96 protein-coding genes (2 of these 96 running past the window's edge) are annotated in these 114197 nt (G+C 73.7%); 49 read left to right on the top strand and 47 right to left on the bottom strand.

Translation table 11 applies throughout. The features are described from left to right. Positions 1 to 7615: the 3' portion of a beta strand repeat-containing protein gene (locus tag ACVUH9_RS03195; RefSeq protein ID WP_475753872.1), read on the top strand. 2048 nt of this gene lie to the left of the window's left edge; the window shows 7615 of its 9663 coding nt (coding positions 2049-9663); its start codon lies off the left edge, out of view; it ends in the stop codon at positions 7613 to 7615. Between the two features lie 352 nt (positions 7616 to 7967). Here ACVUH9_RS03195 and ACVUH9_RS03190 read toward each other — a convergent pair whose 3' ends face one another. Continuing rightward, the gene (locus tag ACVUH9_RS03190; protein WP_475753870.1) at positions 7968 to 8849 is read right to left on the bottom strand and encodes a DUF305 domain-containing protein; all 882 of its coding nucleotides are present in this window, start codon (positions 8847 to 8849) and stop codon (positions 7968 to 7970) included. A gap of 93 nt (positions 8850 to 8942) precedes the next feature. Beyond that, on the bottom strand, positions 8943 to 9416 hold the full coding sequence (locus ACVUH9_RS03185) for a hypothetical protein (protein WP_475753869.1): 474 nt from the start codon (positions 9414 to 9416) through the stop codon (positions 8943 to 8945). Positions 9417 to 9743: 327 nt separating this feature from the next. Between ACVUH9_RS03185 and ACVUH9_RS03180 the strand changes: the two genes are divergently transcribed. Beyond that, positions 9744 to 11159: an MFS transporter gene (locus ACVUH9_RS03180; protein WP_475753867.1), complete on the top strand. Its 1416-nt coding sequence runs from the start codon at positions 9744 to 9746 to the stop codon at positions 11157 to 11159. Between the two features lie 292 nt (positions 11160 to 11451). Here ACVUH9_RS03180 and ACVUH9_RS03175 read toward each other — a convergent pair whose 3' ends face one another. From ACVUH9_RS03175 to ACVUH9_RS03165, 3 genes are all read right to left on the bottom strand, one after another. Next, entirely contained in the window at positions 11452 to 11922 is a 471-nt protein-coding gene (locus ACVUH9_RS03175; protein WP_475753865.1) for a VOC family protein, read from the bottom strand. Positions 11923 to 12184: 262 nt separating this feature from the next. Then, on the bottom strand, positions 12185 to 13654 hold the full coding sequence (locus ACVUH9_RS03170; protein WP_475753863.1) for a DNA-3-methyladenine glycosylase 2 family protein: 1470 nt from the start codon (positions 13652 to 13654) through the stop codon (positions 12185 to 12187). 498 nt (positions 13655 to 14152) lie between these two features. Next, positions 14153 to 15052, bottom strand: coding sequence for a 5'-3' exonuclease (locus ACVUH9_RS03165; protein WP_475753861.1), 900 nt, complete (start codon positions 15050 to 15052; stop codon positions 14153 to 14155). A gap of 319 nt (positions 15053 to 15371) precedes the next feature. Between ACVUH9_RS03165 and ACVUH9_RS03160 the strand changes: the two genes are divergently transcribed. Then, positions 15372 to 16397 (top strand): YihY/virulence factor BrkB family protein, encoded by a 1026-nt coding sequence (locus ACVUH9_RS03160; RefSeq protein WP_475753859.1) that lies wholly within the window; start codon positions 15372 to 15374, stop codon positions 16395 to 16397. Between the two features lie 13 nt (positions 16398 to 16410). On the opposite strand, the gene ACVUH9_RS03155 is transcribed toward ACVUH9_RS03160, so the two are convergent. From ACVUH9_RS03155 to ACVUH9_RS03145, 3 genes are all read right to left on the bottom strand, one after another. Then, positions 16411 to 17754, bottom strand: coding sequence for a CU044_5270 family protein (locus ACVUH9_RS03155; protein WP_475753857.1), 1344 nt, complete (start codon positions 17752 to 17754; stop codon positions 16411 to 16413). Further along, a complete protein-coding gene (locus ACVUH9_RS03150; RefSeq protein ID WP_475753855.1) occupies positions 17748 to 18323 on the bottom strand; it encodes an RNA polymerase sigma factor in 576 nt (191 codons plus the stop codon). Before ACVUH9_RS03150 ends, ACVUH9_RS03155 begins: the two co-directional genes overlap by 7 nt. 137 nt (positions 18324 to 18460) lie before the next feature. Next, positions 18461 to 19489, bottom strand: coding sequence for an iron-containing redox enzyme family protein (locus tag ACVUH9_RS03145; protein WP_475753854.1), 1029 nt, complete (start codon positions 19487 to 19489; stop codon positions 18461 to 18463). Positions 19490 to 19637: 148 nt separating this feature from the next. Between ACVUH9_RS03145 and ACVUH9_RS03140 the strand changes: the two genes are divergently transcribed. Beyond that, entirely contained in the window at positions 19638 to 20402 is a 765-nt protein-coding gene (locus ACVUH9_RS03140; RefSeq protein WP_475753852.1) for a HemK2/MTQ2 family protein methyltransferase, read from the top strand. After that, positions 20399 to 20647 carry a CDGSH iron-sulfur domain-containing protein gene (locus ACVUH9_RS03135; protein WP_475753850.1) on the top strand — a complete coding sequence of 83 codons (249 nt, stop codon included), beginning with the start codon at positions 20399 to 20401 and terminating at the stop codon, positions 20645 to 20647. The genes ACVUH9_RS03140 and ACVUH9_RS03135 overlap by 4 nt, the downstream gene beginning before the upstream one ends. 13 nt (positions 20648 to 20660) lie before the next feature. On the opposite strand, the gene ACVUH9_RS03130 is transcribed toward ACVUH9_RS03135, so the two are convergent. Continuing rightward, on the bottom strand, positions 20661 to 21260 hold the full coding sequence (locus tag ACVUH9_RS03130; RefSeq protein WP_475753848.1) for a suppressor of fused domain protein: 600 nt from the start codon (positions 21258 to 21260) through the stop codon (positions 20661 to 20663). A gap of 560 nt (positions 21261 to 21820) precedes the next feature. Here ACVUH9_RS03130 and ACVUH9_RS03125 point away from each other — a divergent pair. After that, positions 21821 to 22483, top strand: coding sequence for a peroxiredoxin (locus tag ACVUH9_RS03125; protein ID WP_475753846.1), 663 nt, complete (start codon positions 21821 to 21823; stop codon positions 22481 to 22483). 125 nt (positions 22484 to 22608) lie between these two features. On the opposite strand, the gene ACVUH9_RS03120 is transcribed toward ACVUH9_RS03125, so the two are convergent. Beyond that, a complete protein-coding gene (locus ACVUH9_RS03120; RefSeq protein ID WP_475753844.1) occupies positions 22609 to 24120 on the bottom strand; it encodes an aminotransferase class I/II-fold pyridoxal phosphate-dependent enzyme in 1512 nt (503 codons plus the stop codon). 72 nt (positions 24121 to 24192) lie between these two features. On the opposite strand from ACVUH9_RS03120, the gene ACVUH9_RS03115 reads away from it, so the two are divergent. The 3 genes from ACVUH9_RS03115 to ACVUH9_RS03105 all read left to right on the top strand — a co-directional run bounded on the left by ACVUH9_RS03115 (position 24193) and on the right by ACVUH9_RS03105 (position 26591). Beyond that, positions 24193 to 25140, top strand: a complete 948-nt coding sequence (locus tag ACVUH9_RS03115; protein WP_475753842.1) for a LysR family transcriptional regulator — start codon at positions 24193 to 24195, stop codon at positions 25138 to 25140. 10 nt (positions 25141 to 25150) lie between these two features. Beyond that, positions 25151 to 25516, top strand: coding sequence for a DUF1330 domain-containing protein (locus tag ACVUH9_RS03110; RefSeq protein WP_475753840.1), 366 nt, complete (start codon positions 25151 to 25153; stop codon positions 25514 to 25516). A gap of 274 nt (positions 25517 to 25790) precedes the next feature. After that, complete coding sequence (locus ACVUH9_RS03105) at positions 25791 to 26591, top strand: cupin domain-containing protein (protein ID WP_475753838.1); 801 nt, start codon at positions 25791 to 25793, stop codon at positions 26589 to 26591. Positions 26592 to 26830: 239 nt separating this feature from the next. Here the strand turns inward: ACVUH9_RS03105 and ACVUH9_RS03100 are convergent, their stop codons facing one another. Further along, on the bottom strand, positions 26831 to 27205 hold the full coding sequence (locus ACVUH9_RS03100) for a hypothetical protein (protein ID WP_475753836.1): 375 nt from the start codon (positions 27203 to 27205) through the stop codon (positions 26831 to 26833). 358 nt (positions 27206 to 27563) lie between these two features. On the opposite strand from ACVUH9_RS03100, the gene ACVUH9_RS03095 reads away from it, so the two are divergent. The 11 genes from ACVUH9_RS03095 to ACVUH9_RS03045 all read left to right on the top strand — a co-directional run bounded on the left by ACVUH9_RS03095 (position 27564) and on the right by ACVUH9_RS03045 (position 37845). After that, positions 27564 to 28541 carry an ABC transporter ATP-binding protein gene (locus ACVUH9_RS03095; protein ID WP_475753834.1) on the top strand — a complete coding sequence of 326 codons (978 nt, stop codon included), beginning with the start codon at positions 27564 to 27566 and terminating at the stop codon, positions 28539 to 28541. Next, the gene (locus ACVUH9_RS03090; protein ID WP_475753832.1) at positions 28528 to 29580 is read left to right on the top strand and encodes an ABC transporter ATP-binding protein; all 1053 of its coding nucleotides are present in this window, start codon (positions 28528 to 28530) and stop codon (positions 29578 to 29580) included. The genes ACVUH9_RS03095 and ACVUH9_RS03090 overlap by 14 nt, the downstream gene beginning before the upstream one ends. Continuing rightward, positions 29568 to 31187, top strand: a complete 1620-nt coding sequence (locus ACVUH9_RS03085) for an ABC transporter substrate-binding protein (protein WP_475753831.1) — start codon at positions 29568 to 29570, stop codon at positions 31185 to 31187. Before ACVUH9_RS03090 ends, ACVUH9_RS03085 begins: the two co-directional genes overlap by 13 nt. Before the next feature lie 10 nt (positions 31188 to 31197). After that, complete coding sequence (locus tag ACVUH9_RS03080; protein ID WP_475753829.1) at positions 31198 to 31575, top strand: hypothetical protein; 378 nt, start codon at positions 31198 to 31200, stop codon at positions 31573 to 31575. A 12-nt stretch (positions 31576 to 31587) separates the two neighbouring features. Next, complete coding sequence (locus tag ACVUH9_RS03075; protein WP_475753828.1) at positions 31588 to 32601, top strand: ABC transporter permease; 1014 nt, start codon at positions 31588 to 31590, stop codon at positions 32599 to 32601. Next, on the top strand, positions 32598 to 33488 hold the full coding sequence (locus ACVUH9_RS03070; protein ID WP_475753826.1) for an ABC transporter permease: 891 nt from the start codon (positions 32598 to 32600) through the stop codon (positions 33486 to 33488). The genes ACVUH9_RS03075 and ACVUH9_RS03070 overlap by 4 nt, the downstream gene beginning before the upstream one ends. Beyond that, positions 33485 to 34492 (top strand): dipeptidase, encoded by a 1008-nt coding sequence (locus ACVUH9_RS03065; protein WP_475753824.1) that lies wholly within the window; start codon positions 33485 to 33487, stop codon positions 34490 to 34492. Before ACVUH9_RS03070 ends, ACVUH9_RS03065 begins: the two co-directional genes overlap by 4 nt. Further along, positions 34489 to 35274 carry an IclR family transcriptional regulator gene (locus ACVUH9_RS03060; protein ID WP_475753823.1) on the top strand — a complete coding sequence of 262 codons (786 nt, stop codon included), beginning with the start codon at positions 34489 to 34491 and terminating at the stop codon, positions 35272 to 35274. The genes ACVUH9_RS03065 and ACVUH9_RS03060 overlap by 4 nt, the downstream gene beginning before the upstream one ends. Positions 35275 to 35443: 169 nt before the next feature. After that, positions 35444 to 35893, top strand: coding sequence for an OsmC family peroxiredoxin (locus ACVUH9_RS03055; protein ID WP_475753821.1), 450 nt, complete (start codon positions 35444 to 35446; stop codon positions 35891 to 35893). Next, a complete protein-coding gene (locus ACVUH9_RS03050; protein ID WP_475753820.1) occupies positions 35890 to 37107 on the top strand; it encodes a cysteine desulfurase-like protein in 1218 nt (405 codons plus the stop codon). Before ACVUH9_RS03055 ends, ACVUH9_RS03050 begins: the two co-directional genes overlap by 4 nt. Positions 37108 to 37149: 42 nt before the next feature. Further along, the gene (locus ACVUH9_RS03045) at positions 37150 to 37845 is read left to right on the top strand and encodes an OsmC family peroxiredoxin (protein WP_475753818.1); all 696 of its coding nucleotides are present in this window, start codon (positions 37150 to 37152) and stop codon (positions 37843 to 37845) included. 526 nt (positions 37846 to 38371) lie between these two features. Here ACVUH9_RS03045 and ACVUH9_RS03040 read toward each other — a convergent pair. The 5 genes from ACVUH9_RS03040 to ACVUH9_RS03020 form a co-directional block, all read right to left on the bottom strand. Further along, positions 38372 to 39157: a cyclase family protein gene (locus tag ACVUH9_RS03040; protein WP_475753816.1), complete on the bottom strand. Its 786-nt coding sequence runs from the start codon at positions 39155 to 39157 to the stop codon at positions 38372 to 38374. A 103-nt stretch (positions 39158 to 39260) separates the two neighbouring features. Beyond that, positions 39261 to 40988 carry a thiamine pyrophosphate-binding protein gene (locus ACVUH9_RS03035; RefSeq protein WP_475753814.1) on the bottom strand — a complete coding sequence of 576 codons (1728 nt, stop codon included), beginning with the start codon at positions 40986 to 40988 and terminating at the stop codon, positions 39261 to 39263. Between the two features lie 118 nt (positions 40989 to 41106). Beyond that, positions 41107 to 42351, bottom strand: coding sequence for a 3-hydroxyacyl-CoA dehydrogenase (locus tag ACVUH9_RS03030; protein WP_475753812.1), 1245 nt, complete (start codon positions 42349 to 42351; stop codon positions 41107 to 41109). Positions 42352 to 42397: 46 nt separating this feature from the next. Next, on the bottom strand, positions 42398 to 44032 hold the full coding sequence (locus tag ACVUH9_RS03025) for an AMP-binding protein (RefSeq protein ID WP_475753810.1): 1635 nt from the start codon (positions 44030 to 44032) through the stop codon (positions 42398 to 42400). Further along, entirely contained in the window at positions 44029 to 45291 is a 1263-nt protein-coding gene (locus ACVUH9_RS03020) for a thiolase family protein (RefSeq protein WP_475753808.1), read from the bottom strand. The genes ACVUH9_RS03025 and ACVUH9_RS03020 overlap by 4 nt, the downstream gene beginning before the upstream one ends. 71 nt (positions 45292 to 45362) lie before the next feature. On the opposite strand from ACVUH9_RS03020, the gene ACVUH9_RS03015 reads away from it, so the two are divergent. From ACVUH9_RS03015 to ACVUH9_RS02995, 5 genes are read left to right on the top strand one after another with little or no spacing between them, the layout of a single operon-like run. Continuing rightward, on the top strand, positions 45363 to 46118 hold the full coding sequence (locus tag ACVUH9_RS03015) for an SDR family NAD(P)-dependent oxidoreductase (RefSeq protein WP_475753806.1): 756 nt from the start codon (positions 45363 to 45365) through the stop codon (positions 46116 to 46118). Next, positions 46115 to 46948 (top strand): enoyl-CoA hydratase family protein, encoded by an 834-nt coding sequence (locus tag ACVUH9_RS03010; RefSeq protein WP_475753804.1) that lies wholly within the window; start codon positions 46115 to 46117, stop codon positions 46946 to 46948. The genes ACVUH9_RS03015 and ACVUH9_RS03010 overlap by 4 nt, the downstream gene beginning before the upstream one ends. A 1-nt stretch (position 46949) precedes the next feature. Then, on the top strand, positions 46950 to 47363 hold the full coding sequence (locus tag ACVUH9_RS03005; protein ID WP_475753802.1) for a RidA family protein: 414 nt from the start codon (positions 46950 to 46952) through the stop codon (positions 47361 to 47363). After that, a complete protein-coding gene (locus tag ACVUH9_RS03000; RefSeq protein ID WP_475753800.1) occupies positions 47360 to 48538 on the top strand; it encodes an acyl-CoA dehydrogenase family protein in 1179 nt (392 codons plus the stop codon). Before ACVUH9_RS03005 ends, ACVUH9_RS03000 begins: the two co-directional genes overlap by 4 nt. Next, positions 48535 to 50883, top strand: coding sequence for a bifunctional salicylyl-CoA 5-hydroxylase/oxidoreductase (locus ACVUH9_RS02995; RefSeq protein ID WP_475753798.1), 2349 nt, complete (start codon positions 48535 to 48537; stop codon positions 50881 to 50883). The genes ACVUH9_RS03000 and ACVUH9_RS02995 overlap by 4 nt, the downstream gene beginning before the upstream one ends. Positions 50884 to 50959: 76 nt before the next feature. Here ACVUH9_RS02995 and ACVUH9_RS02990 read toward each other — a convergent pair whose 3' ends face one another. The 3 genes from ACVUH9_RS02990 to ACVUH9_RS02980 all read right to left on the bottom strand — a co-directional run bounded on the left by ACVUH9_RS02990 (position 50960) and on the right by ACVUH9_RS02980 (position 52596). Beyond that, positions 50960 to 51772 carry a PaaX family transcriptional regulator gene (locus tag ACVUH9_RS02990; protein ID WP_475753796.1) on the bottom strand — a complete coding sequence of 271 codons (813 nt, stop codon included), beginning with the start codon at positions 51770 to 51772 and terminating at the stop codon, positions 50960 to 50962. A 157-nt stretch (positions 51773 to 51929) separates the two neighbouring features. Beyond that, the gene (locus ACVUH9_RS02985) at positions 51930 to 52349 is read right to left on the bottom strand and encodes a PIN domain-containing protein (protein ID WP_475753794.1); all 420 of its coding nucleotides are present in this window, start codon (positions 52347 to 52349) and stop codon (positions 51930 to 51932) included. Continuing rightward, positions 52342 to 52596 carry a type II toxin-antitoxin system Phd/YefM family antitoxin gene (locus ACVUH9_RS02980; protein ID WP_475753792.1) on the bottom strand — a complete coding sequence of 85 codons (255 nt, stop codon included), beginning with the start codon at positions 52594 to 52596 and terminating at the stop codon, positions 52342 to 52344. The genes ACVUH9_RS02985 and ACVUH9_RS02980 overlap by 8 nt, the downstream gene beginning before the upstream one ends. Before the next feature lie 75 nt (positions 52597 to 52671). Between ACVUH9_RS02980 and ACVUH9_RS02975 the strand changes: the two genes are divergently transcribed. Further along, positions 52672 to 53589 carry a DUF5996 family protein gene (locus ACVUH9_RS02975; RefSeq protein WP_475753790.1) on the top strand — a complete coding sequence of 306 codons (918 nt, stop codon included), beginning with the start codon at positions 52672 to 52674 and terminating at the stop codon, positions 53587 to 53589. Positions 53590 to 53744: 155 nt separating this feature from the next. Beyond that, a complete protein-coding gene (locus ACVUH9_RS02970) occupies positions 53745 to 53915 on the top strand; it encodes a hypothetical protein (RefSeq protein WP_475753788.1) in 171 nt (56 codons plus the stop codon). Positions 53916 to 53946: 31 nt separating this feature from the next. On the opposite strand, the gene ACVUH9_RS02965 is transcribed toward ACVUH9_RS02970, so the two are convergent. Together ACVUH9_RS02965 and ACVUH9_RS02960 are read right to left on the bottom strand one after the other, a co-directional pair. Further along, on the bottom strand, positions 53947 to 54399 hold the full coding sequence (locus ACVUH9_RS02965) for a hypothetical protein (protein ID WP_475753786.1): 453 nt from the start codon (positions 54397 to 54399) through the stop codon (positions 53947 to 53949). 47 nt (positions 54400 to 54446) lie between these two features. Then, positions 54447 to 55289 (bottom strand): alanyl-tRNA editing protein, encoded by an 843-nt coding sequence (locus tag ACVUH9_RS02960; RefSeq protein WP_475753784.1) that lies wholly within the window; start codon positions 55287 to 55289, stop codon positions 54447 to 54449. A 137-nt stretch (positions 55290 to 55426) separates the two neighbouring features. Between ACVUH9_RS02960 and ACVUH9_RS02955 the strand changes: the two genes are divergently transcribed. Beyond that, entirely contained in the window at positions 55427 to 55711 is a 285-nt protein-coding gene (locus ACVUH9_RS02955; protein WP_475753782.1) for a lipopolysaccharide assembly protein LapA domain-containing protein, read from the top strand. Between the two features lie 112 nt (positions 55712 to 55823). Here the strand turns inward: ACVUH9_RS02955 and ACVUH9_RS02950 are convergent, their stop codons facing one another. From ACVUH9_RS02950 to ACVUH9_RS02940, 3 genes are all read right to left on the bottom strand, one after another. Next, positions 55824 to 56501, bottom strand: a complete 678-nt coding sequence (locus ACVUH9_RS02950; protein ID WP_475753780.1) for a GAP family protein — start codon at positions 56499 to 56501, stop codon at positions 55824 to 55826. Next, complete coding sequence (locus tag ACVUH9_RS02945; protein WP_475753778.1) at positions 56494 to 57414, bottom strand: formylglycine-generating enzyme family protein; 921 nt, start codon at positions 57412 to 57414, stop codon at positions 56494 to 56496. Before ACVUH9_RS02945 ends, ACVUH9_RS02950 begins: the two co-directional genes overlap by 8 nt. Before the next feature lie 225 nt (positions 57415 to 57639). Beyond that, complete coding sequence (locus tag ACVUH9_RS02940) at positions 57640 to 58023, bottom strand: DUF7144 family membrane protein (RefSeq protein WP_475753776.1); 384 nt, start codon at positions 58021 to 58023, stop codon at positions 57640 to 57642. 314 nt (positions 58024 to 58337) lie between these two features. On the opposite strand from ACVUH9_RS02940, the gene ACVUH9_RS02935 reads away from it, so the two are divergent. After that, positions 58338 to 58829 carry a DUF1269 domain-containing protein gene (locus ACVUH9_RS02935; protein ID WP_475753774.1) on the top strand — a complete coding sequence of 164 codons (492 nt, stop codon included), beginning with the start codon at positions 58338 to 58340 and terminating at the stop codon, positions 58827 to 58829. Positions 58830 to 58845: 16 nt separating this feature from the next. Here ACVUH9_RS02935 and ACVUH9_RS02930 read toward each other — a convergent pair whose 3' ends face one another. Together ACVUH9_RS02930 and ACVUH9_RS02925 are read right to left on the bottom strand one after the other, a co-directional pair. Beyond that, positions 58846 to 61536 carry a winged helix-turn-helix domain-containing protein gene (locus ACVUH9_RS02930; RefSeq protein WP_475753772.1) on the bottom strand — a complete coding sequence of 897 codons (2691 nt, stop codon included), beginning with the start codon at positions 61534 to 61536 and terminating at the stop codon, positions 58846 to 58848. 147 nt (positions 61537 to 61683) lie between these two features. Beyond that, a complete protein-coding gene (locus tag ACVUH9_RS02925) occupies positions 61684 to 62469 on the bottom strand; it encodes a response regulator transcription factor (RefSeq protein WP_475753769.1) in 786 nt (261 codons plus the stop codon). 175 nt (positions 62470 to 62644) lie between these two features. Here ACVUH9_RS02925 and ACVUH9_RS02920 point away from each other — a divergent pair, with 175 nt between their 5' ends. Together ACVUH9_RS02920 and ACVUH9_RS02915 are read left to right on the top strand one after the other, a co-directional pair. Beyond that, the gene (locus tag ACVUH9_RS02920; protein ID WP_475753768.1) at positions 62645 to 63922 is read left to right on the top strand and encodes a sensor histidine kinase; all 1278 of its coding nucleotides are present in this window, start codon (positions 62645 to 62647) and stop codon (positions 63920 to 63922) included. 36 nt (positions 63923 to 63958) lie between these two features. After that, the gene (locus ACVUH9_RS02915) at positions 63959 to 64168 is read left to right on the top strand and encodes a hypothetical protein (RefSeq protein WP_475753766.1); all 210 of its coding nucleotides are present in this window, start codon (positions 63959 to 63961) and stop codon (positions 64166 to 64168) included. A 6-nt stretch (positions 64169 to 64174) separates the two neighbouring features. Here ACVUH9_RS02915 and ACVUH9_RS02910 read toward each other — a convergent pair whose 3' ends face one another. The 4 genes from ACVUH9_RS02910 to ACVUH9_RS02895 all read right to left on the bottom strand — a co-directional run bounded on the left by ACVUH9_RS02910 (position 64175) and on the right by ACVUH9_RS02895 (position 70593). Beyond that, positions 64175 to 65386, bottom strand: a complete 1212-nt coding sequence (locus ACVUH9_RS02910) for a hypothetical protein (RefSeq protein WP_475753764.1) — start codon at positions 65384 to 65386, stop codon at positions 64175 to 64177. A gap of 188 nt (positions 65387 to 65574) precedes the next feature. Next, positions 65575 to 66252, bottom strand: coding sequence for a TIGR00266 family protein (locus ACVUH9_RS02905; protein WP_475753762.1), 678 nt, complete (start codon positions 66250 to 66252; stop codon positions 65575 to 65577). Positions 66253 to 66324: 72 nt separating this feature from the next. Further along, positions 66325 to 69978: an HtaA domain-containing protein gene (locus tag ACVUH9_RS02900; protein ID WP_475753760.1), complete on the bottom strand. Its 3654-nt coding sequence runs from the start codon at positions 69976 to 69978 to the stop codon at positions 66325 to 66327. 150 nt (positions 69979 to 70128) lie between these two features. Continuing rightward, positions 70129 to 70593, bottom strand: a complete 465-nt coding sequence (locus tag ACVUH9_RS02895; protein WP_475753758.1) for a hypothetical protein — start codon at positions 70591 to 70593, stop codon at positions 70129 to 70131. Between the two features lie 338 nt (positions 70594 to 70931). Here ACVUH9_RS02895 and ACVUH9_RS02890 point away from each other — a divergent pair, with 338 nt between their 5' ends. Beyond that, positions 70932 to 71453, top strand: coding sequence for a pyridoxamine 5'-phosphate oxidase family protein (locus tag ACVUH9_RS02890; protein ID WP_475753756.1), 522 nt, complete (start codon positions 70932 to 70934; stop codon positions 71451 to 71453). A 22-nt stretch (positions 71454 to 71475) separates the two neighbouring features. On the opposite strand, the gene ACVUH9_RS02885 is transcribed toward ACVUH9_RS02890, so the two are convergent. From ACVUH9_RS02885 to ACVUH9_RS02855, 7 genes are all read right to left on the bottom strand, one after another. After that, entirely contained in the window at positions 71476 to 72447 is a 972-nt protein-coding gene (locus ACVUH9_RS02885) for a hypothetical protein (protein ID WP_475753755.1), read from the bottom strand. Between the two features lie 81 nt (positions 72448 to 72528). Then, on the bottom strand, positions 72529 to 73623 hold the full coding sequence (locus tag ACVUH9_RS02880; protein ID WP_475753753.1) for a DUF2600 family protein: 1095 nt from the start codon (positions 73621 to 73623) through the stop codon (positions 72529 to 72531). 5 nt (positions 73624 to 73628) lie between these two features. Then, positions 73629 to 76193, bottom strand: coding sequence for an ABC transporter permease (locus ACVUH9_RS02875; protein ID WP_475753752.1), 2565 nt, complete (start codon positions 76191 to 76193; stop codon positions 73629 to 73631). Further along, complete coding sequence (locus tag ACVUH9_RS02870; RefSeq protein ID WP_475753750.1) at positions 76190 to 76924, bottom strand: ABC transporter ATP-binding protein; 735 nt, start codon at positions 76922 to 76924, stop codon at positions 76190 to 76192. Before ACVUH9_RS02870 ends, ACVUH9_RS02875 begins: the two co-directional genes overlap by 4 nt. 5 nt (positions 76925 to 76929) lie before the next feature. Next, positions 76930 to 77631, bottom strand: coding sequence for an ATP-binding cassette domain-containing protein (locus ACVUH9_RS02865; protein WP_475753748.1), 702 nt, complete (start codon positions 77629 to 77631; stop codon positions 76930 to 76932). Between the two features lie 421 nt (positions 77632 to 78052). After that, positions 78053 to 79552 carry a phytoene desaturase family protein gene (locus ACVUH9_RS02860; protein WP_475753746.1) on the bottom strand — a complete coding sequence of 500 codons (1500 nt, stop codon included), beginning with the start codon at positions 79550 to 79552 and terminating at the stop codon, positions 78053 to 78055. Between the two features lie 89 nt (positions 79553 to 79641). Continuing rightward, positions 79642 to 80679: a GlxA family transcriptional regulator gene (locus ACVUH9_RS02855; RefSeq protein ID WP_475753744.1), complete on the bottom strand. Its 1038-nt coding sequence runs from the start codon at positions 80677 to 80679 to the stop codon at positions 79642 to 79644. Between the two features lie 102 nt (positions 80680 to 80781). Here ACVUH9_RS02855 and ACVUH9_RS02850 point away from each other — a divergent pair, with 102 nt between their 5' ends. Beyond that, positions 80782 to 81753 (top strand): dienelactone hydrolase family protein, encoded by a 972-nt coding sequence (locus ACVUH9_RS02850; protein WP_475753742.1) that lies wholly within the window; start codon positions 80782 to 80784, stop codon positions 81751 to 81753. Between the two features lie 394 nt (positions 81754 to 82147). On the opposite strand, the gene ACVUH9_RS02845 is transcribed toward ACVUH9_RS02850, so the two are convergent. Then, complete coding sequence (locus ACVUH9_RS02845) at positions 82148 to 83032, bottom strand: SDR family oxidoreductase (protein ID WP_475753741.1); 885 nt, start codon at positions 83030 to 83032, stop codon at positions 82148 to 82150. Positions 83033 to 83476: 444 nt separating this feature from the next. Between ACVUH9_RS02845 and ACVUH9_RS02840 the strand changes: the two genes are divergently transcribed. The 8 genes from ACVUH9_RS02840 to ACVUH9_RS02805 all read left to right on the top strand — a co-directional run bounded on the left by ACVUH9_RS02840 (position 83477) and on the right by ACVUH9_RS02805 (position 94420). Then, a complete protein-coding gene (locus ACVUH9_RS02840) occupies positions 83477 to 85138 on the top strand; it encodes an ABC transporter substrate-binding protein (protein ID WP_475753739.1) in 1662 nt (553 codons plus the stop codon). Between the two features lies 1 nt (position 85139). Continuing rightward, on the top strand, positions 85140 to 86105 hold the full coding sequence (locus ACVUH9_RS02835; protein ID WP_475753737.1) for an ABC transporter permease: 966 nt from the start codon (positions 85140 to 85142) through the stop codon (positions 86103 to 86105). Further along, complete coding sequence (locus ACVUH9_RS02830; protein ID WP_475753735.1) at positions 86102 to 86974, top strand: ABC transporter permease; 873 nt, start codon at positions 86102 to 86104, stop codon at positions 86972 to 86974. Before ACVUH9_RS02835 ends, ACVUH9_RS02830 begins: the two co-directional genes overlap by 4 nt. Further along, positions 86971 to 88794: an ABC transporter ATP-binding protein gene (locus ACVUH9_RS02825; protein ID WP_475753733.1), complete on the top strand. Its 1824-nt coding sequence runs from the start codon at positions 86971 to 86973 to the stop codon at positions 88792 to 88794. Before ACVUH9_RS02830 ends, ACVUH9_RS02825 begins: the two co-directional genes overlap by 4 nt. Then, the gene (locus ACVUH9_RS02820; protein WP_475753731.1) at positions 88791 to 90260 is read left to right on the top strand and encodes a dipeptidase; all 1470 of its coding nucleotides are present in this window, start codon (positions 88791 to 88793) and stop codon (positions 90258 to 90260) included. The genes ACVUH9_RS02825 and ACVUH9_RS02820 overlap by 4 nt, the downstream gene beginning before the upstream one ends. 23 nt (positions 90261 to 90283) lie before the next feature. Continuing rightward, positions 90284 to 92368 (top strand): prolyl oligopeptidase family serine peptidase, encoded by a 2085-nt coding sequence (locus ACVUH9_RS02815; RefSeq protein WP_475753729.1) that lies wholly within the window; start codon positions 90284 to 90286, stop codon positions 92366 to 92368. A 155-nt stretch (positions 92369 to 92523) separates the two neighbouring features. Continuing rightward, positions 92524 to 93243: an SDR family NAD(P)-dependent oxidoreductase gene (locus tag ACVUH9_RS02810; protein WP_475753727.1), complete on the top strand. Its 720-nt coding sequence runs from the start codon at positions 92524 to 92526 to the stop codon at positions 93241 to 93243. Positions 93244 to 93409: 166 nt separating this feature from the next. Next, the gene (locus tag ACVUH9_RS02805; RefSeq protein WP_475753725.1) at positions 93410 to 94420 is read left to right on the top strand and encodes an aminopeptidase; all 1011 of its coding nucleotides are present in this window, start codon (positions 93410 to 93412) and stop codon (positions 94418 to 94420) included. Positions 94421 to 94866: 446 nt separating this feature from the next. Here ACVUH9_RS02805 and ACVUH9_RS02800 read toward each other — a convergent pair whose 3' ends face one another. Then, positions 94867 to 96030 carry a PucR family transcriptional regulator gene (locus ACVUH9_RS02800; RefSeq protein ID WP_475753723.1) on the bottom strand — a complete coding sequence of 388 codons (1164 nt, stop codon included), beginning with the start codon at positions 96028 to 96030 and terminating at the stop codon, positions 94867 to 94869. A 195-nt stretch (positions 96031 to 96225) separates the two neighbouring features. Between ACVUH9_RS02800 and ACVUH9_RS02795 the strand changes: the two genes are divergently transcribed. Further along, entirely contained in the window at positions 96226 to 96837 is a 612-nt protein-coding gene (locus tag ACVUH9_RS02795; protein WP_475753721.1) for a helix-turn-helix domain-containing protein, read from the top strand. Positions 96838 to 96962: 125 nt separating this feature from the next. On the opposite strand, the gene ACVUH9_RS02790 is transcribed toward ACVUH9_RS02795, so the two are convergent. After that, positions 96963 to 98096 carry a helix-turn-helix domain-containing protein gene (locus ACVUH9_RS02790; protein WP_475753719.1) on the bottom strand — a complete coding sequence of 378 codons (1134 nt, stop codon included), beginning with the start codon at positions 98094 to 98096 and terminating at the stop codon, positions 96963 to 96965. A 99-nt stretch (positions 98097 to 98195) separates the two neighbouring features. Between ACVUH9_RS02790 and ACVUH9_RS02785 the strand changes: the two genes are divergently transcribed. The 3 genes from ACVUH9_RS02785 (at position 98196) to ACVUH9_RS02775 (ending at position 102285) form a co-directional block, all read left to right on the top strand. Next, a complete protein-coding gene (locus ACVUH9_RS02785; protein WP_475753717.1) occupies positions 98196 to 99545 on the top strand; it encodes a proline dehydrogenase family protein in 1350 nt (449 codons plus the stop codon). Then, a complete protein-coding gene (locus ACVUH9_RS02780; RefSeq protein ID WP_475753715.1) occupies positions 99542 to 101092 on the top strand; it encodes an aldehyde dehydrogenase family protein in 1551 nt (516 codons plus the stop codon). Before ACVUH9_RS02785 ends, ACVUH9_RS02780 begins: the two co-directional genes overlap by 4 nt. 221 nt (positions 101093 to 101313) lie before the next feature. Beyond that, positions 101314 to 102285, top strand: coding sequence for an ornithine cyclodeaminase family protein (locus ACVUH9_RS02775; RefSeq protein ID WP_475753713.1), 972 nt, complete (start codon positions 101314 to 101316; stop codon positions 102283 to 102285). Between the two features lie 210 nt (positions 102286 to 102495). On the opposite strand, the gene ACVUH9_RS02770 is transcribed toward ACVUH9_RS02775, so the two are convergent. Together ACVUH9_RS02770 and ACVUH9_RS02765 are read right to left on the bottom strand one after the other, a co-directional pair. Next, the gene (locus ACVUH9_RS02770) at positions 102496 to 103602 is read right to left on the bottom strand and encodes a mandelate racemase/muconate lactonizing enzyme family protein (protein WP_475753711.1); all 1107 of its coding nucleotides are present in this window, start codon (positions 103600 to 103602) and stop codon (positions 102496 to 102498) included. A gap of 295 nt (positions 103603 to 103897) precedes the next feature. Beyond that, positions 103898 to 105085, bottom strand: coding sequence for an exosporium glycoprotein BclB-related protein (locus ACVUH9_RS02765; protein ID WP_475753709.1), 1188 nt, complete (start codon positions 105083 to 105085; stop codon positions 103898 to 103900). 73 nt (positions 105086 to 105158) lie between these two features. Between ACVUH9_RS02765 and ACVUH9_RS02760 the strand changes: the two genes are divergently transcribed. Then, on the top strand, positions 105159 to 105515 hold the full coding sequence (locus ACVUH9_RS02760) for a hypothetical protein (RefSeq protein WP_475753707.1): 357 nt from the start codon (positions 105159 to 105161) through the stop codon (positions 105513 to 105515). Positions 105516 to 105748: 233 nt separating this feature from the next. Here the strand turns inward: ACVUH9_RS02760 and ACVUH9_RS02755 are convergent, their stop codons facing one another. Continuing rightward, positions 105749 to 106429 carry a response regulator gene (locus ACVUH9_RS02755; protein WP_475753705.1) on the bottom strand — a complete coding sequence of 227 codons (681 nt, stop codon included), beginning with the start codon at positions 106427 to 106429 and terminating at the stop codon, positions 105749 to 105751. Next, a complete protein-coding gene (locus ACVUH9_RS02750; RefSeq protein WP_475753703.1) occupies positions 106426 to 107586 on the bottom strand; it encodes a sensor histidine kinase in 1161 nt (386 codons plus the stop codon). Before ACVUH9_RS02750 ends, ACVUH9_RS02755 begins: the two co-directional genes overlap by 4 nt. Before the next feature lie 108 nt (positions 107587 to 107694). Between ACVUH9_RS02750 and ACVUH9_RS02745 the strand changes: the two genes are divergently transcribed. Further along, a complete protein-coding gene (locus tag ACVUH9_RS02745) occupies positions 107695 to 109896 on the top strand; it encodes an MMPL family transporter (RefSeq protein ID WP_475753701.1) in 2202 nt (733 codons plus the stop codon). Positions 109897 to 110087: 191 nt separating this feature from the next. Beyond that, positions 110088 to 110936, top strand: coding sequence for a hypothetical protein (locus tag ACVUH9_RS02740; RefSeq protein WP_475753699.1), 849 nt, complete (start codon positions 110088 to 110090; stop codon positions 110934 to 110936). Positions 110937 to 110958: 22 nt separating this feature from the next. Here the strand turns inward: ACVUH9_RS02740 and ACVUH9_RS02735 are convergent, their stop codons facing one another. After that, complete coding sequence (locus ACVUH9_RS02735; protein ID WP_475753697.1) at positions 110959 to 112428, bottom strand: MFS transporter; 1470 nt, start codon at positions 112426 to 112428, stop codon at positions 110959 to 110961. Positions 112429 to 112482: 54 nt separating this feature from the next. Here ACVUH9_RS02735 and ACVUH9_RS02730 point away from each other — a divergent pair, with 54 nt between their 5' ends. Then, positions 112483 to 113163, top strand: coding sequence for a TetR family transcriptional regulator (locus ACVUH9_RS02730; protein ID WP_475753695.1), 681 nt, complete (start codon positions 112483 to 112485; stop codon positions 113161 to 113163). Positions 113164 to 113545: 382 nt separating this feature from the next. On the opposite strand, the gene ACVUH9_RS02725 is transcribed toward ACVUH9_RS02730, so the two are convergent. Next, positions 113546 to 113860 (bottom strand): hypothetical protein, encoded by a 315-nt coding sequence (locus tag ACVUH9_RS02725; RefSeq protein WP_475753693.1) that lies wholly within the window; start codon positions 113858 to 113860, stop codon positions 113546 to 113548. A 155-nt stretch (positions 113861 to 114015) separates the two neighbouring features. Further along, positions 114016 to 114197 carry the 3' end of an alpha/beta hydrolase gene (locus ACVUH9_RS02720; protein WP_475753691.1) on the bottom strand. 841 nt of this gene lie beyond the right edge of the window, so only the last 182 of its 1023 coding nucleotides appear in the window; its start codon lies off the right edge, out of view; it ends in the stop codon at positions 114016 to 114018.

Below are 114197 nucleotides of genomic sequence, written 5' to 3'. Positions count from 1 at the left end.
CGGCGTCGTCCTCCGGGTCGACGACGGGCGCGCCGAGAGCGCCCCGGTGACCCGTCCGGTCGGCCTGGAGACGGTCAACGACGCGCCGGTCCTGGCCGGCGCCGGCAACATCGCCGCCTACACCGAGGACGACGCCACCGGCGTGCTCGTCGCACCCTCCGTCCTGGTCAGCGACGTCGACAGCCCCAACCTGGCGGCGGCGACCGCCCAGATCACAGGCAACCTCGCCAGCGGCGAGGACCGCTTGGCCTTCGTCGACCAGGCCGGGATCACCGGCAGCTACGACCAAGCGACCGGCACCTTGACCCTCACCGGCTCGGCCTCGCAGGCCGCGTACGAGACCGCCCTGCGTTCGATCCGGTACCGCAACGCCAACACCGGCAACCCGTCGACCGCGGCGCGGACGGTCTCGTTGCAGGTCAACGACGGCTCCGTGCTCGCCGCGACCAGCAACCTGGTCACCAGCAGCGTGCTGGTCAACGCCGTCAACGACCTGCCGACCCTGACCGACGGCGGCGCCGCCGTCACCTTCACCGAGGCGGACGCGCCGGTAGCGGTCGACCCGGCGCTGGTCGTCGGTGACGTCGACGACGCCAACCTCGGGTCGGCGACGGTCTCGATCGGGACCGGCTTCGTCAGCAGCGAGGACGAGCTCGCCTTCACGGACACGCCGACGATCACCGGCAGCTACGACAGCGCGACCGGCGTCCTGACCCTGACCGGGAGCGACACCGTCGCCAACTACCAGGCGGCGCTGCGCAGCGTGACCTACGAGGACACCAACGACGACGACCCGTCGAACGCCACCCGCGCGATCGGCTTCGCGGTCTCCGACGGCGACGGCGCCAGCAACACCGCCAGGACCGCGGTCACGGTCGCGCCGGTCAACGACGCCCCGGTCCTCGGCGGCGGGGGCAACACCGTCACCTTCGAGGAGGACGACACCACCGGCGTGATCGTCAACTCCGGGTTGACCGTCGTCGACGTCGACAACGCGAACCTGGCGGGCGCGCGCGTCTCGATCGGCGTCGGCTTCGACGCCAGCGAGGACGAGCTGCTCTTCGTCGCCCAGAACGGGATCACCGGCAGCTACTCGACCGCGACCGGGGTCCTGAGCCTGACCGGCTCGGCGACGAAGGCCCAGTACCAGGCCGCGCTGCGCTCGGTCCGCTACCGCAACCTCAACACCGGCAACCCGTCGACGATCCAGCGCGCGGTCGGGTTCCGGGTCGACGACGGCGCGGCCTCGAGCAACCTCAGCGGCACCGAGATCAACGGGGTCGACATCAACCCGCACGACGACGCGCCGACGCTGACCTCCGACGTCGACGACGAGCCGGTCTTCACCGAGGGCGGTGCCGACGTGACGATCGCTCCGGGGCTGACCGCGGGTGACGCCGACGACGCGACCCTCGCCGGCGCGACGGTCTCGATCGGGACCGGCTTCGTGGACACCGAGGACCGTCTGGTCTTCACCGACACGGCGAACATCACCGGCAGCTACGACGCCGCGACCGGCGTGCTGGTCCTCTCCGGCAGCGACACGCTGGCGAACTACCAGGCGGCGCTGCGCTCGATCAAGTACTCGAACGTCAACACCGACGATCCGTCCACGACCTCGCGCGTGGTCGGCTTCCAGGTCACCGACGGGACGCTCGCCAGCAACTCGGCGACGACGACCGTCGCCATCCAGCCGGTCAACGACGCGCCGGTCCTGATCGCCGCGCCCGGCTCCGTCAGCTTCACCGAGGACGACACGACCGGCGTCCTGATCCACACCGGAGTCGTCATCGCCGACGTCGACAACGCCAACATGGCCGGGGCGACCGTCGCGATCACCGCCGGGCTCAGCGCCCTCGAGGACCGCCTGGTCTTCGTCACCCAGAACGGGATCGTCGGCAGCTACGACGCCCCGACCGGCGTCCTGACCCTGAGCGGCTCGGCGACCAAGGCCCAGTACCAGGACGCGCTGCGGTCGATTCGCTACCGCAACCTCAACACCGCCGACCCGTCGACCGCCGGCCGCACGGTCAGCTTCACGGTCACCGACGGCAGCAGCGCCAACGGGACCAGCAACACCTTCGCCAGCAGCGTCTCGGTGGTGGCGGTCAACGACGCCCCGACGATCACCGCCGGCTCGTCCAGCGCCAGCTTCACCGAGGGCCAGGCGTCGCCGGTCGTGATCGACGGCACGGTCGGCGTCGCCGACGTCGACGACGCGAACCTCGAGAGCGCGACGGTCACGATCTCCGGCAACTTTGCCTCCGGCGAGGATGTGCTCGGGTTCACGAACCAGAACGGCATCACCGGGAGCTACAACGCCGGGGCTGGCGTCCTGACCCTCAGCGGTCCGGCGACCAAGGCCGAATACCAGGCCGCGCTGCGCTCGGCGACCTACGAGAACACCAACCACGGCAATCCCTCGACGGTGGTCCGCGGGATCGACTTCCGGGTCAACGACGGGACCGCGAACAGCAACGACGCGACCGCGACGGTCTCGGTCGTGGCGGTCAACGACGCGCCCGTCGTGACGACGTCCGGCGGCAGCGCCGCCTTCGTCGAGCCCAGCTCGGCTGCTGCGGGCTCCGGTCCGGTCGCGGTCGACCCCGGCGTCCTCGTCAGCGACATCGACGACACGAACGTCACGGGCGCGACGGTCTCGATCGGCCTCGGCTTCGACTCCGCCGAGGACGGTCTGGAGTTCACGGACACCCCGGAGATCGCCGGCAGCTACGCCAGCGCGACCGGCGTCCTGACCCTGACCGGCACCGCGACCAAGGCCGAGTACCAGGCCGCGCTGCGGACGGTGGCCTACGCCAACTCCAGCGACACCCCGTCGACCACCGACCGGATCGTCTCGTTCCGCGTCAGCGACGCGGCGCTCACCAGCGCCGCGGCGAACCGCACCGTGACGGTGGCTCCGGCCGACGACCCGGCGGTGGTGACCCTCAGCGGCAGCACGCCCTCGTTCACCGAGGCCGGTAGCCCGGTCACCGTCGACGCCGGCCTGACCGTCTCCGACGTCGACAGCGCGAACCTCGCCTCGGCGACGGTCTGCATCTGCAGCGGGCGGGTCAACGCCGAGGACGAGCTGGTCTACACCCCGACCAACGGGATCACCGCCACCGCCTACGACCCGGCGACGGGCACCATCACCCTGACCGGCCCGCTCGCGGGCGGCTTCGGGACCAAGGCCGACTTCCAGGCCGCGCTGCGGACCGTTCGGTACCGCAACACCAACCTGACGACGCCGAGCCCCGCCGACCGCGGGATCCGGTTCACGGTCAACGACGGCAGCCACGACAGCGCGCCGGCGACCAAGACGGTCGGCGTGATCAGCCTCAACGACCCGCCGGTGCTCGGCGGGGGCGGGAACACCGTCGCCTACACCGAGGACGACGCCGCCACGCTGGTCAACAACGCGATCACCGTCGCCGACGGCGACGACACCAACGTCGACTCGGCCAAGGTCGCGATCAGTGCCAACCTCGCGTCGAGCGAGGACGCGCTGAGCTTCGTCAACGCGGGCGGCATCACGGGGGTCTACAACTCGGCCACCGGGGTCCTGACCCTGACCGGGACGGCGACCATCGCCCAGTACCAGGCCGCGCTGCGGACCATCAGGTACGTCAACGGCAACCACGACGCGCCGTCCTCGCTGCCGCGCACGGTCAGCTTCACCGCCAACGACGGTGAGGAGGACAGCGACCCGATCACGACGACGATCACGGTCGCCCAGAACCCGGACGCGCCGGCGTTGACGGCCGGCACGGGCAACGTCAAGACGTTCAACGAGAACGGCTCGGCGGTTGCCGTCGACGACCTGGCGGCCGTCGCGGACGTCGACAGCACCAGCATGTCGGGCGCGACCGTGACGATCACGACCGGCTTCTCCACGGCCCAGGGCGACACCCTCGCGTTCACCCCGACGCTGGCGGTCACCGGCTCCTACAACCCGCTGACCGGCGTCCTGACGATGTCCGGCGCGGCGACCAAGGCCGAGTACCAGGACGCGCTGCGCTCGGTGGTCTACTCGAACACCAGCGAGAACCCGACCACGTCGCGGACCGTCAGCTTCCAGGTCCGGGACGAGGCCGCGGTCGCCAGCAACACCGTCACCCACGCGGTCGCGATCCTGCCGGTCAACGACCCGCCGGCGCTCGCCGGTGGGGGCGCTCTCGGCTACACCGAGAACGCCGCCGCGACGGCGATCTCGCCCGCGCTGACGGCGACCGACGCCGACAACGCCAACCTTTCCGGGGCGAGCGTGCAGATCACCGCCGGCTTCAGCACCGCGCAGGACCGACTCTCGTTCGTCAACACGGCCAACATCACCGGCTCCTACAGCACGGGCACCGGCACGTTGACCCTGAGCGGCAGCGACACCGTCGCCAATTACCAGGCGGCGCTGCGGGCGGTCAAGTACGACAACACCTCCGAGGATCCGTCGACCGCCCAGCGGACGGTCACCTACACCGCGACCGACCCGGGGGCGCTCTCCGGGACGACCACCGCGACGATCGCCGTGACCGCCGTCAACGACGCGCCGGTCGGGGTCGCTGACGCCGACACGACACCCGGCAACACCCGCCTCGCCTACGGCACCACGGTGCCCGCCGGCCAGGCCGGGCGTACGAACCCGAGCTCGTCGGTCAGCGTGCTGACCAACGACACGGACGTCGACGGCCCGGGCTCGCTGGTCCTCGACGAGGCGGCCTCGTCGGCGTCGAGCGCCAACGGCGGCAGCGTCGCCTGGCACGCCGACGGCACCTTCAGCTACGACCCGCCCGTCGGCTTCACCGGCACCGACACGCTGACCTACAAGGTCGCTGACGGGGCGCCGACCCCGGCCACCGGCACCGGCACCGTGTCCGTCGTCGTCAGCGGACGGGTCTGGTACGTCAAGAACGACGTCGGCGTCAGTGGTGACGGCCGCTCCAGCCAGCCGTTCAAGACGCTGGCGGCGGCGGACACGGCGGCCAACGCGGCCAACGACCGGATCTACGTCTTCGAGGGCGACGGCACCACGACCGGCCTGACGGGCGGCTTCTCGCTGCTCACCGGCCAGCGGCTGATCGGCCAGGCCCAGGACCTCCAGGTCGGGTCGGACCTGCTCTTCGACAGCGTTCCGGCCGACCGTCCGTCGGTCACCGGCACGGTCGCGGTCGGAAGCGGCAACACCGTCACCGGCCTCCAGATCACCGGCGCCGGCGGCAACGCGATCGAGGGGGCCAGCGGCGACGCCGCCGGCACGCTCGACGACCTGACCATCGGCGGCACCGGCGGCGGCGCGGGCATCGCGCTCAACGGCACCACCGGCAGCTGGGACATCTCCAACACCAACGTCTCGATGGGCACCGGCTCGGCGGGCGTCAGCCTGACCAACGCCGGCACGGTCAACTTCACCAGCGCCGGGACGAACGCGATCCGCACCGTCAACGGGGCCGGCCTGACCGCCTCCGGGACGGCGCTCTCCGGCGTCGTCGACTCGACCACGGTCGACGCGTCGCCGTCGACCGGTGTCTCGCTGACCAGCACCACCGGCTCGCTGATCCTCGACGACCTCAACCTGACCACGACCGGCAACGGCCTCGTGCTGAACAACGCCAACGGGATCACCGTCCGGACGCAGGGCGGGGCCGACGGCGACATCTCCGCCAGCGGCGCGGCGGCCGATATCAACACCGACGCCGGCGCGCCGGCGACGCCGCCGATCGTCGGCCTCGACCAGGTCAGCTCGACCGGCGGCCTCAACGGCCTGCGGCTGATCGGCCTCGGCGTCGGCACGTTCAGCGCCAACGGCGGAGCCCTCAGCGGCCACAGCGACGCCGAGATCAACATCGGCGGCGCCAGCAGCGGAGCGATCAGCTACCCCGGCACGATCGGCAACGGCAGCGGGCTCTCCGTCCGGGTCAACGGCCGGACGGGCGGCACGGTCAGCCTGACGGGCAACATCAACGACACCAACGACGGTAGCGGCGGGATCGCGATGTCCGGCAACAGCGCCGGGTCGACCACCTTCTCCGGCTCGACCAAGACGCTCAACACCGGAACGTCCAACGCGGTCGACCTGGCCTTCACCGGCAGCCACACGGTCAGCTTCATCGGTGGCGGGCTCGACATCGACGCCACCAGCGGCCGCGGCTTCACCGCCACCACCGCCAACGCGACCGGCCTGGTCACCATCCAGGGCGCGGGCAACACGATCAACACCACGACGGGCACCGCGCTCAACGTCGACGGGCCGGACTTCACCTCGGGTGGCGCGACCTTCCGGTCGATCGCCTCGAACGGTGCGGTCAACGGCATCAACCTCAACAACACCGGGAGCGCGGGCGGCCTCAGCGTGAGCGGAACCGGGACGTCGGCCAGCGGCGGCGTGATCACCGCGTCGACCGGTCCGGGCGTCAACCTGGCCAACACGTCGAACGTGTCGCTCTCCGGGGTCAATGTGACCAACGGCCAGGACGACGGGATCCGCGGCGCAGGCGTCAGCGGCTTCTCGATCGCGGGCGGCGCCGGGTTGAGCTCCTCGATCACCGGCAACGGCGACGCCGTCGGTGAGCGCGGGCTCGACTTCACCGAGTTGTCGGGCGTCGCGACGATCACCAACGCGACGGTCACCGGCAACGCCGAGGACAACCTCGCGGTGGTCAACGACGCGGCCAACCTGTCGAACTTCACGGTCGACGGCGGGACCTACGGCACCACGAGCACGACGATCGGCAACGACGGGATCCGGCTGGAGAACAACGGCACCGGCTCGCTGACCGGCGCGATCAGGAACGCCACGTTCAGCATGAACCGGGGCGACCACGTCCAGGTCACGACCGACGCCTCGAACTCGGCCACGCAGAACCTGACCATCGAGGACAACACGATGCGGGGCGACGGCAACCAGGGGAGCCCGACCACCCTCGGCGGCGGGATCACGGTCAACCCGGCCGGCAACGCTCAGACGACGGTGACGCTCGACAACAACGACATCGAGCGGCCGCGCGACTCGGCGATCGTGCTCAACAGCCCGCTCGGCAGCACCGCGACGCTGAAGGCGACGGTCATCAACAACCACGTCGGCACCGCCGGCGAGGTGGACTCGGGATCGGCGACCGGCGACGGGATCTACGTCAACGGCCACGGCGCTAGCACCATCACCACGCTGATCGAGAACAACGACTTCCGCTCCTACAACAACGCGTCGGGTATCGACATCGTGCAGAACGACGGCGACGGGACGATCAACGCCACCGTTCGCGGCAACACGATCGCCGAACCCAACGCTGCGGCGGGGGCGGGCATGCGATTGGTCGTCGGCAGTGATGCGCAGGACAACGGCACCTCCTGCCTCGATATCGGTCACCCGAGCGTTGTGGGGCAGAAGAACCATCTCGTCAACACCGGGGTCGTGGGCCAGCCGGACATCCGCTTCCGGATGTCGGGCGGGGTCGGCAACACGGCAAAGCTCCCCGGGTACGGCGGCGGAGCGAACGACCCGTCTGCGGTCAATGCCTACCTTCAGGGCCGCAACGACGTACGTGCGACGCTGGGCGTCAGTGCGACCCAGTTCGACAACGCCTCGACCTATCTGACGGCGGCCGGCTGCCCGGTGCCGTAGCGGGTCCGGTGATCCTGCTTCGTCCGGCGCGCTGGGCGAGGCGGGGCTTCCGGTGGCGGTGGCCGGTGGCGGTGGCCGGTGGCGGATCGGGACCGGGTGGGCGTAGCGGATTTGGGCCGGGCTCGCGACGAGGGGCGCGGCGGTGCTGATGCAGGTTGGCGTTGCGGGGGAACGCCAACCTGCATCGGCTCGGTACCCGCCCGGCCCCGCGAGCCTCCGGATCCGAAGGCTCGCGGCGGTGGCTCAGGCGGCGGGGACGCCGGTGGCCACCGGAGTCAGGCCACCGCGGACCTCGGCCACCGCGGACCTCGGCCACCGTGGACCTCGGCCACCGCGGACCCCGGTGGCCGACTCAGGCGGCCGGGACGCCGCCGGCGGGCGAGGCGGCCCCGTACCAGCGCTCGCGCCAGTCGTTCATCTCGGCGATCTCCCGCTTCTGGGCGGCGACGATCGCCTTCGAGATCCGGCGGAGCTCGGGATCGCGGCCGTGCGCGAGCTGCGCCCGTGCCATCCGGATCGCGCCCTGGTGGTGGGGGATCATCTGGTCGATGAAGGCGCGGTCGAAGGGCTTCGCCGTCTTCAGGGCGGACATGTCCATCGACATGCCCATCTCGTCCATCGAGAGTCCGAGCGACTTGGCGTCGGCGGCCATGCTGCCACCGGTCGTGCTGCCGCTGTCCTCGGCCGGGGGCGTCGTCTTGGTGTCGTCGGTGGTCGCGTCGGGCGCGTCGTCGCTGCCGTGGCCCATCGCGGAGTGATCGGTGCCGCCGTCGCTGGTCGCCGTGCCGCCTCCGCCGTGGTCCGTGCCCTCGTGGCCCGACGGGGCGGCGTCGTCGGCCATCGAGGCGGGAGCGACGCCGAGCCGCTTGGCGATCGTGCGCAGCTCCGCGATCTCGCGTTCCTGGGCCTTGGTGATGCCGGTGCCGAGCGCGCGGATCTCCGCGTGCTCGCCGCGCTCGCGGGTGTCGGCCGCCATCGCGACCGCCATCTCGTGGTGGGGGATCATCTGGGCGACGAACGCGCGGTCGACGGCGGCCGCCTCGGACGAGGGCGCGGCGGCGTCCGCGGAGGGCGCTGCGGCGGCGTCGCCGGCGGTGCCGGTCGTGATCGTGGTCGGGGTGCCGGCGGAGTGGGCGTCGTGGGCGTCGTCGCCCGACCCGCAGCCGCTGGCGGCGAGGACGGTCACGGCGCTGACGCCGAACAGCGCGACGGTGCGCGCGGGGAACCTGGACATGGTGCTCCTTCGTACTGCTGTCGTTGGTCGGTGCGGGCCCGGTCGAGGGCACGCGGCGGGTGCTCCGGGGGCGTGGGCTCCCGGCGCGGGTGATCAACGACGAAGGACGGCGTGCCGCAGGTAGAGGGGGCTGGACCGGGCGCGCGGCAGCGGGCCGGTGGGCAGGAGGCGGGAGACCGCGCGGAGTCGGACGGCCGGGCGGAGTCGGGGGCGCGGTCGGCGGAGGCGGACGACCAGCGGGGCGGCGATCACCACGCCGGCCGAGACGACCCCGAGGCAGGCGGTCGCGGCGGTCATCGCGTGGTCGCCGCCGTGCTGGCCTCCGTGCAGGCCGCCGAGCGCGGCTGCGGGGATGGCGTGGTGCGCAGCGACGGCCGCGGCCAGCCCGAGCACGACGAGCAGGACGCTCAGGGGGTGGCGGGAACGGCCGAGCCACGCGTGGACGCCCGACCGGGCCGGGTGCGGGGCGGGCCCCGGTGGGCCCGCGGTGGGCAGCGGTCGGTGCGCCGCCGACGGGCGGTGGCGCGCGAGTGAGCCCGGACCGGGCTGGGCGGGACGCCGCAGCACGGGCCGGATCATACCCCCAGGCGGTATATGCGGTCGACCGTGATGCCGGGTGCGGTCCGCTTCGGGCGCGCCGGCGCTGCCGGATCAAGATACCCCTGGAGGGTATGCTAGCTTGCGTTCCGCCGATACCCCCAGGGCGTATGCGGAGCGCGCGTCTCGCGCTGCGAGCGGTCCCGGGGATCGATGCAGGCCGGCGTCGCCGTCGGTCGGGCACGCGTGGCACCCGCCCGAGGGCCGGCTGGTCCGGGGGGGGGTGTCTCGCGCGTCCTCTATACCCAACCCCCGTACCGTATGGACCGCTCACGCGGCCAGATTGGACGCACCCTCATGCCACCGAATCCCAAGCGCTGGTGGGCGCTCGCCGTCATCGCGCTCGCCCAGTTCATGGTCATCATGGATACGTCGATCATCGGCGTGGCCCTCCCCAAGATGCAGGCCGATCTGGGCTTCTCGCCCGATGACCTGCAGTGGGTCTTCAATGCCTACGTGATCGCCCTCGGCGGTCTGCTGCTGCTCGGCGGCCGTCTGGCCGACCTCTTCGGCGCCCGCCGGATGTTCTCCACCGGCTGGGTCGTCATGCTCGTCGGCTCGGTCGTCGCCGCGCTGGCCCAGAACGTCGGCGTCGAGCTGACCGGACGTGCGGTCCAAGGGGCCGGCGCCGCGCTGATCGCACCCTCCGCCCTGACCCTGCTGATGACGTTGTTCGGCGGTCAGCCGAAGGAGCTGGGCAAGGCGCTCGCGTTCTACGGCGCCGCGGCCCCGGCCGGGGGAACCGCCGGCGTCTTCCTCGGCGGCGTGATCACCCAGTACCTCAGCTGGCCGTGGCTCTTCTGGCTCTACGTCCCGATCTCGCTCCTCGCCCTGGTCGCGACCCAGCGGCTGATGCCGGCCGGCCGGACGACCCGCGGGTCGGTCGATCTCGCCGGTGCCGGCGTCGTCACCGCCGGCCTCGCGCTGATGGTCTTCACGGTCGTCCGTGCCCCGGAGCAGGGCTGGGGCTCGAGCGCGACCGTGCTCGGTCTCGTCGCCGCCGTCGCACTGCTCGCGGGCTTCGTCGCGATCCAGCAGTACCGCAAGGACCCGCTGGTCCGGTTGGCGATCTTCCGGACGCCGAACCTCGGCGGAGCCAACCTCGCGCAGCTGCTGCTCGGGGCCTCGTGGGTGCCGATGTGGTACTTCCTCAACCTCTACCTGCAGCAGGTGCTCGGCTACGGTGCGCTCGCCAGCGGTGCGGCGCTGCTGCCGATGACGATCCTGATCATGCTGCTGATGGTCGGCGTGGCGCCGAAGCTGATCGCCCGCTTCGGGTCGAAGACGATGATCGTCGCCGGTCTCTGGGCGTTGGCCGCCGGGCTGCTCTGGCTGTCGTTCGTGCGACCGACCGGCAACTTCGTCGTCGACGTCCTGCCGGCCTCGCTGGTGGCGGCGCTCGGGCAGGCGCTGGCGTTCATCCCGTCGCTGGGGACGGCGATCTCGAGCGCGCGGCCGGAGGAGGGCGGACTCGCCGCGGGGATCGTGAATACGACCTACCAGGTGGGCTCGGCGCTCGGACTGGCGGCGGCGACGGCTCTGGCCGCGTCCCACGGTGCCGGTCAGCTCGGTGATCCGACCGCGCTGACCAACGGCTACTCGGCGGCGTTCCTCGGTGCCGCGGCCGTGGCCGCCGTCGGCGGTGGACTGGCGATCGTGACCCTCAACCGCAGGCCCCGTGGGGCGCGGGTCACCGCCGACGAGGCGGTCTGACCGGCCCGGCCAGCCCGGCAGGGACTGAGGCGGTGGGGCTGATGCGGCGAGGGCTGATGTGGTGGGGCTGACGCGGATTGCCGCTCGCCGGCAACGCTGACCCGCATCAGGCGAGAGCGCGGCGACGGGCCGATGCGGATTGCCGTTCGCCGGCAACGCCAACCCGCATCAGCGGCGGCCGCGTCCGCAGCGCCGCGCCTGGACCCGCCGCGTCTCGCTTCGCCTAGACCCGCCGCGTCACGTCTCGTCCCGCCGCGCCTTGACCCGCCGCGCCTCGACGACCCGCCCCGCCTCAGCCGGCGGCGGCGCGCTCCGCCGCAGCGATGTCGATCTTCTTCATCTGCATCATCGCCGCCGTCGCGCGCTGCGACCGCCCGGGATCGGGATCGCCCAGGAGCTCGATCAGCCGCGTCGGGACGACCTGCCACGAGAGGCCGTAGCGGTCCTTGAGCCAGCCGCACGGCCCCTCGGAGCCGCCCTCGCTGAGCGCGTTCCAGTAGAAGTCGACCTCCTCCTGGGAGCCGCAGGTGATCTCGAACGAGACCGCCTCGTCGAAGTGGAACTCAGGGCCACCGTTGATGGCCACGAAGCGGGTGCCGTCGAGCTCGAAGGCGACGGTCAGGACCATGCCCTCCGGGCGCGGCATGTCGGGGCCGTAGTGGACGACCTCGACGATCCGCGAGTTGGGGAAGACCGAGACGTAGAACTCGGCGGCCGGCTCGGCCTCGCTGTCGAACCAGAGGTTCGGGGTGATCTTGGGCATCGCGGGTGCTCCTCTCGGGAAGGGTGCTCTCTGCCCGTGAGACGCCAGGCTGGCGGCAAACTCATCGGTGCCGTCGGCCGCCCGGCGATGAGTTCCGCGCCCGCGCTCGGTCCTGGCTCGCGAACGGATGCCGAGCTCTCGGCCGGGTGCCCCGACGTCAGGAGCGGCTGAGGGCACGGACGATGACCAGCATCACCAAGATCGGGCGGCTCGACGGCCGGGCGACCGGGCTCCCGTCGACTGCTCCGGCCGCCGCCCGCCCTCAGTCCGGCAGGACGTTGACCGCGTGGTCGCCGGTCGCCCAGAGGTGTTGGACGGCGTAGGCACGCCAGGGACGCCAGGCCCCGGAGGCGGCGGCGAGGGCGGCCGGGGTGGTGGGCAGCTCGAGGGCACGGGCGGCCTTGAGCACGCCGAGGTCGCTGCCGGGGAAGGCGTCCGGGTCGCCGAGCGCGCGCATCGCGATCACCTCGACCGTCCACGGGCCGAAGCCGGGCAGGGCGAGCAGCCGGCGGCGGGCCTCGGTCCAGTCGGCCGCCGGACCGAGGTCGAGGTCACCGGAGGCGAGCGCCCCGACCAGCGTGGTCAGGGTCCGGCGGCGAGCGCGGGGGAGCGCCAGGCGCTCGGGGTCGAGCTCGGCGAGTGCCACCGGGTCCGGGAAGAGGTGGGTGAGGCCGCCGGCGGGGTCGTCGACCGGCTCGCCGTGGGCGACGACCAGGCGCGCGGCGTGGGTCCGGGCGGCGGCGGTCGAGACCTGCTGGCCGAGCACCGCCCGGACCGCGAACTCGGCCGGATCGGGGGAGCCCGGGATCCGTCGGCCGGGGGCGGCGGCGACCAGCGGACGCAGGTGCGGGTCGCTGCCGAGCTGGGCGTCGATCGCCTCCGGATCGGCGTCGAGGTCGAGCATCCGGCGGCAGCGGCTGATCGCCACGGCCAGATCGCGGAGGTCGCCGAGGGTCAGGCGGCAGTCGACGTGTCCGGGCCCCGGCCGGAGCGCGACGATCGCGCTGCCGTGGGGGAGCCGCAGGGTCCGCCGGTACCAGCCGTCGCGCCACTCCTCGACCCCGGGCACGGCCGTCGCCGCGAGGTGCCCGAAGAGGTTGTCCGGGAACAGCGGCCGGCGGAACGGCAGCCGCAGCTCAAGCGTGCCCGGGGCAGTCGCTCGCTGGCCGTTCGCGGCCTGGCGCCGAAGCTCGGTGGGGGAGGTGGCGAAGACCTCGCGGACGGTGTCGTTGAACGAGCGGACGCTGCCGAAGCCGGCGGCCAGGGCCGCCTCGGCCATCGTCAGCGTGCTGCGCTCGATCAGGGCACGGGCGGTCTGGGCGCGCTGGGCGCGAGCGAGCGCCAGCGGCCCGGCGCCGAGCTCGGCCTGGAGGTGCCGCTCGACCTGACGGGCGCTGTAGCCGAGCTGGGCCGCGAGCCCGCCGACCCCCTCGCGCTCGACCACGCCGTCGCCGATCAGCCGCATCGCCCGGGCGACGACGTCGGCGCGTGCGTTCCACTCCGGCGAGCCCGGGCTGGCGTCGGGGCGGCAGCGCTTGCAGGCCCGGAACCCGGCCTGCTGGGCGGCCGCGGCGGACGGGTAGAAGCGCATGTTGGCCGGCTTCGGCGGCCGCACCGGGCAGCTCGGCCGGCAGTAGATCCCGGTCGAGGTGACCGCGGTGAAGAACCACCCGTCGAAGCGGGCGTCCTTCGACTGCACCGCCCGTAGGCAGTGTTCGCGATCGGTGTGCATGGAGGTCAGCATCGAGGATCCGGGCGATCCTGTCTGGCAGGTTTCCGACATGGCGGTTCGGGCGGGGCGGTCTGGGTAGGGGACGGGGCCTGGCGGCGGGGCGCGGCGGGGGGTGTGGACTGGCGGCGGGGCGTGGCCTGGTGTCGGGGTGCGGGCGGGGCGGAGCCTGAGCGCGGCGGGCAGACCGGGGTCAGAAAGCGTCGGCGCCGCGGAGCGGGGTCATCTTGCGTCGCCAGGCGACGCAAGATGACCCCGGCGATTCGGGGCGGGGCAAAATGACCCCGGGGCCGGCCCCACTCGCTTGCACTTCGCGCCCTCGCCTCGCCCGGAGCCCGGTGGTCTGCCCGACCTGCCCGGCCCGTCGCCCGGACCCCGGCCCGTCGCCCGGACCCCGGCCCGTCGCCCGGACCCCGGCCCGTCGCCCGGTCCGACCGGCCCGTCGACCTGCCCGACCTGCCCCGACGGGGCCCGTCACCCCGCGAGCCCGTCAACCGGCGGTCAACCCGCGCGCAGGTCCGCCGCCAGCCGTCCCATCCCGAGGGCCTCGGCGGCGTCGGCGCCACCCGCGCGGTCGGTCGGCGCGTCGGGCACGTCCTCGACCTCGACCTCGTGCAGCAGCGCGACGGCGTGGTCCCGGCGGACCTCGGCGGAGTGCTCGCGCAGGACCGCCGCCAGCCGCTGGGTCAGGCCGTCGCCGAGCTGGGGCTCGCTGGCCGGCTCGCCGAACGGCCCCTCGGCGCCGGCGGCACGCAGCACGCCCTCGAGGTCGCCGTGGGCGGCGAGCAGCCGGGCCGCCGTCTTCGCGCCGATCCCCGGCGCGCCGGGGATGCCGTCGGACTGGTCCCCGCGCAGGGCGATCAGGTCGGTGACCTGATCGGGCCGGACGCCGAGCGACTCGAGCACGCCCGGCTCGTCGACGGTCACGAGGCCGGGGCCGCGGCCGGCAGGCCGGCGGACGACGACGTGCTCGCCGACGCAGGCGAGCAGATCGCGGTCGCCGGTCACGATCACCGACGGCAGCTCGCGCTCGGCCCGTCGCCGCGCGAGCGTGGCGAGCACGTCGTCGGCCTCGAGCGCACCCCCGTCGCGGACCGCCCAACCGAACGCCTCGCAGAGCGCGGGCGCCTGGTCCCAGCGGCGCCGGAGCGCGTCGGGCATCGGGTCGCGGTGCGCGTGGTAGGCGGGCAGCAGGGCGGTCCGGTGGGTCGCGTCCTCGGCCCCGATCGCGCAGCAGACCGCCGCCGGCTGGTGCTCGTCGATCTCGGCGAGGATCGCGCGGGTCGCCCCCAGCAGGGCGCCGATCGGCTCACCGTCGGCGCCGCGGATGCTCGACGGCAGCGCGAAGTGGGCGCGGTAGAGGAGCCACGGCAGGTCGAACAGGAGCAGCGGGGCGGACACGCGCCGAGCCTAGCGGCGGGAGCGGCGGTCGCCCAGTCGCGCGCGCCCGACCCGGTGGCCGGTCCGCGCCCGACCTGGTGGTCGGCGCGCGCCCGACCCGGTGGCCGGTCCGCGCCCGACCTGGTGGCCGGCGCGCGCCCGGTCGGGGCGGGACGCCGGCCGTCGTCGGGGATCGCGAGCGAACGCCGTTTGCCCCCGGCTCCGCTGGGTATCGGGCCTGCGTGATCGCCAGGACCGCTCCCCGCCGAGACGACCGACCGGAGGCCCGAGACCAGCGGCCCGCTCCCCGTCCTGCGCAGCGCGCCGGGAAGCTCGCCTGATGGACGCCCTCGCCCCGGTCCGGGCCATCGACCGCTTTCAGCAACGGCACAAGCTGCTGGGGATCCCGTACGCGGTCGTCAAGAAGTTCTCCGACGACGAGGCGGGCAACCGGTCCGCGCTGATCGCCTACTACGGCTTCTTCTCGATCTTCCCGCTGCTGCTGCTGTTCGTGACGATCCTGGGCTACGTGCTCGAGGGCAACCCCAGCGCCCAGGAGGCCGTCCTGAACTCGGCCCTGAAGGAGTTCCCGGTCGTCGGCAGCTCGCTCCAGACCCACTCGCTGGAGGGCAACGGGCTCGGCCTGGTCATCGGCCTCGTCGGTGCCCTGCTCTCCGGCCTCGGGATCACGATGGCGACCCAGAACGCCTTCAACACCGTCTACGCCGTCCCCCGCAAGGACCGGCCCAACTTCCTGATGTCGCGGGTCCGCGGCGTCGGGATGCTGGTCGTCTTCGGGGGCCTGCAGCTGGTCTCGACCGTGGCGACCGGCCTGGTCACCGGCGGGCTCGGTGGCGTCGGGCTGACGATCGCGGGCATCGTCCTCTCGCTGCTGCTCAACCTCGTGCTCTTCTTCGCGGTCTTCCGGCTGCTGACCGACAGTTCGGTCGGCACCCGCGAGCTGCGTCCGGGGATCGTCTCCGCCGCGATCCTATGGACGATCCTGCAGTCGGTCGGCGGGGTCTACATCGGCCACGTGGTCAAGAACGCCGGCGAGACCTACGGCACCTTCGCGACCGTGATCGGCCTGCTGGTCTGGCTCTACCTCGGTGCGCGGGTGGTGGTCTACTCCGCCGAGCTGAACACCGTCCTCACCCGGGGCCTCTGGCCGCGCAGCATCGTCGAGCCGCCGACCGCGGCCGACCGCGAGGTGCTGGAGGCGCTGGCCAAGACCGAGGAGCGGAGCGAGGAGCAGACCGTCGATGTCAGCTTCGACGATCCGCCCCGGGGTCCAGGGGCTCCGGCGGGCGCGCCGGCCGGCCCGCACGAGGACGGCGTCGGCCACGGCGGTGCCCGCACCGGCTGACCGCGCCGTCCGCTCAGCCACCCGGCCGGCAACCGCGGTGGTCGGCCACGAGCAGCTTGTGCTGGGCGCGGGTGATCCGGACGATCTTGTTCCCCGCCTTCCGCATCGCCGCGAGGTGGCGGCGTCCGGTGGGGGTGGTGAAGAACCCACGCGGGGTGACCGTGATCAGCTTCGCGTTGGGCTTGTTGACGTCGAACGGCAGCCCCGGCGTGACGCCGTCGGTGCAGTGGGCGGGCTGCGGGGGCAGGCTCGGGGCCGTCTCGACCTGACGCTGGTCGACCAGCACCGTGCGCGTGGCGTGGGCCTCGAAGAGGTCGAAGTCGGCCTGCTTCGCGGACGCGCCGACCGCGTCGAAGATCGGCCGCTCCTTCGACCACTCGAGCAGCTGGGAGGTCTCCGGATCGACGATCAGCCGGTAGGTCTCCGGGCCGAGGTGGCGGTCGGCGGGGAGCGCGACCGAGATCCGCTCGCCGATCCGGCCGGTGGCGTCGGGCCCGCGGCCGTCGGCCGTGGCCCCCGGCGTCCGCGCCATCACGGTGAAGAGCGCGGAGCGGACCGCCGGCGGGGTCCGTCCGTCGGTCAGCAGCGCGATCTCGGCCGAGAGCAGGTTGGCGCGGGCGTCGGTGGCGTTCTCGACCGTCCCGGGCTTGGCCTCGCGGGTGCGGCCGAGCCGCCGCTCGAGCACGTCGGGATCGGTCGGGAGGGTTCCGGGATCGAGGCTGGCGGCGGAACCGGGCGGCCCGCCGGCCGCGGGGCGGTAGGGGAGGACCTCCGGGGTGCGACTGCCGTCCGGACTCCGGCTCGGCTTGGTCTTCAGTCGCTTGGCGCCGTCGACCGAGCCGCCGCCGAAGCTGCCCTTGCCCCGCCACCGCTGGGCCGCGGGCGAGCCGGTCGTCTCGACCAGGCGCACGCTGCCGGGCCGGTGGACGCCGTTGCCGTCGCGACCGACCCAGGTCTCGACCGGCTCCTCCGTCACGTAGGTCGCGTCGCCGAACGGCGTGGTGTGGCCGATCGTCGAGCGGATCAGGGCCTTGCGGTAGCTGAAGGCCCCCTGCGTCACGGGACGTGTGGCCGCGCTGGCCGCGGCAGCGGTGAGGATGTTGAAGGCAGACGCCTGGTGGCCGGGGGCGGGACCGTCCGGGGGGCTGCCGGCGGGCAGGGCGAAGCCGACGATCGTGACCGCGAGGGCGGTCATGCCGACCCCTCCGGCCGCGAGCACGAGCCGGCGGCGGGTGCGCCAGAGCGGCTGCGGACGGGCGTCGTCGGCGGCGAGCGCCCGGGCGATCTGCGCCTCGCTGGGCTCGGTGGTGCGGAGGCCGTGAAGCGCGTCGCGGAGGTCGTTCTCGGTCTTCAGCATCGGCGGGCTCGGTCATTGGTGGCCGGGGAAGGGGTCGGCGGTGCGGCGTCGCGGAGGGCGCTGCGGCCGCGGGAGAGGAGCGAGCGGACGGTGCCGACGCGGCAGCCGAGCGCGGCGGCGATCGCGTCGTCGCCGAGGTCGTGGACGTAGCGGAGGGTCAGCGCGGCCCGCTGCCGGGTCGGCAACCCGGCCAGCAGCTCGATCGCCGCTTCGAGCTCGTCCCCGGCCGTGCGCTCGGTGCCTGGCGGTGGTGCGGCGCGTTCGTGGCGCTCGTGGCTGGCGATCTCCGCGGCGCGCCGAACGCTGCCGCGGCGGGCCTCCTTGAGCGCGCAACGGACGGCGATCCGGTGCAGCCAGGCGTCGAGCGCCTGGGGGTCGCGGAGGCTGTCGATCCGCCGCAGCGCGGTGATCGCCACCTCCTGCGCGACATCGTCGGCGGCGGCATGGTCCCCGAGCACCCCCAGCGCGGTGCGGCGGGCGACCCGGAGCGCCCGGGCCGCGAGGGCCTGGCGGTCGTCGGCGGTCGGGGCAGAGGACGCGGTGGGGCCGATGACGGTGGTCTGGGTCAAGATCCGGGACGGGACGGGACGCGCTGGTTCGAGTCGCTCATGCAAGGAAGAGCCACGACCCCCGCCCGGATGTTGCACGATCGTGGCCCGGGCGATCCCGGAGATCATCGGGGGACGAGCCGTCGCGGGGCGGCTGACTACCGCTGGGCCGCCGCGGCGACGGGCAACGGTGCCCGCAACGAGCTGCGACCCGCGTCCCACGCTCCCGCCACGGCGACCGCGAACCGCGTCTCCAGGGCGGCGAGCGCGGCAGCGCCGAACAGCGCGTCGCGGCCGAGGGCGCGGTCCTGGTGGGCGAGTCCGCCCGCCAGGTCGACGGCGGCGATGCTCTCGTGGACGGCGTCGGCCTCGACGTGCTCGTCGTAGAAGTCGGTTGCCGCGACGCTCGCGTAGCCGAGCCGCCGGAGGCCGGTCGCGTAGCGGCGGCTCGGAACCGACGAGGTCATCTCGGTGAGTGCGAGGTGGCCGGCGCAGGCCGCCCGCAGACGCCGGTGGAGGCCGAACATCGAGGCGAGGTTGACCGTCGCCAGCGTCGTCGCCGGCAGCACGTCGAGGTAGGCCCCGTAGCGCTCGTCGAGCTCCAGCTCGCGCATCATCCGCGCGTAGAGGTCGGCGTGGATCCGGTCGGGCTTGCCGCCGCCGTACTCGTCGACCTGGATCTCGACCATCGCCGCCTTCGGTCGGCCCGTCAGCCGCGGCAGCGCGAACGAGTGGGGGTCGGCCTCCTTCAGCTGGTAGGCGGACCGGTGCACGAGCAGCTCGCGGAGCTGGTCGAGCGTGGCCTCGCGCTGGACGAACGCCGACAGCGACGGGCCCTCGTCGGCGCGCGCGATCGCGGACAGGGCGAGGTCGATCTCGCTCGGCGCGACGTCCTCGGGAACCTCCGCCAGCTGCCGGACCTCCGCCTCGAACGCCCGCTCGAGGCGCCGCCGCAGCGCCAGCAGCGCCGGATCCCACTCCCAGTCGTCGTCGACGCCGGGAAGCCCCCGGTAGTGCAGCTCGTAGCAGAGGTAGAGGGCCAGCTGGAGGTCCTCGTCGGCGAGCGCGGCGGTCGGGACGTCGAGGTCGGCGGCCAGCTCGCCGGGGGATCCGGGAGGGCGGCCGAGGGCGTGCAACACCCGCTCGCTCAGGAGCCCGCGAGGCGCGGGAAGGCCGATCGTGGTCATGCCGTCTGTCTACCCATCCGCCCGCTTCGCCACCCGGCACGCCTCGCCACCCGGCCGCGGGGCCCGCTTCGCGCCGGCCGCGCCCCTGGGGTACGGACGCGGTTCTTCGGGGTACACGCTGCTGGTCCCTCTCCGACCGGAGCCTCGCGTGCCCGACGACACCCTGCTCGCCGTCCTTCCCTCCGCTGCGCTCGACGCCGCTCGGTCCCCGATCCGCCTGCGGGCGCTGCCGGGGGTCTACCCGCCCGCCGAGGACTCGCACCTGCTCGCGGTCGCGCTTGGGGCGGAGGCGCTGCGCGGAGCCCGCGTGCTCGATCTCTGTACCGGCACCGGCCTGTTGGCCGTGACGGCGGCGCGGGCCGGGGCGGCCGAGGTCGTCGCGATCGACCTGTCGCGACGCGCGGCCCTGAACGCGCGGCTGAACCTCTGGCGTCACGGCGCGCGCGCCTGCGTGCGCCGCGGCGATCTCTTCGGCGCCGCCCCGTCCGGCGGCTACGACGTGATCGTCTCGAACCCGCCCTACGTCCCGGCGGCGGACGATCGTCTGCCGACCCACGGGCCGGCGCGGGCGTGGGACGGCGGCCGCGACGGGCGGGCGATCGTCGACCGGATCTGCGCCGACGCGCCGGCCAGGCTGCGGCCCGGCGGTCGCCTGCTGATGGTCCACAGCGGGGTGACCGACGCGGAGCAGAGCCTGCTCGCGCTGCGGGCGGCGGGGCTCGACGCGCGCGTCCTGATCCGGCGGGAGATCGCCTTTGGGCCGGTCATGCGCCGACGCGCACGGCTGCTGCGGGAAGCGCGCCTGATCGAGGACGGGCAGCAACGGGAGGAGCTGGTCGTGATCCGCGCCCAGGCTCCGGCCACCGGCGACGCGACCGGCCTTCCGGCACGAGCACCGACGAGCAGGAGGTGACGATCGGCATGGGCAGCCACGAGCAGGAGGTCACGATCGTCCCGTACCGCAACGGGCCGCTGATCGTGCGGGGTCCCGTCGTCCTGCAGGACCAGGACGGGCGGGTGATCGAGACCGGGCGGAGTCCGGTCGCCCTGTGCCGCTGCGGGCGTTCGCGGATCCGGCCGTTCTGCGACGGCACCCACGCGGTCGCCCGCTTCGAGGCCCCGAGCGGACGCGAGGGCGGCCGGGCGGCCAGCGGCTGACGAGCCGTTCGCGTCAGGCCCGCGCGGGATCGGTGCGCAGCAGCGGGTCGCGCTGCGCCAGGCGGTCGAGCACCGTCAGGGTCCCGACCCGCTGCATCAGCAGGTACTCGCCGGTCGTGATCCCGACCGCCTGGAGCAGCTGGAGCCCGGCGGGCGCGGCCACGTGGGGATCGTCGCGGAGGCCGAGCGCGACCAGGCCTGATTCGCCGCCGTCGAGCGGGGGGCCGGGGGCCAGGCGAGCGCCGGCGTGGAACGGGCGGCCGACGGCGATGCTGGTCCGGGCCGTGCCGAGCAGGACCGCGAAGGCCCAGGCCGGGGGCCGCTCGGCGGCCGGGGTCAGCAGGCTCAGCTCGTGGCCGAGCGGGGCGGCCGTCTCGCCCGACCGTACGGCGGCGAGGCCGACGGTGACCAGGTGCCAGCGGTCGTCGGCGCGGTAGCCGTCGACGCCGACGAGCGCGGCGGGGTCCGGGGCCGGTGCGCTCGCCGCCCGGGGAGACCGGCCGGTGGTGGTGGGCTTCGCCGACGAGCGGTGGCGGGCGGCCGGCGAGCCGTAGACGGCCGCGAAGGCCCGTTCCACGAGGGAAGGCCGGTTCTCGGGGGCCGCGCCGGTCACGCCCGAGACCCTAGACCTCGGGCGGGGGCGTGGGGAGACGGTGCGGACCGCGACGTGCGATCGGGGAGCCTGGAGAGCGTCACGGGAGCGCAGGGGGCCGTTGCCTCGGCGATGCCGGTCGCGCCGTGCTGCCGGAGCGCCTCCGCGACCAGTTCGCGGTCCACGACGACGACGTTCGGCAGGCGGTGCTCGGCACGCGCGCGCCGTTTGACGATGGTCTTGTGCACGGACGGACTCCGATCTCGCGGTTGGCACGGCGGCGGGCGGCCTGGGGGAACGAGGAACGGCGCCCGTCCGGCGGATCGTGTCAGGGCGCAGGCATACCTCCGGACGTTCGGTGACGCCCGCGCGACGCGGCGGCAGCGTCCCGGCGGACGGACCTCCGTCGGGGAACCTCCTCCGGGGGCCGTCGAGCGTGGGTCCGGGGCCTGGCCTGCACGGTCGACAGCGAGCGGGAGACGTACCGATGTCCAGTCTCCTGACACCAACCGAGCCCGTCCGGTTATGCTGAAAGCCGATCCGCAATACGTGATTGCGACCTTCACACGACGAGGACGAACATGGCACTGACCATCGGCGACACCGCGCCGGACTTCGAAGCTGAGACCACCGCAGGGAAGATCAACTTCCACGACTGGATCGGAGACAGCTGGGCCGTCCTGTTCTCGCACCCGCGCGACTTCACCCCGGTCTGCACGACCGAGCTGGGCTACATGGCCCTGATCAACGGTGACTTCGAGAAGCGCGGCGTGAAGACGATCGCGATCTCGGTCGACCCGGTCGACAACCACCAGAAGTGGTTCGCCGACATCGAGGAGACCCAGGGTGCCGCCCCGACGTTCCCGCTGATCGCCGACACCGACTTCGCGGTCGCCAAGGCGTACGGGATGCTCCCGTCCGATGCCGCCGGCGACCCGACCGAGCGGACCCCGGCCCAGAACGCGACGCTCCGCAACGTGTTCGTGATCGGCCCGGACAAGAAGATCAAGCTCGTCCTCATCTACCCGATGACGACCGGCCGCAACTTCGACGAGGTCCTGCGCGTGATCGACTCGCTGCAGCTGACCGCGAACCACGCCGTCGCCACGCCCGCCCAGTGGCAGCCGGGCGAGGACGTCATCATCGCCGGCTCCGTGAACAACGAGCAGGCGAAGGAGAAGTACCCGGACGGCTGGAAGGAGCCCAAGCCGTACATCCGGATCGTTCCCGCGCCGACGGCGTAGGGACGCGTCTCCCGGTCCGCGCCGCGTGGCGGTGCGGGCCGGTCGCAGGACCCCGCGGTCCGCGCCCGCCGCGCGGTAGACGGAGACGTCCGCCTCCGGCTCGTCGAACCGGCGGCGACCGTCGGTCAGCCGGTGACGACCAGCTGCTGCAGCGAGGGATCGGAGGCGCCGTGGATCCGGGCGCCGGCGTCGACCGCCTCCAGCAGCGCACGGACCGCGTCGTCGGTGATCTCCTCGCCGGGCATCAGGAACGGGATCCCGGGTGGGTAGGCGCTGACGGTCTCGGCGCTGGTCCGCCCGACCGCGCGGTCGAGCGGGAGGCTCTCGGTCGCGCCGATGAAGGCGGCCCGCGGGGAGACCCGCGGCGTGCCCGGCCGCGGCACGGTCACAGCCCTTGCGGATCCGGCTTCGTCGGTGTCGGCCGTCGCGATCACCTCGGAGAAGGCATCGACGACCGCGTCGGCCTCGTCGGCGGGCATCCCCAGCGGGACGACGAAGACGATGCAGCTGGCGAGGACGACCTCCGGGTGCACGTCGTGGACTTCGCGCAGGCGGCGGGCGACGTCTTCCGCGCGGGCCCCGCTCCGGCGCAGGTCGACGGCGATCCGCAGCGGATCCCACGCGCGTGCCCCGGGGTCGTCGGTCGCCCTGCCGATCACGCGGCAGCCGACGATCCGCTCGAAGCCCTCGCGGAGCCGCCGGGCGATCGCCATCGTGTTGCCGAGCATCTCCTGGCCGCGGAAGCTGAGCTGCCGGCGCGCGACGTCGAGCGAGGCGAGCAGGAGCGAGCTCGGGCTCGTCGAGCGCAGGATCCGCACGCTCCGCTCGAGTTGGCGCTCGAGCTCGGGGCGGTCGCGCGCCACGTGCAGCATCGCGCTCTGGGTCAGGCTCCCGGCGTGCTTGTGGGTCGAGGTCACCAGCACGTCCGCGCCGGCCTCGAGCGCGTTCGACGGCAGCACCGGGTGGAAGCCGAAGTGCGGCCCCCAAGCGCCGTCGACGACGAGCGTGACGTCGGCCTCGTGGGCGACGGCGGCGCAGCCGGCGATGTCGGCGACGGCCCCGAAGTACGTCGGCGAGACGATGATCGCGGTGCGGGCTCCGGGGTGGGCACGCAATGCCTCGCGCAGGGCCTTCGGGGTCACGACGCCGGCGATCCCGGTTCCGGGGTCGTAGTGCGGCATCACGTAGGCCGGCGCGCCGCCGCTGAGGACGAGGCCGTCGATGACGCTGCCGTGGCAGTTGCGCTGGACGACGACCTGCTGGCCCTCGGGCGCCAGCGCCAGCGTGATCGCGTGGTTGGCCTGCGAGGCGCCGTTGGTCAGGAACCAGGTCCGGCCGGCCGCGTAGGCGGTGGCCGCGAGGGTCTCGGCCTGCTCGTACGGCGTCGGCGATGCGCCGAGGTCGACGCCGTGGATGTCCCGCGGGAGGTCGAGGGCCAAGGCGGCCAGGCCGATCGTGCGCACGAAGGCGGGGTCGGCGCCGCGGCCGCCGCCGTGCCCGGGCACGTGCATCCGGTGGGGGAGCCGTGCCCCGTGGGCCACCAGGGCCTCGAAGTACGGTGCGTCGTACTGGGAGACGGCCTCGCTCACCGGCTCGAGGTCGAGGTCGAGGGTCCCGAAAGCGGCGGGGGGCTGCATGATGGCGACTCTAAGCATCGGAAATGCCTAAGGAATAATCGCTTTACTGCCCTGCTGATATAGGTTAGGCCGATGGCTCGCTCGCTCGACGCTCGCGATCTGCGGCTGATAGAGGCGATCGGCGCCGAGGGATCGCTGGCCGCTGCGGCGCGGCGCGTCCACGTCAGCCAACCGACCGCGTCGGAGCACCTCGCGTCGCTCGAGCGCCGGCTCGGGGCGCGGCTCGTCGACCGCGGTCCCCGCGGAGCACGGTTGACCGAGCTGGGCACGCTGCTGGAGACGCACGGCCGCGACATCCTGACCCGGGTCGAGCGGGCCGAGGCCGACGTCGCCCGCCACGTCGAGCACGGCGTCTCGACGCTGCGGGTCGGGACGTTCCCGAGCGCCGGGACCGATCTGGTGGCGCGGGCGACCGCGGCGCTGCGGGCGACCGGGCTGCACGTCGCGCTCAGTGAGGCCGAGGTGCCCGAGTTGATCGAGGCGCTGCGATCGCGTGCGCTCCACGCTGCGGTCCTCTTCCGGCCGGCGGGCGAGCCGCTGCCGCACCTCGAGGACGTCAGTCACCACGCGCTGCTGGAGGACGAGCACCTGGTCCTGCTGCCGCGCCTCCATCCCGCGGCGTCGGGCCTGCAGGTCGGACTCCAGGAGTTGCGCGGCGAGCGCTGGATCGCGGGACCGGCCGACGACGACCCCTCCTACGTCGCGTTGCTGGCCGCGGCCCGTCGCGAGGGCTTCGAGCCGGAGTTCGCCTACCGCGTCGACAGCTTCCCGATGACCCAGGGACTCGTGGCGGCCGGGCTCGGCGTCTCGCTGCTGCCCCGGCTCGCGCTCGTCCCGCTGCGGTCCGACGTCGTCGCCCGGCCGCTGGCCGACGCCCGGATCGTGCGCGAGGTCGGGGTCGCGATGATCGACACGCTCGCCCCGCAGCTCGGGGCCCGGCTGCTCGACGCGCTCCGTCGCTCGGCCGACGGCCTGCGCGCCGAGGAGGATCGCTCCCGCAGGGCACCGCCCGACGCATAGGCTGGGCGCGATGAGCGTCGATCCGACCGGCCAGGACCTCAAGCGCTATCTCGCCGAGGACCCGGGCGGCGAGGTGGTGATGCTGAACCTCCTGCGGTACGCGGACGGCGGCGCGTCGTCGTACGCGGAGTACGCGGCCCGGATCGGGCCGTTCCTCGCCCGGGTTGGGGCCGGGGTGGTCTACTTCGGCGAGGCCGGCACGGCGCTGGTCGCTCCCGGCGACTGGGAGTGGGACGCCGTGCTGCTGGTCCGCTACCCGAGCCGAGCGGCGTTCACCGCGATGGTCGCGGACCCCGAGTACCAGCAGATCACGGGACTGCGGACGGTCGCGCTCGACGCGGCGGTGCTCCAGGCGACGACCCCGCGGGGGGCGTAGCCGGGCGGTCGCTGCTCGCCGGGCTGTCGCGCCGTCGTCCCGTCGGGCCACCCGCTCGCGGTCTCGCGGCCCGGCGAGTCGCCGGGTCGTGGGGTGCCCGGCCGGTCCGGGCCGTTGCGGCCGCGCCCGGCGCTTGCCTCCCGGGCGAGTCGCGGCGGGCGGTGATCTGCCGCACACGGAGCCGACAGCGCCTCTGCGACGCCCGGTCCAGCCCGCCGGACACAACCTGGCCGGCGTCGGCCACGCTCCGGTCGCGACTCGCTTGACTGGATGGATGGGTATCACCGCGATCGACGATCAGGAGTTCGGCATGGGGGGAACGGGGACGAGCGAGGTCGCGCACGCGGGTGACGGTCCGCGGGTCGAGATCGGCGCCGGGGCGACGAGCGAGGCCCTGATCGCGCCGCTCGACGGCTCGCCGTTGGCGCTGACGCTGGTCCGGCTGGACGCGGGCGCGACGGCTGGGGTCGCCGCCGGCGACGACGAGGATCTGCTGCTGTTCGTCTTCGAGGGCGACGGCACGGCGCGCCTCGCCGAGGGCTCCGAGGTGCTCGTCCACGGAGCGACGCTGCTGCTGGCGGCCGGCGAGCAGGTCGCGCTCGAGGCGGGCTCCGCCGGGCTCGTGGTCGCGCGCTTCTCCGTCGAGCACGCCGCCGACGACCACGCGCCGCTCGGCGATCGCGTCCGGCTCAGCCAGCTCGACCTCGCGGACCCGGACGCCGCGACCGGCAGCCGCTCGTTCCAGATCCTGCTGGGGCCGGAGAACGGCTGCTGCCGCGCGACCCTCTTCGTCGGCGTCGTCCCGCCCGGGGCCGCGCCGTGGCACTTCCACCAGTACGACGAGATCGTCCTGATCCTCAGCGGGCACGGCCGCTACCACCAGACCGACGGCTCGGCCCAGGCCCTGCGCGCGGGCTCGGCGGTCCGGATCCGTCCGCGCGACATCCACATCAACGAGAACGGCTCCGACGGCGACATGCTCGTGCTCGGCGTCTTCACCCCGGCCGGCAGCCCCTCGGCCGCCTACCTCGCCGTCGGTGACGGACTTCCGCCGCACCCCTCCGCGGGGGCGTGACGACCAGCGCCTGAGGCAGGGCGCCGCCGGCGATCGGGCGGCAACCCGCCTCCGGGGCAAGCGGAAGGAAGGCCGGCCTCGCCGCGGGATCGCTGGCGGGGGCCTGGGTCGCCGGGAGCCGGCGGAGGAAGGAGAGGCCCGCCAAGGGGTGCCCGCCTCCCCGCGGGCACCCCTCCGTCGCGGCGGGCTCGCACTGCTCGGGGGAACCGCTTCCGGAGCGTTGGCCCCGGAGCCGGCTCTCAGCCTTCGAGCAGGAAGAACGGACGGCCCGTGTGGGCCTCGAAGCGGACGTACTGGTCGAGCCGCACGCCGTCGACCGACTCGCGCACCCGCTGGACCATCGCGGCGACGACTTCGAGCGAGGGGACGTCGAACATCAGGTACCAGGTGAAGTCCGGGGTGCCGGGCTCGCCGACCATGAAGAGGTCGTCGTCGAGGGTGCCGATCGGCACGGCGCCGAGCGCGAGCCACTCCTCGGTCAGGGCCTTGAAGCGCGGCAGGACCTGCTCGCGCCGGACCTCGTCGGTGGCCGAGTACCAGCCCTGCGTGGCGGCGCCGAGCAGGATCACGCGGCAGGGGGACGGGAGCTGCGGGGGAACGAAGTCAACGGCCACGGGGGCGGTCCTCTCGGGGGCTGTGGTCAGGGTTGCGGCGGTCGCTCGGGTGACCGCCCACGGCTCCGTGCGGAGTCGCGGCGGTCGTTCGTGGCGGGCCGCGGCGCCGTTCGAAACGGTGCCGTGGCAGCGACCCTAGCTCCTCGGGACGGGGCCGATGGGGTGGTCGTCCAGCACCCGAGACACAAACGACCCCGGTCGGGTTGGCGCCTGAGTGTCGGATGGCACAGAATGGCGGCATGGAGGAAACCCCGATGCTCAGAGGGATGTCTGCCCGCCCGGCGGCGACCGTCGTGGCGGCCGCCGCGCGCTGCCGGTGCGCGCTGCAGCACCTCACTTGCCAAGCAGGCAAGTCCTGATGCTCGAGGTCGAGGATCTCGAGGTCACGTTCCCGACCGCCCAGGGGCCAGCCCGCGTCGTCGACGGGGTCAGCTACCGGCTGGCCCGCGAGGAGACCCTGGCGATCGTCGGCGAGTCCGGCTCGGGCAAGACGGTCAGCGCCCAGGCGATCGTCGGCCTGCTCGACGGGACGGGCGCCACCGTCGGCGGCTCGGTCCGCTTCGACGGCCGCGAGCTGCTGACGCTCGACCCGCGGGAGCGGCGGTCGCTCGCCGGCGACCGGATCGCGATGGTCTTCCAGGACCCGCTCGCCGCGCTCAACCCGACCTTCACCGTCGGGGCCCAGATCGGCGAGATGTTCCGCGTCCACCGCGGCGCCGGTCGCAAGCAGGCGAAGAAGCGCGCGATCGAGCTGATGGAGCGGGTCGGGATCCCGCTCGCCGAGGAGCGTGCCGGCCACTACCCGCACCAGTTCTCCGGCGGCATGCGTCAGCGGGTCGTGATCGCGATGGCGATCGCGCTCGAGCCGGACGTGCTGATCGCGGACGAGCCGACGACCGCGCTCGACGTGACCGTCCAGGCCCAGATCCTCGACGTGCTCGCCGACCTCCAGCGCGAGACCGGGATGGGCCTGGTGCTCGTGACCCACGACCTCGGCGTCGTCGGCGAGGTCGCCGACCGGGTCGCGGTGATGTACGCCGGCCGGATCGTCGAGACCGGGACCGCCGACGAGCTCCACCACCGTCCGGCGCACCCGTACACCCGGGCCCTGATCGCCTCGCAGCCACGGCTCGGCGACCGCGGCAGCAAGCTCGACGCGATCGGGGGCGCGCCGCCCGACCTGATCGCCCGGCCCGCCGGCTGCAGCTTCCATCCGCGCTGCCCGCTCGCCGACGACCGCTGCACGGCCGAGGCCCCGGCGCGCCACGACGTCGGGTCCGAGCACTGGGCCGCCTGCCACCACGTCGACCAGGTGCTCGCGCATGCCGCACGCTGAACCGATCCTCCAGCTGGAGGGTCTCGTCAAGCACTTCCCGATCCGCGGAGGTGGGCTCTTCGGCCGCGGCCAGCAGGGCGCGGTGCGGGCGGTCGACGGGATCGACCTGACCCTCTACAAGGGCGAGACGCTCGGTCTGGTCGGCGAATCGGGCTGCGGCAAGTCGACGCTCGCCCGGCTGCTCGTCCAGCTCGAGCAGCCGACCGCCGGTCGGATCGACTACCGCGGACGCGACCTCGCGAGCCTCAACGCCCGCGACCGGCGGCGGATGCGCCGTCATATCCAGATGGTCTTCCAGGACCCGTTCGCGACCCTCGATCCGAAGATGCGGATCGGCGAGCTGGTCGCCGAGGGCTGGCAGGCGCATCCGGGGATCGTCGAGCCCGCCCGCCAGGCCGCCCGGGTCGGCGAGCTGCTCGAGATGGTCGGGCTCGAAGCCTCCTGCGCGCGGCGCTACCCGCACGAGTTCTCGGGGGGACAGCGCCAGCGGATCGGGATCGCGCGCGCCCTCGCGGTCGAGCCGGAGGTGCTCGTCTGCGACGAGGCCGTCTCCGCGCTGGACGTCTCGGTCCAGGCCCAGGTGATCAACCTGCTGGCCCAGCTGCGCGACGAGCTCGACCTGACCTGCCTCTTCATCGCGCACGACCTCTCGGTCGTCCACCACCTCGCCGACCGCGTCGCCGTGATGTACCTCGGCCGCGTGATCGAGTGCGGCGACCCGGAGCAGATCTACGCCCGGCCGTCGCATCCGTACACGCAGGCGCTGCTGTCGGCGGTGCCGAACGCGGATCCGCGCCTGCGCGGACGCGAGCGGATCCGGCTCGAGGGGGACGTCCCGAGTCCGGTCGACCCGCCCTCGGGTTGCCGGTTCCGGACCCGTTGCGGGTGGGCGCAGGAGCGCTGCGCGAGCAGCGAGCCCCCGCTGGTGGGGGTCGGGCCGGAGCAGTTCAGTGCCTGCGTGCGCGCAGAGGAGATCGTCGCCGCCGGAGCCCCGGCGTTGGCCCATGGGGAATCACGAGGAGAGACATGTCACGGATGAGGAAGCGGTTGGCAGGGGTGCTCCTGACCGGCGGAATAGTGGTCGTCGCGTCAGGTTGCGGCGGCGACACGCTCGGCGGGACCGGGACGACCAGCGGCAAGGGCGCGTCGGCGGAGACCTCGAACGCGACGCTGCGGTACGCGATGTCGGCCGAGCCGATCAGCCTCGATCCGGCGGTCGGGACCGACAGCCAGTCGGCGATCATGTTCCGCAACGTCTACGACCGGCTGATCGAGCTGGCGCCCAACGGCCACGACCTCAAGCCGGGTCTGGCGGAGAAGTGGGAGGTCAGCGAGGACGGGCTGACCTACACCTTCCACATCCGCGACGGCGTCACGTTCGACGACGGCACGCCGCTCGACGCCAACGCGGTCGTGACCTCGCTGCGGCGGGTGCTCGGGGTGGCGAAGGGCGACTCGTCGGTCTTCGCGCAGCACACGACCCAGAAGGACATCCGCGCGACGGACGCCCGCACGGTCACGATCGGCCTGAAGGAGCCGTACGCGCCGTTCCTCCAGATCATCGCGCTGTTCGACATCGGCTCGATCGTCAACCCGACGATGCTGAAGGAGCACGCGACCAAGAAGGACCGCTGGGCGGAGCGCTACTTCAAGAAGAACATGAGCGGCACCGGGGCGTTCAAGTTCGACACCTGGCAGCGCAACCAGTATTTGACGCTGCAGCGCTCGGAGACGACCTGGCAGACGAAGGCGAAGCTCGCGACGCTGCGCTTCGAGTCGCCGGGCGACGCCTCGACGACCAGCCTCAAGCTGCGCCAGGGCGACGTCGACGTGGTCGACCCGAACATCCTCTCCAGCGATCAGCTGAAGGCGCTCCAGGGGGCCCAGGGGATCAAGGTCGCGCGTCAGCCGATCTACGACGCCACCTACTGGGTGATGAACCTGAGCAAGAAGCCGTTCGACGACCTGCGGGTGCGTCAGGCGTTCTCGTACGCGATGGACTACGACGGCATCCTCGCCAGCGTCGTCCAGGACCAGGGCGCCCGCCTCGCCGGCCCGGTGCCGCAGGGGCTGCTGCCCGGGAAGGCGCCCGCGGGCCCGTACCACAAGGACGTCGCCAAGGCCAAGCAGCTGCTGGCCGAGGCCGGTCACGCGAAGGGCCTGAAGCTGACCTCGTGGTACGTCGACTTCGGTCCGCTGAAGGCGATCGCCCAGGTGATGCAGGACAACCTCAAGCAGATCGGCGTCCAGGTCGAGCTGCGTGAGCTGCCGCTCTCGACGCTCGTCGAGGGGGTCGAGTCCAACCGCCTCGGGTTCTACTCGTGGTCGTCGAACCCGCCGTTCGCCAGCGCCGACGCGATCCTCTGGAACCACTTCCACAGCAAGGCCGGCAGCGGGGTCGAGGGCAACCTCTCGCACTACGCCAACCCGAAGGTCGACCAGCTGCTGGTCGACGCGCGCCAGCAGACCGAGCTGCCCAAGAGTGACGACCTCTACCGGCAGGCCGCCCAGATCATCGCCGACGACGCGACCTGGATCTACCTGTCGCAGACCGTCAAGAACGCCCCCATGCGCGAGGCCGTGCAGGGGTACCAAGTCGCCGTCATCGGCGGCACGAACTTCCGCGACGTCACCGTCGGCGGCTGAGGAGCACGATATGAGCAGCCTGATCGAATTCGAGGCCTGGCGGGTCAAGCCGGGCATCGAGCAGGAGAGCCACGACGACATCATCCGTCGCTGGTTCGCGTTCGTCAGCGAGAACCGCGACGAGCTGTTCCCGGAGTGGGTCTCGACGCGCTACTACCGCGAGCTGGACCGCAGCACCAACGAGCCCACCGGGCGCTACATCATGCTCTTCGAGTACGAGTCGCCCGAGGCGCGTGACCGGTACAAGGAGCGCCGCAAGGACTGGGACGGCCCGTACGAGGCGTACAAGGCCGTGGATCCGTACCAGGAGCACTTCGACCTCGAGACGGTCGAAGAGGAGTTCTGGGAGCCGCGCGAAGCCCAGCTCTGGCACGACTTCTCCTCCTAGCCGCCGCCACCGATGCTCGCCTTCACCGCCCGCCGGGTCCTGCTGCTGATCCCGGTCCTGTTCGTCGTGACGCTGATCACGTTCTTCCTGTCCCACGTCGTCCCGGGTGATCCGGCGCGGCTGGTGGCGGGGATCAACGCGCCGCAGGCGCAGGTCGAGCGCCTGCGCCACGAGCTGGGCCTCGATCAGTCGATCGTGCAGCAGTACCAGTCCTACATGGGCAACCTCGCGCAGGGCGACCTCGGGGTCGCGCTGTCGAACGGCGAGCCGGTGGCCGACAACCTCGACCAGGCCTTCCCGGCCACGTTGGAGTTGGCCCTCGTCGCGCTGGCGATCTCGATCCTCGCGGGCGTTCCGCTGGGGGTCGTGGCCGCCGCGCGACGGGGTCGCGGTGCCGATCACCTCAGTCGGCTGGTCGCGATCCTCGGGGTCGCGCTGCCGGTCTTCGTGATCGGGATCGTGCTGCTCCTGATCTTCTACTACAAGCTCGGCCTGTTCCCGAGCGGGGGCCGGGTGAGCACCGACGTCGTCGCCGCCCACCCGTTGCCCCAGGTGACCGGGCTGATCACCGTCGACGCGCTGCTCGCCGGCAACCTCCCGGTCTTCTTCGACGCGCTCTGGCATCTCGCGCTGCCGGCGTTCGCACTGGCCCTGGCGACGGTCGCCCGGGTGGTGCGGACGACCCGCACGAGCATGGTCGAGGTGCTGCGCGAGCCGTACATCGCGACCGCCCGCGCCAAGGGCGTGCCCGAGCGCCGGGTGATCTGGCGCCACGCGCTGCGGAACGCGCTGATCCCCGTCGCGACGATCGTCGGGATCTCGTTCGGCTACCTGCTCGGCGGCGCGCTGCTGGTCGAGCAGATCTTCGACTGGCCCGGCCTCGGCAGCTACGCGCTGAACGCGATCCGTCAGCTCGACTACAACTCGATCCAGGGCATCACCCTGATCGCGACGCTGGCCTTCGTGCTGGTGAACCTCGCGGTCGACCTGCTCTACGCCCGCCTCGATCCAAGGATCCGACTGTGATCAAGAAGCTGCTCCGGAGGCCGCTGTTCGCCGCCTCCCTGGCCGTGATCGCGGTGCTCGTGCTACTGGCGATCGCCCCGTCGCTGTTCGCCCCGCACGACCCGCTCGCGCAGAGCCTGACCGACCGTCTGAAGGGGCCGAGCTGGTCGCACCCGTTCGGCACCGACGAGTTCGGCCGCGACGTGCTCAGCCGCGTCATCTACGGCACCCGGATCTCGCTCCTGATGGGCGTGATCGTGGTCGTGCTCGGGACCCTGATCGGCGGGCTGCTCGGGGCGATCGCCGGCTACCGCGGAGGCCGGGTCGACGAGCTGCTGATGCGGTTCACCGACGTCTTCTTCGCGTTCCCGCCGATGCTGCTGCCGATGATGGTGGTCGTCGTCCTCCAGCCGAGCCTGGTCAACACCGCGATCGCCCTGGTGATCACGTGGTGGCCGGCCTACGCGCGGCTGGTTCGCGGCCAGGTGCTGTCGGTCAAGCAGCTCGGCTACGTCGAGAGCGCCCGCGTGCTCGGCGTCAGCCCGTGGCGGCTGCTGCGGCGCCACATCCTGCCCAACTCGATCTCGCCGGTGATCGTGATGGCGACGATGGACGTCGGCTTCGCGATCCTGACCGCGGCCGGCCTCGGCTTCCTCGGGCTCGGGGCGCAGCCGCCGACCGCCGAGTGGGGCGCGATGACCAGCGCCGGCCTCGGCACGATGCTGACCGCCTGGTGGGCCCCGATGTTCCCGGGCCTGGCGATCGCGATCGTGGTGCTCGTCTTCAACCTGCTCGGCGACGAGCTGCAGACGGCGATCGATCCCCGCGGCGAGGCGCCGCGGGCGGTCCGCCGGCGCCGCTGGCAGTGGCGCCGGCCCCGCGCCGCGGCCGCGGCGGAGTCGTCGTGAGGCTCGCCGACGCCCACGTCGACCTGCTCTCCGAGCTGCACCACCGCAGCGCGGAGGAGCAGCCGTTCGCCCGCCACTGGTTGCCGCAGCTGCGGGCCGGTGGCGTCGCGCTGCAGGTCTGCCCGACCTTCGCGTCGGACCGCGCGCTGCTGCCCGAGCTGGCGCTGCGGCGGACGCTCGAGCAGATCGAGGAGCTGCGGCGGGCCGCGCGGGAGTCGCCCGACGACGTGGTGCGGGTGCGGACGCAGGCCGATCTCGCTGCGGTCCGGGAGGGCCGCCGGATCGGCCTGCTGCTGGCGCTCGAGGGCGCCGAGGCGTTCGGCGCCGACGCCGGCCTGGTCGGGCCGCTGTGGGAGCTGGGCGTACGGATGGTCGGCCTGACCTGGAACCACCGCAACGCCTTCGCCGACGGTGCCGCCGAGCGCTCCGACGGCGGGCTCAGCCGGCGCGGCGTCGAGCTGGTCGAGCGGCTGTTCGAGCACCGGATCGCGCTCGACCTCGCGCACGCCTCGCCGCGGACCTTCGCGCAGGTGCTGGAGCGGGCCGAGGGCCGGCCGGTGCTGGTCAGCCACGCCGCCTGCCGCGGCGTCTTCGACCACGAGCGGAACCTGTCCGACGTCCAATTGGAGACACTGGCCGACGCCGGTGGGATGCTGTGCCTGATGGCGCTGCCGTTCACGATCGATCCGGCGGCGCCCACGATCGAGCGGCTGGTCGACCACGTCGACCACGCGGTCTCCGTGATGGGGATCGAGCACGTCGGCCTCGGGGGCGACTTCATGCACCAGCTGATGCTGGCGACCGGCCACCGGCCGCCGCCCGGGATGGGCCTGCCGAGCGACCCGGACGCGGCCACGATCCGGGGCCTGCGCGGGCCCCAGGACTACGGAGCGCTGGTCGCGGCGCTGGAGGATCGCGGCTACGCGGGATCGCGGCTGGCCGCGATCACGTCCGAGAACCTGTTCGCGCTGGTCGCGCGGACCCTGCCGGAGGAAGCACCGTGAGCAGCTCGATCAAGTCGGCTGAGCGGACGCTCGACGTCCTGCAACTGCTGTCGTCGAGCTTGCGCCCCGTGCCGACGATGGCGATCGCCCGCCGCTGCGGGATCCCCAAGAGCAGCACCCATCACCTGCTGAACGTGATGCGGGACCGCGGCTGGGTCATCTACTACGAGGGCGATCGCGGCTGGGGGCTGGGCGCGCTGGCCTTCGAGATGGGCTCGGCCTACCTCCGCAGCCAGCCGGTCCAGCGGCTCGCCCACCCGGTGCTTCAGGAGCTGACGGCGGCGACCGGCGAGACCAGCCACCTCGCAGCGCTGCACGGCGAGGAGGTCCTCTACCTGGACCAGGAGCAGGATCGGGGCTCGTCGCTGCCGCAGGTGGCGGCGGTCGGGGTCCGGCTGCCGGCCCACCTGACGGCGGTCGGCCGAGCGATGCTGGCCTGGCTCTCGGCCCAGCAGGTGCGGGCGCTGTACGTCCGGCCGGTGCTGGTGCGGCGGACCGAGCTGGGGCCGGTGACGGTCTCGCGGCTGCTCGACGAGCTGGGGGAGGTGCGCGTCTCCGGCTACGCGATCGAGGTCGGCCTGACGACCACCGGCGTCGGCAGCATCGCCGCCGCGGCGCTCTCGCACGAGGGCCATCCGACGGCGGCGATCGGGGTCACGTTCGCCGCCAAGCGCTACGACGAGGAGGCCCGGCTGGCGTTGGCGGCCGAGGTCTGCGGGGCCGCGCGGCGGCTGTCGGACGCGATGGGCGTGCGCCGCCGCGATCTGGTCGCGGCGGTCTGAGCGCGGGGGCCTCGAGGCCCCTGCCGTACGGCGGTCGACGGTGTCTTCGGAACCGCGGTCCAACCGACGAGACGGAACCGGCAGCGAGGCCGCGAGTGGCGCTTGACCTAGAGGCAAGCCTTAGGCAAGCTCGAACGGCAAGCGACGAAACCAGGATCACGGGGACCACATGGGAATCAAGATCACACGTAAGGCGGGCGCGGTCTGGAAGGGCTCGGTCGAGGAGGGCGAAGGTCGTCTGAGCCTCGGCAGCGGCACCTTCGAGGGGCCATACTCGCTGCGCTCGCGGGTCGAGGACGTGCCGCAGTCCAACCCCGAGGAACTGATCGGGGCCGCGCACGCCGGCTGCTTCACGATGTCGCTGTCGAACCTGCTGAGCGAGGCCGGCCACCCGCCGGTCGAGCTGAACACGACGGCCAAGGTCCGGATGGAGCAGAAGGAGACCGGCTTCACGATCACCTGGATCGAGCTGCGGACGGTCGGCCAGGTCGACGGCATCGACGCCGCGACCTTCGCCAAGCTGGCGCAGGAGGCCAAGGACACGTGCCCCGTCTCCCGCGCGCTCGCCGGCGTCGAGGAGATCGTGCTCGTGGCCGAGCTGGCCGAGGCCACGGCGTGAGCGCCGGCGGCGCCGGCCCGACCGGTGGGGTCGGCACGGTCGACTTCGACGTGACGGCCGTGCGCCGCCGCTTCTCGTCGCTCGATCGCGGATTCAGCTTCCTCGACGCGCCCGGCGGCTCGCAGGTCCCCGACGAGGTCGGCGAGGCGATGGCCGCGGCGCTCCGCGACGCGAGCGGCAACCTCGGGGCCCCGTACGCCACCGGCGACCGGGTCGCGGCGATCCTCGACGAGGCCCGCGCCGCCGCCGGCCGCCTGCTCGGCGCTCCGGCCGGCGAGGTCTCGTTCGGGACCAACATGACGACGCTCAACTTCGCGCTCTCGCGGGCCGCCGGTCGCGACCTCCGCGCCGGCGACGAGATCCTCGTCACCCGCCTCGACCACGACGCCAACGTCGCCCCCTGGCTCGAGCTGGCGGCCGACCGCGACGTCGTCGTCCGGACCGTCGACGTCCACCCGGGCTCGCTCACGCTCGACCTCGACGACCTCCGCGGCAAGCTCAGCGAGCGGACCCGGATCGTCGCGTTCCCGTGGGCGTCGAACGCCGTCGGCACGGTCGTCGACGCGGCGGCCGTCTGTCGCCTGGCCCACGATGCCGGGGCGATCGCCTGGGTCGACGCGGTCCACTACGCGGCCCACGCGCCGCTCCAGGCCGAGGCGATCGGGGCCGACGTGATGGTCTGCTCGCCGTACAAGTTCTGCGGCCCGCACCTCGGCCTGGCCTACGTCCGCCGCTCCGTCGCCGAGAGCTGGCGCCCGTACAAGACCCGTCCGGGCGCGACCGAGCCGTGTGCCCGGCGGTTCGAGACCGGGACCCCGCCGTTCGAGCTGCTGGCCGGCCTGATCGCCAGCGAGCGCTACCTGGCGGAGACCGGCGCGCTGACGGCGGCCGCTGCCCACGAGCACGAGCTCGGCGAGCGGCTGCTGGCGGGGCTCCCGGAGCAGGTCACGGTCTACGGCGCGCAGACGATGGCCGGGCGGGTCCCGACCTTCCTGCTCAACGTCGCGGGCGTGTCCGCGCGCGAGGTCGCCACGACGATGGCCGAGCGCGGCTACGGCGTCTGGCACCACGACCACTACTACTCGCTCGGCCTGGTCGATCGGCTGGACTACCCGGAGGAGGCGGTCCGGCTCGGCTTCGCCCACTACAACACGCGTGACGAGGTCGACGGCTTCCTCGACGAGCTCGGTCGGCTGGTCGCGGCCCGCCGCTAGCCGGCTCGCGAGACCGCGGAAACGATCATCTAGGCTGGGACGATGGCCACGCAACGCGTCAGCAGCTCGCTGATCGACAAGACCCTCGGGGGCCTCAGCGAGCGGCTGAAGGAGCTGCGCGTGAAGCGGGGTCTCCGGCTCTCCGACGTGGCCGCGATGACGGGCTTCTCCGAGGCGTACCTGTACCGGGTCGAGGAGGGCGAGCGCTCGCCGTCGCTGGCCGCGCTGCTGCGGTTGGCGGAGGCCCACGGGGTCGCCCCGGGGGAGTTGCTGGACGGCGCGCCCGAGCCGGCCCGAGTCGCCTCGCACGAGGCGATGGCCGTGTGGGAGGGGACCGAGCGCGAGGGCGAGGGCCGGATGTGGACGACCGCCTCGGCCGTCGCCCGCTTCAACCGTGAGAGCCGCGTCGACGCGGACGGTGCGCCGGCCGGGATGACCAGCCCCGAGCAGGGGATCGGGATGGCCCTGGCCGGCTGCTTCTCGATGTCGCTGGCGCAGCAGCTGACCGCTGCGGGCTTCGACCCCCAGCGGATCGAGACCCGCGCCGACGTCAAGCTCGGCGTCTCCTCGCAGGGGATCGCCGTCCAGTCGATCGAGCTGAAGACGACCGCCAGCGTGCCGGAGATCACGACCGCGCGGCTCGAGGACCTGGCCCAGCACACCCGCAAGACCTGCGTGATCGCGCGGGCGCTGGCGGCGGTCCAGGTCGTGCTCGAGGTCGAGCACACGCCGTCGTAGGGCGGGGCGGCCGCAGTGGCGGACACGCCCGGGCGCGGCCGCAATGCCGGGGTCGAGCGCACGCCGTCGTGGGGCGGGGGCGGCCGCAGCGGCGGACACGCCGTCGTAGGGCGGGGCGAAGTGACCCCACCGCGGGATACGGCGGGTGGGGTTGGGTCAGGAAGCGTCGGTCTCCCGGAGCGGGGTCAGAATGCGTCGCCTGGCGGGGCGAAATGACCCCGGGCTTCGGGGGCCGGGGCGAAATGACCCCACCGTGGGGTACGGCGGGTGGGGTTGGGTCAGGATGCGTCGGTCTCTCGGAGCGGGGTCAGGATGCGTCGCCTGGCGGGGCGAGATGACCCCGGGCTTCGGGGGCCGGGGCGAAATGACCCCGCCTCGCCGCCGGCCGGGGGCGAGGCGCTGCCGCGGCCCGCGCCTGGCCTCCCGCCGCCCTGCTCGTTTCGGCCCGCACCGCACCGCACCGCGCCGCACCGCGCCGCCCCGGCCCGCGCCCGCCCTCCCCGCCCCGCCCGCCGCGCGCTCCTCCTCAGCCCCGCGGCACGAAGGCCAGCACGCGCGCCGGGCTGCCGGTGCCGTCGACGAGCTTCAGCGGGGCGACGACGATCACCGCGCCGGTCGGCGGCAGCGCGGCGAGGTTGGCCAGCTGGGTGACGCCGTAGCGACCCGCCCCGAGCAGGAAGGCGTGGGCCGGGAACGGCGGATCGAAGCCGCCGGCGGCACCGGCGTCGGTGCCGACGGTCTCGACGCCGAAGCCGACGACCCCGGGGTGCTCGGCCAGCCAGCGCGCGGCGGCGGCGTCCGGACCGGGGGTGACCGGCCCTTCGGGACCGGCGTTGAGGAACGCGGCCTCGTCGTCGGCGCGCGCGTCCCAGCCGGTCCGCAGCAGGACCCAGGCCCCGTTGGGGATCGTGCCGTGCTCGGCTTCGAACGCCTCGAGGTCGGCGACGGTCAGCAGGTAGCCGGGATCGGCGGCGACCTCGGCCGACTTGTCGATCACGATCGCGGGGCCGGTCAGCCGCGAGCCGGGCACGGAGGCGACGTCCTCGCCGTCCTTGCCACTGATCCAGTGGATCGGGGCGTCGAAGTGGGTGCCGGTGTGCTCGCCGAGCTCCAGCACGTCCCAGGCCCAGGCGGGACCGGCGTCGTCGTAGCGGCTGATCCGCTTGCGCGAGAGGTGCGGCGTGTTGGCGAACGGCGGGGGCAGGACCAGGACGGGGGTCCGCTCGCTGAGGGGCTGGGTGAGGTCGACGACCTCGACCGCGCCGCTGCCGAGGTCGGCGATCAGCTGGGTCAGGCTCGTGGGGGTCGACATCGTCGTACTCGCTTCGGTTGGTGGAATCGGACGGGTGGAGCGTGGTGCGGGACGATCGGGCCCGACGGCCGATCGTCCCGGGAAACGGGTGGGCGTCGGGCGCCTAGCCGGCCTTGAACGCCTCTTCGAGCCAGGCGGCGCAGACGTTCGGGTCGACCTTCGCGTCGACCACCAGCGGGCCGCTGCCGTCGCGGACCCAGTCGGTCACCGGGGCGAGGTCGGCGACCGAGCGGACGGTCAGCGCGGTCGTCCCCGAGGCCCGCGCGATCGCGGCGAGGTCGACGTCCGGGAAGCAGGCGAGCGAGACGTCCTCGCCGAGCGTCCGGAAGTGGTGGACCTCGGCCCCGTAGGCGGCGTCGTCGTAGATCACGACGAGCAGCCGCAGGCCGAGCCGGGCGGCGGTCTCCAGCTCGGGCAGGGCGAGGAAGGTGCCGCCGTCGCCGAGCGCGGCGACGGTGATCCGGTCCGGTCGCGCGACCGCGGCCCCGATCGCGCACGAGAGGCCGAGCCCGACGGCCTGGAAGGCGTTGGGGAAGACCCACGAGCGGGCGTCGGGGACGTCGAGGTACATCGACGGGTAGCCGAGGAAGTGGCCCGAGTCGACGGCCACGGTCCGCTCGGCGGGGAGCAGCTCGTGGAGCGCGAGGCTGAGGGTCCGCGGGTCGATCCAGCGCTCGCTGGCCTGGTCCTCGTAGGGCAGCTCGCGCCAGTGCTCGGCGGCGATCCGGCCGGCGATCGCGTCGGTCCGCCAGCCGGCGCCGGCCCGCTCGCCGTGGCTCCGGTCGAGCTCGGCGGCGATCGCGCGGGCGGCCTCGTGGACGTCGCCGACCACGCCGAGCGCGACCGCGCGGTGGGCGCCGATCGCGTCGGCCTCGAGGTCGACCTGGATCACCCGGGTGTCGGGACCGATCAGGCCGCCGTGGCGGGTCGTCCAGTGGTTGAGCCCGGCCCCGAAGGCGATGACGACGTCGGCCTGGGGCAGCAGCTCGGCGGCCAGGGGAGAGGAGAAGCCGCCGGAGATCCCGACCGAGAACGGTAGGCCGGTGAAGAGCCCGTGGGCGACGGCGGTGGTCGCGAGCAGCGCTCCGGTCCGGGCCCCGAGCGCCTCGAGCGCGTCGCGGGCGTCGGCGAGCACGGCACCGCGGCCGGCGATGATCGCGGGCCGCTCGGCGGAGGCGAGGATCCGGGCCGCCGCGGCGACAGCGGACGCCGCGGGAGCCGGGGCGTCCGGCAGCGGGATCGGCTGCGGTGCGTGCGGGACGAAGCGGGCGGGGACGGGCTCCGTCTGGGTGTCGATCGGGAGCATCAGGACGACCGGGCGGCGCTCGACCTCGGCCCGGCGGAGGGCGCGGGCGGCGTCCTCGGCGGCGGTCTCGACGCCGTGGATCCGCTCGGCGCAGGCGCCGACCGACTCGACCAGGCTGTGCTGGTCGATCCGGAAGTTCGAGCGCAGGGCGGCGGCGGGGGTCTCGCCGGAGAGCACGAGCAGCGGGGTCCGGCTCTTGGCCGCCTCGCCGAGGCCGGTCAGGGTGTTGGTCAGCCCCGGTCCCTGGTGGACGCTGACCACGCCGACCCGGCCGGTGACGCGGGCCCAGCCGTCGGCCATGCTGAGCGCGCCGCCCTCGTGGCGGGCAGCGTGGAAGGTCGCCCCGGCGGCGCAGAGCGCGTTGGTGACGACCATGTTGCCGCTGCCCATCAGGCCGAAGACGGTGTCGACCCCGAGCTCGGCGAGCAGCGTGCCGACGACGGTCGCCACCGACCGCTCGCCGGTCGCGGCGTCGGGGTTCCGCGCCTCGTCGTGGGCCCCGGACGGGGCGTTCGCCTCACTCATGCAGCTTCCTGTCCCGACCACGATTCGAACCTCATCAATCTACAAAGCATCACGCTGGTGTGCCGAATATTTTCGGCGGTGGCGGTCGGCTGCCGAGCCGGCCGCCGCCGGGGGCCGGTCACGCGTCGACCGTGGCGCGATCGGGCGTACGGTACGACAGGCCCGGGGCCGTCCGGTAGACGGGGTCGTCGTCGCGTTCCCCGAGCCGTTCGAGCAGGGCCACGATCCGCTCCTCGCCGAGCCAGCTCCGCCACCGCGAAGGACCGACCGGATGGCGCAGGCCGACCGTCATCGCGCGGTCGATCGTGACCGCGTCGGCGACCCCGTCGGCCACGGCGAAGGCGGCCTCGTTGACGAGCTGGGCGACGATCCGGGCCAGCGCCGCGTCGGGCGTGGCGATCGCCCCGGGGTCGGCGAGCAGCGCGTCGATCGCCGTCACCATCCGGACCGCCGCGGCCTCGGCGGCGCCGGCCGGATCGTCGCTGCGGCGCGGCGCCGTGTCCGGGCGGGGATAGGCGTAGAAGCCGTGGCGGGTCTTGCGCCCGAGCCGGCCCTCGGCGACCAGCCGCCGCTGGATCGGGCTCGGGGCCCAGCGGGGCTCGCGGTCGCCGCGCTCCCAGATCGATGTCGAGACCGCGAGGCTGACGTCGAGGCCGATCACGTCGATCAGGGCCAGCGGGCCGAGCGGGAAGCCGGCGGCGACGCAGGCGTCGTCGATCTGGGCGGCGCCGACGTCGCCCTCGCCGAGCACCCGCAGCGCCTCGAGGTAGAAGGGACGGGCGCAGCGGTTGACCACGAAGCCGGGGGCGTCGGCGGCGTCGATCACGGTCCGGCCGAGCGCGGTCGCGACGCCGCGGACGGCCGTGGCGACGGCGGGATCGACGCCGTCGGGCACGATCAGCTCGACCAGCTGCATCTCGACCGGCGGGTTGAAGAAGTGGAGGCCGACGACCCGGGCCGGATCGCGGAGCCCGGCGGCGATCTCGGCGATCGGGATCGACGAGGTGTTCGAGGCCAGCGCCGCGCGCGGGGCCGCGGCGGCGGCCGTCTCGAGCACCGCCTGCTTGACGGCGAGGATCTCCGGCACGGCCTCGATCACGACCGTCGCGGGAGCGATCCGGGCGACGTCGGTGGTGACGGCGACGCGGCGGCGGACGGCGATCGCGTCGTCGGTCGTGGTCCGGCCGCGGGCGACCCGCCGGGCGAGCTCGTCGTCGAGGCGGCGTCCCGCGGCCTCGGCGGCCTCCTCCTGGGCCTCGACCAGGACCACGTCGAGACCCTGGAGGGCCCCGAGCAGCGCGATCCCGGCGCCCATCGTGCCGCCGCCGAAGACGGCGATCGTGGTGGTCTCCGGAGCGGTCATGCGGTCCTCGTTCGGGGGTGGTGGAGGGGGAAGCCGGGGCGCGGGCTCATCCGGCGGCGACCCCGTCGCGCTCCTGCTCGCGCAGCCGGAAGCGCTGGACCTTGCCGGTCGCGGTCCGCGGCAGCTCCTCGACGAAGGCGATCCGGCGTGGGTACTTGTACGGCGCGATCACGGCCTTGACGTGGTCCTGCAGCGTCCGTACGAGCTGGTCGTCGCCGACGGTCCCGGGGGCGAGCACGACGAACGCCTTGGGCACGTGGCCGCGCTCGGGGTCGGGCGAGGCGACGACGGCGCACTCGGCGACGGTGGGGTGGGCGAGCAGCGCGGTCTCGACCTCGGGCCCGGAGATGTTGTACCCGGAGGAGACGATCATGTCGTCGCCGCGGGCCTGGAACCAGAAGTAGCCGTCCTCGTCGACCAGGTAGGCGTCGCCGGTCACGTTCCAGCCGTCGATCACGTACTCGGCCTGGCGCGGATCGTCGAGGTAGCGGCAGCCGGTCGGACCGCGGACCGCGAGCCGGCCGACGTGGCCCGCCGGCAGCGGCCGCATCGCGTCGTCGACGACCATCGCCTCGTAGCCGGGGACCGGCCGGCCGGTCGCCCCGGGGCGGATCTCGTCCTGCGGCGAGGAGATGAAGATGTGGAGCATCTCGGTCGCGCCGATCCCGTCGACCAGCCGGCGCCCGGTCCGCTCGAACCAGGCGTCGGAGGTCGCGAGCGCAAGCGGCTCGCCGGCAGCGACGCAGGTCCGGAGCGAGGCGAGGTCGGCGTCCTCGGCCTCCCGCAGCAGCGAGCGGTAGGCGGTCGGGGCGGTGAAGACGGTGGTGATCCCGTGCTCGCGGATCGCGTCGAGCAGCGCCCGCGGACCGGGCCGCTCGATCGGCACCGTCGAGGCTCCGAAGCGGAGCGGGAACAGGACCAGGCCGCCGAGCCCGAAGGTGAACGCGATCGGCGGAGTCCCGGTGAAGACGTCGTCGGGCTGGGGATCGATGATCTGGCGCGCGAAGCTGTCGCAGACGGCGAGCAGGTCGCGGTGGTCGTGCACGCAGCCCTTCGGCTGGCCGGTGGTCCCGGAGGTGAACGCGATCAACGCCGGATCGTCGGCGGCGGTGTCGACGGCGGCGAACGTGACGGGCTTGTCGGCGATCCGCTGCTCCAGCTCGCCGCCGGGACCGAAGCTGAGCACGTGGGCGAGGTCGGGCTGGGTCTCGCGGGCGACCTCGAGCTCCTCCACGAGCCGGGCGTCGGTCAGCGCGTGCGTGATCCGGGCCTTCTCGATCACCTTGACCAGCTCGGGGGCCCGCAGCATCGGCATCGTCGCGACGACGATCCCGCCGGCCTTGAGCACGGCGAACCAGCAGGCGATCTGCTCGGCGCTGTTGGGCGCGCGCAGCAGCACCCGGTTGCCCGGGATCAGCCCGAGGTCGTCGCGGAGGACCGCGGCGATCCGGTTCGAGCGCTCGACCAGGTACCGGTAGCTCCAGACGCCGTCGGGGGCGTGCACGCAGGGGCGCTCGGGGCCGCGGGCCGCCGTCTCGTCGAGCAGCGCCACCGCCGCGTTGAGGCGGGCCGGGTAGTCGAGCTCGGGGAGGCTGCGGGTGAACGTCGGCCAGGCCGAGGTCGGCGGCAGCGCTCCGCGGACGAAGTCGTCGGTATGGCCGCTGGTCTCCAACACGTTCATCGTCCCTGATCGCCTTCCGTCGCCGGCCGGCGACTCCGTTCTCCTGCCGACCCCGTGGCCTGCGTGTTCTCGAGCACCACGGCCAGCCCCTGACCGACGCCGATGCAGAGCGTCGCCAGCCCCCAGCGGACGTCCTCCCGCCGCATCGCGTGGGCGAGCGAGCCGACGATCCGCGCGCCGGAGCTGCCGAGCGGGTGCCCGAGCGCGATCGCCCCGCCGTTGCGGTTGACGCGGTCCTCGTCGAGCCCCAGCTCGCGGATGCAGGCGAGCGACTGGGCGGCGAACGCCTCGTTGAGCTCGACCAGGCCGAGGTCGTCGATGGTGATCCCCGCGCGCTCGAGCGCCCGCCGGGTCGCGGGGACCGGTCCGATCCCCATGTAGGCGGGGTCGACCCCGGCGACGCCGACGCCGGCGATCCGGGCCAGCGGCGACCAGCCGCAGCGCACGACCGCGGGGGTCGAGGCGATCAGCAGCGCGGAGGCGCCGTCGTTGAGCGTCGACGAGTTCCCGGCGGTCACCGTGCCGCCCTCGCGGAAGGCGGGCTTCAGGCGGGCGAGGCGCTCGCCGTCGGTGTCGGCGCGCGGTCCCTCGTCGCGGTCGACGACGGTCGTCGCGCCACGTCGGCCCGGGACCGTGACGGGGACGACCTCGTCGGCCCAGCGGCCCGCGTCCCACGCGGCCACGGCCTGCTCGTGCGAACGGAGCGCGAAGCGGTCCTGGTCCTCGCGGGAGACGGCGTGGCGCTCGGCGACGTTCTCGGCGGTCTCGCCCATCGACTCGAGCGAGGCGACCGAGGCCATCCGCGGGTTGACGAAGCGCCAGCCGATCGCGGTGTCGACCAGCTCGAGCGGGCCGCGGGCGAACGCGCGGTCGGGCTTGAGGCCGGCCAGCGGCGCCCGCGTCATCGACTCGACGCCGCCGGCGATCAGGACGTCGGCGTCGCCGCAGCGGGCGGCGCGGCTGGCGCCGATCACGGCCTCCATCCCCGAGCCGCAGAGGCGGTTGATCGTGGCGCCGGGGGTCTCGTGCGGGAGGCCGGCCAGCAGCGCGGCCATCCGGGCGACGTTGCGGTTGTCCTCGCCGGCGCCGTTGGTGCACCCGAGCAGGACGTCGTCGATCGTCGTCGGGTCGACGCCGGTGCGCTCGACGAGGGCCCGCAGCGCGGTCGCCGCGAGGTCGTCGGGGCGGACGGGCGCGAGCGCACCGCCGTAGCGGCCGATCGGCGTGCGAACGGCATCGATGATCCAGGAATCCGCCATCGGCATAAAACATGACACAGCTGCGAGGTGATGTGTAGATTGTTCTCGATGAGCTCTCCGGAAGACCCCCGATGACCCGGCTCGTGGTCGTCACCGGCGCGGCCGGCGGCGTCGGCCGGGCCTGCGTCGAGCGGTTCCTCGCGGCCGGCGACCGGGTCGTCGCGCTCGGCCGGACCGCGGCCCCGCTCGAAGGCCTGGCGTACGCGCTCGACGGCCCCGCCGGCCTGACGACGCGGGTCTGCGACGTGACCGACGAGGCCGCCGTGGGGGAGGCGTTCGCTGCGCTCGACGCGACCCCCGACGTGCTCGTCAACAACGCCGGAATCGCCGAGAGCGCCCCGGTCGCCCGGACCACGCTCGCCGGCTGGCAGCGGCAGCTCGACGTCAACGCGACCGGGCCGTTCCTCTGCACCCGGGCCGTGATCGACGGGGTCCGCCGTCGCGGCAGCGGGGCGATCGTGACGGTCGCCTCGACCGCCGGCCGCGTCGGCGCGCCCTACACCGCCGCCTACACGGCGTCGAAGCACGCCGCCGTCGGGCTGATGCGGGTGGCGGCGGCCGAGCTGGCCGGCACCGGCGCGACCGCCAACGCGGTCTGCCCGACCTTCGTCGACACCCCGATGACCGACCGTTCGGTCGCCGGGATCGTCGCCGTTACCGGCCGCGACGCCGACACCGCGCGCCGGGCCCTGAGCGACAGCAGCCCGCTGGGACGCCTGCTCGACGTCGACGAGGTCGCCGCGGCGGTGGCCTACCTGGCGTCGCCCGCGGCGACCGCGATCAACGGACAGACCCTGACCCTCGATGGAGGAGCAACGACCTCATGACCACGATTCCCTTTCGCGGATCGGTGCCGCTGACCGAGCGTTGGCAGCACTTCGACCTGACCGTCGAGGACGGCGTGGCCACGGTCACGCTCAACCGCCCCGACAAGCTCAACGCGCTGACCTTCGAGGCCTACGCCGACCTCCGCGAGCTCGCGGCCGAGCTGCCGCGGCGCGGTGACGTACGGGTGCTGGTGCTGCGGGGAGAGGGCCGCGGCTTCTGCTCCGGGGGCGACGTCGAGGAGATCATCGGCGAGCTGCGGAAGTTCTCCTCGACCGAGCTGCTGGCCTTCACCCGGATGACCGGAGCGGCGGTCCGCGGCCTCCGCGAGCTGCCGATCCCGGTGATCGCCTCGATCCACGGCGTCGCCGCCGGCGCGGGCACCGTGCTCGCGCTGGCCAGCGACTTCCGGATCCTCGGCAGCTCGGCGAGCTTCGCGTTCCTCTTCACCCGGGTCGGCCTGGCCGGCGCCGACATGGGCGCCGCCTACCTGCTGCCGCGGCTGATCGGCCTCGGCCGGGCGACCGAGCTGCTGACGCTCGGCGACCGGATCGGCGCCCAGCGGGCCTACGAGATCGGGCTCGCGACCGAGGTCGTCGAGGACGACCAGCTGGGGGAGCGGACGACCGCGCTCGCCCGCCGGCTGGCCGACGGCCCGGCCCACGCCTTCGGCGTCACCAAGAGCCTGCTGGTGCGCGAGCAGGACACCGACCTGGCCGGGGCGATCGAGCTCGAGGCCCAGGCCCAGGCGCTGCTGATGCGGTCCGACGACCACCACGAGTTCTACGACGCCTGGACCGAGAAGCGCAAGCCCGAATGGAAGGGACGCTGAGATGCCGAACGAGATCGTCGTCGCCCCCGAGCTGTCGGCTCCGGTCGGCTACGCCCACGCCGTCGTCGCCGGCCCCGGCCGAACCGTCTACCTCGGCGGCCAGACCGCGCTGAACCGCGAGAACGAGATCGTCGGGGTGACGATGGTCGAGCAGTTCGACGTCGCCGCCGCCAACGTGATCGCCGCGCTGGCCGCCGCCGGTGGACGCCCGGAGGATCTGGTCTCGATGCAGATCTTCGTCACCGATGTCGCCGACTACCGGGCCCAGCTGCCGGCCCTGGGGAAGGCCTGGAAGCGCCACTTCGGCCGCCACTACCCGGCGACCGGCCTCTTCGGCGTGACCCGGCTGTTCGACGACGCCGCGCGGATCGAGCTGATGGCGGTCGCCGTCGTGCCGGCGGAGGAGCGGGCATGAGCGTCGACCTGCCGATCCTCGACGCGCACCTGAGCGACGACCAGCGCGCGCTGCTGGCCGACTGCCACCGGCTCGCCCGGGAGCAGCTCGGCCCGGTCGCCGATGCCGGCCCCGAGGGCCGCGTCAACCCCGAGCTGCTGCGGGCGATCGCCGCCAGCGGCCTGTTCGGCCGGCTCTACGCGCAGAACGACGACGGCGGCTGGCGCGGCGCGGTCTCCGCGCTCGACCTCTGCCTGATCCGCGAGGGCCTCGCCCGCGGCAGCAGCGAGGCGGAGACCGCCTTCGCCGTCCAGGGCCTCGGCTCGTTCCCGCTGCTGCAGTCGGGGACCCCGGAGGCGATCGAGCGGTTCGTGCCCGGCCTCGCCGCCGGCGAGTACGCGGCCGGCTTCGCGCTCAGCGAGCCCGATGCCGGAACCGACGTCGCCGCACTCAGCCTGAAGGCGGAGCCCGACGGCGACGGCTTCCGCCTCAGCGGCGAGAAGATCTGGATCTCGAACGCGCCCGACGCGGGCGTCTACTCGGTCTTCGCCCGCACCACCGAGGGCGCCGGAGCCCGCGGCCTGACGGCCTTCGTGGTGCCCGGGGACAGCCCCGGCCTGCGCGGCGAGTCGCTCGAGCTGGTCGCCCCGCACCCGGTCGGCCGGCTGGTCTTCGAGGACGTCTTCGTCCCGCGCGAGCACGTGCTCGGCGAGGTCGACCGCGGCTTCGCGGTCGCGATGCGGACGCTCGACCTGTTCCGGCCGAGCGTCGGCGCGTTCGCGATCGGGATGGCGCGGGCGGCGCTCGACGAGGCCGTGAGCTACGCCCGCGAGCGGCAGGTCTTCGGCAAGCCGCTGCGCGAGTTCCAGGCGGTCTCGCACCGCCACGCCGACATCGCCGCGCGGGTCCAGGGCGCACGCCTGCTGGTCCACCACGCGGCGAAGGCCTACGACCAGGGCGTGCGGCCGGTGACCCAGGCGGCGGCGATGGCGAAGCTGGTTGCGACCGAGACCGCCCAGGAGGCGGTCGACGCGGCGATCCAGACGCTCGGGGCCCGCGGGCTCCAGCGCGGCCACCGGCTCGAGCACCTGTACCGGGAGGTGCGGGCGCCGCGGATCTACGAGGGCGCCTCGGAGATCCAGCGGGAGATCATCGCGCGCGGACTGTTCGCGCCGGACGAGGAGGGACAGCGATGAGGATCGCGATCTGCGGTGGCGGACCGGGCGGGCTCTACGCGGCGATCCTGCTGCGCAAGCTCGGCCACGACGTCCACGTCTGGGAGCGCAACGCGCCCGACGACACCTTCGGCTTCGGCGTCGTCTTCAGCGACGAGACGATGACCGCGTTCCAGGTCTCGGACGGGCCGAGCTTCGACCGGATCGTCGAGCAGTTCGTCCACTGGTCCGATATCGACGTCCACTACCGCGGCGAGCACCTCCGCTCCGGCGGCCACGGCTTCTCCGCGCTCAGCCGCAAGACGCTGCTGCGGCTGCTCCAGGAGCGGGCGCTGGAGCTGGGGGCGACGGTCGAGTTCTCGACCCTGCACCCGCCGGTCGCGGAGCTGCGTGAGGCCTACGACCTGGTGATCGCGGCCGACGGGGTCAACAGCCAGATCCGCGCCGGCGCCGCCGAGACCTTCGGGACCGGCCTCGATCCGCGCCGCTGCAAGTACATGTGGCTCGGCACCGACCTGGTCTTCGACGCCTTCACCTTCCACATCGTCGAGACCGAGTTCGGGGTTCTCCAGATCCACGGCTACCCGTTCGACGGCGGCCAGAGCACCTTCATCGTCGAGACCGACGAGGAGACCTGGCGGCGGGCCGGCTTCGCGGCGTCGGCGGACGTCGCGCTGCCGCCGGGGACGAGCGACGAGGCCAGCGTCCAGCGCTGCCGCGAGCTGTTCGCCCCGATCCTCGGCGACCACCAGCTGTTCGCCAACAACTCGAAGTGGCTCGAGTTCACGACGGTCTCCAACGCCCGCTGGAACGACGGCAACGTCGTCCTGCTCGGCGACGCCGCGCACACCGCGCACTTCTCGATCGGCTCCGGCACGAAGCTGGCGATGGAGGACGCGATCTCGCTGGCGTGGGCGATCCACGACCACGGCGCCGACGACATCGAGGCGACCCTCTCCGCCTACGAGGCCGAGCGGCGCCCGGTCGTCGAGAGCACCCAACGGGCGGCCCAGGCGAGCCTCGAGTGGTTCGAGGACATCAGCCGCTACGTCGGCCAGCCGCCGCGCCAGTTCGCCTTCAACCTGCTGACCCGCAGCCGCCGGATCACCTACGACAACCTCCAGCTGCGCGACGCCTCGTTCACGGCGACGGTCGACGACGAGTTCGTCGGGCGCGACGCGAGGGCGGCCACGGACGGCACGACGCCGCCGATGTTCCTGCCCTACAAGCTGCGCGACCTCGAGCTGGAGAACCGGGTCGTGGTCGCGCCGATGGACATGTACTCGGCGGTCGACGGGACGGTCGGGGACTTCCACCTCGTGCACCTCGGCAGCCGCGGGATCGGCGGTGCCGGACTCGTGATGAGCGAGATGGTCTGCGTCTCCGCCGAGGGGCGGATCACCCCGGGCTGCGCCGGCCTCTACCGCGACGAGCATGTCGACGGCTGGCGGCGGATCGTCGACTTCGTGCACGGCCACGGCCGCGCGCGGATCGGCGTCCAGCTCGGCCACAGCGGCCGCAAGGGCTCGACCAAGCTCGCCTGGGAGGGCTCCGACGCGCCGCTCGACGAGGACAACTGGCGGATCGTGGCGCCGTCGCCGCTGGCCTGGGCGGAGGGCAACCAGGTCCCGGCCGAGATCGACCGGGCGGAGATGGACGAGATCCGCGAGCAGTTCGTCGCGGCCACCCGGCGTGCGATCGCGGCCGGCTTCGACCTGCTCGAGGTCCACTTCGCCCACGGCTACCTGCTGTCGTCGTTCCTCTCGCCGCTGACCAACCGGCGGACCGACGAGTACGGCGGCGACCTCGCTGCGCGAGCCCGCTTCCCGCTGGAGGTGCTCGACGCCTGCCGCGCAGCCTGGCCGGCGGAGAAGCCGCTGTCGGTCCGGATCTCGGCCACCGACTGGGCGCCGGGCGGCTTCGACGGCGACGACGCGGTCGCGCTGGCGGAGCTGCTGCAGCAGCACGACGTCGATATCGTGCACGTGTCGACCGGCCAGGTCTGGGCCGAGCAGCGGCCGGAGTACGGGCGCAGCTACCAGACCCCGTTCGCGGACCGGATCCGCCACGAGGTCGGGATCCCCACGATCGCGGTCGGGGCGATCTCGAGCGCCGAGGACGTCAACACCGCGATCCTCGCCGGCCGCGCCGACCTCTGCGCGATCGGCCGTCCGCACCTCTACGACCCGTACTGGACGCTGCACGCCCAGGCCAACCAGGGCTACCGCGGCGACCCGTGGATCCCCCAGTACCAGTCGGGACGCCGCAAGCCGAACGACGGCAGCCTGGCCGACAAGGGCGCCCCGCGCCGGTTCGACGAGGTCGAGGTCGACGCGGCAGGTTGGCGCCCGGTGATCGCCCGCTGAGCCGGGATCACCGTCCTCGGGTCGCCTCGCGGCCCGGGGATCGGTGACAGCGGGCTCGACGGTCCGGCCCGGGCCCTCAGTCCCGCTCGACGAGCGCCGCGAAGTGCCGCGCGGCGCTCGGCTCGAGCCCGGTGTAGACGCCGTCGAAGACCTCGACGGCCCGGGTCCGCTGGGCGAAGGTCTCCGGCGCGAGGCTGGCGGGCAGCTCCGGATCGAGCGAGGGGAAGGCGCGGAACTCGTCGATCATCCGCGTCCGGGTCACGAACGCGGCACGGTCGTCGAGCTGCTCGCGGGCCGCCGGGTCGTCGAGGCCGGCGTAGCGCTCGACGAAGCCGGCGTAGGCCTCGCCGACCCGCTCCAGGTTCCAGGCGGTGGCGATCAGCGCGGCCGGTTCGAGGTCCCGCGAGAGGCGGCCGCTGAAGACCGACGCGAAGGCGCCGATCTCGAGCCGGTCGAGCAGCCGCAGGACCTCGGGCTCGCGGTCGCTGGCGGCGACCCAGACCCCGTCCTGGAGCGAGCCGAAGCCGAGGAACCGCAGCTGCGCGGCCAGCCGCGTGCGCTCGAGCCGGCGGTCCTCCGGCAGACCGTGCCAGAGGAAGGTCCAGACGTCGCCGCGGGCGACGGTCCGCCCGAAGCTGAAGATCCGCCGATCGCCGTCGGCGAGCAGCTCCTGCGCCGAGGGGCTGAGCGAGTAGGAGACGAAGCGGCCGTCGCGGTGGCGCTCCAGCAGCCCGCGCGTGGCGAGCCGGGCGAGGGCCGCCCGCGAGGCCTCGATCGAGAACCCGAACTCGCGGAGGACCTCGACCATCGCACCCGACCAGGTCCGCTGCTGGGGCCGGCGGACGTAGGCCCCGAGGATCGTGAGCGCGAGGTCTTGTGGTTGCAGCACGGGCGTCGTCGCTAGCGGCCGGTGGCAGGATCGAGGGGGAGGTGGACGTCGCGGCGGGGGAGACCGGCGGTCCGTGGCGCGGGGGTGGGCGGTGCGGAGACCCCTGGTGGATACGCCATAGGCCACAGGCTACAGCGGTTCCCAGCAGAGGAAGGGATCAGGCCGGCGCGGGGACGGCGACGACGACGAGGCCGTCGAGCCGGTCGAAGTCCTCGGGGTTGCGGGTGTAGATCGGCAGTCCGGAGGCGAGCGCGGTGGCCGCGATCAGCAGGTCGACGGCCCGGCGGCCGCGGGCCTTGCGCCCGGCGGCGAGCACCGAGGCGTAGATCCGTCCGTAGGCGCGGGCGGCGTCGGCGTCGAAGGGGAGCGGGTCGAAGGTGGCCTCGGCCCGTTGCAGGCGGTCCTGTCGGCGGGCGCGTTCGATGGGGTCGTTCGTCGCGTGGGGGCCGGCCGCGAGCTCGGCCATCGTCAGCGACGCGATCGCCAGCTCGTCGGGAAGGTGGCCGGGGGCGATCCGCTCGAGGTCGATCACGACCGAGGTGTCGAGCAGCCCGCGGACCGGCGGCCGGTCAGGCACGCGGGGCAGGGTCCTGGTCGATCGCCGCGTCGACATCGTCGCGGAACCGCTGCGGGTCGACCGGCGGTGCGCTGGCGAAGGCGGCGAGCGCGGTCCGGGCATCGACGAAGCGGCGCGGGCGGGCGGGCGTGAGCTGGCCCACGGTGACGCCGTTGCGGGTGACGACGAAGCTCTCGCCCCGGTCCAGTGCGCGCATCACCTCGCCGCTCTCGTTGCGCAGCTCGCGTTGGGTGATGCGCCGCTCCATCGAACGAGCGTAGCACCGGTGCTACGGTGGGGCAAGGTGCGAGTGGGGACCGACTCCGGGCGTAGGATCGAGAGCATGTCCGCCTGGCCCGCCCTGCGGTACGAGGAGTGGAGCGCGACCTGCGACACGCTGCATGCGCACACGCAGGTGCTCGGCAAGCTGGCTGCCGCGCTCGCCCCGCCGGAGCCGCAGCTCCAACACGCCGCCCTCCGTCTGACCGCCCGCGGCTGGGAGACCGCCCCGCTGCCGGCCCCGGACGGCTCGGGCTCGATCGTGGTCGCGCTCGACCTGCACCGCCACGACGTGCTGGTCGAGCACAGCGACGGCGGTGGCCTGGCGATCGCGCTCGGTCCCCACCGGGCCGTCGGCCTGGTCGCCCGCAAGCTGCTGGAGGCGGTCCGCAGCCTCGGTGGGCCGTTCGAGGTCGACATGGCGCCGCAGGAGGTCTCGTGGACCGTGCCGCTCGACCAGGACGAGGAGCACACCCACTACGACCCCGAGCAGGTCGACGGCTACTTCGCGGCGGCGACCCAGGCCGCGATCGTGCTGGCCACGTTCCGCGCCCCCTACCGCGGGCGCTGCACGCCGGTCAACGCCTGGTGGGGCTCGTTCGACCTCGCGGTCAACCTGTTCTCCGGCGAGCCGGCCGAGCCGCCCTCCGGCGACTTCATCATGCGCAACGCGATGGACGCGCAGGAGGTCGCCGTCGGCTGGTGGCCGGGCGACGAGCGCTACGGCGAGGCGGCCTTCTACGCCTACGCCCACCCGGCTCCGCCCGGCTTCGAGAGCGCCAGCCTGGAGCCTGAGACCGCGCGCTGGGAGGCCGGACTGGGGGAGTTCGTCCTCGACTGGAAGGACGCGCGCGCCACCGACGACCCGCGGGCGGCCGCGCTGGCGTTCGCCCGCTCGGCGTTCCAGCACTCGTGCATGGTCTGCGGCTGGGACGAAGCGCTGTCGGCGAGCGCCGACGGCACCCCGCCTCCCGTCCGCTGAGCGGAGCTGCCCGACGGAGGTCCCGAGCGGCGCCCACGCGGAGCGGTCTCGTCGAGACGCGGCTCCGCATCGGTAGGGGCGGCGCCACTCGAGCCGCTGCGGGCGCTGGTTCGTTCGGGTGAACCCGTGGCTGCTGCGGTGCTTGAATGAGCCCTATGGCCAGCGAAGCGATGAACCTCCTCAACCGGGTTCCCCGGGTGGCGTGGTTCGTCGTCGTGGCGCTCGTTCTCGTCGCCCTGCTCTTCCTTGCCGGCGTCCTGTATGTCCAGGGCGGCGAGGTCAGCGAAGGAACGGTGCAGCGCGGCACCCCGACCACAGGGCCGTAGCCGACCCGCGGGAGGCAGGGCGTCCAGCGGGCTAGAACCGCCGCAGACGCTGGCCGGTCAGGGTGAACCCGTGGCCGCTGCGGTTGGTGAACGAGTAGCCGCCGGTGGTCAGCTGCTTGCCGCGGATGCCGCCGAGCACGATCGTGTCGCCGCGGTTGGCGTCCTTCGCCCCGCCGACGCCGTCGATCGTGTCGCGGTAGACCCGGCCCCGCTCGCCGAGCCCGATCGACCGGAGGCCGCGCGGGCCGACGCAGCCCATCGAGGTCCGCTCCTCGCAGGAGCTGCCGGACCAGAGCGCGGAGTAGACGTCGGGACCGCTGCAGGTGACGCTGCCGGCGCCGTGCTCGGAGACGCCGACGACGCAGCCGACGCGACCGTCCCTGAGGTAGGTCCCCTCGCCGGGGTCGAAGCGCACGACGTCGGCGCTCGCGGATGCGGCGCCGACCAACCCGCCGGCCAGGGCGATCGAAGTGGACAGGAGCACGATGGGGGATCGCATGGCTGCTGTCTATCGCAACCACCGACGCGGCGTCAGTTGCCGCGCCGCAGTCGCATCGTGATCGAGCCCGACTCCTCGTCCCGCTCGAGCGCCACCGTCGGCAGATCCTCCGGGCCGACGGCGGGGGCGTGGGTGCCGCCGCAGGCGAACGTGACCGGGACGCCGTCCGCGGTCGAGGACCAGGTCCGGCGCTCGGCGAGTGGGCACTCGCCGGGGGCGACCGTCACGGCGGGACGCTCGGCCAGCCAACCGGCCAGCTTCGCGCCGACGGCGCGCTCCAGCGGCTCCAGCTCGGCGAGCGCGTCGACGACGACGCCCTTCTTGCGCAGCGACTTGCTCACGCGGTAGCGGTCGTCGGAGCCGTCGGTCCGGATCGTGCTGGCGGTGATCGCCAGCGCGTCGAAGTCCGGGGCGCCGAGGGCGTCGTGGCGGCCCGGGTCCTTGCGCCAGGCGCCGGCCTCGGCCAGCGCCTGGTTGAGCGCGAGCGCGGCGAAGTGGCAGACGGAGTGGTGGCGGGAGAGCGCCGCGCGGCGGTCCTCGTCGACCCGCAGCTCGACCTCGTCGCCGACCGCGAGCGTCAGCTCGTCGAGGTGGTGGACGACGCAGGCCACGGCGTCCTCCGGCAGGTCGGGGCCGGCCACGATCGTGCCGTCGGGAAGCAGACCGCCCTCGGCGCAGGTGACGGCGACCGTGCGGTCGGCCACGGTCAGCGTCGCCTCGTCGGCCGGCTGGTCGGGCCAGCGCGGGCTCTCGGGGTGGCACGGCGTGCGCTCGACGACCAGATCGAGGCCGCCGTCGCGTGGGGCGACGGCGAGCACGCGCGTCTGCTCGGAGACGCTGCCGGCGGGGTAGGTGATGCGGGGGATGACGTCCATGGGCTCGATCCGCGACGGTAGCTCGTCGGCGACCGCGCCGGTTCGCGACCGCGCCGATCGCCGACGGCCGGCGCGCCCGGCGGAACCACCCGCCGCGGGTGATCCCCGACCACCCCGCACGTGGCGACGCTCCGGTCATGCCTGCGGACCAGTCGGGACCCGGAGCCGGAAGCGGCGCGCCGCCGAAGGCCGCGAGCAGGCGGCGGTTCAGCGCCCACCAGATGCGGCAGTTCGGGGTCGGTGGGCTGGCCGCGCTGCTGACCATCTTCGCGCTCCTGAACCTCGACGAGGTCAAGGTCAACTGGATCGTGGTCACGTCGCAGACCCCGCTGATCGTGGTGATCGCCGTCGCCTTCGTCGTCGGCGTGCTGGTCGGCCTGCTGGTCGCCCGGTCCCGGAGCTCCAGCCGCAGGCGCGGCTGAGCGGTCACCCGCCCGGGGTGAGCCCCTCGATCGGCGGCAGGTCCTGCGGCGGGCCGGCAGGCGGAGGAGGTGCCGACGGCGGTGACGATCGACGCGGCGAGCGCGAAGGCCGTCAGCCGGCGAGGCCGCTGATCGCGTCGCCGATCAGCTTCGCGCCGATGATCAGGCAGATCACGGCCATGATCACGACGTTCTCGCGGGCCATCCAGGTCCGCAGTCCGTCGAGGATCCGCTGGGCCCGTTCGCCGAGCGCGAAGTAGATCCCCACCGGTATCCCCGGCCCGAGCGTGCCGATCAGCACGAACACGATCAGCGCGACCGCCTGGTCACCGGCGCTGGCCCCGGTCTGGGCGATCGCGGCGGCGGCCCCGACCACCAGCACCAGGTTCTTCGGGTTGACGGCCGACAGCAGCACCGCCATCCCGACCGACTTGACGGGGGTGAAGCCGTCGATCGTCGCCATCCAGGCCGGCAGCTGCGGCGCGTCGTCGCCTCGGGGCCGCCCGCGCCACTGCCGGACGGCGAGCGCGAGCAGCAGCAGACCGAGCACGAGCTTCAGCACGCTGACCCAGGTCGCGGGGGAGCCCTCGTCGCTGGCGCCGGCGCCGCTCGAGAGCAGCAGCACGATCGTGCCCGCCACGCCGAGGCCGACCATCCAGCCGACCAGGAACGCCGGGCCGTTGATCCGGCCCTTCGGCGTGGCCAGCATCAGGACCACCGTGATGATCGGGATCGGGCTGAGCGCGACGCCGACGGCGAGCGAGAGGACGTGGCCGATCGCTTCACCCACGGGGCCCGCCTCGCTCACGGACGACGCAGCGGAAGCCGATGTGGGTCGTCGAGGTGTCGACCGCCTCCGACTGGCGGGCAGCCGGGCGGTAGCGGAGGCAGTAGGACGGGGCGCAGAGGTGCGATCCGCCCTTGATCACGCGGGTCGGGATGCCCTCCTCGGTCGTGGGCCGCTGCGGCGGCGGGGTGCAGCAGGAGCGCGGCGGCCGGTGGCGGGCGAAGCGATCGCTGGTCCACTCCCAGACGTTGCCGCAGACGTCGAACAGCCCGAAGCCGTTGGGCGGGAACGCGCCGACCGGGGAGGTCCCCGCGTAGCCGTCCTCGAGCAGGTTCTCCCACGGGAACCGGCCCTGCCAGGTGTTCGCCAGCATCCGGCCGTCGGGGGCGAACTCGTCGCCCCAGGCGAAGCGGGCACCGTCGAGCCCACCGCGGGCGGCGTACTCCCACTCGGCCTCGGTCGGCAGCGCCTTGCCCGCCCAGGCCGCGTAGGCGACGGCGTCGTCGTAGGCGACCTGCGTGACCGGGTGGCGGTGGCGGCCGCGGACGCTCGAGCCCGGGCCCTCGGGCGCATGCCAGCAGGCACCGGGGACGTAGGCCCACCAGGCACGCACGTCGCGCAGGTCGACTGGGCCGGGGGTCCGGCGGAAGACGAGCGAGCCCGGCACCAGCAGGGCCGGATCGGCGCCCGGGTAGTCGGCGGGGTCGGGTGCGCGCTCGGCGACGGTCACGTGGCCGGTCTCGCTGACGAAGCGCCGGTACTCCGCGACGGTGACCGGGTGCCGGTCGATCGCGAACGGCGCGACGGTCTGCGGGTGGACCGGGCCCTCCTCGGGGTAGAGCTCCTCGCTGCCCATCGCGAACGTGCCGCCCGGGAGCGAGACCATGCCCTTGCGCGACGCGACGCTGGTCTGCATCTGCCGGAGGTTCGGCCTCAACCGGATGAGGGGGCATCACCCGGGCGGGGTGAGGGCTGGTCGCGGGGCGGCGACGAGCTGCGCGAAGACGTCACCGGAGCCCCGCAGCGAAGGACACAGCCAGCGCGTCGACGCTGCGGGGCCCGGTCAGGACGGGCTACCTGGCCGGTTACGGCGAACCTCACGACTGCCCGAGGGCGATCAGGAAGAGGCTGCCGCCGTTCCTCACAGATCGACCTCCCAGTGGACGATCAGCTGGTAGATGACGACGATGTCGAGGACGATCACCAGGATCGCCCAGAGCGGGAACGCGCTGATGAAGGCGAACTGGGCCAGCGCGTTGAGCAGCGCGAAGAGCACGCCGAGCCAGCGGGCCGCGCCGTTGCCGGCGAACAGGCCGATCGACGTGATGATCATCAGCACCGCGATGACCAGCGTGATCCAGCCCCAGGCGGTGAAGTCCCAGACGATGACGCCTCCGCCGCCGCCGACGGTCACCACGTCGTCGTTGAGGATCGCGCCGAGGCCGTAGAGGACGCCGAAGCAGCCGTTGAGGAAGAGGATGATCGCGGCGAACGCGATCCAGCCGTTGAGTCCGGCGCCGCGCACGCCCGGAGGCTCGGGCGGCGGAACGGCGGGGTTGGCAGAACCGGGAGCGGTCGACATCGGCGATGTCCTTCCTGTGGTTGGGCAGCGGACGGGTCCGTCCTTCCTGCACCGTGCGCGGAGCGCGGGTGACGCTGCGTCACCCCGGTCGGGTGACGCTGGCGGCCAACGCCGGGCGCGGGCGCGGGCGCGGGCGATCCGCGGCCCGACGGGGGCGCGCGGAAGGGGGCGGGAGCTCACCTGCGGCGGGTGAGGGCACATCACCCGGGCTGCACGCAGCATCCCGTCGACGACCTCTGACGACCTGGAGCACCACCATGAGCAACCTGATCGCGATCGCCTACCCCGACGTCCAGACCGCCGAGCGGGTGGCGGCGAACATCCACGAAGCGCAGAAGGGGCACCTGGTCGAGCTCGACGACCTCGTCATCGTCGAGCGCCGCGACGACGGCAAGATCAAGCTCCACCAGCCGTCGCTGGCCGGCGCCGGGGCGGTCGGCGGGGCCGCCTGGGGCGGCCTGATCGGCCTGATCTTCCTGGTCCCGTTCCTCGGGATGGCGCTGGGCGCGGCGACCGGCGCCGCGGCGGGAGCGATGACCGACGTCGGCGTCGACGACACGTTCCTCAAGGAGCTCGGCGCGGAGCTCGCCGACGGCGGCGTGGCCGTGGTCGCGCTGATCCGCGACGTCAACCTGGAGAAGGTGCTCGAGGAGGTCAAGATCCCGGGCAAGATCATCCGCTCGTCGCTCGATTCGCACACCGAGCAGTCGATCGCCGCGGCGCTCGCCCGCGCCGGCTCGTCGGCCTGACCGTGGTCCACCGCGCCTAGCGGCCGTTGGCCGACGGCCCCAGCAGCCGCAGTGCGCGGCCCCGGGCGACCGCGTCGCGGCGGTTGTCGACGTCGAGCTTGCGGTACACGTGGCGCACGTGGGTCTTGATCGTGTTGACGGAGACGAACAGCTCGGACGCGACCTCGGGGTAGGGGAGGGTCGTCGGCATGTAGCGGAGCACGGCCAGCTCCCGCTCGCTCAGCGGCTCGGCCAGCGACGCGACGACGGCCGCCGACGAGCGCGGGCCGGGACCGGGGCGATCGAGCTCGCCGAGCAGCTCCCCGACCAGCGAGCGGTGGGCGGTGCCGCGGCGGACCAGCCGCCGGAGCAGCATCCCGACCCGCGACCCGGCGTCGAGCAGCGGCCGCCGGTAGCCGCGCGGCTCGGCCAGGTCGAGCGCGCGCTCGAGCGCCCGCTCGGCCGCGTCGGCGTCCCCGAGCATGTCGCAGGCGAGCGCCCGGTCGACCCAGCCGACGATCTCCACGAACGGCCGGACCTCCGGCTCGGCGAGCAGGAGGTCGGTGATCCGCAGGGCCTCGGCCGGCTCTCGCAGACCCAGCCGGACCGTCGCGGCGGACGCCAGCGCGAGGGCCCCGCCCGATGCCTCCAGCGACCGGCAGAGGTCGGCGGCGCGGTCGTGCTCGCCGAGCTCGAGCCGGAGCCGAGCCGCCACGCCGTCGGTGGCGTCGACCAGCATCTCCGGCAGCTCGTGGCCGGCGTGCGGGGCCGTCGCGCTGCGGAGCAGGCGCAAGCCGGTCTCGGGCTCGCCGCGGACCGCGTGCACGTGGGCGCCGACGATCGCGACCCAGGCGTTGAGCGGGCGGTTGCCGGACGACCCGATCGCCGTCCGGGCGCGGCCGAGCACGTCCTCGGCGGCCTTGATCTCGTTCCACTGCCAGTGGACGACCGCGAGCGCCGCAAAGGCCGGGGCGGCCTGCGGATCCCGATCGGCGCCGCGCAGCGCCGCGAGCGCGACCGCCGCCTCGGCACCGCGGCGGGCCTCGACCAGCCGTCCCTCGATCACGTCGACGATCGCCGACCAGCCGAGGGTCTGGACGGTCAGATAGGCGTTGTCGGCCTCGCCCGCCAGCGCACCGGCCTCCTCGAGGTCCGCGGCGGCTGCGCGCAGGTCGCCCAGCCACAGCTCGGCGACCCCGAGGCTCAGCCGCGCCAGGGCCCGCAGCGACGTCTCCATGTCGCGGTCCCAGCGGTTGGCGAAGACCTCACGGCCAGCGTCGATCGCGGTTCGCGGGTCGACGTGGGCGCTGCCGCGGTAGAGCCGGGTGACCGCGGCGTGGACCTCGTAGCGGCGTCGGCGCTCGACGGGCAGCGCGGGGGCGAGGGTGGCGGCGAGGTCGAGGAAGTAGTCGGCCTCCTCCTCGTCGCCGTCCTCGAGCGCGAGCCCGCCGACCGCGAGCGCGACCTCGGCGTCGTCGTGGACGACCGAGGGCGGAAGCCGGGCGGTCAGCGCCCGCAGCGCCGGTCCGTGCCCGGCCAGCCCGAGCGACATCCAGTGCTCGGCGGCGAGCGCCCCGGCGAACGTCCAGTCCGACGCTTCGCAGGCGTGTCGGATCGCCTCCGCCGGCTGGCCGTCGTCGGCGTACCAGTGCGCGGCGCGCCGGTGCAGCTCGGGGATCTCGGCCTCGATCCGCTGGCGCTGGAGGAACCGCAGGCCCTCCGCGAAGAGCGGGTGGTAGCGGTACGACTCGCGGGGGCTGTCGACGGGCGCGATCAGCAGGTTGCGCCGGAACAGGTCGTCCAGCACGAGGGCGCTGTCGTCGCTGTCGGTGAGGGCGTCGGCGAGCGGCGCGCAGAGGTCGCGGATGCCGACGGTCCGCAGCAGGAACTCAGTTGTCGCCTCGGGCAGCCCGGCGACGACCTCGTCGAGCAGGTAGTCGAGGATCTGGCACTGGTCGCCGGAGAAGGTCGTGGCGAAGGCGTGCGGGTCGTCGTGGCCGCCGAGGCCCAGCGCCGCGATCCGCAGCCCGGCGGCCCAGCCACCGGTCTTCGTCCACAGTTGCTCGACGTCGGCCGGCGTGAGCGCGTCGGGGACGTCGCCGAGCAGCTGGCGGGCCTCGGGCAGGGTGAAGGCGAGGTCGGCCAGGCGGATCTCGCGGAGGTCGCCGGCGACCCGCAGCCGCTGGAGCCGGAGGGTCGGATCGACCCGCGTCGCCCAGACGATGTGGAGGCTGGAGCCGGACTGCGTCAGCAGCGCGTCGACGTCGTGCAGGACGTCGACCGAATGGACCTCCTGGGCGTCGTCGAGGACGAGCACCAGCGGCTCCCGGTGGACGGCGGCGGCGTTGGCGAAGGTGGCGAGGAAGCCGTCGATCTCACCCCGCGGGGGTGGCTCGAGCGCTCCCAGCGCCCCCGGGCCGCGGCCCGTGGCGTGGGCGACCGCGGCGGTCAGGTCGAACCAGAAGCAGCGCCGGTCGTTGTCGCGCGCGTCGAGGGTCAGCCAGGCCACCGTCTGCGGCGGCTGGCGCTGGGCCCACTCGCTGAGCAGCACCGTCTTGCCGGCCCCGGCCGGAGCGGCGACGAGCGTCAGGGGTCGGCGGACGCCCTCGTCGAGCGCCTCGAGCAGGCGCGGACGCGAGACGTTGCGGCCGTCGACCACGGGCGTCAGCCGGGCCGCCACGATCGGCGGTCCGGGGCGCGTCTGGCGTGGCTGAATCGTCGCGTCCATCGTGGTCGCGTCCCGCTTCCGGTAGTCCTGGTCCGTCGAGGCTCGCAGGCGCCGAGCCTCCGGGCAAGGGTGTGGGCACGCCGATCGATGGTGGTGCTGGCACCACCAACAGGGGTCGGCAGCGCGACGAGCGCCGCGGCCGCGGCGCTACCCCACCGGACCCTGGAAGCTCGCGGGCAGGTCGCGCTCGAGGTAGAGCAGGACGGCGGCGACGCGACGGCTGGTCTGCGGATCCTCGGAGAGCCCGAGCTTGGAGAAGATCGAGCGGACGTGCTTCTCGACCGCGCGGACCGTGAGCACGAGCCGTCCGGCGATCGCGCTGTTGTTGAGTCCCTGGGACATCGCCTCCAGCACCTGGGCCTCGCGCGGGGTCAGCTCGTGGAGCGGCGAGTCGTGGCGCGAGCGGCCGTCGGCGAGCAGGTGCCGGACGACGCTCGGGTCGAAGACCGACTCGCCGTTGGCGACGGTGAGGATCGAGGCCTCCAGCTGCTCGGCGTCGTGGAGGTGGTCCTTGAGCAGGTAGCCGCGCCCGCCGCGGCAGTGGTCCTCGAAGACGCTGCGGGCTGCCGACCGCGATCCGACCTGGCTGAGGACGATGACGCCGACCGCGGGCCGCTCACGAGCGAGGGTGCGGGAGACCCGTGCCCCCTCGTCGTCGCCCGACGGGGGCATCCGGAGGTCGGTCAGGACGATGTCGAGCGGCTCGCCCAGCGCGACCTCGAGCAGGGCGGCACCGTTGCTGCAGACGGCGCGCACGTCGATCCGGGGCATCGCTCGCAGCAGCGGCTCGACCGCCTCGCGGATCAGGTAGGAGTCGTCCGCGAACGCGACCCGGACCGGGCGCTGACCGGACGGACCGGGGGACGGGGCGGTGGCGCCCGCGGCTGGCGGCCGGTCGTGGTCCGGGTTGGTTGGTGGCCGATCGCCGGTCATGGCACCGTGAGATCCTCGTCGTGTGCTCGGGAGTTGGTGCGTAGGTGCACGGTAGGGTCGAGCCGTGGACCTCCGTGGTGGTGTCCCATTCTCTCCTCCCTGGGGAGGAGACACAACCGCACGTCTGACGACGGTCAGTCGGTGGGTCGCTCCTGTCGGCGTCGCGGCGCTCGCGGTGACCGTCACCGGCCACCGCCTGTGGGACGTCGTCGGGACCGGCGACCGGATCGGCGTCGCGGTGATCGCGGTCGGGACCGTGGGCGGGGGGACCGTGCTCCTCTGGCGCAGCGAGCGGCGACGGTCGGCGCTGACCGTCGCCTGCACCGCCCTGCTGCTGCTGGCGCTGCTGCTGGCGGTCGGGGCCCTGCGCGGCCGGCTCGGGACCAGCGGTCGGACCGTCGAGGTGCTGTGCTGGATGGCGATCGGCTGCTGGATGCTCGTGCCCTTCGGGGTCTTCGCGATGGTCGTCCACACGGCGGTCGACGCCGAGCGTGCACCGCGCAAGCTGATCGAGGCGCTGGTCGACCAGCCGAGCCTGGCGGAGTGGAGCGTCACGCTCGCCGCGGAGGTCGGGGATCCGGGGTTGCGGATCGGGTACCGCGATCCGGCGTCCGGACGCTTCGTCGACGCCCACGGCCAGGAGGTCGCCCGGCCGGAGCCGGACGACGACCGGGTCTGGGTCCCGATCGAACGCGACGGGCAGCTCGTCGCGGCGCTGGTGGTCGACGCCTCGGTCTCGGCCGAGCACCGCCAGGCGGCGATCGGCGGCACGCTGCTCGCGCTCGACCACGACCGCCGGCGACGGGAGCTGACCGCACTCGGCGTGCGAGCGCGAGAGGCGGGGATCGTCGAGCGGCGACGGGTCGAGCGCGACCTCCACGACGGCGTCCAGCAACGGCTGACCGCGATCCGGCTGCGGCTCGCCCACGGCCAGGGCGTCGACGCCGCGACCCGCCAGGCGACGATGGTCCAGCTGGCGGACGAGGTCGATCGCTCGCTGGAGGAGATCCGGGCGATCGTCGCCGGACGCGCGCCGGAGGCGCTGATCACCCACGGCCTCGCGGCCGCGCTGCGGTCGGGGACCGCCCAGCCGGGGCCGACGGTCGACCTCGAGATCGCGGCCGACGGCCTCTCCCGCCACCCGATCGAGATCGAGCAAGCCGTCTACTACTGCTGCCTCGAGGCGATCCAGAACGCGATCCGGCACGCGGGGCCGGGGATCGCGATCCGGGTCCGGCTCGACGAGGGGCGGCGGGGCCTCTCGTTCACCGTCGACGACGACGGCCCCGGCTTCGGCGACGGGAGCGCGCCCGGGAACGGGATGGCGAACATGAGCGAGCGGCTGCGGACGCTCGGCGGGGTCCTGCGGGTCGAGTCCCGCGAGCCACGGGGCACGCGGGTCACCGGGGTCGTGCCGGTCCCGGACTCCGGGGGGTTCACCCCGGACGGATGACCTCGGGTCACCCGTCCGGACGCGAGCCTGATCTTGGTGGGCGATCGATACGAGATTCGAGTCGCGGGGGCCTTCAGCCGCAGCATGGAGGAGGACTTCGCCGAGTTCACCGCCGCGGTGCGGCCGGCGGAGACCGTGATCCGCGGCGACGTCCGTGACCAGGCCGAGCTGCACGGAGTCCTCGACCGTCTGCAGCAGTTCGGGCTGGAGCTGATCGAGGTCAAGCGGCTGCCCGACGAGGGGTGAGCCGGCCTACGTGGCGGCCGGCGGCTCGGTGGCCGCGGGCGCGGAGGGCGGCGGTTGGTCGGGCGGTTCGCTCGGCCCGTCCGCCTCGGCCACCAGCTGGCGGTGGAGGACCCAGAGCCCGATCGCCAGCAGCACCGCCAGCAGGACCACCGGCCAGAACTTGGCGAAGGCGGTCAGCGGACCCCACGCGGCGGCGGCGAGGTAGACCACGCCGACGAGGCCGTAGGCGATCCCCGGGTGCTCGGTGACCCACGGCCGCAGGAACGTGCGCACCCGGGTCGCCCACCGGCCCGGCCCGACCAGCCAGGCCCCCAGCATCACGACCAGGCCGATCACGATCACGATCACGCAGAGCGAGACCAGCAGCGAGCTGGCGATCTGCCAGATGGCCTCGACCGTCGGCTGCCGCGGGCCGCCGTCGGTCAGCACGGCGACGAGCTCGTGGCCGGCCAGCCGTTGGAGCGCGAGGGTCAGCACCGCGCTTCCGACGAGCGTCACGCCGACGGCCAGCAGCGCCGTTCGGCGGGCGCCGTGCGCGAGCCGGATCGCCAGCGCCGCCAGCAGCAGCGCGAGGATCGCCGGGACCCACGCGAGCGCGTTCAGGATCCCGGCTACCGTCTGCAGCGTCTGCAGCTTGTCGGCCGGCATCAGCGCCACGCGGGTCCGGTCGGCGGGCAGCCCGGCGATCCGGTCGCCGCTGAAGCCGAGCTCCTGGGCGACGTTGGTGGCGACCGGCCGCAGGTCGAGGTAGATCGTGTCGCCGCTCTGCTCGAGGTTCTCGCCCTCGATCAACCGGACCAGCTGCTCCTGGGCCAGCCGGGTCGCCGCGACCCAGGCGTCCTGCACCTTCGCGTTGGCGAGGACGCGCTCGGTCGCCCGCTGGACGGCGTCGCGGGTGGCCGTCGCCGCGACCCCGGAAGCGGCGTCGGTCAGCGGTTGCAGGGCGGGCGGCAGCGAGGCGCCGAGGTCCTTGACCGCCCCGCTCGCCCGCGAGCCGTCGGCGACCTGTCCCGCGATCGCGTCGGCGAGCGGGACCCGGATCGCGTCGTCGCGCAGCAGCGCGGCGCTGGTCTTCGTCCAGTCGTCGGTGTTCAGCAGCTGGCGGTCGACCCACGTGCCGAGCAGCGCCAGCACCGTCAGCAGCGCGACGACGCCGATCAGCAGCCGGCTGCGGATCGGCACGCGGGGAGCGGGGGCCGGAGGCGTGTGGCTGGTCATCGTTGCGGACAGCCGACCGCGGGACCGGATGAGCGGGCATCACCTCCGGAGGATGAAGCGGGGTCAGGCCGGTCCGAAGACGGTCCGCCAGTCGTCCTTGATGCTGATCGTCGTGAAGCCCTCGTCCCGCGCCGCCTCGGCCCCGCCGTGGGCGACGCCGACGCCGCCGGCCCCGCCCGCCGGTGCCGCTAGCTGCGGCTGAACGGCAGCTCCGCGGTCAGCCAGGCGATCAGCTCGCCGGGGTTGCGGGTCTGGGTCCAGAGCCGACCCGGTCCGGTGAACTCGAAGATCAGGCCCTCGCCGGACTTCAGCGTCTGCATCAGCCCGCCGGTGACCTTGCGGGTGGTGTAGGTGACGCCGTCGTCGAAGGCGACCATGTGGCCGGCGTCGACCACCATCGACTCGCCCGCGGCGAGGGTGACGACGTCGAGCGCGCCGTAGCAGGCGGCGACGACCTGGCCCGTGCCCTCGGCGCGGACGAGGAAGCCGCCCTCGCCGCCGACGAGGTTCTTGAAGCCACCCCACTTGGTGTCGATCTCGACCCCGTCCGACGAGCAGAGCCAGCCGCTGCGGGCGAGGTTGACGCCCCCGTCGACCTCGATCACGCAGGCGTCGCCGGGCAGCCGCGCGGCGCAGTCGACCCAGCCACCCTGGGGGCCGGCGGTCAGGCGGGTGATGAACAGCGACTCGCCGCCGAGCAGGCTGCGCTTGAAGCCCTTCATCAGGCCACCCTCGGCCTTGGCCTCGACGGCGACCCCGGCCGAGGTGGCCATCATCGCCCCGGACTCGGCGCGGACGCCCTCGCCGGCGGCGAGGGCGATCCGGGCGACGGCGAAGGCGGGGCTGTGGCGGATGTCGACGTTCACGAGGACCTCGGTTCGGGCGGGACGGTGGGAACGGGTCCGAGCCTAGCCGCCGGCTGCCCGCCCGCCGAGACCTCAGCGGATCCGCAGCCGCACGCTCTCGGCGACGACCCGGCCGGGCGAGCGGACCGTGACCGAGGCGGTCAGCGTCCCGCGGTGGCCCCGGAGCGCCCGCAGGGCCGCGCCCGGGAGCTTCGCGCGCAACGTCGCCCGGCGCCCGGTCGCGATCCTCGCCGGACCGGTGATCCGGGCCACGAACGCGCGGGAGCCGATCCGGACGACCGCGATCCGCGAACCGGTCAGGCGGCAGGGACCCGTCCGGCAGCTGACGGTGGCGACCGTCAGCCGTCCGGTCCGGCGCTCGACCCGGCGGAGGCCGCGCGGCTTGGCGATCCGCGGCACGGCCTTCGCCGCGGGCGCCGGCTTCGGCGCCGTGGTCGGCGCCGGCGTCACGGGCGGGACGGGAAGCGCCACCGGCGGATCGAGCGGGGTCGGTGCCGGCAGCTCGGGATCGGGGTCGGTGCGCCCCGTGACCCGGACCACGAACGACTGCGGCCGCTTGTGGGGGTCCGCCGCGCCGCCGGAGGAGTACCAGTACGACGCGAGCCCGGTCTCGTGGTGGAAGGCCACGAACGCCTGCGGCCACGCGCCCCAGCCGGGGGTTCCGCGGTCCTGCGCCGTCCCGCCCGCGGGGACCTCGACCGCGACGCCCTCGTAGTCGGGAGCGATCGTCACGGTCCCACCCGGCTCGACCTTCGCGCCGGAGAAGCTGGCGATCACGACCCCGGGCGCGGGCGTCACCGGGTGGCGGTCGGCCGGATTCGACTGCGACGCCCCGTAGCCGGAGAGGTCCCCGGTCAGGCTGCCGCGGCCGGACGGGTCGATCGTCAGTCGCGGTGCGGTCACCGTGAAGGGCACGAGCCCGCCGTAGAGGTTGACGCTGAACGCGCCGGTCCAGCTGATCGTGGTCGTGCCGTCGGGGGCGATCGTGCCGCGGCCGCCGGTCAGCCGCACCAGCTGGCGCCCGCCACCGCTGGTGTGCGCGCCGCGGGTCGCCCAGGTGGCCGCCCGCTCCGCGCCGTCGCCGCTCACCTGGGCGATCCGGACCCCGGCCGCGCTGGCCCGGTAGGCCGTCTCGCTGCCGTCGGACGGGCCGGCGGAGAAGTAGCTCGGCGTCCGGTTCGGGGCCATCCGCTGGAGCTCGTCGGAGCCGGTCCAGTCGAGCTCGACCCCGACCAGCGCCCGCGCCTCGTTCCGCTCGGGGGTGACGGTCAGCGTCGCGATCCGGGAGTAGATCGTCGCGACGTCGTTCTGGAGCCGGGCCCGGAAGTGGCTGCCGGACTGGTCGAGGTTGGTGTCCGGCACGACGAGGCGGTTGCCGTCGACCCGGAAGTTCTCGTCGCCGCCGTCGATCGTCTGCCAGAAGCCGCCGACCCGCCGCTGCCACGCCACCGCGGGCTCCGGGTGGCCGTTGGCGAGCACCTCGAAGGTTGCCGGGCGCCCCTCGACGACCGACGCGTCGAGCGGGTCGAACGTGACCCGCGGCGCGTAGTCGACGCCGAGGGTCGCGGCCGCCGAGGCGTTGCGACCGCCGGCGTTGGCGTAGACGGCCCGGTACTCGCGGCCGCCGGCGGTGCGATCGGCCGCGACGGTCAGGGTCTCGCCGGTCTCGCCCGCGACGTCGACGAACCGTGAGCTGCCGGGGAGCTTGACCTGCCACTGGCGGCTCGGCGCCGGGTCGGCGGTCGCGGTCGACGTGAAGGTCACGGTCTCGGCCGGCTCGTCGGCGGTCAGCGTGACCTGCCGGTCCTGCGGATCGCCCGTCACGGTCGGGGAGATCCCGGCCCGGGTGAAGCGGGCGAAGCCGTAGGCGTAGTTGACGAGGTCGCCCGGGGTCCCGTCGCCGGACTGGGCGTAGAGCAGGTGGCCGGCGCCACCGACGAGCGGTCCGCCGCGCTCGTGGCGCTCGCGGAAGAACTGGTCGGCGATGAGCCGGCCGTCGCGGACCCCGACGATCCGCTGCGACTTCTGGCCCCCGAACCAGAAGCTGCCGTCCTCGGGATCGGCGGCCCCGTACGGCAGGCCGTCGAAGATCCCCAGGTCGAGCAGCGGGCGGGCCACGATCGGTCCGCTCGCCGGCGTCACGTCGATCTGCTGCACGCGCGCCGCCACGACGGTGCCGATCGCCTGACGGCCGAGCACCACCTCGCCGTTGGAGCCCGCGACGGCCGGGACGTCGAACATCTCGCTGCTGACGTTGGGGAGCTCGGTCCCGGCGACCGGCTGGACGGTCGCGGTCCCTCCCGGCTCGGTGACGATCCGGTAGGCGCCCGGGACCGTCGTCGGCACGGTGACGGTCGAGTTGGCCGGGAACTTGGTCTGGATCGTCCCGAGGATCACCAGCGATCCGTCGCTGGCGGCGACGCCGGTGGTGCCGTAGCCCCGGCGGTTGAGGTTGGTCGGGAAGCTCGGCAGGGCGTAGGTCCTCTGCGTCCAGCTGTTGCCGTCGGGGGCCGGGAGGTAGGTCTTCAGCTGCCAGAGGTGCTGGTCGTAGTCGTTGGCCGCGATCCCGTTGGGGACGGTCCGCTCGACCTCGAACGCGCGCTGGCCGACCGGGTCCCAGCGCAGCTCGGTGTTGAGGTTGGCCGTCGGGATCGGGGCGTCGAGGCTGCCGCGGACGTAGGCGCCGAGGCCCCGGTCGTAGCGGATCCAGGCCCGGACGTCGGGCTGCGACGGGTTGCGGGTGTAGAGCCGGCCGCTGCTGGTGTCGTTCACGATCAGCTGCCCGAGGCTCTGGGCCTGGGGCAGCACCAGCGGCGCGCCGAGCGGCTGCATCGTGTCGAGGTCGAACGCCTGGTACGTCCACTGGCTCTGCCCCTCGACGGTCCCCAGGACCCGGTAGTGCGCGAGCCGGTGGACCGGATCGACGGCCCAGGTCTGGTAGTTGCTGGGGAGCACGGGCGGGACGGCCAGGGCGTTCTGGTCGAGCGTGAGCTTGATCGTGCCCGGGGCGTCGAAGCTCTCCGAGAGGTCGGGCGCGCCGCCGGGGCCGGTGTAGGAGAAGCCGACCGGGTCGAGCACGGCGCCCGGCTGGTAGTTGCCGCCGAAGACCTCGGTCGACGCGGCGTTGGTGGTGGCGCGGATCCCGGACCAGGTCGTGGTGCCTGCGGCGACGGTCGGCGTGGCGCCGTCGAGCGCCAGGTTCACGATCTCGACGCGTCCGAAGTCCTTCATCCGCCAGGTCTCGAGCTGCCGGCTGTCGGCCTCGGCGGAGATCGTCGCCGTGTCGCGGCTGATCGTCACGACCGGGTCGGTCACGGTCGCGTCGAGCAGGTAGATGTCGAGCGGCCCGTCGTACCCGGCCGGCGGGCTGCCGAGCTGGGGGTTGTCGGGCGAGAAGTACTTCTTCCAGCGCACGCTGCCCTCGTACCGCAGGATCGTCGTCCGGGTCGCCTCGTCGTAGCTGCCGGAGGCGAACCGCCAGCCGACGTCGTAGCCCGCGGTGCTCGAGTCCGGCACGATCGTGGCGCCGTCGCTGACCACCGGCTGGCCGGTGTAGACCCGCCACGACTGCTTGAAGCCCCACTTCAGCGGCGGGGCCTCGGTGATCGCGACCGGATCGGCCGATGCGGGGCCGGCCACGGCGCCGAGGCCGACGGCGACGAGCAGGACCGCGAGCATCGTCCGCCAGGTGCGGGCCCGGTGGTGGGCGGCGCGAGGATGCTCCACGGGGGTCGGTTGGTGAGCGGGGGAGGGTGCTGGGCGGAGGGGCATGCTGACTCGTCCGTGGGAGGGCAACGGTGAACGACCCCGCCGCCCGCCGGGTTGGGGCGGGCGGCGGTGCGGGGCCCGGAGATCAGGGCCGCGCGGGGTGGGGGACTAGAACGTGAGGTCGGCCTTCTCGGAACCGATGTGCACGGGCGGGAGGCCCGGGGCCAGCTGGTAGTACGACGCGACGATCGCGCACGGGTCGGTGCCGAGGTCGGCGTCGCAGCTGGTGGTGGCGAACAGCGGCGAGCCGCCCCCGAACGAGAAGTCGGTGAAGGCGTTGTCGACGGTGATCGACCCAATACCCGGGCTGATCGGCGTGAAGCCGAGGCTGCGGCCACTGGCGCCGTTGCAGTCCCGGCCCCAGTTCGCCGGCGAGCTGGAGACGTTGCACTCCGCGAGCGTGAAGTGCGTCGTCCCGGCCGGGGCCGACGAGACCGTGGCCATCACGAGCTGGTCGTCGACCGGGGTGGAGGAGTCGAGCACGATCGTGGCCTGGGCGGCCGAGGCGCCGAGGGCCAGGGTCGCGACGGTCGCGACCGTCGTGGCGGCGATGCGGCGGGTGAAGCGAGACATGTGGGACGTCCTTGTTGGTACGGGGTTCTGCGGGACCGGCTGGCCACGCGGAAGTTAGGTTACCCTACTTTGCCTCGTACATTAGGAAGACCTAATCAGATATCCGTTGAGGGTGGTCGTGCGGGTCGGGTGGACGGCTGTGGTTGCCGGCGCAACCGGTGGCCGCGGTCGCGGCGAGTGGTCGCGACGCGGGTCGCTTCGCGATGGGTTGTCCACCGCAGCGGCGACGATCCGTCGCGCAGTCCGGCAAACCGGTCAGCGGGGCCGGGCGTCGATGAGTTCCGCGCGTTCGTCGCGTCGTTGCCGGTAACCGCCCGGTCGATCTGAGGAGTCCTGTGATGAGCACCACCAACGAGCACCCCGTCGGCGAGGTCGACGAGCGATTCAGCGACCCCGCCGCGGCTCCGACGCCGTGGCCTGCGGCGATCGGCGCGCTGGAGCAGGCCGAGCTCTACTGGCTGACGACGGTGCGTCCCGACGGCCGGCCGCACGTGACGCCGCTGATCGGCGTCTGGCACGACGGCGCGATCCACTTCTGCACCGGGTTGAAGGAGCAGAAGGCCCGCAACCTCGAGCACGCACCCCACGTCGCGTTGACCACGGGCACCAACACCTGGGCGGCGGGCCTCGACGTCGTCGTCGAGGGGCGCGCCCGCCGGATCAGCGACGACGGCCTCCTGCGACGGCTCGCCGACCGCTGGCACGAGAAGTACGGCGACGACTGGCGGTTCGAGGTCCGCGACGGCAACTTCGACGGCGGCGGAGGACCGGCCGGCGTCTTCCGGATCGAGGCCGACAAGCTGCTCGCCTTCGCCAAGGCCCCGCACGCCCAGACGACGTTCCGGCTGGGGGCAAGCTGAGCGCCCGCGGGGAGGCGGACTGCTAGCGCGGCAGCCGCTCGTCGCTCGAGCGCAGCGGGTAGCTGCTGCGCGGCGAGCGCACGATCACGCGGTAGCGGGCCGACTCGTTGCGGCCGGCGGTCGCGTCACCGACGCTGAAGCGGTTGGTGCCGGCCTTCCCGCAGCGGGCGATCTCGCGCACCAGCAGCGAGCCGAAGCTGGCCCGCCGCCGGATCTGGACGACGTACGGCACGGCGCGGCGGAGGGTCACCCGGACGTTGATCCCGCGGCGCCCGCGCTTGGTGGTGCGGATGTCGTAGAGCGGGCTGATCCGGTACGGCTTGCTTCCCGCGCCGACGCAGGAGCCCAGATCGACGTTCGCGCGGCTCGTGCCGTTGCCGCTGGAGGAGGGGGAGGACGCACCCGGCCGGGAGACCTTGGGGCAGCCGCTGACGCTGTCGAACAGGTCGACGGTGATCGTCCCCGTCGACCCGACGGCGCACGAGATCCGCTGGGCGCACCCGTCCGCGGCCAGGACCGTGCCCTCGCCGCCGTTGATGCGAACGGCGACCGGGATCCAGGCGCAGATCCCGCTGCCGCCCTTGGCCTTCGCGTTGAAGTTCACCAGCGACTGCTCGCCCGGGAACGCGGCGTCGATCACCACGTCGCGGAAGGCCCGCATGTCGCAGCGCCAGGAGGCGAACGGCTCGCCGGTGCCGGGGCAGCCCTCGGGGCCGGCGAGCGGCGGCGCCTTGTGGTCGACCAGCCACAGGCACGGGACCTTGCTGCCGGCGAACGGGCCGCTGGCGGCGGGGTCGGCGGCGCAGCGGAGGTGGGGGAGGACGTTGACCGAGTCGCTGCTGCCGCGCAGCGACCAGCTCAGGCTGCGGGAGCCGTCGGGGTGGGCCTCGACCGTCAGCGGCGCGGTCGGGGCGGAGGCCGTCGCGGGCGCGGCGACGAGCGCGCCCGCACCGAGCAGCGACACCAGGAGCACGAGCGTCCGAACGAGCAGCACGCCGTTACGGTAGGCGATGGGCGGGGATGGGGGTCGTAGGTCCACGGATGGTCGAGGGTCGCGGGAGTGGGTGGGACCGCGCTAGTGGGCTTGCTGGCGATAGCTGACCCGCCAGAACCGGAGGATCGGGGTCAGCCGCCGGGTCAAGGGGCCACCGGCGTGAATCAGCTCACGTGTGCTGGCGGACAGCGGTTCGCTGCGAGCGTCGTCTCGCGACAGGAACATCGCGATCATCATCGAGACCAGCACGACGTGACGCTCACCCTCGCGCAGGGCGAGCGTGCCCCGCAGCGAGCGATCGATCAGGTGGCCGATCCGCTCGACCGCGGTCTTCCGGTCCGGATAGAACCCGATGAAGCTGACGTGCCCGGTCACGGCGTCATCGAACTGGTCGGCGTAGCTGTCGAGCATCGTGCACAGCATCTCGACCCACGTGTACGCGGCCGCCGCCGCGTGGAGGTCGTTCGCCGTGGTCCGGGGATCCGCGGCCAGCGTGAGCAGGGCGATGACCGTCAGGGCCGAGCCGGGACCCGCCGCGCGCTCGAACCACGTCGCCCCCTCCGCATCGACGAGATCCTGGCGCGCGAACTGCTCGAGAGCGTGGTCCCGGAGCCGTTGGTCGGGAACGTGGTGGGTGTCGAGCGAGCAGGCGAGCTCGGCCCGTCGGACGAGCAACGGTCGGGCCTCCGCGTAGTGCGCGAGCCTCGCGCAAGCGCTGCGACAGGTCGACGCCAACGCCGCGAGATATCCGCCATCGTCGGCGGTCCCGGGAGAGAGCGGGCGATCGAGATCCACCGCCTCGACGAGCGCCTGCATCACATCACCACCGGTCGGAGACGTCGACCCGGCCTCGTCCTCGCTCCGAACGTCGAGCAGGTTCGCCAGCACCTGGAAGGCGACGAGCAACCGCAGCAGGTTGGGATCACGGCGGCCGGGAACGCTCCAGAAGCGCGCCGCGCCCTCGACGATCGCGCGCTTCGTCACCAACGAGTCCAGCGCTTCCTGCCTGCGCGAAGGGTCCTGGATCTGCTCCGCGCGCCGTCTCCATCGGGCGACTTCAGCGTCGACCGCCCGCAACCCCCAACCGAGCTCCCGGCCGGTTGCGGCAGCGAGCGCGCGGAGCTGCGCGCACGAGAGCGACGCAGGTTCGCTCGCGTTCGGATGCGGGCGGACCACGATCGTCAGCCTCGGAGCGACGGTCGGACCCGAGCGACCAGGTAGCCGGGAACCGCGATCACGAGCAACGACGCGCCGACGACGAAGGCCAGGCTCCAGCCAAGGGTGCCCAGTTGGATTCCCTGAACGACCGGGAAGCCCGTCACGGCCTGCACCCCGCGGGTGGAGAGGATCTGGCCGGGTATCGCAAAGGCCGCGCCGGCCAGGCACCCGGTGACGATCAACGTGCCGCCTTCCACGAACAGCGCCCCCCACATGCGACGCGTCCTGTGCCCGTCGAGCTTCTCGCGCGCGACGATCCGACGTTGCTGCCAGAGCAGCCCGGCGATCGTGGCCGCCATCGCCAGGATCGCCGCCACCAGGGTGAGCGTCGTGACCTGGCTGAGGCGCGTGAGTCCGTTCTGCGCCGAGGCCTGCTGGCGCTGGCTTCGCGCTGCGGAGGTCTCCACCCGCAACGCCGTCTGCGGCCCGAGCCTGGCCGCGACCGCATCACGGCCCTGCTTCGGCGAGACACCAGGGGCGAGTTGCAGATGGATCGCACTGGCCGTGGTGCTTCCCCAGCCTCGCGCGTAGTCCCGCGAGCTCAGGGCGATCGCACCGCCTGGCCACCCGAGGTTGGTGGTGAGCGCCGCCACGCGCAGCACGATCGGATTCGGGGCCGGGAGCCTGACGCGATCCCCCGGGCGCAGGCCCTGCGCCTCGGCGAGGCCGCGGGAGATCGCTACCCATCCTCCCTCCCGCAGGCGCGAGCTGGCCTGGTCGACGTCACCGTCGAGGATCTGCTCGGCGGGTACCGGTGGGGTACGCCCGTCGGGCGGAGCCATCACCCAGGCACGTTGCCCGGCGATGTCGAGGAAGCCCGACCGGTAGACCGAGACCGCGCGAATTCCTGGCGTGGCTTCGAGGCCCCTGATGTCGCTCGGGCGGAACGTGCTGGAGGCGAACTCGTCACCCGCGCCGTACGGCGAGACCCAGAGATCCGCCGACGCGCTGAGCTGCGCGCTCAGACGGTCGAGCCCGGATTGCAGGTTCTGGCGCGCGCCTTCCAGCGAGACCGCTCCGAAGACGGCGATCGCCCCGGTGGTCGCGATCGCCAGCGATCGTACGCGCCAGTCGCGGGCACGCAGCTGCGGGAGAGCGAGCTGGACCACCGGGATCCATCCCCCGCGGCCGCAGCGATTGATCCGCGCCAAGAGCCCGAGAGCAAGATCGAAGATCGTCGGCAGGAGCAGCACGAGGGCGAGCGCCAGCACGACCAGGCCGATGACGGCGGCGTCGGGGGCGAACGCGGAGAGCAGGAGCGAGCCGACGAGGCATCCGACTCCGGCGATCCGGCCGAGCGACGCGCGGGGTGAGGCCCCGGTTCGCGCTTCGCGCCGACGACCAGCGGTTCGGGGCACGAGCAGCTGTCGCAGCGGCGTCAGCACCCCGAGCGCAGCCGCCACCAACCCGCCGCCGAGGGCGATCGCGACGCTCGACCAGGTGACGATGCGCTGGTCCCCGATCGGGAACGCACCGCTGAGGAAGCTCACGTCCGAGCGGAAGCCCTGTCGCGACAGCAGGTCGCCGAGTCCCAGCCCAACGGCGCCGGCGACGGCCCCCAGCATCAGCGCATCCAAGAGGACGATCTGGATCACCTGAGCGCGTCTGAAGCCGGAGCGCCGCAGATCGTCGGCCAACGCGATCCTGCTTGCGGCGGTGACGAGCATCGCGCAGAGCGCGAACAGGAACCCGACCAGAGCGCTCAGAACGCTGAAGAGCGTCGTCGCCTGGTCGGTCGGCGCAGCCGCCGAGGCGAAGAGGCGCGCTTCGTAGTCGGTCGGGACGACGTTGAGCCGGCCGCCCGAGATCCGCTCGAGACCGGACCGCACCTCCTCGAGCCTCCCGGGAGACGCCTCGACGAGGATCCGCGTGTAGCGCCCCTCCATCCCGGCCAGCTCCTGGGCGAAGCGCAGGGGAGCCAGGGCTATCGTGGCGTCGGCCAGGGTGCCGATTCGATCTCGACCGAAGATTCCGACTGGCGCTGCTGCCGTGCGGCCTGCGATCTGCAGGCGCGCGACGTCTCCGAAGCGCACGCCGACCGAGGCAGCAACCGGCTCGGGCAGGACCAACGTCCGCTGGGTGGCCGCCGCGCTCCCCGCCATCCCCTGTAGCAGGGAGCCCCGAAGCTCCAGGACCCGCGGGTCGGCGCCGAACAGCGTCACCCCGCGCTTCCCCCGCGGACCGAGGAGATTGACCTGGACCTGGACCATCGGGGCGCTCGTCCGGACCCCCGGGAGCCGGCGAACCTGCTCGGCGGTACGTTCCGGGAACCCCTCCGATCCGTGTGCGAGGACCTGGAGCTGGGAGTTCCCGGCAATCCCGTCCGCGAGCTGCTCGACCGACGCCGACAAGCTGGTGCTCGCGATCTGGGAGGCGAAGAGCAACGCGACGCCTACCGCGATCCCGACCGCGGCCAACAGCTCCTGCGGCCAACGGCGGCGAAGTCGGATCCAGTAGAGACGCCAGACGCCGGAGTACCTGAGGCGGCCCCGCGGTGGCAGCGGCCCCTGCGTGCTGAGGACGCTCACGATCTCGCTGCGACCGCTGGACCGGTCTCCGTGAGGAGGCCGTCCTCGAGCGTGAAGACCCGGTCGGCGTACTCGATCGCGTGCGCGTCGTGGGTCACCAGCAGCGTGGCCATCTGCCGGTCCTGGGTCATCGACCGCAGGAGCTCCAAAACCTCGTGGGTGCGCTTCGTGTCGAGGCTGCCCGTCGGCTCGTCGGCGAGGACCACCCGCGGATCGACCGAGAGCGCTCTCGCGATCATCACCCGCTGCCGCTCGCCTATCGACAGCTGGTCGGGACGGTGCTTCAACCGCTTGCCGAGACCGAGCTCCTCGAGCAGCTCGGCGGCCTGCCGGTGGGCCTGGCGGGCCGTCATTCCGGCGCCCAGCAGCTTGAGGGACGCGTTGTCGAGGGCGGACCCGCCGCCCATCAGCTCGATCGACTGCAACACGAAGCCCAGCTGGTGCATCCGGTAGTCGGCGGCGTCGTTCTCGGAGAGGGCAGTCACGTCGCGGCCGTCGACGTAGACCGCGCCCCTGTCGGGCCGCAGCACCGAGGCGGCGATCTCCAGCAAGGTCGACTTTCCGGACCCGCTCGGGCCGAACAGCGCCACCAGCTCCCCGGCCGCCACCTTCAGCGAGACGCCGTCGACGGCGCGGACGAGGTCGTTGCCGCTGGAGTAGTGCTTGACGACGTCGCGGAACTCGAGTCGGACTGGACGCTCCGGCGCGTCGTGGCGAACATCGCTCGACACGGCGATCAGCTCCTGCCGGAGGGGAAGTTGAGGACGGTCCCGGTCGGCGGGGGGCCGCCGACGAGCCGGCCGCCGCCCAGCGCCCAGATCGCGCGACACCCCTGGACGTCGGCGATGTCGGATGCCGTCACCAGGACCGACATGCCGAGATCGCTCGCGAGCAGGTGCAAGAGCTTCATCAGGTCGAGTCGTTCCAGGAGGTCGAGTCCGGCGGTGAGGTCGTCGACGAGCAGCACCCGGGGCTCCCGCACGATCGCGTGGGCGATCGAGGCCAGCCGTCGCTCGCCGTCCGAGAGGTGGTGCCACGATGCGCCGCCGACCCCGCCGATGCCGAGCTTCTGGAGCGTCTCGTTGGACCGGCGGCCGGCGGACCCGGCGCCGACCCGGTCGATCAGGGCCAGGGCCACCCAATCGTTGACGGGCAGGTCCCAGCTCGACGGCCCCTCGCGAGTCGCGACACCGATCTCGGCCAGGTAGCGGGCGGCGGCGATGTCGCGCCCGTCGAACGAGATGCGACCGGCGTCGGGCTCCTGCATCCCGGCCGCGATCTCCAGCAGCGTGGACTTCCCGGAGCCACGCGGCCCCCAGACCGCCGAGACCTCTCCGCCCTCCAGCTCCAGCGACACGTCCTTGAGCACGTCGACGGGGCGCTGTCCCCGCCAGTAGCGCTTGCTGACGGACTCGAGCGTCAGGATCGGCGGCGTCACCGCGGAGCCTGCCACGGGAGCGGACGGCAGGCCGGCGATCTCGGTGCCGAGTCGGGCACGCCGACCGACCGGCGTCGCCGCCGAGCTGCGGTGGCGCCGGAGACGAGACGCCGTGCGGCCACGGTGAGCACGGGATTGTTGGTCGTCGAGGTCATCTGCGAGGCACCGTGATGCGGAGCGAGAGCATATGTGATCGCGGTTACACACGGCGCGTTCTCGTTTCGCACAGCGAGTGCTCCGGAGCGTCGGCCACCAGCCGGATACGGACTGCCGTGATCTGGGCCGGGGCCGGCGACCGCGGATCTGGGATCCACTGTGTGCCGTCCATGAACCGCAGGACGAGCCGGAAACGCAGTCCGCTCCCGGAGCAGCGGCCGCCGCGGCCGGCTCGGCATGTCGTCGTCGGTCACCGGCGCCGCCTTCAGCGGCCGCGGCGGGCGTCCTTGAGGATCGCGCGGGCAGCGGCCTGGCCGGAGGCGAGCACGAGCGGGATCCCGCCGCCGGGGTTGGCGCTGGCCCCGGCCAGATAGAGGCCGTCGATCATCCGCGAGCGGTTGCCGAAGCGGAACGGCCCCGCCTGGCGCAGCGTCGGCTGGATGCCGAAGCCCATGCCGTGGGGCTGGTTGAAGTCGTGGGCGAAGTCCGGGGGCTGGTAGACGTGCTGGTAGTCGATCTCGACGGTCTCGTCGAGGGCGCCCCGCTGTTCCAGCTCGCCGAGGACCCGCTCGACGGCCCGTTCGCGAGCGTCCTCCCAGGACTCCGTTCGCGGGGCCCGGGGAATCAGGGCCAGGGCGTAGACCGCGGTGCGGTCGGGCGGGGCGACGCTGGGGTCGGTCTTGGTCGGCACGCAGATGTAGGCGCAGCTCGGAGGAGGGACGACGTGGTTCCCGAAGGCTCGGCGGGAGAGCTCGTCGAGCTCGACCGGCATCATGAACGTGTGGTGCGGCAGGCCGGGTAGGGCATCGGGAGACCGCAGGCCGATCAGCGCGACCTGGGCGGCAGAGGACGGGGCCATGCGCCGCAGCCGGGCGTGGAACCACGACGGCAACAGGACGGGATCGACCAGCTGGCGGTACGTGTAGAGCGCGTCGGCGTTGGAGACCACGCGATCGGCGGTGAGCGTCTCGCCGCCGGCCAGCCGAACGCCGCGGGCCCGCCCGCCCTGAACGACGATCTCCTCGACCGGGTCGCCGTAGCGGATCGTTCCGCCCAGCGCCAGGTAGACCTTGGTCATCGCCTGGCTGATCGCGTTGATCCCACCGCGGACGTGCCAGACCCCCTGCGTGGTCTCGAAGTAGGGGACCATCCCGTAGGGCGCCGGGGTGCGCGACGGGTCGGTGCCCCAGTAGAGGCTCTGGAAGGTCAGGGCGGTCCGCACGTGCGGGGTCTCGAAGTAGCGCTCGGCGAGGTCCTGGACCGAGCGGGCCGGGTTGAAGCTCCGCAGGAGGCCGGGAACGCCCGGCCCGAGCATCGCCCGGGGGCCGGCGGCGCCCTCGATGAAGAGCTGCTTGAGGGTGCGCTTGTGGCGCTCCATGTCGGCGACGTAGCGGTGGAATCCGCGGGCGTCCGCGGTGGAGAAGCGGGCGATCTCGTCGGCGGTCTGCTCGACCGACGGCTTCAGGTCGAGGTGCTCTCCGTCGCTGAACCAGGTCCGGTACAGCGGGTCCAACGCGGTCAGCTCGAGGTGCTGGTCGAGGTCCTCGCCGAAGGCGGCGAAGGTCTCGCGGAGGACCTTGGGGGTCTGGAGCATCGTGGCGCCGATGTCGAACCGATAGCCGGCGTCGGCGTGCGGCGAGTTGTAGCCGCCGGCCACCGCGCGTTTCTCGATCACGATGGTCTCGACGCCCCGGTGGGCAAGCACCGTCGCTACGGTGAGCCCGGCTAGACCGGACCCGATGATCACGACCCGACCGCTGGTCATTCCCGCCACACCCTCCGCTACACGTTCACGACACACGCAACGTCCCCGGAGCCGACCCCCCAGCCGGGCTCTGCGGACAGGCGCGTACCCTAGCCCGAATCGTGTTCCGCTGCCGACGGCGCAACGAGGGTAGGCAAACGGGGGCTCGCGTCCTCCGCGGTCCGGAACCGCGCGCGGTAGTCGGATGGGCCGACGCCGAGCACGCGGAGGAACGCCCGGCGCATCGTCTCCGGGCTGCCGAAGCCGCAGGCGGCAGCGACCGCCTCGATCGGCGCGGCGCTGCCCTCGAGTCGCTCGCGGGCGGCCTCGACGCGGACGCGCTCGACGAAGCGGGCCGGGGTGGTGCTCGTCTGCTCGGCGAAGATCCGACGCAGGTGGCGTTCGGAGACCGCCACCCGCTGGGCGAGTCGGGGGAGGCGGTGGTCGTCGGCGGGGTCGGCGACGATCGCGTCGAGCAGCCGGCGGACCGGCGAGGCGATCCCGCCCGGCAGCGCCAGTCGCTCCGAGAACTGGGACTGCCCGCCCGGCCGCCGGAGGAACATCACCGTCCAGCGGGCGACGGTCCGCGCGAGCTCGGGCCCGTGGTCCTCCTCGATCAGCGCCAGCGCCAGGTCCATCCCCGCGCTGGAGCCGGCCGAGGTCACGATCGCGCCGTCGCGGACGAAGATCCGGTCGGGGGCGACGGTCACGCGCGGGTGCCGGCGCGCGAGCTCGGCGCCGAACGCCCAGTGGGTCGTCGCGGTCCGCCCGTCGAGCAGGCCGGCCCCGGCGAGCAGGAAGGCGCCGGTGCAGACGGAGCAGGTGCGGCGGGCGCCGGCGGAGATCCGCTGCAGCGCCGGCGGCAGGCGCTCGTCGCCGACGACCTCGTCGATCCGCATCCCGCCGCCGACGATCAGGCTGTCGACGCCGCGGGGACGGACGTGGCCGAGCGCGACGTCGCCGACCAGCCGGAGACCGCCCGACCCGCGGATCGGCCGGCCGTCGGGGGTCGCGATCACCAGCTCGTAGCCGCCGCGGCCGCCGAGCGCCTGGGTCGCCGCGTCCAGCATCTCGGCCGGACCGGCGACGTTCAGCAGCTGCATCCCGTCGAAGGCGAGGAACACGACCTGGCGTCGGGCGCGGGGCACGGCCGGATCATCCCCGCGCGCGAGCGTGGCCGCAAGGCCAGGTATCCCTCGGATCCGGCCAAGGCCCGGTCGCGGGGACGCCGCCGCCGGTACGACTGCCGGATGCCGACCCCGGACACGACCGACGACACCCCGCGTACCGCAGCCGCAGCCCCGGCCGTCGAGGACGGTGCGAACCCCGCCGCCGCTGCCCCCGCCGTCGAGGATGGTGCGTGCGCCGCCGCCGAGCCCCCGACGACGGTGCGTGGCTGCGGTACGCCACCCCGCGACGTGACCGTCGACGATCCGCTCGACGACTTCGACCCGCGCGAGATCACGCTCGAGGGCGTGACCAAGGTCGTGCACGTCTCCGGCGAGGGACCGGGCGTGATCGTGATGACGGAGATGCCCGGCATCAGCCCGCACGTGGCGCGCTTCAGCCGCTGGGTCCGGGACGCCGGCTTCACCGTCTACCTGCCCTCGCTGTTCGGCCGTGACGGCGCGGTCGCCGAGGCCGAGGAGGGCGCCGAGGTCCTCCAGCGGGCCTGCATGAGCGCCGAGTTCCGGGCCTTCGCCGGCCAGGGCTCGAGCCCGGTCACCGTCTGGCTGCGCTCGCTGGCGCGGCTCGCCCACGCGCAGTCCGGTGGCCCGGGCGTCGGGGCGATCGGCATGTGCTTCACCGGCAACTTCGCGCTGACGATGATGCTCGAGCCGGCGATGCTCGCGCCGGTCCTCTCGCAGCCGTCGTTGCCGCTCGACGATCCCGCCGCGCTCGAGATCGCCCCCGACGAGCTGCAGGCCGTCCGCGAACGCCTCGATCGGGAGGACCTGACGGTGCTGGCGTACCGCTTCCGGGGCGACCGCTTCTGCCGCGCCCAGCGGTTCGCCGCCTACGCCGAGGCGCTCGGCGACCGCTTCGAGCCCCGCGAGCTGCCCGACAGCGCCGCCAATCCGGAGACCGCGCCGTTCTTCCGGGACGTGGTCGGGAGCCCGCACAGCGTGGTCACCGCGCACCTGATCGACGAGGCGGGCCAGCCGACGGTCGCCGCCCGCGACGAGATCCTCTCGTTCTTCAGGCGGCGGCTGGCCGGCTAGAGGTGCGTGCCGAGGACGTCGCTCGGTCTGCCGGGCCAGATCCGGGCCCCGAGGCGTCGCCAGACCGCGGTCTGGCGACGCGTCTGGACTCCAGAGGCCGAGTGCCCGGCCGCTTCCGGAGTCACGACGCGTCGGGCCCGACGAACCGGGGTCATCTCGCGTCGCTATCCGACGCGAGATGACCCCAGAGCAGCAGGAGCGACGCAAGCTGACTCCAGAGCGGTACGGCCTACGGTTGGTCGCTCGCCGCGCCCCAGACTCGGCCGCCCCGCCCGGCCGCCCCGCCCCGGCCCGACCCGGCCACCCCGCCCGACCCGGCCCCCGCCCCGCCCCGACCCGCCCCGGCCGGCCCCGGCGCCCGCTACCCGATCGGAACCACCTGCGGGGCGGGCACCTACGACGAGGACCCTGCCGTGACGTGGGCGAGCGCCTCCGGGTGCGCGGCGAGATAGGCGTCGAGGCCGACCGGATCACGGCCGACCAGCCGCCGGAAGTCGTTGCTGACCGCGGAGAGGCTGCCGTCGCGGATCGCCTCGTAGGAGCTGATCCAGCCGCGGACCTCCCACTCGGGCGCCCCGTAGGACGCGCGCGAGGCGAGCGCCTCCTCGTCGCTCTCGTCGTGGAAGCGGATCGGCTTGCCGCTGCGGGCGGCCATCCGCGCGGCGGCCTCGGCGAGGCTGAACGCCTCGCCGCCGGTCAGCTCGTAGCTGCGGCCGTCGTGGCCCTCGGACCGCAGCACGACGACCGCGGCGGCGGCGACGTCGTCGCGCAGGATCGGGGCGACCCGACCGTTGCCGGCGGGGCCACGGATCACCCCGTCGGCCCCGACCATCGCCGGGACGAAGTCGAGGTAGAGGCTCATCCGCAGGAAGCTGAAGGACACGCCGCAGGACCGGATGTGGGCCTCGGTCGCCCAGTGGTCCCGGGCGAGCGTGAACGTCGCCTCGGGCGCGGCGCCGAGGAACGAGATGTAGACGATCCGCTCGACCCCGGCGGCGGCCGCGGCGTCGACCGCGGTCCGGTGCTGGGCGACGCGGTCGGCCGATTCCGCCGCCGGGATCAGGAGCAGGACGTCGACTCCCTCGAGCGCGGCGGCCATCTCGTCGTAGGCGCCGTAGCGCGAGGCCTGACGCACGTCGTCCGGCGCGTCCGCCGGGAGCCGGGACGGATCCCGGACGACCAGGCGCGGTTGGATCCCCGAGCCGACCAGCCGTTCGACGACGTGGGATCCGACCGTCCCGGTGGCACCGGTGACGGCGATGAGCGGGGCGTTGGGCATGCGGGAGCTCCCTCGGGCGCGGGGCGATCGCCGCCGAGCGCGGTGGCGGCGCGGTCTCGACCAGCCTACGCCGGCGCGGCACGACCGCGGCAACGACCGGGCCCGCGGGAGCCACGGTGGGGCCTGGTCTGCCTGGGGCTCGAGCCGGCGCGGCAACGACCGGGCCCACGGGAGCCGCGGCGGGGCCTCGGCCTGCCTGGGGCTCGAGCCGACCGCGGGCGCCACGCCGGACGATGCGTACGGTGACCACAGCGGGCGTTCAACCATTGTCTGGTTCGCCGACGGAAGCGGTCGCGGCGAACTGGTCAATTGTCGGTAGTGCGCCGCTCGGGCCGCTGGCAGAGTGCCCCCATTGGTCGAGGTCAGTGGGCTCCGGACCGCTCGCTCACGGGCGGGACGACGGGACTCGCGACCTCCGGCACCGACGGGGATGGGGACAGCCTGATGTGGGAAGAACGAGAGATCTCGCGCCGAGAGGTGCTGCGGCGCCTGGGCATCGGCGGTGCGGCAGTCGCGCTACCGACGCTGCTGGCCGCCTGTGGCGGCTCGCCGAAGCCGAAGGGCACCGCGAGCAGTAGCGGCGACGCCGGCGGCCGCGGCACCGAGGCCGAGATCGACCACGTGACCTGGGCGCTGACCCACGCCGTTCCGGCGCTCGACGTGGCGACCAGCTTCGGGGCGCCGACGATCGCGGCGCTGTCGCTGGGGCTCGAGGGCCTCGTCGGCGTCGACGACGACCTCAAGCTGACGCCGCAGCTGGCCGAGCAGTGGTCGAACCCCGATCCGCTTCGCTACGTCTACCAGCTGCGCTCGGGCGTGACCTTCTGGGACGGCACGCCGCTGACCGCGGACGACGTCGTCTCCTCGCTGCGGCGGCACATCGACCCCGCCGTGACCTCGCAGCTCGGCACGTACTACACCAACGTCGCGTCGATCAAGAAGACCGGCGCCGCCGAGATCACCGTCCGGATGAAGCGGCCCGATCCGCTCTTCCAGTACATCCCGGTGATCAGCTACATCACGCCGAAGGCGCTGAACCAGAAGCTCGGCAAGCGGCTGGGCGTGGCCGGGGCGAAGATCAACACGATGGGGACCGGCGCCTTCCGGATCACCAAGTTCGGCCCCGACACCGGCCTCTCGCTCGAGCGCTACGACGGCTACTGGGGCGAGAAGCCGCGGGTCCGCGCCGCCACCGTCAAGGTGATCAGCAACGCCCGCACGTTGCTGCTGGCGCGCCGCGCCGGTGAGATCGACGGCACCTTCGAGTTGGCGCCGGAGCAGGCCAAGGACTGGCGGCGGCTGCGCGACACGGCGGTCGAGCAGGCCCCCGGGATGCGCTCGATCTTCGTCTCGTTCGACCTCAGCCAGGAGCCGTGGAACGACCTCCACGTGCGCCGGGCCGTCGCCCTCGCCAGCGATCGCGAGGGCTTCGTGAACGCGTTCCTCGGCGGCATGGGTCGCTCCGCGACCTCGATCGTGCCGCCGGAGATGTGGGCGAACGTGGCGCAGCAGCCCGAGGTCGACCGGATCTACTCCGGCCTGCGCAAGTACCCGTTCGACGTCGAGGCGGCCAAGCGCGAGCTGGCCCAGTCCGCGCACCCGAAGGGCTTCTCGGCCGAGATCGCCTTCCCCGACAACGAGCCGGCGATCGGCCGCGCGCTGGTCAGCCTCTCGGAGTCGCTGCGGCCGCTCGGGATCCGTCTGCGGGTCCGTGAGACGACCTCCGCGAAGTGGATCGGCACGATCTACGCGCACAAGGACCTCGGCCTGCAGGTGCTGCCGCTGAGCCCGGCCTACGTCGATCCCGTCAACTACCTGGTCGCGACGCTGCCGAGCGAGAAGGCGGCGCCGAACGGGCTCAACATCGCCAACTTCAAGAACGAGCGGGTCGACCGGCTGCTGCGCGAGCAGGGCAAGGTCACGGACCCGAAGCAGCGGGCGGCGGCGATCGCCGAGATCCTGACGATCATCGGCGACGAGCTGCCGTACCTGCCGCTGTGGTGGCAGGGCTCGTCGATGGCGGTCGCCGACCGCTACACGTACGAGGGCTTCAACAGCCTCTACTACATGCAGAACTGGCTCGGCAAGCTGCGTCTGCGCGCCTGAGATGACGTCCTCCGGTCTCCTGCTGTTCGTCACCCGCCGGCTCGGGGCGCTGCTCGCCTCGCTGGTGGTCGTGTCGTTCCTCGTCTTCGGGCTGCTGTTCGTGGCCCCCGGCAGCCCCGAGCAGATCCTGCTCGGGGCGCAGTCGGCGACGCCCGACGTGATCAGCGCGCTGCGCGCCAAGTACCACCTCGACGACGGCTTCCTGAGCCAGTACCTGCGGTGGCTCGGTGGGGCCGTCCAGCTCGACTTCGGTGACTCGATCCGCACCGGGCAGTCGGTCCTGGAGACCCTCCGGCCGGCGTTCGGGGTGACGATCTTCCTCGGCCTCTACGCGTTCGCGCTGGCGCTGCTCGCCGGCCTGCCGCTGGGGATCGTGGCCGCGCTGCGCAAGCGCAGCCTGGTCGACCGCGGGGTGGTCGGGCTGACGGTGATCGGGGTCAGCGCCCCGGTCTTCGTGACCGGCGTGATCCTGCTCTACGTCTTCGCGGTCCGGCTCGGCTGGTTCCCGTCCTACGGCGCGGGCGAGGGCTTCTTCGACCGGCTCTGGCACCTGACCCTGCCGGCGGCGGCGCTCGCGCTCAGCGCGATGGCGCTGCTGGTCAAGCTGACCCGCGCGGCGATGATCCGCGTGCTCGACGAGGACTACGTCGCCTTCGCCCGGGCCCGCGGCGTGCCGTGGCGGCGGCTGGTCTTCCGCCACGCGCTGCGCAACGCGGCGATCCCGGTCCTGACCGCGGCCGGGCTGGTGCTGTCGGTCGTGCTGACCGGCGCCGTGCTCGTCGAGGCGACCTTCGCCCTGCCCGGGCTCGGGTCGGCCCTGGTCGAAGCGGTGCAGACGAAGGACATCCCCGTGCTGCAGGGGCTGGTGCTCGTGATCGCGACCCTGATCATCCTCGTGAACCTGGTGGTGGACGTGCTGTACGCCCTGGTCGATCCCCGGATCCAGTTCGGGAAGGCGGCCCGATGAGCGCCGTCGTCCCGACCGCGGCCGCGCCTTCCGCGGGCCTCCGCGCACGCCGCGGCTGGCGGGTCCCGCCGCTGATCGCGCTCTGCTTCGTCGTGATCGGCGCGATCGTCGTCTGCGCGATCACCGGCACCGCGCTCGCCCCGTACCCGCCGGCCGCCCAGGACCTGAGCCTCGGCGTCCAGGGACCGATCAGCGGCCACCTGCTCGGCACCGACGACTCGGGCCGGGACATCCTCTCGCGGGTGATCGCCGGCGCCCGCGCCGCCATGATCGGGCCGCTGCTGATCGCGCTCGGCGCGGCCACCATCGGCACCCTGCTCGGCCTGCTGGCGGGCTTCCGCGGCGGCTGGACCGAGACCGCGATCATGCGTGGCGTCGACCTCGTCTACGCGCTGCCCGCGCTGCTGGTCGCGATCGTGCTGCTCGGCGTGATCGGCGGCGGCTACTACGCCGCGGTCCTGGTGCTCGTCTTCCTCAGTGCCCCGATCGACATCCGCGTGGTGCGCGGGGCCACGCTCGAGCAGCGGACGCTGCCGTACGTCGACGCCGCCCGCACGCTCGGGCTCGGCTCGTGGCGGATCATGCTCCGCCACGTCTGGCCGAACGTGATGCCGCTGGTCGTCTCGACCGCGTTTCTCAACTTCGCCTACGGCCTGGTCGCGCTCTCGGCGCTCTCGTTCCTCGGGCTCGGGGCGGGACCGGGGGAGGCGGACTGGGGCCGGATGCTCAGCGACAACCTCTCGCTGATCGAGGACAGCCCGCTGGCCGCGCTCGCGCCGGGGCTGATGCTGGTCGCGACCGCCGTCAGCGTCAACCTGGTCGGCGACTGGCTCCAGGAACTGCTGAGCGACCGGGGGCGGGCACGATGAGCGCGCTCTCGATCGAGCGGCTGCGGATCGTCAGCCGGCTCGGCGCGCAGGAGCGCGTGATCACCAGCGGGATCGACCTCCAGGTCGCGGCCGGCGAGGCCGTGGCGGTGGTCGGCGAGTCCGGCAGCGGCAAGTCGATGACCGCCCGCGCCGTGATGGGGCTGCTGCCGACCGGCGTCAGCGCCAGCGGGCGCGTCGTCTGCGGGGGCCGCGACCTGCTCGGGCTCTCCGAGCGCGAGCTGGTGAAGATCCGCGGGACCGAGATCGCCCTGATCTTCCAGGACCCGTTCACGATGCTCAACCCGCTGATGCGCTGCGGCGAGCAGATCTCCGAGCTGCTGCGGGATGGCGACGGCAAGCGCCTGAGCCGGGCCGCGCGCCGGACCGAGGCGGTCCGCCGGATCGCCGAGCTGGGGATCGAGGACGCGGCGGTCGCCGATGCCTACCCCTTCGAGCTCTCCGGCGGGATGCGTCAGCGGATCGGGATCGCCGCTGCGCTCGCCCGCGACCCCAAGGTGGTGATCGCCGACGAGCCCTCGACGGCGCTCGACGTGACGACCCAGAAGGAGATCCTCGCCCGCCTGCGGGAGATGCAGGACGCCCGCGGGATGAGCCTGGTCCTGATCACCCACGACCTGCGGGTCGCGTTCTCGACCTGCGACCGGGTCTCGGTCCTCTACGCGGGGACGGTCCTGGAGAACGCCGCCAGCCACGAGCTGGAGACGACCCCGCGGCACCCGTACTCGCTCGGCCTGCTGCTCTCGGAGCCGCCGGTCGACCGCCGCCTGGAGCGGATGACGGCGATCGAGGGCACGGTCCCGCGGGCCGACGACGTCGGCGACGGCTGCCCGTTCGCGCCCCGCTGCCGGTGGGTCGAGCCGGACTGCCTGACGGCGGCTCCCGACGCGATCGGGGAGGCCAGCGGACGCTGGACCGCCTGCGTGCGGGCCGCGGAGATCGCGGTCGAGCTGGATGCGGTCCACGCCGAGGCCGGCTCGGACACGGTCGCCGAGGAGGCGGCCGCGACCGGCACGCCACTGGTCTCCGTGATCGACGTCGAGAAGACCTATCCGGGCGGCGCCCGCAACCGCAAGGTGCAGGCGCTGGCGGAGGTCTCGATCGAGATCGGCGAGAACGAGTGCGTCGGCCTGGTCGGCGAGTCCGGCTCGGGCAAGACCACGCTCGGGCGCAGCATCGTCGGGCTCGAGTCGGTCACCGGCGGCCGGATCGTGGTCGACGGGATCGACGCGACCGACTACCGCGCGGCGAGCCCCGACGATCGCGAACGGCTGCGGCGGACGGTCCAGATGATCTTCCAGGACCCGTACTCGACGCTGAACCCGGTCCGCACGATCGGGGCCACGCTGCAGGAGGCGATCGGGGCGCGGGCCGACCGCGTCGCACGCCCTGAGCAGCGCGCGAAGGAGCTGCTGGAACGGGTCGGCCTGCCGGCCGAGTACGCCCGCCGCAAGCCGGTCGCGCTCTCCGGTGGGGAGCGGCAGCGGGTCGCGATCGCGCGAGCGCTGGCGGCGGATCCGCGGCTGATCGTCTGCGACGAGGCGGTCTCGGCGCTCGACGTGTCGGTCCAGGCGCAGATCCTCAACCTGCTCGCCGACCTGCGGCGCGAGACGGGGGTCAGCTACCTGTTCATCACCCACGACCTCGCGGTCGCGCGGCAGGTGGCCGACCGGCTCTACGTCCTCCAGCGCGGCCGGGTCGTCGAGTCCGGTCCGACCGGGCGCGTGCTCGACCGGCCGGAGGACCCCTACACCCAGACGCTCGTGGCCTCGATCCCCGGCGGCTCGGTGGCGGCCTCGTGAGCACGCCGCTGCTGGAGCACCTCGAGCGCGAGCGGCCGCGGCTGCTCGCGGAGCTGACCGAGCTGATCGGCTTCCCGAGCGTCAGCGCGCTGCCGGAGCACGCTCCGGACCTGCGGCGCTGCGCCGGCTGGCTGGCCGAGCGGCTGACGGCGATCGGGCTCGAGCACGTCGGGCTGCACGAGACGGACGGGCATCCGATCGTCTACGGCGACTGGCTGCACGCCGGGCCCCACGCGCCGACGGTCCTGATCTACGGCCACTACGACGTCCAGCCGGCCGATCCGCTCGAGCTCTGGACGACGCCGCCGTTCGAGGCCGAGGTCCGCGACGGGCGGCTCTACGGGCGCGGGGCGTCCGACGACAAGGGGATGGTCCTGATCGCGCTGCACGCGATCGAGGCGCTGCTGACGCTGGAGGGCGCGCTGCCCTGCAACGTCAAGCTGCTGATCGAGGGCGAGGAGGAGGTCCGCGCCGACCATCTCGACCGCTTCGTCGGCGAGCACGCGGAGCTGCTGGCCGCCGACGTCTTCGTCAACTCCGACAACACGATGCTCGCGCCCGGAGTGCCGGCGCTGCCGCTCGGCCTGCGCGGCCTGGTCGCGCTCGAGATCGGCGTGCGGACGGCCGAGACCGACCTCCACTCCGGGGCCTTCGGCGGCGTCGCCCCGAACGCGCTCTCGGTCCTCAGCGCGTTGCTCGCCTCGCTCCACGACGAGCAGGGACGGGTCGCGGTCGACGGCTTCTACGACGAGCTGCTGCCGGTCGACCCGCAGGACGTCGCCGCCTGGGCGGCGCTGCCGCTGGACGAGGACGAGCTGCGGCGCGAGGCCGGGCTTCCTGCGCTGGTCGGGGACCCCGACTACGGCGTCCGTGAGCGCCAGTGGTCGCGGCCGACGCTCGACCTCCACGGGATCAGCGGCGGCTTCGCGGGGACCGGCGTCAAGACCGTGATCCCGGCGGCGGCGAGCGCGAAGCTCTCCTGCCGGCTGGTGCCGGGCCAGGACGCCGACGCGATCGCCGCCCGGGTCGAGCAGCACCTGCGCCTTCGCGCCCCTGACTACGCCGAGCTGACCTGCGAGGTCCAGCTGCGGTCGCCAGCGATCCTGGTCGACGAACGGCTGCCGGCGATCGCCGCCGCCGAGGCCGCGGTCACGACCGCCTTCGGCCGTCCGCCGGTCCGCTGCCGCGCGCCATGGTCGATCCCGGTCTGCGAGATCGTCCAGCGCCACCTGGGCCTCGACCCGCTGCTGCTCGGCTTCGCGCTGCCGACCGACCGTCAGCACGCCCCCGACGAGCACCTGCTGCTGGAGACGCTGACGCCGGCGATCCACGCGACCGTCGAGCTGCTGCGCGAGCTGGCCGCGACGCCGACGGCCAGCGACGCTGGGCCGGGAGCGCCTGCCGTGCCCGGCACCGGCAGCGAGCACGGGACCACTCCGAACCCCACCAACGCCGGGACCGCGTGAGCGCCCCCACCGACGGAGACCGCATGAGCGAGAGCCCCTATCCGCCGACCCGTGTCGACGACAACACCCAGACCCTCGCCGGCCTGACCCTGGCCGACCCGTACCAGTGGCTGGAGGACGGTCAGGAACCGGACGTCCGCGCCTGGCAGGCGGAGCAGAACGCCCGCACCGTCGCCCGGCTCGAGGCCTGGCCGCACGCCGAGGCGTTGCGGACCGCGGTCGACCGCCACCCGATGCCGCGCTGGGGCGCGGTGCCGCGGTTCGCGGGCGGACGCTGGTTCCGCCGCGGCCGCCCGGCCGGTGGCGACATGGCGCTGGTCCAGATCGCCGACGCACCCCGCGGACCGTGGCGGACGCTCTTCGACCCGTCGGTCGGGGCGGGCGAGCACCCCCGCAACGTCGAGTGGCTGGCGCCCTCGCCGGACGGGACGATCGTCGCCTTCGGGGTCTCCGAGGGCGGCGACGAGCGCAACCGGATCCAGCTGCTCGACGTCGCCACCGGCGCGCCGCTGCCCGACGAGATCCCGCACGTGCTGATGGACGGCTGGGTCGGCGGCGTGCAGTGGCTGGCCGACTCCAGCGGCTTCTACTACAGCGCGCTGGACCCGGACGATCCCGCCTTCCAGAGCAACGTCGGCTTCTTCCACCGGCTCGGTCGGCCCGCGGCGACGCGGCCCGAGCCGCTGCCGCCCGAGGACGACTTCGACGGCTGGCTGGTCGTCGAGACCGACCGCGTCGGCCGCTGGGCGGTCGCGACGATGGCGCTCTGGATGACGCGCCCGCTCTACGTTCGCGACCTCGTGGCGGACGGGCCGTGGCGACCGCTCGTCCAGGGGCTGAGCGGCCACTGGATCTCGGGCGTGATCGCCGGCGACCACTACGTCGCCGTCACCGACCACGGGGCCGAGCGCGGCCGGCTGGTCGAGATCCCGCTCGACGGCGGGGGAGACCCCTCGACCTGGCGCGAGCTGGTGCCGGAGTCCGACGCGGTCCTGCGGCGGGTCCAGCTGATCGGCGACCGGCTGTACGTCGTCGAGCTGGTCGACACCTTCTCGCGGGTGCGGGTCTTCGAGCGCGACGGGCGGTTCGTCCGCGAGGTCGCGCTGCCCGGCCGCGGCGTGATCAGCCAGGACGGCTGGCACGTGCTGACCGCCCACCGGCCCGCCGCGCACCCCGACGAGTACCTGTTCGCCTTCACCACCCCGACCGAATCGTGGGCGGTCTACCGCGAGGACCCGGAGACCGGCGCGATCGAGCAGCTGGAGGCGCCCGAGGCGCGGCTCGAGGGCGCGGTCGTCGAGAGCCGCTGGGCGACCAGCAGCGACGGCGCCGAGGTCCCCTACCACCTGATCCACCTCGAGACGACGACGCTCGACCAGCCGCGCCCGACGCTGATGAGCGGCTACGGCGGCTTCAACATGCCCTGGCACCCGAAGTACGTCGGGGCGATGGCGGCGTTCGTCGAGGCCGGCGGCGTCGTCTGCCACAGCAACATCCGCGGCGGTGGCGAGCTCGGCGCGCACTGGTGGTCGGACGGCAGGATGCAGCGCAAGCAGCAGGGCTACGACGACCTCTTCGCGATCGCCGAGACGCTGATCGCCGACGGCGTCGCGACGCCGGAGACGCTGGCGATCCAGGGCACCAGCGGCGGCGGGCTGCTGGCCGGCGTCGCGCTGACCCAGCGCCCCGACCTGTGGGCGGTGGCGGTCCCGCGGGTCGCGTTCGTCGACATCCTCGGTGCCTGCGCTCGCGACCCCTACGGGCGCAACATCGTCAAGACGGAGTTCGCCTCCGACCTCGACGACCCCGACGAGATCCGGCGGCTGGCGACGTTCGCGCCCTGTGCGCTGGTCCGCGAGGGCGTCCGCTACCCGGCGGTCTTCCTCGACGCCGGCGACGTCGATCCGCGCTGCCCGCCGTGGCACGCGCGCAAGCTCGCCGCTCACCTGCAGGCGGTCGCCGGGCCCGACGATCCGCCGATCGCGCTGCGGGTCTGGGAGGACGTCGGCCACGCGATGAACAACGGCCGTGAGACCGACGTGCGCCAGAACAGCGCGTGGCTCGGGTTCGTGATGGAGCGGCTGGGGATGGTCCCGGCCGGGGCCTGAGGGGAGCCTCCAACCATTGTCTGGCGGAGCCCGCCGGCGACCCGCGCGGAACCGGTCATTTGTCGGTGGTGGGCGGTTTCGGGGGCTGCGACGGTGTGGACATGGTCGAGGTCACCCCCGGTTCCGCCACACGCGATCGCCCTGCGCCACCCGACATGAGCGTCGCCGGCCGGGTCGCGATCGTGACCGGTGCCGGCCGCGGGCTCGGCGCGACGATCGCGCGTGACCTGGCCGACGCCGGCGCGACCGTCGTCGGGGTCGACCTCGAGGGCGCCGACCTCTCGGCCGACATCGGCACCGCCGCCGGCAACGAGGCGATGGTGGCGGAGACGCTCCGCCGCCACGGCCGGCTCGACATCCTCGTCCTCAACGCCGGGGTCCAGCACGTCGCCCCGATCGGGGCGTTCGCCGAGCAGGAGTGGGACCGGCTGCAGGACGTGATGCTGAAGGGGCCGTTCCTGGCCCTGCGGAGCGCCTGGCCGGCGCTCACCGACAGCGGCGGACGGGTCGTGGTGATCTCGTCGACCTCCGGCGTCGCGGCCGAGCCGCACAAGGCCGGCTACGTCTCGGCCAAGGCGGGAGTGCTCGGGCTGGTCCGGGCCGCCGCCGTCGAGGGCGGCCCGCTCGGGATCGCCGTCAACGCGATCGCCCCCGGCTGGATGCGCACGCCGATGGCCGAGCGCCAGCTGGCCGAGGTGATCGCCAGCGGTCTCGACGAGGACGACGCGCTCGAGCGGTTCCTCGCCCGCCAGCCGATCCGGCGCTTCGTCGAGACCGAGGAGGTCGCCGCCGCGGTCCGGTTCCTCGCCAGCGGCGCGGCCTCCGGCGTGACCGGCGTCTGCCTCCCGGTCGACCTCGGCCTGCTCGCGTGGTGACGCGCCGCCGCGGTCCGTCGCGGTCGACCGTCGGCCTCCACCTGCGGCCGGTCGTCCGCCGAGACCCGCGGCCGAGCGCCCGTCGTCCTCTGCGGCCGACCGTCCGCCTTCACCTGTGACCGTCGACGACGGTCGCCGCCCACCCCGAAACCCCCAGGAGTTCCCCATGGACGCACAACTGCTCGACGAGGCCCGCACGATCATCCGTGACTTCGTGCAGCTGAAGCCGGACGAGACGATCGCGCTGGTCGCCGACAGCGAGCACCGCGCGGAGGCCGAGGCCCTGGCCGTGGCGGCCGACGCGGTCGGCGCGGCCGTGATCAGCATCGACGCCGACCAGACCGTCCGCCGGATGCTCGACAGCGGCGAGTTCTGGGTCGACCCGCCCAAGCACCTGGTGGCGGCGCTCCAGCAGGCCGACGTCAGCCTCTTCACGGTCGACGAGACCTACGCCTTCCGGCTCGACCACCGGGTCAGCAGCATCTTCGAGACCGGCCCGAACTGCTCGATCTTCAAGCTCGACGCCGGGATGGGCCGCTGGGGCCTGGAGCCGGGCGACAGCGAGGCCGTGACCCGCGACGGCAAGCGGATCGTCGCCGCGATCGACGGCCACGACCAGGTCCGGATCACGACCGCGCGCGGCACCGACCTGACCCTCTCGGTCGCCGGGCGCCCCTGCCTGCCGATCTTCCCGGTGCCCGAGCGCGGAGCGCCGTACGGGATCTCCGTTCCGCTCTGGGGCGAGTACAACTGGGCGCCGGTCGAGGGCACCGCCAACGGCACGCTGGTGATCGACGGACTGACCGAGGCCGGCCGGACGATGGGCACCGTCAGCGAGCCGGTCGTGATGACGATCGTCGACGGTCGCGTGGTCGAGGTCGCCGGCGGCGCCGACGCCGAGGACTTCCGGCGCGTGTTCGCGATCGACGAGGGCGCTGCGGTCGTCGCCGAGCTGGGCGTCGGCGGCAACCCGAAGGCGATGCTCGGCCACGAGACCGAGAAGGCGCTGCTGGGCACGATCCACATCGGCTTCGGTAGCAACCAGACCTACCCGGGCGGCCAGAACCACAGCGCCGTCCACATCGACGGCGTCGCCCGCGACGTCACGCTCGAGGTCGACGGCCAGCTCGTGATCAGCGGCGGCCAGGTCGTGGCCGGCGCGGCGGGCGCGGTCTAGCGGAACGGGCGAGCGCGGGGCGGTCGAGCGGCGGGCGGCTGGGCGGCCCCCGGGGCCGGCCGCGTTCCGGGCCGGCCGCGTTCTGGGGCCGGCCGTGCTCTGGGGCCCGGCCGTGCTCTGGGGCCGGCCGTGCTCCGGGGCCGGCCGTGCTCTGGGGCCGGCCGTGCTCCTGGGCGGCCGCGCTCCGGGAGACCGCGCTCTGGGGCGGAGCGGGAGGCGGGTGCGCGGGGCCGGCGGCCGGGTGCGGATGCCGTTGTGGACGTGGCGGCGGCGTTTGGGGTCACTTCGCGTCGGCCCGCGCGGTTCGGGGTCATTCGTCCCCGCTGGGCGACGCGAACTGACCCCGGTCCGCTGGAGCCGACGCATCGTGACCCCGCCCGACCGCCAGCCTGGGGCCGCCCGCCTCCCGGCGCCGACCCCGGCCCGCGCGCTACCGCCCCGCCCCGCTACGCCGCGATCGTGCCGTCGACGGGGTAGGTCCCGCGGAGGCGGGCGAGCCGCAGCCCGAGGTGGAGCGCGAGCCGGTCCTCGCCGCTGCGGACGTCGACCGCTGCGAGCTCCTCGATCCGCTCCAGCCGGTAGTAGAGGCTGGTGCGGTGGAGCGCGAGCTGGGAGGCAGTCGCCTTGATGTCGCCGCCGTTGTCGAGGTAGCACTCGAGGGTCTCGACCAGCGATCCCCGGCCGCCCGCCGTGAACAGCGCCTCGAGCCCGCGGTGGGCGGTCGGGGCCGTCCGGTCGGGTGCGGCGGTCAGGCTGCTGAGCAGCTGGTAGACACCGAGCTCGTCCCAACGGGCGACGGGGCGGAAGCGCTCGACCACCTGCGAGACCTGCGCTGCCTGGCGGGCCTGCTCCAGCAGCTGGCGGGCCTGGTCGGCGCGGCCGTGGCCGCTCTCGGCGACGATCAGCGACGCCTCGCCGGTGGTGGTCCGCGCGGCCCGCAGCAGCTGCTCGGAGACCGTGCGCGAGGCGGGCTCGGCGCAGACGAAGATCCCTTCGCCGTCGGCGACGACGTAGCCGCAGCGGCGCGACCGCAGCCCGCAGCGGACCTGCTCGAGCGCGGTCTCGAGCGCCCGATGGCGGCGCTCGTCGGCGGGTGCTCCGTCGGGTCCGGACGGACCGGCAGCGTGCAGCAGGTGGATGCTGATCGGACCGGCGGCGTCGAGCACCGCGTCGTGGTCGAGCCGGCGGACGGCGTCGGCCGCCTCCTCGTCGGTGCCGAGCACCAGCTGCCGCAAGGCCTGCTGGCGGAGGTCGCGCTTGCTGGTCGCGGTCCGCCGCTCCCGCAGCAGGATCGAGGCGAGCAGCGGGGTCAGGGCGTCGGCCGCCCGCAGCTGCTCGGCCGTGATCGAGTTGTCGGAGTCGATGCACCAGAGCGTGCCGAGCAGCTCGCGGTCGGCGCGGATCGGCAGGCAGACCCGGGCGAGCATGCCCAGCCGGGGGGCGGCGTCGATCCGGAACGGCCCGTCGGCGTCGCCGATCCCCCGACTGCGGAGCCAGCTGCGGACGCCGGCGGGGGCGTGGCGGGAGAGGATCGTGTCGACCCGGACTTGATCGATCGCGCCGCGCTTGCGACTGTAGGCCAGGACCTCGAAGTCCGCACCTTCCAGCACGACCTGACGATCGAGGTCGGAGGCAAGGCGATCTAGGACGGGCTCGAGTTCCGACGACAACGGGGTCTCCCTTCGCACCGCCGTGGCGGCTGAAGATAGCTGGACTTCATTCACTGTAGTCTAGCTTTCGTCCGGTGTCGAGTCCGATCGTGTCGGCCGTACCCAGGAGTCCCGTCAGTGAGCACAGGAGAGAGCGTGGAGAGCGAAGTCCGAGGGGCCGACGAGGAGACCGCCGCCGCGCCCGTCGACATCGACGCCGCCAAGCTACGCCTGGGTCGCCGCGTGCGCGAGCTGCGCAAGCTCGCGGGGCTGACGGCGGGCGACCTGGCCCGCAGCGCCGAGGTCACCCCGGCGATGGTCTCGCAGGTCGAGCGGGGGACCGTCGCTCCCTCGCTGGCCACGCTGCTGCGGCTCGCCGCCTCGCTCGGGGTCGGGGTCAACGACCTCTTCGACGCCGCCCCGACCAAGGGCCAGATCGTCCGCAAGGCGGAGCGTCGGACCGTCGACTACCCCGACATGACCGTCCGCGACCAGTGGATCTCGGCCGACCCGACCCGCAACATGCTGGTCCTCCAGTCGACGATCGGCCCGGGGGCTGGTAGCGGGCAGGAGCTGCTCCGCCACGGCTCGAAGGCGGAGTTCGTGCTGGTGCTGAGCGGCGCGATCGAGATCGTCGTCGACGGCGAGGGGATCTACCTCGAGGAGGGCGACACCGTCACCTTCTCCGGCGAGCTGCCGCACGGGTTCGTCAACCACGGCGACGTCCCTGCCGAGTTGATCTGGGTGATCACCCCGGCCAGCTACTAGGGCGGCGGCCCTGGGCCCTGGGCCCTGGCCTCGGCCTCCGCCCCGGCCTCGGCCCCGGCTTCGGCCCCGGCTTCGGCCCCGGGCCCTGGCCCGGCTCTGGCTTCGCCCCCGTCCCCGGCCCGGCCTCAGGCGCGGGCGAGCCGCCAGGTCCGCACGGCGATGTGGAGCAGCAGCAGGTCGCCGCCGTCGCGCAGGTCGAGTCCGGTCAGCTCGCCGATCCGGTCGAGTCGGCGGTAGAGGGTCGCGCGGTGGACGTGGAGCGCCCGGGCGGCAGAGGCGACGTCGCCGGCCCGGTCGAGCGTCGCCTCGAGCGCGGCCAGCAGCGCCTCGGCGTCGCGGCGGGCGAGCAGCGGGGCCAGCACCGCGGGCGGGGTCGACGGCCGTCCTTCCGCCGTCCAGGCCCGGGCGATCGGAACCCAGGCGCCGAGCTCCTCCGCCGCCGCGACCGGGCCGCGATCGGGGATCGCGGTGGCGACCGTCAGCGCGTCGATCGCGTCGCCGAGCGCGACGCGGCCGTCGGCGAGGTCGCGGGCGGTGGCGGCTCCGGCGTGGTCGGCGCCGGCCCGCCGCAGCAGGTCTCCGACCTCGCGGGCGGTGCGGCCGGGGGAGAGCCGCGCGAGCACGGTCACCCGGGTCGGCGACGGCCGCCAGACCAGGTCCCGTCGCGGCCAGCCGCGCGCCGCCCGGGTCCCGAGGTCACGGGGGTCGGCCCCGGCGTGGACCGCGGCGACGGCGACGGCGTAGCTCCCGCCCGCCGGCCAGTCCTGGTGGCGCCGCAGCTCGTCCGCCGCGACGTGGCGGGCGCCGGGGTCGCGCTCGTCGAGGACCGCCGCCAGCAGCGCGACCGTCTCGGCCTCGCTCGCCCGGTCGCGCCAGAGCAGCGACGCGACCGCGCTCGCGGAGGCCCGCAGCGTCTCCCGGTCGTGCGCGTCGAGCGGCGCCGCTCCCGGGATCACCCACAGGTAGCCGAGCAGGGCGTCGCCGTGGCGGACCGGGGCGCACGTCCGCGGGCCGATCCCGATCTCGTCGTTGGCGGGGGTGTCGACGAGGTCGCGGGCGCGGCCGACGCCGAGCGACTCCAGCCACGCCGCGGCAGCTGGTGGGCCCTCGCGAGTCAGGATCGAGGCCTGGCGGACGCGGTCGTCCGGGTCGATGTGGGCGCTGAACGAGAGCAGCCGCCAACGGCGGTCCTCGAGCGCGACGGGACGACCGATGCGGTCGGCGAGCTCGTCGATCAGGTCCTGGAGTCCGCCGGTCACCGGGCAACCCTAGCGCTTGCGACAGCTGTCGCAGGATTCGGTGGAAGATCGAGACCGTGAGCCCTGGTATCGAACGGCCGACAGGCGGATCATCGAGGCATGGCAACGATGAGCCCCGAGGTCGAGCAGCTGGAACCGGCGATCACCCGGATCGGGACCGATCTCGGTCGGTCGCTGCCGCGTCCGCGGCGGACGCCCGCCGCGGTCGCCGAGCGGCGCGTGATGGGGGCGATGATCGACGACGAGCAGCTGCGCGCCGCGCTCTTCCGCTTCGTCGACGTGCGCCCGGCCTGCCGCGACCGCCGCGACGTCGCCCGGCACCTGGCCGAGCTGCTGGCCGAGGCCGATGAATCCTGGCTCGGCCGGCGCGGCTCCGGCCTCGCGGAAGGCCGTACGACACGGGCGGTGACGGCGACGATCGCCGCTGCGGCGGTCCGCCAGATGGCCCACCGCTTCATCGTCGGCGAGGACGCGGTCTCGGCCCGCTCCGGTCTCGGCGACCTCTGGCAGCGCGGTGCCGCGGCGACCGTCGACCTGCTCGGCGAGGCGACCTTCACCGAGCACGAGGCGGACTCCTACGCCGAGCGCTGCGAGCAGACGCTCCGGACCCTCCACGCGGCGGCCGCGACGCTCCCGCCACGACCGCTGCTCGACCGCGACGCCGCCGGCCCGATCGCCCGCGTGAACCTCTCGGTCAAGGTCTCGGCGCTGACCCCGCAGCTGCGCGCCCACGCCCCCGAGCGGGGGATCGCCGGGGCCGAGCCGCGCCTGCGACGGCTGTTGCGCGTCGCCCGTGACCTCGACGCCCACCTCCACGTCGACATGGAGTCGCTCGACACCCGCGAATCGATCACCGAGCTGCTGCTGCGGCTGCTCGCCGAGCCCGAGTTCGCCGACGGCCCCCAGGCGGGGATCGTGCTCCAGGCCTACCTGACCGACTCGCCCGAGCAGCTCGAGCGGCTGCTGGCCTGGACGACCGAGGTCCCGCGCGGGGTGCCGTTCAGCATCCGCCTGGTCAAGGGCGCGTACTGGGACCACGAGCTGATCGAGGCGACCCAGCACGGCTGGCCGGTGCCGGTCTTCCGCGATCGGCGGGCCTGCGACCGCAACTTCGAGGCCCTGACCCGCCGGCTCGTCGACGCCTCGCTCGACGGCCGGGTGCGGGCGGCGATCGCCTCCCACAACCTGCGCTCGATCGCCCACGCGGCCGCCTACGCCGACGCCCGCGGGGCCGACATCGAGCACCAGGTCCTGCGCGGGCTCGGCGACGACACCCTGGCCGCGCTGCTCGCCGCCGACCGGCGGGTCCGCTGCTACTGCCCGGTCGGCGACCTCGTCGCCGGGATGGCGTACCTCGTCCGGCGGCTGCTGGAGAACACCAGCAACGACTCCTTCCTCAGCGCCCAGGCCACGGGCGTCGACCTCACAACCCTCCTGGAGGCCCCATGAGCTTCTTCAACGAGCCGGCCCTCGAGCTGCGCCGCGCCGACGTCCGCGAGCGGGCGACGGCCGCCCTGGCCGCGCTCGACGCCCGGCTTCCGCTGACCGTCCGACCGCAGACGGCGGGCGATCCCGGTGCGCCCGGCGAGGTCAGCAGCTCGGTCGACCCGAGCGATCCGACGCGTGTCGTCGCCGAGGTCCACGAGGCGACCGCGGCCGACGCCGATTCGGCCGTCGTCGCCGCCGAGCAGGCCTTCCCGGCCTGGGCGGCGCTGTCGGGGGCGGAGCGCGCGGCGATCCTCCAGCGGGCGGCCTCGCTGCTGCGGGAGCGCCGGCTCGACGCCGCTGCCGTCGCCCTCCGTGAGTGCGGCAAGCCGTGGGCGGAGGCCGACGCCGACGTCTGCGAGGCGATCGACTTCCTCGAGTACTACGCGCTCGGCGCGGCCGCGCTCGACGCCGGGCGACCGTTGATCCAGCTCCCGGGCGAGCGCAACGCGTTGCGCTACGTCGGCCGCGGGGTCGCCGCGGTGATCGCGCCGTGGAACTTCCCGCTCGCGATCGCGCTGGGGATGACCTCGGCGGCGCTGGCGACCGGCAACGCGGTGGTGCTGAAGCCGGCCGAGCAGGCCCCGGCCTGTGCCGCGCTGCTGGTCGAGGTGCTCCACGCCGCCGGCGTGCCCCGCGGCGTGGTGCAGCTGCTGCCGGGCGGCGACGACGTCGGCAAGGCCCTGGTGGCGCATCCGGGGGTGGCGACGATCGCCTTCACCGGCTCGTGCGCGGCCGGGCTCCAGATCCTCGAGCAGGCCGCGAAGGTCGTGCCCGGCCAGCGGCACCTGAAGCGGGTCGTGGCCGAGATGGGCGGCAAGAACTGCCTGATCGTCGACGCCGACGCGGACCTCGACGACGTCGTCCCCGGGATCGTCGCCTCGGCCTTCGCGTTCGCCGGCCAGAAGTGCTCGGCGGCGTCGCGGGTGATCGTCCACGAGCAGGTCGCCGACGCCCTGATCGAGCGGCTGACCGGGGCGATCGCGACCCTGCGGGTGGGGCCGCCGGAGGAGTTCGGGACCGACGTGCCGCCGGTGATCGACCGTGAGTCGCAGGAGCGGGTCGCCCGCTACGTGGCGCTCGGCGGGACCCCGGCGGCGACGGTCGCCGACCTGCCGCCGGACGGGTACTACGCGGCGCCGACCCTGTTCGTCGACCTGCCGGCGGACTCGCCGGTGGTGACCGACGAGATCTTCGGCCCGGTGGTCGCGCTGGAGCGGGTCCCGAGCATCGAGCGCGCCTGCGAGATCGTCGAGGCCTCGTCGTTCGCGCTGACTGGCGGCGTCTACTCGCGGAGCCCGCGGACGATCGCCGAGGTCGAGCGGCGGATGCCGGTCGGCAACCTCTACGTCAACCGCGACATCACCGGCGCGATGGTCGGCCGCCAGCCGTTCGGTGGCGGTCGTCTCTCCGGCACCGGCCCGAAGGCGGGCGGCCCCGACTACCTGCTCCAGTTCGTCGAGGCGCGGGCGGTCACCGAGAACACGGTCCGGCACGGGTTGGTGGTCTGAGGCGAGGCGGGCCACGCGAACCGATGCGGATTTACCGCCTATACGGCCCACAATCCGCATCAGCTGCTGCGTCGCGCCCCGCCTGCCCTCGCGCCCGCCCGCCCTCCCTCCCATGCCCTCGCGCCCGCCCGCCCACGCCCCCGCACAACGTCGGGGCGAGGCGCGGCAACCTCCGGCGAACGTCGCACGGGGGCGGGACCCGGCCGCCGTAGCCTTCGGCGATGAGCGACGGCGAGATTCCCGACGACGACTCGACCCGGAGTGCCCTCGCGATGATCGACGGCGATGCGATCCGGCGGCTGCTGTCGCCGATCGACGCGATCGACGCGCTCGAGGCGGCCCTGCGCGACGGCCTCCAGCCGGAGGACGATCCGGCCCGTGGGAACGTGCCGGCCCCGACCGGCCACCTGCTGGTGATGCCGTCCGCCTCCCCGCAGGCGGTCGCGGTCAAGCTGGCGAGCGTCGCGCCCGGCAACGCGGAGCACGGACTGCCCCGGATCCAGGGGGTCGTGGTCCTGTTCGACGACCGCACGCTGGCGCCGACGGCGATCCTCGACGCGGTCGCGCTGACGGCGCTGCGGACGGCGGCGGTCTCGGCGCTCGCGGTGCGCCGGCTCGCGGCGGCGGAGGCCCGGCGGCTGCTGGTGTTCGGCACCGGTCCCCAGGCGTGGGCCCACGTCGAGGCGATCCGCGCGGTCCGGCCGATCGACCGCGTCGACGTCGTCGCCCGGGACCACGGTCGGACCGCCGCCTTCGTCGTCCGCTGCCGGGAGGCGGGCCTCGACGCTCGCGTTGGCGAGGCCACGTCCGACGTCCCCGAGGCGGACATCGTCTGCTGCTGCACCTCGGCCCGCGAGCCGCTGTTCGACGGTCGTCTGGTCGCGGACGGCACGACCGTCGTCGCGGTCGGCTCCCACGAGCCCGCCGCGCGCGAGCTCGACGAGCAGCTGGTCGGCCGCGCGACGGTCGTCGTCGAGTCGCGCTCGTCGGCGCTGCGTGAGGCGGGAGAGATCGTCCAGGCGATCGCCGCCGGCACCTGCGCGCCCGAGGCGTTGATCCCGCTCGACCAGCTGGTCCGGGGAACGGTCGACCTGCCCGTCGACCGTCCCCGGCTGTTCAAGTCGACCGGGATGGCGTGGGAGGACGCGGTGATCGCCGCCGCGGTCCACCGGCGGGCGCTCGCGGAGGGGTAGCGAGGGACGGGAGGACACACGGGCCGAGTCGCGCCGCGGTCCGACCCCGGCGCGCGGACGGCGGGCGCGAGAACGGTCCGTGTCGGGCGAACACCACCCGAGGCCGGCTCCGGTCGGGGCTCCCGGCCGGAGTCTCGTGGTTCTCCCGCCGTCGGCCCGCGTCTCTCGCGTCGGCCCGCGTCCCTCCCGGGCCCGCGTCTCTCCCGCCGCTCAGCCGACGGTCAGCAGCGGCGCCTCGAGCCGCTCGACGTCGACCTCGATCCCAAGGCCTGGGCCGGTCGGGGCCGAGCCGAAGCCCTGGTCGGACCGGGGCTGGTAGCCGGCGACGTGCTCCTGGGTCCAGTCGTTGAAGAACGAGACGGTCAGGATCGAGCGGGACGGGGTGCTGGAGGCGAGCTGGCTGACGGCCGCGGTCACGACGTCGCCGCCCCAGGTGTCCTCGATCGTCAGCCCGATGTCGAGCCCGACCGCGAGGTCGCGGATCTGACGGGCGCGGGTCAGGCCGCCGACCTTCGACAGCTTGAGGTTGATCGCGCCGCCGCCGCCGGTGCGGACCGAGGCCAGGAGCGACTCGGCGTCGGTCACGCTCTCGTCGTAGATCATCGGCAGCGTCGTCGCCTGGCGGACCTGCACGCAGTCGGCGAAGGCCCGGCAGGGCTGCTCGAGGTGGATCGGGAGCGGCTCGAGCAGGCGCGCGGCGATCAGCGCGTCGCGCAGGCTCCAGCCGCCGTTGGCGTCGGCGACGACCAGGCCCTCGTCCCCGGTCACCTCGAGCGCCGCCGCCGTCCGGCCGGCGTCCTCGTACGGGTCGTTGCCGAGCTTCAGCTGGAAGTGGCGGGTGCCCTCGGCCCAACGGGCGGTGATGAACGCGCGGGTCGCCGCCGGCGTGTCGAGCGGGACTGCGACGTAGAGCGGGAAGCGCTCGCTGACGCGTCCGCCGAGCAGCGTCGAGACCGGGACCCCGAGCGTCCGTCCGAAGAGGTCCCAGCAGGCCATGTCGAGCGCGCTCTTGGCCGCCGGCTGGCCGAGCAGGACGGCGTCCATCCGGGCGTTGACGTGGGACAGGTTGGTCGGGTCGGCCCCGAGCAGCACGGGGGCGAGCTCGGCGATCGCGGCCCGCGCCGCTCCGGCGAACGTCGGAAGGTAGGTCCCGGCGAGCGGGCAGGTCTCGCCCCAGCCGACGAGGCCACGGGCGGTGGTGATCCGGACGAGCGTCGAGGGCTGCGAGTTCGCACTCCGCTGGCCGGACATGACGTAGGTGCCGTGGGCGTACGTCAGGTCGTAGCCGTAGACGTCGATGCGTGCGATCTCATCCATGCCCCTAGGAGTACCGGCGGATCGGGACGGTGACGACCGTCAGATGTAGGGCGTCGCGAGGGCGGCCGACGGAGGAGGAAGGCCCGGCGAGGGCCGGCCGGGATGCTGCCGGTGCACCGGAGCGAAGCGGTTGCCCGGAACGAGCAGCCGCCGGCCCGAGGGCCGGCGACGTGTGCGTCGTCCGGGATCCCCGAACGCGAGAGCGCCGTCCGCCTACCAGCGAACGACGAGATGACGGACGGACATGCCGGCCGCGGGCGAGACCCGCGCCGGCACGTCAGCCCGTCGGGCCGAACTAGGAGATGCTGACGCTGGCGCCGACGTTCGCGTTGATCGTGGTGGCCAGGCTGATCCCGCTCGCGTCCGCGCTGTAGACGACGATGAACTTCGACCCGGCGGTGACCGGGATCGAGAGCCCGGTGACGGTGCCGGTCGAGGTGTTGCCGGGCGTGAGGACCCCGGTCAGCGAGGGGGTCAGCGTCACCTGCGTGCCAACCACCTGCGTGTAGCTGTTGCTGTTGTCGTCGGCCCGCCAGAGCTGCACGTAGGTCGTGACCGTGGTGCCGACCAGCGCTTGCGACGTGGCCAGGCTCTGGAACCCGAAGATGCTCGTGATCGTGCCGTTTCGCGGGATCGGCTGGCCGGTCGTGTTCTGCGACGTGAGGTCGATCGTCCCGCTCGTGGCCGGGACGCCGTTGGCGTTGCCGACGCCGTTGAGCGGCAGCACGGACACGGTTCCGACCAGGCCGCCGAGGGTGGTCGTCGCGACCGCCGGGGTGGCGGAGCTGGACGAGAGGATCGCGCTGGACCCCTGCGGGCCGGTGGCGCCCTGAGGCCCCTGGCTGCCGGTCGCGCCGTCGGCCCCGGTCGCCCCGGTCGCCCCGGTCGCGCCCTGCGCGCCATCCGCGCCGGTGGCCCCGTCCGCGCCGGTCACCCCGTCCGCGCCGGTCACGCCGGCCGCGCCGGTCACCCCGACGGCACCGTCGGCGCCCGTGCCCCCGGTGTTGCCCTGGAGGCCCTGGGCCCCGGTCGGGCCGGGGGCACCGGTCACGCCCTGAACGCCCTGAAGGCCGGTCGCGCCGGCCGCACCCTGGAGGCCGGCCGCACCTGTGGCACCCGTGGCACCGGTCGCCCCGGCGACGCCCTGCGTCCCGGTCGCGCCCTGCGCCCCGGCACCTGTCGCGCCGGTCTCGCCCTTGTCGCCTTTGGCTCCGGCGGCACCCGCAGCCCCGGCGTCACCCTTGTCGCCCTTGGTGCCCTTCTTGCCGGCCGAACCCCGCTCGCCGCTCGCGCTCGAGCCGGCGCCCCACTCGAGCCGCCGCTCGCCGTGGCCACACTTCTGGGCCTCGGGGATGATCCGCAGCAGCCGGTTGCCCTGCGGCTGGTAGCAACCGACGTTGGCGTTGGCGGCTGGCGCGGCGCTGAGCGTGACGGTGGCGGCGACGGCGCTGGCAGCCAGCCAGGCGACCTTGGATCGGCTCATGGAGTTCCTCATCAACGTTGGGTGTTTCGGACCATGTACTTCCGGGACCGGCAGGTTATATAGGATTGTTCGGATGCGTCTCGCGAATGTTTGGGCGGTACGAGCGGGTCTGCTCGTCGTAGGCGTGGCCGGTGGGACGCTGGTGGGCTGCGGGTCCTCAAGCGACGGCGACAAGACCACGACCGGCGCCAAGCCAGCGGCGGCGGTGCGGGTGCTCGACACCAAGAAGGTCGCCCGTGCGATCACCCAGAGCATCCGCGAGCAGCGCGACGTCGCGGCGAAGGTCACCTGCCCCAAGGTGGTGCGCCAGGCCAAGGGCGTGAACTTCGTCTGCCAGGTCACGTCCAAGTTCGGCGCCACCGACTTCGCCGTCGTGCAGCTGGATGGGGCCGGTCGCGTGTCGTACGCCGCGGCCGATCGCGCCGGCTGAGGGCGGGGCAAGACGACCGCTCCGTCTGGCATTGGTCTTGGCGGAATCGGGAGCGATGGGGTTGGTCCCTCCGGTAGGGATGTGGTTTCGAAATGACCCACCGATGGTGGTGCGTGATCGGACGGGTGGGTGCTTCGCGGGGTGTGCCGCGGCACCGCCCGCCTCCGAGAGCCGGCGACCCTCGACGGGCGCAAGCTCGTGCTCGGCGGCGACGGCTACTTCGACATCCGCGACTAGGGCCGGCCGGCAGCCCCGGCCGACGGGGTCACCAGGCCGGTCTCGTAGGCCAGGATCACGGCCTGGACCCGGCTGCGCAGCCCGAGCTTGGCGAGCAGCCGGCTGACGTGGCTCTTGATCGTCGCCTCCTCGAGGTGCAGCAGCGCCCCGATCTCGGCGTTGCTGCCGCCGCGCGCGAGCAGCAGCAGGACCTCGCGCTCTCGCGGGCTCAGGTCGTCGAGCAGCGGGCGCCGGGTGAGGTCGGGGGAGACCTGGGCGAAGCGGGTGATCAGGCGGCGGGTGACCGACGGGGCGATCAGGCCCTGGCCGCGCGCGACGGTCTGGATCGCCTCGACGATCACCTCCGGCTCGGCATCCTTGAGCAGGAAGCCGGCCGCCCCGGCGGAGAGCGCGCCGAAGACGTACTCGTCGAGGTCGAAGGTGGTCAGGACGAGCACGTCGATCGGGTCCTCGACGCCCGGCCCGGCCAGCAGACGCGTCGCCTCGAGGCCGTCCATCCGCGGCATCCGCACGTCCATCAGCACGACGTCGGCCTGTCGGCGGCGGGCGAGCGCGACCGCCTCGACGCCGTCGGCGGCCTCGCCGACGATCTCGATCGTGGGGTCGTCGCCGATCAGGGCGCGGAAGCCCCGCCGGAAGACGGCCTGGTCGTCGGCGATCAGCAGGCGGATGCTCATGCGGCGGAGGGCGAGGTCGGGAGCGTCGCTCGGACGAGCCAGCCGCCGGTCGCCGCCGGGCCGGCGTCGAAGGTCCCACCGAGCGCCGCGGCGCGCTCGCGCATGCCCGGCAGCCCGTGGCCCTCGCGACCCGGAGCGGCCGGGGCTCCGTCGTCCTCGACCTCGATCCGGAGGACCCCGTCGGCCTGCCGTAGCGTGACCCGGGCGCGGCCGCGCTGGGCGTGCTTGGCGACGTTGCTGAGTGACTCCTGCACGATCCGGAACGCGGCGGCCTGGGCGGCGGTCGAGACCCCGTCGGCCGCCGCGTCGCGGTCGAGCTCGACCTGCAGCTCGGGCGAGCGGAGGCGGGCGACCAGCTCGTCGAGGTCGTCGAGGCCGGGCCGCGGGCGCAGCTCGGCGAGCTCGTCGTCGCTGCGGAGCCGGCCGATGGCCTCGCGGGTCTCGGAGAGCGCGCTCGTCGACAGCGCCTCGATCTCGTCGATCGCGGTGGCCGCGCTCGGGGGATCGCTGGTCAGCCGCCGGCGCGCGACGCGAGAGTGGATGGTGATCGCGGCGAGCGCATGGCCGACGACATCGTGGACCTCGCGCGCGATCCGCAGGCGCTCGTGCTCGACCGCGGCGCGGGTCTCCACCTGGCGCAGGGCCAGCAGCTCGGCACCGCGCTCCTCGAGGTCGCGGGCGTAGCGGCGCTGGACCTGCGCGCCCGCGCCGAGCAGGGCCGCGAGCACGAAGGCGACCGCGTTGAGCAGCAGCCCGGACAGCGACAGCGGATCGGGCGCGAGCTGCGCCGTGACGGCCATCGCGGTGAGCACCAGCGCGGACAGCAGCGCCGACTCCCGCCACGAGAGGAACGCGGAGGCGGTGCCGAGCGCGATGATCGCCATCAGCACGAAGATGCTGCCGCTGTAGCCGAGCAGGATCGCGGTCATCGCCGCCGCGACGGTCACGGTCGTCGTCAGCCACGGGTGCCGCCAGACGGCGGCGAGCGGGAGCGCGGCCAGCAGCGCCAGAGCGACGCCGCCCAGGTCGCCGCGGCGGGTGGTGCCCAGCTCCGGGGCGACCGGCTCGAGCAGGACGTCGGCGACGGCCAGCACCGCGATGGCGACCGCGATGACGGTGCAGATCCTGCTCGCGGAGAGCCGTTGCGACCGGGGCATCACTCCAGGGTACGGCCGATCGTGCCGCGAGGAGTGCGACGAAAGTGGCAATCGGGTTCCCTCCTTCGGCCGCTGACGGACCGTCGGCGGCGAGCCACGATCGATGGCATGTTCCGAGCCCTGGGCGCGTTCGTCGCCCGTCATCCGTGGAAGATCATCGGCGTCTGGCTCGTGCTGGCCGCGGGGCTGGTCGCCTTCGGCACGCTGCGAGCCGAGGCGGTGACCTCGACCGACCAGACGGCGTTCCTGCCCGCGGGCTCGGAGTCGGCCGAGGCGACGGCGTTCGCCCGCGCGACCTTCGGCCACGTCGAGGGCGCGACCGACGTGACCCTGGTGCTGCGGCGCCGCGACGGCAAGCCGCTCGCGGCGGCCGACCGGGCGCGGCTGGGGCCGGTCGTCGCCGGCCTGACCCGCTGGCGCCCGGACTGGGACGCGATCAAGGCCGCCGCCGACGACTCGGCGGGCGGCGGCGCCATGATGAGCGACCGCGTGCGCGAGACCCGGGTCGCGTCGGCGGCGCTCGGGCCGACGGTGGCCGAGGGCCGCTTCGCGATCGGCAGCGTCCAGTTCGTCGGCGACGGGGCCAACTCGCTCGTCCAGCGGGCGTTCAAGGAGCTCCGCTCGCACGCGGAGCACGAGCTGCAGGCGGCCGGCTACCGGGTCGGGGCGACCGGCGGGATCGCCTCGGCCACCGACGTCGCCGACAACTCGCGGGTCGCCGAGATGATCAGCGGGATCGGGTTGCCGCTCGCGGTGCTGGTCCTGCTGCTGCTGTTCCTGCGCGGGCCGCTCGGGGCGTTCCTCTCGCTGCTGATGGTGGTGCTGGTCTCCGGTGCGGCGACCGGCCTGGTCGCGCTGGTGGCGACCGTGCTCGACTTCCAGCTGAGCAGCTCGACGCCGCAGCTGATCAGCGTGGTGCTGGTCGGGATCGGGATCGACTACCTGCTCTTCCTGGCCTTCCCGTTCCGGCGCCGGCTACGGGAGGGGCAGTCCCCACGTGAGGCCGCCGCCGGCACCGTGGAGGAGGTCGGCCGGGCGGTCGCCTCGGCCGGGCTCGCGATCATCGCCGCCTTCGCGACCCTCGGCTTGGCCCGGTTCGGCGAGTTCCGCGTGCTCGGGCCGGCGATCGGGATCTCGGTCGCCCTGACGGTGGCGGCGGCGCTGACGCTGATGCCGGCGATGCTGGCGGTCGGCGGCCGCAAGCTGTTCTGGCCCGGGAAGGTCGACCGGGTCCGCGGCGGCGACGGGCGAGCGGCGCGGCTCGGCCGGGCGATCGAGCGCCGGCCGGCCCGGATCGCGCTGCTCTGCGTGGCCGTGCTCGCCCCGCTCGTTGCGCTCGCTCCGGGCGTCAAGCTCAGCTACGACCAGCAGGCCCACGACGAGGGCACGCGTGCCGGCCGGGTCGCCAAGGAGCTCGAGCGGGGGTTGCCGAAGGGGACGATCGACCAGCAGCAGGTCTTCCTCGCCAGCACCCGCCCGCTCGGGCCGGAGGAGCTGCTGCCGTTCGCGCGGGAGCTGCGCCGGGTGCCGGGCGTGGCCCGGGTCGCGACGCCGCGGCTGAGCCGGGACCGGAAGGCGGCCGAGATCGGCGTGGCGCTGAAGGTCGACGCCACCACCCGCCGCGGGATGGACCTCGTCACCGGGCCGCTGCGGGACACGGCGCGGGAGGCGGCGCCGGAGGGGACTCGGGTCCTGGTCGGCGGCTCGGCGGCGGTCTACGCCGACATCGCGGCGGCGGTCGACCGCGACCTCCGGCTGATCTTCCCCGTCGCGGCGCTGCTGATCGGGCTGGTCCTGGTGATCCTCCTGCGGGGCGTGCTCGCGCCGCTGCTGCTGCTGGCGGTGGCCGGGATCGAGTTCGCGGCCACGATCGGCGCGACGGTCGGGGTCTTCCAGATCGGGCTCGGGCAGGACGGGGTCGCGTTCACGTTGCCGCTGATCGTGTTCCTGTTCGTGATCGCGCTCGGCACCGACTACAACATCCTGATGGCGGATCGGCTGCGGACCGAGATCGCCCGGGGCGGATCGCGGCGGGTCGCGGCGCGGCGGGCGGTGACGGCGGTCGCACCGTCGATCGCCGCCGCCGGGATCGTGCTCGCCGCCTCGTTCGCGACCCTCGGGGCGTTCCCCGACGACTTCCAGCGCCAGGTCGGCTTCGCGATGGGCTTCGGGATCCTGCTGGCGTCGCTGGTCGTCTCGACGGTGCTGGTGCCGGCGGTCGTCTCGCTGTTCGGGCGGCCGAGGAGCGGCGACGAGTCGCGCGCGGACGACGAGCGCGCCACGACCGCACCGGCGGTCAGTCGTGTGTGAGGCGGCCGACGGCTGACCGGTGCGGAGCGGCCGGGTACCGAGGCCGGCGCTCCGCAGCGTCGGGCCGGATGCGCGGCGGTCCTGGCGCCCCGTCCCGGCCGGTGCGAGCGACCGGGCAATCGGCGCCCGCTCGGGCGGGGCGTTGGTACGGTCGCCGCGTCTCGTCGTCCCCGTGCCCACGAACGGATCCCGTGCGTCCAGCAACCTCTCGAACTGCCATCGGCGCGGTAGCGCTCGCCGGCCTCACCGGTGCGCTCCTCGTCGGCCCATCGACCGCGGCCGCGGCGCCGCCGGCGCCCTCCAAGCTCGGGATCCGCGCGTCGGTCCCGTTGGGGGCGAAGGCCGTGACCGTCGATCCCGGCCAGCAGATCAGCGTCCGGGTCGGTCGCTCGCGGGTGCGAGGCGACCGCGTGGTCCGGGTCTCGCTCGCCCGGGCGGCCGAGAGCGGACGGGTCCTGCGTGGCCTGAGCTCGAGGCGGGCGCGCCACGGTCGCGTGGTCGTCCGGATCCCGACCGAGGACGGCGCCCGCTTCCGCCTGGCCGTACGGACCGGACCCCACCGCTACCAGGTGACGCTGCGGACCCCGGCCGCGACGCCGCCGGCGCCGAGCTTGCCGGTCCCGCCGCCGCCGATCTCGTCGTGCTGGTCGCCCCAGGCGTCCCCGGACCAGGGTGTCGCGACCGCGAGCCTGGTCCTGGAGCGCACGGTCGTGGCCGCTGGCGAGATGGCCCCGGCACGGCTCTCCAACACCAGCGAGGGGGCGCAGTGCCTCCGGTCCGACTGGGGGCAGGTGCGCTGGGAGCGCCTCGTCGACGGCCGGTGGGTCGGGCCGCCGCCGTACCCCGCAGGCACGAATCCGCCGGCGATGACCCTCGAGATCTGGGGTCTCGCGCCCGGGCAGTCCAAGTCCGTCGGCCAGGTCGTGCCGGCCCACTTCCCGTCGGGGCGCTACCGCTACGTCGTCGACCTGACCGTCGGTCAGCCGCCGACGACCGTCACCGCGACGGCGGAGCTCGAGGTGACGGGGACGCCGGGCTGAGCCGGCGCCCCCGTGGCCGTGGCTACGTGGCCGCGGCTGCCTCCGGCTCGTCGTGGCTCGCCGTCGGGATCAGCAGCGAGATCAGGCCGCCGACGATCGCGGCCCCGGCACAGATCGCGAACAGGGTCTGGTAGGCCCCGAGCGACGGCAGCTCGTGGCCGGCGAGGGCGATCGTCTGGGCGGCGAGCAGGGTGCCGCCGATCGCGCTCGCGAGTGAGCTGCCGACGGTCCGGAAGAGCGCGTTGAGGCCGTTGGCGGCGGCCAGCTCCGACTTCCGGGCCCCCAGCAGGATCAGGCTCGGCATCGCGGCGTAGGCGATCCCGGTGCCGGCGCCGGCGATCGTGGTGCCGACGACGATCTGCCAGTAGTGGTCGACGAAGGCGATCCGGAACAGGAAGCCGAGCGCGACGATCGTGGCGCCGAGCGCGAGGGTGACCTTCGGGCCGAAGCGGACCGACAGCTTGGCCGACACGGGCGAGAGCAGCAGCATCGCGATCCCGCTGGGCAGCATCGCGAGGCCGCCGGCGAGGACCGACGAGCCGAAGCCGTAGCCGGACTCGACCGGCGCCTGGACGTAGGCTGCCGTCCCGATCAGGCTCGCGAACAGCGCGAAGCCGACGCACAGCGAGGCGACGTTGGTCAGCAGCAGGGCGGGGCGGGCGTTGCTGATCACGTCGACCAGCGGGGATGTCGAGCGGCGTTCGAAGGCCACGAAGATCCCGAGCACGACGATCGAGACGACGAGCAGGGAGATCGTTCGCGTGTCGCCCCAGCCCCAGCTGGTGGCCTGGGAGAGCGGGAGCAGCAGGCAGACCAGGGCCACGCTCAGCAGCAGGGCGCCGGCGAAGTCGAGCCGCCCCTTGGCGGTCCGCGGCGGATCGGCGACCGCGAAGCCGATCCCGAGGCAGGCGACCAGGCCGCCGGCGACGCAGATCCAGAAGAGCACGTGGTAGTCGGCGTGCTCGGCGACGAGCGCCGCCATCGGCAGGCCGAGGGCGCCGCCGATGCCGAGGGTCGCGCTGACCAGGGCAATCCCGGTGCCGGCGCGGCGCGGGGGCAGGATCGTCCCGATCAGGCTGATGCCGAGCGGGATCGCGGCGGCCGAGAGACCGGTGATCGCGCGGCCGACGATCATCCAGGCGAGGCTGTCGGAGAGCGCGCAGATCAGCGAGCCGAGGACGAGCGAGCCGGCGGCGGCGAGCAGCATCAGGCGCTTGCCGTAGAGGTCGCCGAGGCGCCCGAAGACCGGGACGGCGATCGCGGCGGCGAGCAGCGTCGAGGTCAGCAGCCACTGGGTGTCGCTGGTGGTGCTGCCGAGGTCGGCCTGGATCGCCGGCAGGACCGGGACGAGCAACGTCTGCGTGAGGGCGACCAGCACCCCGCAGATCGCGATCATCGTCAGCGCGGCGATCTGGTGCGGCGCCCATCCGTCGTCGGCGGAGGGCTCCGGGGCGTTGGGTTGGGTGCGGGCGGTGGGGGCGGGGGACGACATGCTTCTCCTGGCAGTTTCTGTCTCGAGTCATAATCTGCCAGAATATTGGGCCTGATGGGCCGTCCCTCCGACACGACCCCGACGAGTCGACGGGCCGGCGCGCCCGCCGGTCCGGCACCGACGTCGGAATCCACGGGCCCGCCCCACGTGCCGGAGGCGGCCGCCCCGCTCTCGCTCCGGGACCGCAAGCGCGCGGAGGCGAAGGCGAAGGTCGCCGACGTCGCGATCGAGCTGTTCGCGGAGCGCGGCTTCGCGGAGGTCTCGGTGGCCGAGATCTGCGCGGCGGCCGATGTCGCCCCGCGCAGCTTCTTCCGCTACTTCCCGGCCAAGGCGGAGGTCCTGCTGGAGCCGATCCAGGAGATGGCGACCCGCGTCGAGGCCTCGATCGCGGCCGCGCCGGCCGAGCTGGGCGACGAGCAGGCGCTCGTCCTGGGCCTCCGTCAGCTCGCCGAGTACATGCTCGAGCACTGGCAGCGCCTGAGCGCCTTCTTCCGGGTCGTCGCCGAGACCGAGGCGGTCCACGCCTCACCGCTGGTCCGCCTCGCCGACCGCGAGCGCAGCATCGTCGAGCACCTGCTGGCGCGGCGCCCCGAGCCGGCCCGCGACGACTGGCGGATCCGGCTGCTCGTGGCCCGCGCGGTCGCGGCGTTCCGGGTCTGGCTGGAGGAGGTGCGGACGGCGGAGGCGGCCGATCCGCTGGGGTTGTTCGACGAGGTGGTGGCCGCCGCTGACTGATTCCGGCGAGGGAGTACGTGCATGGCACCGAAGGTGTTGCTGTCGCATTCGGATGTCTATATTGTGTATCGCGGTTTTTGGGTGGATGCGCACATCGTGCGCTAAACGCCTCGATCGCCGCTGCGTATACGGAGCGCCTTCCTTCTTCCCTGTCGAGAGAATGTCTTTTTGGGGGCCGGCCGGCTTGCGGCGTTTGCCGTTGGTGGTGTGCTCTCCGGTGGGGCGATGCTGGCCGACAGCTTCTCGATCTTGAGCCCGCGGTGGGCGGTCGATGTCGGCCCGGCGACCGGGATCGCGGTCCAGGGCAACGGAGACGCACTCGTCACCGGCCCGTCGGGGTGCAGGATCTGTTCGCGTTCGTCGGGGGCCGCCCTGTGCCCGTTCAGGCGCGGTCGTTTCGATGGCGTCCCGCGAGCGTGGCCAGCTTGATCCCGATCGCCGAGACGGCCGCGATCACCGCCAGTGCCGTCAGGGCGACCGCAACGGCCACCATGACGTCGATTCGGTCTTCCCAGCGAAGCTGGTCGTCGGTGCAGATCTCGGTCCGCTCGCCAACGCGTCCACAATCACTCAGGGTTGGACCGGGGAGATTCGCTGCGTGAACACCTGCCCAGTTGGTGAACCCCCACGCAACGATCGCCAGAACGCCGAAAGCCATGGCGAGACGGACCGCGATTCGTGTTCCGTCTTCCGGCATTGGATGAGTGTACGGCACCACCTGAGGGCAAGATCGGGCCGGAGACGAAGGTGGTGTGCTGGTGCGTGCTGTTGTGCAGAGCACGTTTGTGAGTGTCGATCGTGCCAGGCCGGCGGCCTCGACCGCGCAAGCCGGGGCGCTCCCGCCTCCGGCGCCTACGTCCGTGCCCTGAGGAACGCGATCGTCTGACGCAGCGCCCTCTGGCCGTCGGCGTCGTCGAGGTCGAACTGGTACTCGTGCGGCAGCGACGGCCGGTGGTCCTTGGGGTAGAACAGCTCGGTCACCTCGACCCCGAGCGCGTCCAGCTTCTTCGCCAGGGGCTTGGACTGCACGTTGG

Source organism: Patulibacter ginsengiterrae (genome assembly GCF_056269115.1).
Note: the sequence above shows the minus strand (reverse complement) of the source record. Positions and strands in the feature narration are given on the sequence as shown.

Coding starts and splice junctions, on each gene's coding strand:
- ACVUH9_RS03175 (WP_475753865.1), bottom strand. CDS start 11,922: ATGCCCAAGATCACCCCGAACCTCTGGTTCGACAGCGAGGCCGAGCCG.
- ACVUH9_RS03030 (WP_475753812.1), bottom strand. CDS start 42,351: ATGACCGCTCCGGAGACCACCACGATCGCCGTCTTCGGCGGCGGCACG.
- ACVUH9_RS02945 (WP_475753778.1), bottom strand. CDS start 57,414: ATGCAGACCAGCGTCGCGTCGCGCAAGGGCATGGTCTCGCTCCCGGGC.
- ACVUH9_RS03190 (WP_475753870.1), bottom strand. CDS start 8,849: ATGTCCAGGTTCCCCGCGCGCACCGTCGCGCTGTTCGGCGTCAGCGCC.
- ACVUH9_RS03155 (WP_475753857.1), bottom strand. CDS start 17,754: ATGCTGAAGACCGAGAACGACCTCCGCGACGCGCTTCACGGCCTCCGC.
- ACVUH9_RS02850 (WP_475753742.1), top strand. CDS start 80,782: ATGCCGACCCCGGACACGACCGACGACACCCCGCGTACCGCAGCCGCA.
- ACVUH9_RS02815 (WP_475753729.1), top strand. CDS start 90,284: ATGAGCGAGAGCCCCTATCCGCCGACCCGTGTCGACGACAACACCCAG.
- ACVUH9_RS03105 (WP_475753838.1), top strand. CDS start 25,791: ATGGGTATCACCGCGATCGACGATCAGGAGTTCGGCATGGGGGGAACG.
- ACVUH9_RS02980 (WP_475753792.1), bottom strand. CDS start 52,596: ATGGAGCGGCGCATCACCCAACGCGAGCTGCGCAACGAGAGCGGCGAG.
- ACVUH9_RS03020 (WP_475753808.1), bottom strand. CDS start 45,291: ATGGCGGATTCCTGGATCATCGATGCCGTTCGCACGCCGATCGGCCGC.
- ACVUH9_RS03160 (WP_475753859.1), top strand. CDS start 15,372: ATGGACGCCCTCGCCCCGGTCCGGGCCATCGACCGCTTTCAGCAACGG.
- ACVUH9_RS03170 (WP_475753863.1), bottom strand. CDS start 13,654: ATGCACACCGATCGCGAACACTGCCTACGGGCGGTGCAGTCGAAGGAC.
- ACVUH9_RS02760 (WP_475753707.1), top strand. CDS start 105,159: ATGCGTCTCGCGAATGTTTGGGCGGTACGAGCGGGTCTGCTCGTCGTA.
- ACVUH9_RS02860 (WP_475753746.1), bottom strand. CDS start 79,552: ATGACCAGCGGTCGGGTCGTGATCATCGGGTCCGGTCTAGCCGGGCTC.
- ACVUH9_RS02895 (WP_475753758.1), bottom strand. CDS start 70,593: ATGTCTCGCTTCACCCGCCGCATCGCCGCCACGACGGTCGCGACCGTC.
- ACVUH9_RS03115 (WP_475753842.1), top strand. CDS start 24,193: ATGGCTCGCTCGCTCGACGCTCGCGATCTGCGGCTGATAGAGGCGATC.
- ACVUH9_RS02770 (WP_475753711.1), bottom strand. CDS start 103,602: ATGGATGAGATCGCACGCATCGACGTCTACGGCTACGACCTGACGTAC.
- ACVUH9_RS03120 (WP_475753844.1), bottom strand. CDS start 24,120: ATGCAGCCCCCCGCCGCTTTCGGGACCCTCGACCTCGACCTCGAGCCG.
- ACVUH9_RS02830 (WP_475753735.1), top strand. CDS start 86,102: ATGAGCGCCGTCGTCCCGACCGCGGCCGCGCCTTCCGCGGGCCTCCGC.
- ACVUH9_RS02780 (WP_475753715.1), top strand. CDS start 99,542: ATGAGCTTCTTCAACGAGCCGGCCCTCGAGCTGCGCCGCGCCGACGTC.
- ACVUH9_RS02845 (WP_475753741.1), bottom strand. CDS start 83,032: ATGCCCAACGCCCCGCTCATCGCCGTCACCGGTGCCACCGGGACGGTC.
- ACVUH9_RS02975 (WP_475753790.1), top strand. CDS start 52,672: ATGTCCGCCTGGCCCGCCCTGCGGTACGAGGAGTGGAGCGCGACCTGC.
- ACVUH9_RS02955 (WP_475753782.1), top strand. CDS start 55,427: ATGCCTGCGGACCAGTCGGGACCCGGAGCCGGAAGCGGCGCGCCGCCG.
- ACVUH9_RS02925 (WP_475753769.1), bottom strand. CDS start 62,469: ATGACCGGCGATCGGCCACCAACCAACCCGGACCACGACCGGCCGCCA.
- ACVUH9_RS02995 (WP_475753798.1), top strand. CDS start 48,535: ATGAGGATCGCGATCTGCGGTGGCGGACCGGGCGGGCTCTACGCGGCG.
- ACVUH9_RS02785 (WP_475753717.1), top strand. CDS start 98,196: ATGGCAACGATGAGCCCCGAGGTCGAGCAGCTGGAACCGGCGATCACC.
- ACVUH9_RS03040 (WP_475753816.1), bottom strand. CDS start 39,157: ATGTCGACCCCCACGAGCCTGACCCAGCTGATCGCCGACCTCGGCAGC.
- ACVUH9_RS02810 (WP_475753727.1), top strand. CDS start 92,524: ATGAGCGTCGCCGGCCGGGTCGCGATCGTGACCGGTGCCGGCCGCGGG.
- ACVUH9_RS03035 (WP_475753814.1), bottom strand. CDS start 40,988: ATGAGTGAGGCGAACGCCCCGTCCGGGGCCCACGACGAGGCGCGGAAC.
- ACVUH9_RS02970 (WP_475753788.1), top strand. CDS start 53,745: ATGGCCAGCGAAGCGATGAACCTCCTCAACCGGGTTCCCCGGGTGGCG.
- ACVUH9_RS03090 (WP_475753832.1), top strand. CDS start 28,528: ATGCCGCACGCTGAACCGATCCTCCAGCTGGAGGGTCTCGTCAAGCAC.
- ACVUH9_RS02755 (WP_475753705.1), bottom strand. CDS start 106,429: ATGAGCATCCGCCTGCTGATCGCCGACGACCAGGCCGTCTTCCGGCGG.
- ACVUH9_RS03010 (WP_475753804.1), top strand. CDS start 46,115: ATGACCACGATTCCCTTTCGCGGATCGGTGCCGCTGACCGAGCGTTGG.
- ACVUH9_RS02730 (WP_475753695.1), top strand. CDS start 112,483: ATGGGCCGTCCCTCCGACACGACCCCGACGAGTCGACGGGCCGGCGCG.
- ACVUH9_RS02725 (WP_475753693.1), bottom strand. CDS start 113,860: ATGCCGGAAGACGGAACACGAATCGCGGTCCGTCTCGCCATGGCTTTC.
- ACVUH9_RS03110 (WP_475753840.1), top strand. CDS start 25,151: ATGAGCGTCGATCCGACCGGCCAGGACCTCAAGCGCTATCTCGCCGAG.
- ACVUH9_RS03125 (WP_475753846.1), top strand. CDS start 21,821: ATGGCACTGACCATCGGCGACACCGCGCCGGACTTCGAAGCTGAGACC.
- ACVUH9_RS03015 (WP_475753806.1), top strand. CDS start 45,363: ATGACCCGGCTCGTGGTCGTCACCGGCGCGGCCGGCGGCGTCGGCCGG.
- ACVUH9_RS03025 (WP_475753810.1), bottom strand. CDS start 44,032: ATGAACGTGTTGGAGACCAGCGGCCATACCGACGACTTCGTCCGCGGA.
- ACVUH9_RS02910 (WP_475753764.1), bottom strand. CDS start 65,386: ATGACCAGCCACACGCCTCCGGCCCCCGCTCCCCGCGTGCCGATCCGC.
- ACVUH9_RS02930 (WP_475753772.1), bottom strand. CDS start 61,536: ATGGACGCGACGATTCAGCCACGCCAGACGCGCCCCGGACCGCCGATC.
- ACVUH9_RS02735 (WP_475753697.1), bottom strand. CDS start 112,428: ATGTCGTCCCCCGCCCCCACCGCCCGCACCCAACCCAACGCCCCGGAG.
- ACVUH9_RS02765 (WP_475753709.1), bottom strand. CDS start 105,085: ATGAGCCGATCCAAGGTCGCCTGGCTGGCTGCCAGCGCCGTCGCCGCC.
- ACVUH9_RS03080 (WP_475753829.1), top strand. CDS start 31,198: ATGAGCAGCCTGATCGAATTCGAGGCCTGGCGGGTCAAGCCGGGCATC.
- ACVUH9_RS03000 (WP_475753800.1), top strand. CDS start 47,360: ATGAGCGTCGACCTGCCGATCCTCGACGCGCACCTGAGCGACGACCAG.
- ACVUH9_RS03095 (WP_475753834.1), top strand. CDS start 27,564: ATGCTCGAGGTCGAGGATCTCGAGGTCACGTTCCCGACCGCCCAGGGG.
- ACVUH9_RS02805 (WP_475753725.1), top strand. CDS start 93,410: ATGGACGCACAACTGCTCGACGAGGCCCGCACGATCATCCGTGACTTC.
- ACVUH9_RS03005 (WP_475753802.1), top strand. CDS start 46,950: ATGCCGAACGAGATCGTCGTCGCCCCCGAGCTGTCGGCTCCGGTCGGC.
- ACVUH9_RS03075 (WP_475753828.1), top strand. CDS start 31,588: ATGCTCGCCTTCACCGCCCGCCGGGTCCTGCTGCTGATCCCGGTCCTG.
- ACVUH9_RS02840 (WP_475753739.1), top strand. CDS start 83,477: ATGTGGGAAGAACGAGAGATCTCGCGCCGAGAGGTGCTGCGGCGCCTG.
- ACVUH9_RS02935 (WP_475753774.1), top strand. CDS start 58,338: ATGAGCAACCTGATCGCGATCGCCTACCCCGACGTCCAGACCGCCGAG.
- ACVUH9_RS03180 (WP_475753867.1), top strand. CDS start 9,744: ATGCCACCGAATCCCAAGCGCTGGTGGGCGCTCGCCGTCATCGCGCTC.
- ACVUH9_RS02960 (WP_475753784.1), bottom strand. CDS start 55,289: ATGGACGTCATCCCCCGCATCACCTACCCCGCCGGCAGCGTCTCCGAG.
- ACVUH9_RS02775 (WP_475753713.1), top strand. CDS start 101,314: ATGAGCGACGGCGAGATTCCCGACGACGACTCGACCCGGAGTGCCCTC.
- ACVUH9_RS02890 (WP_475753756.1), top strand. CDS start 70,932: ATGAGCACCACCAACGAGCACCCCGTCGGCGAGGTCGACGAGCGATTC.
- ACVUH9_RS02835 (WP_475753737.1), top strand. CDS start 85,140: ATGACGTCCTCCGGTCTCCTGCTGTTCGTCACCCGCCGGCTCGGGGCG.
- ACVUH9_RS03055 (WP_475753821.1), top strand. CDS start 35,444: ATGGGAATCAAGATCACACGTAAGGCGGGCGCGGTCTGGAAGGGCTCG.
- ACVUH9_RS02825 (WP_475753733.1), top strand. CDS start 86,971: ATGAGCGCGCTCTCGATCGAGCGGCTGCGGATCGTCAGCCGGCTCGGC.
- ACVUH9_RS02750 (WP_475753703.1), bottom strand. CDS start 107,586: ATGCCCCGGTCGCAACGGCTCTCCGCGAGCAGGATCTGCACCGTCATC.
- ACVUH9_RS03045 (WP_475753818.1), top strand. CDS start 37,150: ATGGCCACGCAACGCGTCAGCAGCTCGCTGATCGACAAGACCCTCGGG.
- ACVUH9_RS03145 (WP_475753854.1), bottom strand. CDS start 19,489: ATGACCACGATCGGCCTTCCCGCGCCTCGCGGGCTCCTGAGCGAGCGG.
- ACVUH9_RS03085 (WP_475753831.1), top strand. CDS start 29,568: ATGTCACGGATGAGGAAGCGGTTGGCAGGGGTGCTCCTGACCGGCGGA.
- ACVUH9_RS02745 (WP_475753701.1), top strand. CDS start 107,695: ATGTTCCGAGCCCTGGGCGCGTTCGTCGCCCGTCATCCGTGGAAGATC.